Consider the following 114508-nt stretch of genomic DNA (forward strand, 5'->3'; position numbering starts at 1 on the left):
AAGCACGCGACGCTCCCCGGTGTCCATATCCAGTTCAAACAACGTGTCCGGCGTGGTCATGGAGGAATAGCCATAGCGCAGTCGCGATGTCTCCGGTTCCGGGTTATAGGCAAGCCAGGTCACATACGCCGGATCGTCAAAGGCGATACCGATCACTTCGCGCGTTTTGCGATTGATCTGAAGCAGACTGGTTAAACCCTGCTGGCGTTCTTCCACCACCAGCCAGTCGGTAAACAGGGTAAACCCCTCCAGCATGACGTTTTCGCGCGGCGGGATCAGCACCTCCCACGCTTGTTCATTGCGTACGCGCGTGCGGTACAGACCAAAGTTTTTACCTTCACGATTAGAGCGCAGATAAAACTTGTGCTGATAGTGATCGAGGCTGTACTCGTGGTCTTTACGCCGCGCTAAAAAAAGCAACGGTTCGGCGTCGGCCAGTTCTGCATCCAACAGCAGAACCTCACTGGTCGTCGCGCTGGCGATATGGATCACCACATAATGTAACGATGTGGTTTTATGCAGACTGACATAAAACATGTCATCGGCTTCTTCGTACACCAATTCGTCCAGTGACGAGGGAGATCCGACGGTATGCCGCCAGACCTGGTACGGCAGTAACGTCGTGGCGTGTTTGCGAACGTAATAGAAGGTCTGGGAATCATTCGCCCAGACCAGATCCGCTTCAACGTTATCCAGTACTTCCGGATACCAGTTGCCGCTTTCCAGATTGCGGAAGCGAACGCCATATTGCCGCCGGGAGAGGTAATCTTCGGCCAGCGCCATAATGCTGTTATCGGGTGATATCGCCAGCCCTCCCAGCGTATAAAATTCACTGTGGGCTGCGCGTTGGTTGCCGTCCAGCAGAGTATCCCATTCATCCCACTCTTCGCTGAGAACCGACTGGCGCTGATAAATGGCATATTCACATCCCGGTTCATAAATATGCCGGTAACGATAACCATTTTTCACATAGGGAGCGGACGCATCCTGTGGGGGAATACGGTCGATAATTTCTTTCAGAACGCGGTCCTGCAAAGCCTGCTGCGAAGCCATAACCTGATGGCCATACGCATTTTCCTGTTGCAGGTATTCGAGCACGTCCGGCTGCGAGCGGGTGTCGTCTCGCAGCCAGTAATAATTATCAACACGTGTATCGCCATGCTGCGTCATGGCGTGGGGAATACGAGAAGCTTTTGGTAGCATGTCATTGTTCTTTTGCTTAAACATCCTATAAGGGTGGCAAAAGACAGCGATGATGCAAGCGAAACATGCACCTTAGCGATAAGTAATTAACCCGGTAAAGCCTGTTTTTGCGCCTTGAGATCCTGTTCAATGCCGTCACGAACATCCTGTGGGATCTTCAACGCATCACCCAGCGCATTCAGATAGCTGCGCTCCATAAAGTGGTCGATATCAATCGCCGCACAGCTCAGGAAGTATATTTCCAGCGCCTCTTCTTCGTTGCGGATCCCTTGCGCCAGGCGCTGAGGATCCAGCGGTTGTTCGATAGCCCGCTCAATCAGAACGCGGCCTTGCTCCTCAACACCCGCGTCACGAAGCTGCTGTTCAATGGCGGTACGCTCTTTGGCATCGATATGACCATCGCTTTTAGCCGCAAAAACCAGCGCCAGGATCAGGCGTTCAGTTCGCTCATCCAGCGGCGAGCTTTGTACGCCGAACTGCGGCTCATCCTGATGCGCGGCGCGAACTTTATCTTTGTATTTGTTCCACAGCACGGTTCCGGCAACCGCACCACCACCCACCAGAAGCGCGCTGGTGCCGTATTTGCTCAGTAACTTACGTGAGGATTTGTTGGCAACCAGTAATCCCGCCAGACCGCCTAACGCGCCAGGGACCAGAAGTTTACTCAGCCCTTGCTCGCCGGAAGATGATGCGGAGGATCCTTTTTGCCCAAGAAGAGATTGTAGTTGGTTCAGCCAGTTAGCCATTTTGCCCCTCAAGTACAGACGAATAATCGTCAAAGCGTACCCGAGGGGATGTCAGGAAGTGTTCAGCTCATCAAAAGATGTGCAAATACGCTCATTACTGCGGTTGATACTCCGCCGTTCCGGCCTGGCAGTCGACTTTTACCTGATAGTGAATATCCGCGCTTTTTCCGCGAACCGTCAGCGGGACCGACCATTTGCCATCTTTGCCCGTAATATCGGGGGTATTAACCCAGGCGACAGGATCGGCTTGCCCAACACGCTTTTGATCGTCAGCCCAGCGCGCGATGCGATTTTGCTGATAATCACGTTTCACGCTCGCCGCAATACCATCAGCATTCAGCCCTTCGCATTTTGGAAACTGAACATTTTTGCTTTCCATGTTTGCCGCAAAAACAGATACGCTGGCAGATAACAACAGCAGGCTTAATAACGCTCTTTTTTTATACATTTTTTTCTCCTTTATCTCCCCTTCGTCTTTCCGGTCGCATGTAGCAACGCGAAAAGACGTCAGGGATTGCACAATGATTCAGGAAAAAGCATGGTACAAAACGTCAGGAGCGCAAGTCGTTTCAGGCAGCCTGGGTATCATCCTCAGCGTGCGCGTCATCTTTAACGGCCTGCGGAGACGGCAGCTTGCCGTTTTTCAGGATGGCGCTCAGCACATCTTTTTGCTCAGCCAGCCACAGGGAAAGCGCTTCACGCTGCTCGTCTTCAAGCGCTACCGGTGACTGCTCCAGCCATGTGTCGAGCAAATCCGCTGTATCAAGCATTTTGTCATACGCATCGGCTTCCTTTTTGCTGGTAAACGACATTTTTTCCTCACCTTCCCGAATGACTACGTATTTAACTTCAACCGCCATTTTTGCAGCCTCTTAAATTACCTGTATTTATGTACAGCATATTCTTTTTGCGCCCTGAAATCAACCTGGCAATAAAGACAGACGCAAACGTTTTCGTATATACTGCGCCCAGATAAAACAGGGGATTAATTTATGACGTTATTAGGCACAGCGCTGCGTCCCGCAGCAACGCGAGTGATGTTATTAGGTTCAGGTGAACTGGGTAAAGAAGTGGCGATCGAATGCCAACGCCTGGGTGTGGAAGTCATTGCCGTGGATCGTTACCCCGACGCGCCAGCCATGCACGTTGCCCATCGCTCATACGTAATCAATATGCTCGATGGCGAAGCGTTACGCGAGGTTGTCGAGCGCGAAAAACCACATTATATCGTGCCGGAAATAGAAGCGATTGCCACGGATATGCTGGTAAAGCTGGAACAGGAAGGGCAACACGTTGTGCCGTGCGCACGAGCGACCCAACTGACCATGAACCGCGAAGGGATCCGTCGCCTCGCCGCAGAGGAGCTGTCTTTACCAACCTCTTCTTTTCGCTTTGCAGACAGCGAAACTCGCTTTCGCGAGGCCGTCGCCGAAATTGGCTTTCCTTGCATCGTGAAGCCAGTAATGAGTTCCTCAGGTAAGGGGCAAAGCTTTATTCGTTCAGCCGATCGGCTCACCGAAGCCTGGAACTATGCTCAACAGGGAGGCCGGGCAGGCGCCGGGCGCGTTATCGTCGAAGGCGTGGTAGATTTTGATTTTGAAATTACCCTGCTTACCGTTAGCGCCGTTGATGGCGTACACTTTTGCGCGCCGGTAGGGCATCGTCAGGAAGATGGCGATTATCGTGAATCCTGGCAGCCTCAGCAGATGAGCGACCTGGCGCTGGCGCGCGCGCAGGAGATTGCCCGTAAAGTCGTGCTGGCGTTAGGCGGCTACGGTCTGTTTGGCGTGGAGCTGTTTGTCTGCGGTGATGAGGTCATTTTTAGCGAAGCCTCCCCTCGCCCGCACGACACCGGGATGGTGACCTTAATTTCGCAGGACCTGTCTGAATTTGCCCTGCACGTCCGCGCATTTCTCGGTCTGCCCGTTAGCGCAATCCGTCAGTACGGGCCTTCCGCTTCCGCCGTTATTCTGCCGCAACTTAGCAGCCAGAATGTGACGTTTGATAACGTACAGGCCGCCGTGGGTGCTGGCCTGCAAGTACGATTCTTTGGTAAGCCGGAGATCGACGGGAGCCGTCGTTTAGGCGTGGTACTGGCTACAGCGCAAACCATTGAAGACGCGGTTGAACGCGCGAAACACGCCGCCGCACAGGTGAAAGTTACAGGATAAAAAACCAGACCCGTAGGCCGGATAAGGCGTTGATGCCGCATCCGGCCTACGGTTTACACATTAACGGCTTACTGCTTCGCGCCTTCTACTGCTTCACGAGCCAGTTTGGTAATGCGTTCGTAATCGCCAGCTTCCAGCGCATCTGCCGGAACCAGCCAGGAACCACCGATGCACAGCACGCTTTTCAGCGCGAGGTAGTCACGGTAATTCGCCGGAGAGATACCACCGGTTGGGCAGAAACGTACCTGAGAGAACGGGCCCGCAATCGCCTGCAGCGCTTTAGTACCGCCGTTCGCTTCCGCCGGGAAGAATTTGAACTCTTTCAATCCGTAGTCCATACCCAGCATCAGTTCAGAAACCGTGCTGATGCCAGGGATCAGCGGAATAGTCCCTTCCGTTGCGGCTTTTAACAGCGGCTCGGTCAGACCCGGGCTGATAGCAAACTGCGCACCGGCTTCGGTGACTTCAGCCAGTTGTTGCGGATTCAGTACAGTACCTGCGCCGACGATGGCGTCCGGAACTTCTTTCGCGATCGCGCGAATGGCATCCATCGCACATGCGGTACGTAAGGTCACTTCCAGAACGCGCACGCCACCTGCAACCAGCGCTTTTGCCATCGGCACCGCATGTTCCAGTTTATTAACCACAATAACCGGTACAACCGGGCCAGTGGTCAGGATTGCTTCTGCACTTGTCTTCCAGTTTTTCATCAGAGTTTTCTCTCGCCTGATTACAAAATAAGTCTTAAAAAGTGATACAGGTTGCGCCCTGCTCCGCTCCGGACAGCTTCTCACGCAACGCGCTGAACATTTCACGTCCGGTCCCCACGCGCGATGCGCTGAGGTCTGGAATGTGAGGCTGACGTGAAGCAAGTTCTTCTTCGTCAACCAGCAGCGTCAATTCACCTGTCTGTCCATTCACACGAATGATGTCGCCATCACGTACTTTTGCCAGCAGACCGCCATCATAGGCTTCTGGGGTTACATGGATTGCTGAAGGCACTTTACCTGAAGCACCTGAAAGTCGTCCATCGGTAACTAACGCAATTTTGAAACAACGGTCCAATAATACACCAAGTGGCGGCATGAGTTTATGTAATTCTGGCATTCCGTTCGCTTTTGGTCCCTGATGACGCACAACAACTACGCAATCGCGGTCAAGCAGACCGGCATCGAACGCCGGTAACACATCGTGCTGACTTTCAAAAACGACTGCCGGCGCTTCAATAACCTGATTTTCAACCGGTACCGCCGACGTTTTCATCACTGCGCGCCCGAGATTACCGCTCAGCACTTTAGTGCCGCCGTGGTGAGAGAAAGGTTGGTCAAAGGTGGCAATCACGTTGCTGTCCAGTGATTTCGCCGCCCCTTCGCGCCAGTCCAGTACACCGTTGTTAAGCCACGGCTCCATGGTGTAACGCGATAAACCGAATCCGGCAACGGTATTCACATCTTCATGCAGCAGACCCGCATTCAGCAGCTCACGCATTAGCACCGGTACGCCGCCCGCCGCCTGGAAATGGTTAATATCCGCCGGACCGTTCGGGTACAAACGCGCCATCAGTGGCACGATATCGGACAGATCGGAGAAGTCATCCCAGTTAATCAGAATCCCGGCCGCGCGCGCCATGGCCACCAGATGCATCGTGTGGTTAGTTGAGCCCCCGGTCGCCAGCAGCGCCACAATTCCGTTCACCACCACTTTTTCATCGATCATTTTACCGATCGGCATCCATTCATTGCCGTTCCCGGTAAGACGCGTAACCTGACGGGCGGCAGCAGCGGTCAACGCTTCACGCAGCGGCGCATCCGGATGGACGAATGAGGATCCTGGCAGTTGCATCCCCATGAACTCAACGACCATCTGGTTGGTATTCGCCGTACCGTAGAACGTACAGGTACCCGGTGCGTGATAAGACGCCGCCTCGGACTCGAGCAGCGCCATGCGATCAACTTTGCCTTCCGCATAGAGTTGACGAATACGCACTTTTTCTTTATTCGCCAGGCCGCTCGCCATCGGCCCGGAAGGAATGAAGATTGACGGCAGATGACCGAATGACAGCGCCGCCATCACCAGGCCAGGGACAATTTTATCGCACACGCCGAGGAACAACGCGCCATCGAACATATTGTGAGAGAGACCTACAGCCGCTGACATCGCAATCACTTCACGACTGAGCAGCGAAAGCTCCATCCCATCCTGTCCCTGGGTAACACCGTCACACATGGCCGGCACACCACCGGCAACCTGACCTACCGCATTGGCTTCATGCAGCGCCTGGCGAATGATAGCCGGATAATGTTCATATGGCTGATGCGCAGAAAGCATGTCGTTGTAGGAGGTAATGATCGCGATATTGTTACGCAGCATGCTTTTCAGCGATGCTTTGTCGTCCGGTTGACACGCGGCAAAGCCATGCGCAAGGTTACCGCATGCCAGTTGCGAACGATGAACGGTGGTCGATTTAGCTTGTTCAATACGGGCGAGGTAGGCAGAACGTGTATGGCGAGAACGTTCGACGATACGTTGTGTTACGCGTAACAAATTCGGATTCATAGAGGCTCCTAAAATTTATCTGTCAGAGCGGTAGGGTTAACAATGCTTATCAGTCGTGTTAAAAAGTGCTGAATCGCTTGTTTGCCGTAGCTCAGGGGCAAAATCGTTTCAGGCAGTGTAATAAAAAAAGCCCCGCGGGTGAATCCACGCGAGGCTTAAAAGTGCAAAAATTATTCTGCAATCTGTGTTAGATCATGTTACCGGTAAAATAACCCCTATGGGTAAGGCGATCTTTTACTCGAATTCGTTCCAGGAACGACCATCTCGGGTGATCATTGCCACAGAGGCAACCGGTCCCCAGGTCCCTGCCTGATACGGTTTCGGCGCATCGTTGTCCATCGCCCATGCTTCAGTAATCGAATCCACCCACTTCCAGGCTTCTTCAACTTCATCACGACGCACAAACAGCGCCTGAATACCGCGCATCGTTTCAAGCAGCAGTCGCTCATAGGCGTCGGCCAGATGTGTCTGGTTAAAGGTTTCGGAATAGCTCAGATCAAGCTTGGTGATTTGCAGGTTATGCTTGTGATCCAGACCCGGCACTTTGTTCAGCACCTGGATATCAACACCTTCATCAGGCTGCAAACGAATAGTCAGCTTGTTCTGCGGCAGATCCTGCCAGGATTCCCGGAACAGATTCAGCTCAGGCGTTTTGAAATAGACGACGACTTCAGAGCACTTCGTCGGTAAACGCTTGCCGGTACGCAGATAGAACGGAACGCCCGCCCAACGCCAGTTATCAATATCCACACGGATCGCCACAAACGTTTCCGTATTGCTGCTTTTGTTCGCGCCCTCTTCTTCCAGATATCCCGGAACTTTTTTGCCCTGGGCAAAACCCGCGGTGTACTGACCGCGAACCGTCTTTTCACGCACGTTTGAGCGGTCGATACGGCGTAGTGATTTCAGTACCTTCACTTTTTCATCACGAATGCTGTCAGCGCTCAGGTCCGACGGCGGAGACATCGCGATCATGCACAAGATCTGCAGCAGGTGGTTTTGGATCATGTCGCGCATTTGACCCGCCTGGTCAAAATAACCCCAGCGACCTTCAATACCCACTTCTTCCGCGACGGTAATTTCAACGTGATCGATCGTGCGGTTATCCCAGTTGTTTACAAACAGGGAGTTGGCAAAACGCAGTGCCAGCAGGTTCAGCACCGTCTCTTTACCGAGATAGTGGTCGATACGATAAACCTGACACTCTTCGAAATATTCACCGACCTGATCATTGATCTCGCGCGATGTTGCCAGTGACGTTCCCAACGGTTTTTCCATCACAACGCGGGCAGGTTTAGCATTCAGCTTTGCTTCACCCAAACCTTTGCAGATCGCGCCAAAGGTGCTTGGCGGCATCGCGAAATAGTTAATCGTAGTCCGTGATTTCTGATCCAGCATTTCACCCAGACGGCTAAATGCTGCGGTATCATTGACATCCAGATTACAAAACTCCAGACGGCCGCTGAGGGTCTCCCACAAACCTTCATCAATTTTTTCTTTCATGAAGGTTTCGAGCGCTTCGCGCACAACCTTGGTATAGGCTGCTTTGTCCCAGTCGGCACGCCCTACCCCGATGATACGGGTTTCCGGGTTAATCTGGCCGGCCTTTTCCAGTTGATACAGGGAAGGCAGCAATTTCCGCCGCGCCAGGTCGCCCTTCGCGCCGAAAATGACCAGGTCACATGCCTGGGCTGTTTGCGTTACCGCCATGTCATTCTCCTCAATTAAGTGTCTGGTGCTTTTGCCAGAAACTGGTTGTAATTTTATTACAGTGCACTGTACTGCTTTTACGTGAATCCGGAAACCGTAAACGCTTATCCAGCCGTGCTGTTACCGCAAACAGGCGTTTGATTGGCGTTTACCTCTGCAAAATGGATAAAAAAGTCGCTTTTTTTCGTAGTCATGAAGAAGTAACAAAACCAGACTTCGATCATGTAATGAAAAAAAACAACAACTATTCTGTCCATTTTGCCCCGTTCCTTCCGTGGCAGGGGTAATATCTAGCAAATGTATCCCCCGATTTCCCCGTATCGCTGAAATCGTTTTTTCCCATGAGCCATGAGTCGACCTACATCATGAATATGCTGGAAAAAATCCAGTTAAAACTGGAACAGTTGAGCAAATCAGAGCGTAAAGTCGCTGACATTATTCTTGCCTCACCCGACCAGGCAATCCATTCAAGCATCGCTGCGCTTGCACTGGAAGCCAACGTCAGCGAGCCGACGGTGAACCGCTTCTGTCGCAGTATGGATACGCGCGGCTTTCCTGATTTTAAACTTCATCTGGCGCAAAGTCTGGCAAATGGCACCCCTTATGTTAATCGTAATGTGGATGAGGATGACAGCGTAGAATCTTACACGGGAAAAATCTTCGAGTCGGCGATGGCAAGTCTTGACCACGTTCGCCAGTCTCTGGATAACACCGCGGTAAACAGGGCGGTGGATTTGTTAACCCAGGCGAAGAAAATTGCCTTTTTTGGTCTTGGGTCTTCCGCCGCGGTAGCGCACGACGCGATGAACAAATTTTTTCGTTTTAACGTACCGGTGATCTATTCCGACGATATTGTACTGCAACGTATGAGTTGCATGAATTGTAGCGACGACGACGTTATTGTGCTGATTTCGCATACCGGAAGAACCAAAACTCTGGTTGAACTGGCGCAGTTGGCGAGGGAAAACGACGCGATGGTTATCGCCTTGACCTCTCCCGGCACGCCGCTGGCGCGCGAAGCCACGCTGGCCATTACCCTCGACGTACCGGAAGATACTGACATTTATATGCCCATGGTCTCTCGACTTGCTCAACTGACCGTGATAGATGTGCTGGCTACAGGATTTACTTTGCGCCGCGGGGCAAAATTTAGAGATAACTTGAAGCGTGTCAAGGAAGCACTCAAGGAATCGCGTTTTGATAAAGAATTACTCATCAAGAGTGATGATCGCTAAAAGCAATAACAATGTTCTACCCTTTTATCATCCGGGTCGTTCATTTACCGTCAATGTTTGAGAACGACCGGATTAATGTTCACGCAACACCTAGTTGTTTCAGTCAACGGAGTATTACATGTCCAGAAGGCTTCGCAGAACCAAAATCGTTACCACGTTAGGCCCAGCAACTGATCGCGATAACAACCTCGAAAAAATTATCGCTGCGGGTGCGAACGTCGTACGTATGAACTTTTCGCACGGCTCTCCAGAAGATCACAAAATGCGGGCGGATAAGGTCCGTGAAATTGCCGCAAAACTGGGCCGCCATGTAGCTATTTTGGGTGACCTGCAGGGACCTAAAATCCGCGTATCAACCTTTAAAGAAGGTAAAGTTTTTCTTAATGTTGGCGACAAGTTCCTGTTAGACGCCAACCTTGGCAAAGGCGAAGGCGACAAAGAAAAAGTCGGGATCGATTATAAAGGTCTGCCTGCTGACGTCGTGCCAGGCGATATCCTGCTACTTGATGACGGTCGCGTACAGCTTAAGGTGCTGGAAGTCCAGGGAATGAAAGTCTTCACCGAAGTTACCGTCGGCGGCCCGCTGTCCAATAATAAGGGCATCAACAAACTGGGCGGCGGTCTTTCTGCTGAAGCCCTGACCGAAAAAGATAAAGCTGACATCGTCACTGCAGCGCAAATCAGCGTTGATTATCTGGCCGTCTCCTTCCCGCGCTGCGGCGAAGACCTGAACTATGCCCGCCGTCTGGCGCGCGACGCAGGTTGCGATGCGAAAATCGTCGCCAAGGTAGAACGTGCGGAAGCCGTCTGCGACCAGAATGCGATGGATGACATCATTCTGGCTTCCGACGTGGTGATGGTCGCTCGTGGCGACCTGGGCGTTGAAATTGGCGATCCTGAGCTGGTAGGTATTCAAAAAGCGTTGATTCGTCGCGCACGTCAGCTGAACCGTGCGGTTATTACCGCCACGCAGATGATGGAGTCGATGATTACCAACCCAATGCCGACCCGTGCGGAAGTGATGGACGTGGCTAACGCCGTACTGGACGGTACCGATGCCGTTATGCTCTCTGCAGAAACGGCAGCAGGTCAGTACCCGGCAGAAACCGTCGCGGCAATGGCTCGCGTATGCCTGGGTGCCGAGAAGATCCCGAGCATCAACGTCTCCAAACACCGTCTTGACGTGCAGTTTGACAATGTCGAAGAAGCGATTGCTATGTCAGCGATGTATGCCGCTAACCACCTGAAAGGGGTAACCGCTATCATCGCGATGACTGAGTCTGGTCGTACCGCGCTGATGACCTCTCGTATCAGTTCTGGTCTGCCGATTTTCGCGATGTCTCGTCATGAACGTACGCTGAATCTGACCTCTCTGTATCGCGGCGTCACCCCGGTTCACTTTGACAGCGAAACTGATGGCGTGGTTGCCGCCAATGAAGCGGTGAACCTCCTGCGCGATAAAGGTTATCTGGTTTCCGGCGACCTGGTGATTGTGACCCAGGGCGATGTCATGAGCACCATTGGCTCAACCAATACCACGCGTATTCTGACCGTCGAGTAACTACCGTCTGATGTAAAAAGGCCTCTCACATGAGAGGCCTTTTTTTATTTCTTCGGATAGAGATCTTTGCGTTTATAAGGCTCAATTTCACCCGGTTTACGCGTCTTAAGCAGTTTTAAAATCCAGGTGTATTGCTCAAGGTGTGGGGCAACAAAAATTTCCACCTCTTCGTTCATTCGTCTGGCAATTGTGTGATCATCCGCCGTCAGGATGTCATCCATCGGAGGACGTACCTGGATCGTCAGGCGGTGCGTTTTACCATCATATACCGGGAACAGAGGCACCACGCGCGCATGGCACACCTTCATCAGACGGCCAATCGCCGGTAACGTTGCTTTATAGGTCGCAAAAAAGTCCACAAACTCGCTGTGTTCAGGACCATGGTCCTGATCCGGCAAATAGTATCCCCAATATCCCTGACGTACAGACTGAATAAACGGTTTGATACCATCGTTACGCGCATGCAGGCGGCCACCGAAACGACGGCGCACCGTGTTCCAGACGTAATCGAATACCGGGTTTCCCTGGTTGTGGAACATCGCCGCCATTTTCTGCCCCTGGGAAGCCATCAACATCGCCGGGATGTCCACCCCCCAGCCATGAGGAACGAGAAAAATCACCTTTTCATCGTTGCGACGCATCTCTTCGATGATATCCAGGCCTTGCCAGTCAACCCGACTCTGAATTTTCTCCGGGCCGCGTATCGCCAGTTCCGCCATCATGACCATCGCCTGAGGCGCGGTCGCGAACATTTCATCGACAATGGCCTCGCGCTCAGCTTCACTACGCTCAGGAAAGCAGAGAGACAAATTGATCAATGCTCTGCGACGCGAGCTTTTTCCCAGTCTTCCGGCGAGCCGTCCGAGCTTTGCCAAAATAGGATCGCGGAATGATGCTGGCGTTAACGCAATCCCGGCTATCGCCGCCACGCCAAGCCAGGCGCCCCAGTAGCGCGGATGGCGAAATGATTTGTGAAACTCAGGGATATACTCAATATTCTTTTTTTTCGTTTCCATGCTCTTCCAGTGTCTGGTATCGCGAAAAGTAAATCTGCTGATAGTGTAGCGGCGCACCGTGTGCCGTACAAAATAAAAAAGCCGGCACGCATCGCGTACCGGCTCTGTCAGTGTGCTAATTAATCAAAACGCAGCTGAGGAACAACTTCTTTCACCTGTGCCAGGTAATCAGTGCGATCTGAACCGGTCAACCCTTCTGTACGCGGCAGTTTCGCCGTCAGCGGGTTAACAGCCTGCTGGTTGATCCAAACTTCGTAATGCAGGTGCGGGCCCGTTGAACGTCCGGTATTGCCTGACAGCGCGATACGGTCGCCACGTTTCACTTTTTGTCCTGGCTTAACCAATAGCTTACGCAGGTGCATATAACGCGTAGTGTAGGTGCGACCATGACGTACCGCAACATAGTACCCAGCGGCGCCGCTGCGCTTCGCGACAACCACTTCACCATCACCCACCGATAGCACTGGCGTACCCTGCGGCATCGCAAAGTCGACACCTTTATGCGGCGCTACGCGTCCCGTCACCGGGTTCAGGCGACGTGGGTTAAAGTTCGAGGAGATGCGGAACTGTTTCGCCGTTGGGAAACGCATAAAGCCTTTCGCCAGTCCAGTACCATTTCGGTCATAGAACTTACCGTCTTCAGCGCGGATGGCGTAATAATCTTTGCCTTCAGAACGCAAACGCACGCCCAGCAGTTGGCTTTGCTCACGTTTGCCGTCGAGCATTTCGCGAGACATCAGCACCGAGAACTCATCGCCTTTTTTCAGTTTGCGGAAATCCATCTGCCACTGCATGGCCTTGATCACCGCACTGATTTCAGAGCTGGTCAGCCCGGCATCTTTAGCACTGGCAACGAAGCTCCCGCCGACTGTGCCTTTGATACGGCTGTTGACCCAATCGCCCTGCTGCATTTCGCTGCTCATTTTGAAACCCGTCGCAGTGCGATCGTAAGTACGGGTTTCGCGACGAGAAACTTCCCAGGTCAGGCGTTGCAGGTCACCTTCCGCGCTTAGCGTCCAGGAAAGTTGCTGGCCAATTTTCAGGTTACGCAACTCTTTATCGGAAGCAGCAAGCTGGCTGATGTCACCCATATCGATGCCGTACTGATTCAGAATACTACTCAGCGTATCGCCCGTAGAGACGACATACTCATGCACACCGGCCTCACCAGACGTTTTGTCATCCAGTTCATCCTGGGGGATAGCTTCATCTTCCTGAGCGGCCTGATCGATAGGTTCGCTGGCCTCAGGCAACAGAGAACGAATCTCGCTTTTTTCCAGCTCGATAGTTTTGACGATGGGTGCAGAATCGGGGTGGTAAACATAGGGCCGCCAGACAGCGACGGCCAATGTCAGTACGGTAAGCGACCCCAGCATAACGCGATGGGGTCGCGGCAGATTATTAAATGCCAGAGCGACAGAGCGGGCTATCTGTTGCACGTATTCACTTCCTCATTAATCTCCTTTCAGGCAGCTCGCATACTGGTTGGCTAATTGGTTCAAAAACGCTGAATAGCTTGTTTTACCCAGTTTGATATTCGTTCCGAGTGGATCCAACGTTCCCATTCGAACGGTTGTCCCTCTCGCGACGGCTTCAACGACCGCTGGCCTGAACTGTGGCTCAGCAAAAACGCAGGTTGCTTTTTGCTCAACCAACTGTGTTCTTATTTCATGTAAACGCTGCGCACCAGGTTGAATCTCAGGGTTCACGGTAAAGTGACCAAGCGGTGTTAGTCCGTAGTGTTTCTCGTAGTAGCCATAGGCGTCATGAAAAACGAAATAACCTTTGCCCTTGAGCGGCGCGAGCACGTTACCTACCTGCTTATCGGTTGCGGCTAATTGTGCCTCAAAATCCTTCAGGTTGGCGTCAAGTTTGGCTCGACTTTGCGGCATAAGTTCCACTAATTTTTCATGGATTGCAACCGCTGAGGACCGCGCTATCTCTGGGGAGAGCCAAAGATGCATGTTGTAATCGCCGTGATGGTGATGCTCGTCACTTTTTTCACCACCCGCATCGCTGTGTCCATGATCGTCATCGTCGTCGTCAGCACCTTTCATGAGTAACGGTTTCACGTCATTAAGCTGCGCAATCGTTACCTGTTTCGCGTTAGGAATATTCTTGACTGACTTTTCCATAAACGCTTCCATCTCAGGTCCAATCCACACGACTAAGTCCGCGCCCTGTAAGCGTTTTACGTCTGAAGGACGCAGTGAGTAATCGTGTTCGGAAGCCCCGTCAGGCAGCAGAACCTGGGTATCAGTTACCCCATCAGCAATGGCTGAAGCGATAAATCCCAGCGGCTTAAGAGACGCCACAACGGCGGCATTTGCCGCCTGTGTTGCACTACCCCAAAGAGCAGCGGATAATGCTGCGAAAAGAAGCGTATTTTTATGTAACATAATGCGACCAATCATCGTAACGAATGTAAGAAATGTGATATTATAACATTCTATAACTTCTGCAAGACTAAAATTGATATGACGACTTTGGTTTCACTGGAAAATGTCTCGGTCTCTTATGGTCAACGCCGCGTCCTTTCTGACGTATCGCTTGAACTTCGACCCGGTAAAATTTTGACGCTTCTCGGCCCAAATGGTGCCGGGAAGTCAACCCTGGTGCGCGTTGTTTTGGGGCTGGTAGCGGCTGACGAGGGAGTTATCAAGCGTAATGGTCAATTGCGGATTGGCTATGTGCCGCAAAAGCTGTACCTCGATACCACGCTTCCACTGACGGTCAGTCGTTTTCTACGCTTACGTCCCGGCACCAAAAAGGAGGATATTCTTCCGGCGCTGAAGCGCGTTCAGGCCGGGCATCTGATGAATGCGCCGATGCAAAAACTCTCTGGCGGGGAAACGCAACGCGTTCTGTTGGCCCGTGCTTTATTGAATAAGCCTCAGCTACTGGTTCTTGATGAACCGACCCAGGGTGTGGATGTCAATGGTCAGGTCGCACTGTACGATCTTATCGACCAGTTACGACGTGAACTGGATTGCGCCGTACTGATGGTTTCCCATGACCTGCATCTGGTGATGGCTAAAACCGATGAAGTGCTGTGCCTCAACCACCATATTTGCTGTTCCGGCGCGCCGGAAGTGGTTTCCATGCACCCGGAATTCATCTCAATGTTCGGGCAACGCGGCGCCGAACAACTCGGAATTTACCGTCATAATCATAATCATCGCCACGATTTACAGGGTCGTATCGTCTTACGCCGGGGAAATGGTCACTCATGATTGAATTGTTATTACCCGGTTGGTTAGCCGGGATCATGCTGGCCTGTGCCGCCGGCCCACTCGGCTCGTTCGTCGTCTGGCGTCGTATGTCTTATTTTGGTGATACGCTGGCCCACGCTTCACTGCTGGGCGTCGCTTTTGGTCTGCTGCTGAATGTAAATCCTTTCTATGCCGTCATTGCCGTGACCCTGATGCTGGCGGCCGGTCTGGTATGGCTGGAGAAGCGCCCTCACCTCGCGATCGATACCTTGCTTGGTATTATGGCGCACAGCGCGTTGTCATTGGGGCTGGTTGTCGTCAGCTTGATGTCAAACATCCGCGTGGATCTGATGGCCTACCTGTTTGGTGATTTACTCGCCGTGACGCCAGAAGATCTCATCTCCATCGCCATTGGCGTGATTATCGTTCTGGCGATTCTGTTCTGGCAGTGGCGCAACCTGCTGTCGATGACCATCAGTCCGGATCTGGCTTTTGTTGATGGCGTGAAGCTGCAACGCGTTAAGCTGTTGCTGATGCTGGTTACAGCTTTAACTATCGGTGTGGCGATGAAGTTTGTCGGGGCGCTGATTATCACCTCTCTGCTGATCATCCCTGCGGCAACCGCCCGTCGTTTCGCCCGCACACCGGAACAGATGGCAGGCGTCGCCATTGGTGTGGGTATGATAGCGGTTACAGGGGGGCTGACCTTCTCAGCCTTTTATGATACCCCAGCAGGGCCATCCGTAGTGCTGTGTGCCGCGCTGCTGTTTATCTTCAGCATGATGAAAAAGCAGGCGAGCTAAGCGAGTGTTGCCCGGTGGCGCTGCGCTTACCGGGCCTACAAAATCGCCCTGGCCTGGTGAGCGTAGCGACTTCAGCCGCTAAGGCATCTCTGGCGGCGTGATCCCGAAATGGTTCCAGGCGCGCACCGTTGCCATTCTTCCGCGCGGCGTACGCTGCAGAAAACCTTGCTGAATCAGATACGGCTCCAGCACATCCTCAATGGTTTCACGTTCTTCCCCGATCGCCGCCGCCAGGTTATCCAGGCCGACCGGTCCACCGAAGAATTTATCGATCACCGCCAGCAGCAGCTTGCGGTCCATATAATCGAAGCCTTCCGCGTCGACGTTGAGCATATCCAGCGCCTGAGCGGCGATATCCGCCGAAATGGTGCCGTCATGCTTCACCTCGGCAAAATCACGTACCCGGCGTAATAAACGGTTGGCGATACGCGGCGTACCACGGGCGCGACGCGCCACTTCCAACGCCCCTTCATCGCTCATTTCCAGTCCCATGAAGCGGGCGCTACGTCCGACAATGTGCTGCAGATCGGCAACCTGATAGAACTCCAGTCGCTGCACAATACCAAAGCGATCACGCAGCGGGGACGTTAACGACCCGGCGCGCGTCGTCGCCCCAATCAGGGTAAACGGCGGCAGATCGATCTTAATTGAACGTGCAGCAGGCCCTTCGCCAATCATGATATCCAGTTGATAATCTTCCATCGCCGGATACAGCACCTCTTCCACCACCGGCGACAGGCGATGGATTTCATCGATAAAGAGAACATCGTGGGGTTCAAGGTTAGTGAGCATCGCCGCCAGATCGCCCGCTTTCTCCAGCACAGGTCCGGATGTGGTGCGCAGGTTGACGCCCATTTCATTGGCCACAATATTGGCAAGCGTGGTTTTACCGAGGCCAGGAGGACCAAAAATCAGCAGGTGATCGAGGGCATCACCGCGCAGCTTTGCCGCCTGAATAAAAATCTCCATTTGCGAGCGTACCTGAGGCTGGCCAATATACTCTTCCAGCAATTTAGGGCGGATCGCACGATCCACCAGGTCTTCAGGTGTCGTGCTGACAGCCGAAATCAGGCGATCTGCTTCAATCATCCTTTACCTCACAATGCCGCGCGAAGCGCTTCACGAATCAGGGTTTCACTGCTGGCATCAGGGCGAGCAATTTTGCTCACCATGCGGCTGGCTTCCTGTGGTTTATAGCCTAACGCCACCAGCGCAGCAACCGCTTCCTGCTCGGCGTCCTCCGTTGCCGGACTTGCCGGAGAGGTCAGGACCAGATCCGCCGCCGGGGTAAAGAGATCGCCATGCAGACCTTTAAAGCGGTCCTTCATTTCTACAATCAAACGCTCGGCAGTTTTCTTTCCAATGCCGGGTAACTTCACCAGCGCGCCAAGTTCTTCACGTTCAACGGCATTCACGAACTGCTGGGCAGACATACCGGAGAGGATCGCCAGCGCCAGCTTCGGGCCTACGCCATTGGTTTTAATTAACTCTTTAAATAGCGTGCGTTCTTGCTTGTTGTTGAAGCCATACAGCAACTGCGCGTCTTCACGCACCACAAAATGGGTGAAGATAATCGCTTCCTGTCCGGCTTCCGGCAGCTCGTAAAAACAGGTCATGGGCATATGCACTTCATAGCCTACCCCACCCGTTTCCAGAAGGACCAGCGGGGGTTGTTTTTCAAGAATGATGCCTCTGAGTCTGCCTATCACATGACGCTCCTGCGTTAAGGGCTAAAAGGTAATGCGCTATCATAAAAAAAGGCTGGATAGATATCCAGCCTCATTTGTCACTAACGTAACCGACCTCGCGCCAGATTCAGCCTCGACTCGCTCATTTGCATGGCATTCTGACTGACATGGCAGTGGGTAATGGCAATCGCCAACGCATCCGCGGCGTCCGCCTGCGGGTTGGCGGGCAGCTTCAGTAGCGTACGCACCATATGCTGCACCTGGCTTTTTTCCGCGCTACCGATACCAACCACGGTCTGTTTTACCTGGCGGGCCGCGTATTCAAAGACCGGAAGGTCCTGATTGGTCGCCGCAACGATTGCCACGCCGCGCGCCTGCCCCAGCTTTAGCGCCGAGTCGGCATTCTTCGCCATAAAAACCTGCTCAATGGCAAAATAGTCCGGCTGGAACTGGGTAATAATCTCCGTCACGCCCGCATAAATCAGCTTCAGACGTGACGGAAGATCGTCGACTTTGGTGCGAATACAGCCGCTGCCGAGGTAGGTCAGTTGCCTGCCGACCTGACGGATTACGCCATAACCGGTAATGCGTGACCCCGGGTCAATGCCGAGAATAATAGACATCACGCATCTCCTGTTATTGTATGGCTTAACCACATCATTCTAAGGTCGCAGCAACCTCATCGGAGATCTCACCGTTGTGGTAAACTTCCTGTACGTCGTCGCAGTCTTCCAGCATATCGATCAGACGCATCAGTTTCGGTGCCGTTTCTGCATCCATGTCTGCTTTAGTGGACGGGATCATCGTCACTTCAGCGCTGTCTGCTTTCAGGCCAGCCGCTTCCAGCGCGTCACGCACTTTGCCCATCTCTTCCCACGCGGTGTAAACATCAATTGCGCCGTCGTCGTAGGTCACTACATCTTCTGCACCGGCTTCCAGTGCCGCTTCCATGATGGTGTCTTCGTCGCCTTTCTCAAAAGAGATCACGCCTTTTTTGCTGAACAGGTAAGCCACGGAGCCGTCGGTGCCCAGGTTACCGCCGGTTTTGCTGAACGCATGACGCACTTCAGCCACGGTACGGTTACGGTTGTCAGACAGGCATTCAATCATCACCGCGGTGCCGCCAGGGCCGTAACCTTCATAGATGATGGTCTCCATATTCGAGTCTTCATCACCGCCCACGCCACGCGCGATGGCACGGTTCAGGGTGTCACGGGTCATGTTGTTGGACAGCGCTTTATCCACCGCCGCGCGCAGACGCGGGTTAGCATCCGGATCGCCCCCGCCCAGCTTAGCCGCCGTCACCAGCTCACGAATGATTTTGGTGAAAATTTTACCGCGCTTGGCATCCTGCGCGGCTTTACGATGTCTGGTATTGGCCCATTTACTATGACCTGCCATAAATAATATCTCCAAAAAGCGCGCCTTCTCAGGCGACGTTAATCACAAATTCTTCAATCGCCTGCCGATTACTCCACGACTTGGTTAACTGGGCGGCTTCAACCGCATTAACCCAACGATAGGTCAGATGTTCGGTGAACACGATCTCTCGTTCTGAGGGAAGTGCCAGGCAAAACCAGGATTCAGTATTACGTTCAATTCCCGGCGCATAGCGATGACGTAAATGGCTAAAAATCTCAAACTCCACCGTGCGCTGACAGTCAATTAAGGTCAGTTGCTCAGTCGCAACATCAATGGCGACCTCTTCCTTTACTTCGCGCATGGCGGCCTGCGACGCGGTTTCACCCTCTTCCAGACTGCCGGTGACCGACTGCCAGAAGTCAGGATCGTCGCGTCGCTGTAACATCAGCACTCTCCCGGTGTCCTTTGCATAAATCACGACCAACACCGAGACAGGCTGTTTGTACTTCATATCAGTTATTCTCGGCCTTCTTCACAACCTGAATGCTCAGTTCCGCCAGCGCTGCTTCGTTAGCGAAGCTTGGCGCTTCAGTCATCAGACACGCGGCTGCCGTCGTTTTCGGGAAGGCAATAACGTCGCGAATGTTATCAGTACCCGTCAGCAACATGGTCAGACGATCCAGACCAAACGCCAGGCCCGCATGCGGCGGAGTACCATATTTTAGCGCATCCAGCAGGAAGCCGAATTTCTCGCGCTGCTCTTGCTCGTTAATGCCCAGAATACCGAATACGGTCTGCTGCATGTCACCGTTGTGAATACGTACGGAACCACCACCTACTTCATAGCCGTTGATAACCATATCGTAAGCATTGGCAACCGCATCTTCCGGCGCAGCTTTCAGCTCAGCAGCGGTCATGTCTTTCGGCGAGGTGAACGGGTGGTGCATCGCGGTCAGACCGCCTTCACCATCGTCTTCAAACATCGGGAAGTCGATGACCCACAGCGGCGCCCATTTCGACTCGTCGGTAATGCTCAGATCTTTACCCAGTTTCAGACGCAGCGCGCCCATCGCGTCGGCAACCACTTTCTTGTTGTCGGCACCGAAGAAAATCATGTCGCCGTCTTGCGCTCCGGTACGCGCCAGAATCGCTTCCACGATTTCTGCGTTCAGGAACTTAGCCACCGGGCTGGTGATACCTTCCAGACCTTTCGCACGCTCGGTGACTTTGATGTAAGCCAGACCTTTCGCGCCGTAGATCTTAATAAAGTTACCGTAATCATCGATCTGCTTACGGCTTAAGCTCGCACCGCCCGGTACGCGCAGAGCGGCTACACGGCCTTTCGGATCGTTCGCCGGACCAGAGAACACCGCGAACTCAACGTCTTTCACCAGATCAGCGACGTCAACCAGTTCCATTGGGTTACGCAGGTCTGGTTTATCGGAGCCGTAACGGCGCTCAGCCTCGGCAAAGGTCATGATCGGGAAATCACCGAGATCCACACCTTTCACTTCCAGCCACAGATTCCGTACTAACGCTTCCATTACTTCACGCACCTGCGGCGCAGTCATGAAAGACGTCTCGACGTCGATCTGGGTAAATTCAGGCTGACGGTCAGCACGTAAGTCTTCATCGCGGAAGCATTTTACGATCTGATAGTAACGGTCAAAGCCAGACATCATCAGCAGCTGTTTGAACAGCTGAGGAGACTGCGGCAGCGCGTAAAACTTGCCTTTATGAACGCGGGAAGGCACCAGATAGTCGCGCGCGCCTTCCGGCGTCGCTTTGGTCAACATCGGGGTTTCGATGTCGAGGAAGCCGTGATCGTCCATAAAACGACGCACCAGGCTGGTAATTTTGGCGCGTGTTTTCAGGCGCTGCGCCATTTCAGGACGACGCAGATCCAGATAACGATACTTCAGACGCGCTTCTTCGGTATTAACGTGGTTAGAGTCCAGCGGCAGTGAGTCTGAGCGGTTGATGATGGTCAGATCGGACGCCAGTACTTCAATTTCGCCAGTCGCCATATCGGCATTGACGTTTTTCGCATCACGCGCACGCACGGTGCCCGTAACCTGGATGCAGAACTCATTACGCAGTTCGGAGGCCAGCTTTAACGCGTCCGCACGGTCCGGATCGAAAAATACCTGCACGATACCTTCGCGGTCGCGCATATCGATAAAGATCAGGCTACCAAGATCACGACGACGGTTGACCCAACCACACAGAGTCACCTGCTGCCCCTCGTGGGACAGACGTAGCTGCCCGCAATATTCTGTACGCATGAGATATCCCTTAACTTTGCCGCAGGCGGATTGTCATCTGTCTCGCAGATGACGAAGTCGCAGCTTTAGCTGAATGTCACAACTGAATGAAAAAAGGCGGCTATTATACTGGAAATTCTGCCGCACGATAAGTCCGGTACTGACTGTACGCCTGTTTCCTCGACGGGCATTGCGTAATCTCACAAAAAATAACAAAAATTGTCGCCCCTTTCACACTGATTCGCGATTAAGGTGTAACGGAATTCTTATTTTTTACTGGAGTGACCATGCTGGAACTGAACGCAACAACAACCGCCCTTGTCGTTATTGACTTACAGGAAGGGATCCTGCCTTTCGCTGGCGGACCACATACGGCACACGATGTGGTTATCCGCGCCGCACGGTTGGCGGAAAAATTTCGTGCTAAGGGTTCTCCAGTAGTGATGGTACGCGTTGGCTGGTCTGATGATTATGCTGAAGCGCTGAAACAGCCGGTTGATGCCCAGGCCCCGGCCAAAGCGTTACCCGACAACTGGTGGGATTATCCGCAAGCCCTGGGCAAATGCGCCAGCGATCTGGAAGTCACCAAACGTCAGTGGGGCGCGTTCTACGGTACCGATCTCGAGCTACAGTTGCGCCGCCGGGGCATCGATACCATCGTCCTGTGTGGCATCTCCACGAATATTGGCGTGGAATCCACCGCGCGAAACGCGTGGGAGCTAGGATTCAATCTGATTGTTGCGGAAGATGCCTGTAGCGCCGCCAGTGCTGACCAGCATCAAGGCAGCATGACACACATTTTCCCACGCATTGCGCGCGTGCGCAGTGTGGACGAGATCCTGCACGCGTTATGATCTATATCGGCTTACCCCAGTGGTCGCACTCGAGATGGGTGCGACTTGGGATCACCAGCCTGGAAGAGTATGCCCGGCACTTTAACTGCGTGGAGGGCAACACCACGCTGTATGCGTTGCCAAAAGCCGAGATTGTCACCCGCTGGCATGCACAAACCACCGATGCGTTTCGATTTTGTTTTAAGTTTCCGGCCACCATTTCACATCAGGCCGCGTTGCGTAACTGTGATGATTTGGTACAGGAATTTTTCACGCGCATGTCACCGCTGGAGGCGCGCATCGGGCAATACTGGTTACAATTACCCGCCACCTTCGCCCCACGCGATCTGTCCGTTCTGTGGCCGTTTCTCGACGCGCTCCCCAAATCCTTTACCTACGGTGTCGAAGTTCGCCATCCGGACTTCTTTGCCAAAGGCGAAGCCGAGCAGCAACTGAATCGCGGCCTGCATGAGCGAGGTGTAAACCGGGTGATTTTAGACAGTCGCCCGGTGCATGCCGCCATCCCGCATACTGAAGCGGTACGAGAAGCTCAGCGTAAGAAACCAAAGGTTCCGGTTCATGCAGTGGTAACAGCCAATCATCCGATGGTACGTTTTATCGGTAGCGATGATATGGCACAAAACCGGCAGTTATTTGCAGTTTGGTTAACCAAGCTGTCGCAGTGGCAACAATCCACGACGCCGTATCTTTTTTTACATACGCCGGATATCGCGCAGGCCCCGGAGCTGGTAGACACGTTATGGGCGGATTTACGTAGCGCCCTGCCAGAGATCGGATCAGCACCGTCTATTCCACAGCAATCTTCTCTTTTCTGAAATTGCCACCTATCATAGACAATGCCATCAGCCATTTTAAAGGGAGTTTGTATGGTAAGCGCGCTTTATGCCGTATTGGGTGCGTTATTGTTAATAAAGTTCTCATTTGACGTCGTGCGCCTGCGTATGCTGTACCGCGTTGCCTATGGTGACGGTGGTTTTAGCGAACTGCAAAGCGCTATCCGTATTCATGGTAATGCGGTGGAATATATTCCTGTCGCGTTAGTGCTGCTGTTATTTATGGAAATGAACGGCGCAGAAACGTGGATGGTGCATATTTGCGGACTGATGTTGATTGCCGGACGACTGATGCATTATTACGGATTCCACCACCGGCTTTTCCGCTGGCGGCGTTCAGGCATGAGCGCGACCTGGTGTTCGCTGTTGCTAATGGTGCTGGCGAATCTTTGGTATATGCCCTGGGAGTTGGTTTTCTCCCTGCATTAGCGCACAATACGCCACTTTATTTTTCCCGGATTTTTACGTTATGTCTCACCGCGACACGCTTTTTTCTGCGCCTATCGCCAGTCTGGGTGACTGGACCTTTGATGAACGGGTAGCTGAAGTCTTCCCGGATATGATTCAGCGTTCCGTTCCCGGCTACTCCAATATCATTTCGATGATTGGCATGCTGGCCGAACGTTTCGTACAACCCAACACACAGGTCTACGATCTCGGCTGCTCTTTGGGCGCGGCGACGCTCTCGGTGCGTCGCAATATTCATCACGAGAATTGCAAAATTATTGCCATTGATAATTCCCCGGCGATGGTTGAGCGCTGCCGTCGTCATATTGACGCTTATAAGGCCCCAACCCCGGTTGACGTCATCGAAGGCGATATTCGCGACATTTCTATCGAAAACGCCTCGATGGTGGTGCTGAATTTTACCCTGCAGTTCCTTGAGCCACCTGAGCGCCAGGCATTGTTGGATAAGATTTATCAGGGACTGAATCCCGGCGGTGCGCTGGTGCTGTCGGAGAAATTCAGTTTCGAAGACGCTCAAGTTGGCGAGCTGCTGTTCAACATGCACCATGACTTCAAACGCGCAAATGGCTATAGCGAACTGGAAATTAGCCAGAAGCGCAGCATGCTGGAGAACGTGATGCTGACCGACTCCGTAGAAACACACAAAGCGCGACTGCATCAGGCAGGCTTTGAGCACAGCGAATTGTGGTTCCAGTGCTTCAACTTTGGTTCCCTGGTGGCGCTGAAAGCTGAGGTTTGCGCATGATCGATTTTGGTAACTTTTATCAGTTGATTGCCAAAAATCACCTTTCCCACTGGCTGGAAACACTCCCGGCGCAAATCGCTGCCTGGCAGCGCGATCAGCATGGCTTATTTAAGCAGTGGTCGAATGCGGTGGAGTTTTTGCCAGAGTTAACGCCGTATCGTCTGGACTTACTGCATAGCGTCACCGCAGAAAGCGAGCAACCACTTAGCGACGGTCAGCTCAAACGCATCGACACCCTGATGCGGAACCTGATGCCATGGCGTAAAGGGCCATACTCGCTCTACGGCGTCAATATTGATACCGAATGGCGCTCAGACTGGAAATGGGATCGCGTCCTGCCGCATTTATCGGATCTTACCGGCCGTACCATTCTCGATGTCGGCTGCGGCAGCGGATATCACATGTGGCGTATGATTGGCGCGGGGGCGCACCTGGCGGTGGGCATCGATCCTACGCAATTGTTCCTGTGCCAGTTTGAAGCGGTGCGTAAACTGCTGGGCAACGATCAGCGCGCGCATCTGCTGCCGCTGGGTATTGAACAGCTTCCGGCGCTCAACGCCTTTGATACCGTATTTTCCATGGGTGTGCTGTATCATCGACGTTCCCCGCTGGAACACCTGTGGCAGTTGAAAGATCAGTTGGTTAAAGAGGGTGAACTGGTACTGGAAACGTTGGTAGTCGAGGGTGATGAAAATACCGTACTGGTGCCGGGTGACCGCTACGCGCAGATGCGTAACGTCTATTTTATCCCCTCTGCGTTGGCGCTAAAAAACTGGCTGGAAAAATGCGGATTTGTTGATGTACGCATCGCCGATGTCTGCGTCACCACCATCGAAGAGCAGCGCCGCACCGAGTGGATGATAACCGAATCGCTGGCCGATTTTCTCGACCCGAACGACCACAGTAAAACGGTTGAAGGCTACCCCGCCCCATTACGCGCGGTATTGATTGCGCGTAAGCCGTAATGGATTGCCCGGTGGCGCTACGCTTACCGGGCCTACAACTCCCGTAGGCCTGATAAGGCATTGCCGCCATCAGGCATAAAAGGATAAAAAAAGGCCCCTGTTGAAATTGCAGGGGCCTGGTACGAGCAAGCATCATATTGGGCGACATGATGCAACGGTAAAAATCAGCTGGCCTGATGGCGTGCCATGATTGCTTTCATTTCAGCAACCGCCGCTCCGTCAACCGCATAGCGAGAATACTCATCCGCCTGCGTATCCGAAGACATCGACAACCCCGGATTGCGATAACGCATTGGGGAAGCCAGCCATACTCCGGCAGAACTATGGACTTCCTGCACTCCAGCATTCAGGAACAGGGACAAATTCGAGGCGCGAACCCCCGCTCCGGCCATAATGATTGGAGCACCCGCCTGCGCAATAAGTTCCATTATTTTTGTTAAACCTTGCACTGCATCTGATTTTTGCCCGGAAGTCAGTACCCTGGCGATGCCCAATTGAGAGAGTTTTTGTAGCGCATTGAGTGGGTTAGCGCACATATCAAACGCCCGATGAAAAGTGACATTCAGCGGACCGGCAGCCGCCATTATTTTTTCCATGCGCGGCATATCGACATTGCCATCCACATCTAAAATACCGGTCACCAGCCCTGGAAATCCCAGTTCTCTGACCATCGCAATATCATCCAGCATTGCCGCGAACTCACCGTCGGTATAACAAAAATCCCCTCCACGCGGGCGGATAATCGGGTTGACGGGAATAGCAACATGCTGACGAACCGAACGCAATACGCCCAGTGACGGTGTTAAGCCCCCTTCTTTGGGCGCCGAGCAAAGCTCAATGCGATCCGCGCCGTTTTGCTGCGCCGTAAGCGCGCATTCCATGCTGTAACAGCAAACTTCCAGTAAGGCCATGTTTACTCCTGTCGCTCACTTGCCACAATGGTTTCAATCGACCACGGGTGAAACTTTATCGTCACACTGCCATCGCTGACCGCCAGCGTAGGATTGGGTAATCGCTCACGCTCTCCTTTCGGTGAGCTGGTTTTCACGAAAATGCCCGGCTGACTCAAGCCTTGATCGGAAAGCAGCGCCAACGCTCGCGCATTCAGCGTTTGTGCATCACCCGGCAGGACAATCTCAATATGCTCCCAACCTTCATGTGGATAACGCTTTTCTCCCGGCCACGGCAGCTCTACGATGGAAAATGTCCAGTGCAGTACGCAAACCGGCTCATGAAGTTTGAACAGGCAAATGGGTCTGCCATTGATGACATTCTCTGACAATAGTTCACCGCACTGCTCAAACCCACGACGCCAGCGCTCTGCGGTAGTATTTTGATGGCAACGCAAAGAAATGTGATCGGCTTCAAGCGGTGTGACATCCAGACCAAGACGGGTGGAAAGTTCTGTTAACGCCTGCGTGAAATGCGGTAAATCTGCGGAAATATCATGCAGTTCTGCAACTGTTTGCCAGTTCGCCATAATAAAAGCTCATATCCATGTTCAAAGCCGCTAATTTACTCTGTTGCGCTGCGCCATCCAACCGCTGTTTTTTTCAAACGCGATATGCATAATTATACGTAATTGCGTTGCTTTCATTTCCGACAATGCACTGTACTCGCAATGCTGACGGCAACGGGCATTTGCAGTATACTCCCGCCCTAAATTCTTAAACTGGCGCGGTGAATTTTATCCCGCTTCATAAATGTAAGGTATTCCGGTGAATATTCAGGCTCTTCTCTCAGAAAAAGTCAGTCAGGCCATGATTGCTGCAGGCGCGCCTGCAGATTGCGAACCGCAGGTTCGTCAGTCAGCAAAAATACAGTTCGGTGACTATCAGGCCAACGGCATGATGGCTGTCGCTAAAAAACTGGGTATGGCGCCGCGACAACTGGCTGAGCAGGTGCTGACTCATCTGGATCTCAACGGGATTGCCAGCAAGGTTGAAATTGCTGGCCCGGGCTTTATCAATATTTTTCTCGATCCGGCATTTCTGGCGCAGCATGTTCAGCAGGCGCTGGCCTCCGATCGTCTGGGCGTAACCCAACCGGCTAAACAAACCGTTGTTGTCGACTACTCCGCGCCTAACGTAGCGAAAGAGATGCACGTGGGTCACCTGCGTTCCACCATCATCGGTGACGCTGCGGTGCGTACGCTGGAGTTCCTCGGCCACAATGTTATTCGTGCTAACCACGTTGGCGACTGGGGTACTCAGTTCGGTATGCTGATCGCATGGCTGGAAAAACAGCAGCAAGAAAACGCCGGAGAGATGGCGCTGGCTGACCTGGAAGGTTTCTACCGTGACGCGAAAAAGCATTACGACGAAGATGAAGCCTTCGCAGAACGCGCCCGTAGCTATGTTGTTAAACTGCAAGGCGGCGACGAATATTTCCGTGAGATGTGGCGCAAACTGGTCGACATTACCATGTCGCAGAACCAGTTAACTTACGATCGCCTGAACGTCACGCTGACCCGTGACGACGTCATGGGGGAAAGCCTGTACAACCCGATGCTGCCAGGTATCGTGGCCGATCTGAAGGCGAAAGGTCTGGCCGTTGAGAGCGAAGGCGCTACCGTCGTATTCCTTGATGAGTATAAGAACAAGGAAGGCGAACCGATGGGCGTTATCATTCAGAAGAAAGATGGCGGCTATCTCTACACCACCACCGACATCGCCTGCGCCAAATATCGTTACGAAACGCTGCATGCCGACCGCGTTCTCTATTACATCGATTCCCGTCAGCATCAGCACTTGATGCAGGCCTGGACCATCGTCCGTAAAGCCGGCTATGTGCCGGATTCCGTGCCGCTGGAACACCACATGTTCGGTATGATGCTGGGCAAAGACGGTAAACCGTTCAAAACCCGTGCGGGCGGTACGGTTAAACTGGCCGATCTGCTGGATGAAGCGCTGGAACGCGCGCGTCGTCTGGTGGCTGAGAAGAACCCGGATATGCCTACCGATGAGCTGGAAAAGCTGGCGAATGCGGTCGGTATCGGCGCGGTGAAATATGCGGATTTGTCCAAAAACCGTACCACTGACTACATCTTCGACTGGGACAATATGCTGGCGTTCGAAGGCAACACCGCGCCGTACATGCAGTATGCCTACACCCGCGTACTGTCCGTGTTCCGTAAAGCGGAAATCGACGAGAGCACGCTGGCAAATGCGCAGGTCATTATCAATGAAGATCGCGAGGCCCAGTTGGCTGCGCGTCTGCTGCAGTTTGAAGAAACGCTCACCGTCGTGGCCCGTGAAGGTACGCCGCACGTGATGTGTGCCTACCTGTACGACGTAGCGGGTCTGTTCTCCGGCTTCTACGAGCATTGCCCTATCCTCAGCGCGGAGAACGAAGAGATTCGTAACAGCCGTCTGAAGCTGGCGCAACTGACGGCGAAAACCCTGAAGCTGGGTCTGGATACGCTGGGTATCGAAACCGTAGAACGTATGTAATCACCTCGAGTGATGTGAAGGCCCGCGCTATGTCGCGGGTTTTTTATTTTCCTGAATGACCGCCCTCGTAGGCCTGATAAGCGAAGCGCCATCAGGCGGTAAGGAACACCTTGCCGGATGGCGGCGTAAACGCCTTATCCAGCCTACGAGAAACTGCTACGTTCACTGTAATTTGTAACAACTCACAAGGAATGACACATTTCCGTAGAGATATGGAACATTTTTTGCCTGTCATCCCGTTTGAGCCTCCGTATCATTAGGCGGCGAATTAATCGGGTACGGGTCAATGACATTCAGAGATTTTGAGGCGGAAGAAAAACTCTTCCAGCGGCGTGTGATAGTGGCCTTTGGCCTTGTGGTTATCTGTTTTGGCATCCTGATTTACAATCTCTACAATTTACAAATCTGTCAGCACCAGTATTACACCACCCGCTCGAATGCAAACGACATTAAAATGCTGCCCGTCGCCCCAACGCGAGGCATGATTTACGATCGCAACGGCATCCCGCTGGTGCGCAACGTAACCTGGTACGACATTTCCGTTACGCCTTATAAAATCAGCGATATGGATACCCTAATCAGGCAGCTAACGCCGATCGTTGACCTCACCCCGGATGACATTGACCAGTTCCGCCATGAGCTAAAATCCAGCAGCCGTTATCGCCCGGTAGTGCTAAAAAATGCGCTGACCGATGTAGAAATCGCTCGCTTCTCGGTTAACCAGTTTCGTTTCAGTGGCGTCAATATCAATAGCTATGAAGACCGCCAGTACCCCTATAGGGCCGCACTGGCGCATGTCCTTGGCTATGTTTCAAAAATCAACGACAACGATCTGAAAGCACTGGATAAAAAAGGTCTGGCAGAAAACTACGCCGCCGATCACAACATCGGCAAGCAGGGTATTGAGCACTATTACGAAAACGAACTGCATGGAAAAACCGGTTATCAGGAGGTGGAAGTCGATAACCACGGACGCATCGTCCGCTTGATCAAGGATGTGCCGCCCGTTGCCGGGAAAGATATCCATCTGACGCTGGACTTACATTTACAGCAATACATTGAGAGTCTGTTGGCGGGCCAGCGTGCGGCAGTACTGGTGGAAGATCCGCACGATGGTTCCGTGCTGGCGATGGTCTCCAATCCCAGCTATGACCCCAATCCGTTTGTCAAAGGCATCAGCTATCAGGACTATAACAAGCTGTTGCAGGATAAAGACCTGCCTTTAATCAACCGCGTCACGCAGGGGTTATACCCTCCTGCCTCCACGGTCAAACCATACATGGCGATGTCAGCGTTACTGAACGGCGTCATCACCCCGCAGACCAGTTTCTTCGGCGCGCCCACCTGGACGCTACCCGGCACCGAGCGACATTATCGTGACTGGAAAAAAACCGGTCACGGTATGCTGGACGTCACCAAAGCGATTGAAGAATCCGCCGATACCTTCTTTTATCAGGTGGCGTATATGATGGGGATCGACCGGATTAACAGCATGCTCAGCCAGTTTGGTTACGGTAAACCGACCGGTATCGATCTTGATGAAGAGTATAACGGCCTGCTCCCGAGCCGCGAATGGAAACAGAAAGTACATAAAAAAGCATGGTATCAAGGGGATACCATTTCTGTCGGTATCGGCCAGGGCTACTGGATTGCGACGCCGATCCAGATGGTAAAGGCTATGGTAGCGCTGATTAACAACGGCAAAGTCATCGCTCCTCACCTGCTACTCGATGAAGAAAGCGGCAAAATCCTCACGCCATACCAGGCTCCTGAACCGCCGTCGCAAATCGCCTCTGCGTCGTCACCCTACTGGGGGCTGGTGCGTCAGGCGATGTTCGGCATGGCAAATGAACCAAACGGTACCGGGTATAAGTTCTTTCACACCGCACCTTACGGCATTGCGGCGAAAAGTGGCACATCGCAGGTCTTCAGCCTGAAAGAAAATCAGACCTACAATGCGAAAATGATTCCTGTCCGTTTGCGCGACCATGTGTTTTATACCGCTTTTGCGCCCTATAAGAACCCGAAAGTCGCCGTGGCGTTAATCCTCGAAAACGGCGGCAGCGACGGTGTTACCGCCGCGCCGGTCATGCGGCAAATCATGGATCATCTGTTTGCGCCGCAGGATAATGCCGCGCAAACAGAGGTGAATCAACAATCAGGTCCGTTAGCGGCAGCCCCCTCTGCCAACGAGATCAAAAATACTTACGCAAGTATTCGGTAAGGCACAGTATCGCCATGGCCTGTCCATATGGCATGGAGGTCCGCGGGATATTGCGGTAAAAATCGAGATTGTGCCCCATTCCGGTACCAAACGAGGTGTGCATCAATTCACCTTCTGGTGAGATATGTTGCACAATGCCTCTGATGGCTTTTTCGGCCACCGCGGCATAATCTTGACCGACATAGCGTTTACGTACTGCTTTGAGGATCCCATACGCAAATCCGGCGGTAGCTGACGCTTCCAGATACGACTGCGGATCGTCCAGCAGCGTGTGCCACAATCCACTTTCATCCTGGCACCTTGCCAGCGCCGCGATTTGCGCGTGCAGGACCTGCACCAGATAGCGGCGAACGGCACTGTTTTCTGGTAAATCGAGCAGTTCGAGGAAGTCCGGGATCACGATAGTTAACCAGCTGTTACCACGCGCCCAGCGGGCGTTGGCAAAATTATGCCGCCCTTCATAGCTCCAGCCGTGGAACCACAGCCCCGTTTCTTTATCCATCAGGTTCTGCACATGCAGCAGGAACTGATAGGTTGCCTCTTCGATATATTCTGGACGGTTGAGCAACTTGCCGATTTTCGCCAGTGGCAAAACCGTCATCATCAACGTGTCATCCCACATTTGCTGATGATTCTCTTCCGCCAGCGTAATGTGCTGCATACCGCCGAATTCGGTACGCGGCATATCATGCTTGGCCCACTCAGCCCAGCTGTCGAGCCACGGCAGATACGCGGGGTTACGCGTCTCTTCATAGCGATACGCCAGCGTTAAAAACGGCGCCATAGTGTTGACGTTTTTGGTGGTCGCACCTTCAGCAAAGCGATCGGCAAACCAGCTATCGATGATATCGCGCATCGTTTCATCGCCGGTTTGCTGATAATACTGATACATCCCGTACAGGCCGACGCCGTGCGTCCACTCCCATCCCGCCCAGCCTTTGGTATCAATAACGCGGCCGTCGTCCAGACGCAGCAGGAATTCGCCTGTCTCATCATGAATATTGACCAGGTTATGCGTCACCTTTTTGATCAACGTTTTTAATTCATCCCTGGCAATAAAATGGTCTGGTTGACGCAATAACGGGCTGTGTTTAACCGGGTAAACAATCATTTACTTCACCTCTGTCAATGTCGAATTCAATGCGGCACCCTTTTCCAGTTTCGGTGCTGCTGGCTTATTACGATTCAGGTAACCAATATTGTTGTTGCCCCAAAGTGATTCATATGGCATGCCCGACAGCATCTCTACGGTCGCGCGGCCTTTGGCGGAGAGCCCTTCCGGCACGGGGCGTCCCGATGCCCGCATTTTTGCGGTCTCTTCACGTAGGGTACTGTGGGTTTGCAGGTTCAGTTTGAAGCGCAAGGAAACCAGGAAACCCAGCGCCAGAACAATTAGCGTACCGCAGCTCAGAATTAACAAAATGGTATGGCTGACCGCCGCGGGTTGTACGCTGTGACCGGAGACAAAACCGGACATCTGCATGACAATCCCAACCAGCATCACCGCTCCCGCCTGTGACGCCTTACGCGTTAACGTCATAATGCCGGCGAAGATCCCTTCCCGGCGCTGGCCGGTAATCACTTCGTCAACGTCAGCAATATAGGTGTAGGTATTCCAGGGGACATAATTGATACCGCCGCGTCCCAGACCCGCAATGGCAGAGACCAGCAGCAACAGAGAATAAACATCGCTTAACCCGGCATAGTAAAGCAGCGCATAAGAGAGAGAGCTCGCGCCAAACAGGACAACCACCATCCGGTATGATGGCGCGGGTCCAAAGCGGATACACAATGGGATCATGGCGATAACGGCAATGAACTGGAAGATAGCCATCGTTCCCAGCAGGTTTGACGCCATCGAGGCTTCCTGCATCAGCACAAACACCACATAGTAAGTAAAGACGGCGTTAAAAACGTCCTGCGCTATATAGCCGCCGAGATACATTCCTAAATGCTGGCGGAAGATTCGGATGCGCAGTGTTGAACTCAGTTCAACAAACAGACGGGTCATGCTTTGGCTAAAGGTCAGCTTTTTCTTCTCTTCTTCGGCTCGCAGCGCGGCTTCAGTCCACTCAGCACGTGGGCGCTCCCAGGTAAAGAACCAGACGAAAATCAGCATCAGCGCGCACAGCACAGAGAACACCAGGCTGGCGTAGAAAAAAGACACCGGGTTATCTTTGCCAAACAGCGTCAGCAGAACGCCGGGTAAGAACGAGGCCAGAATAGCTGACATTTGCGCCATCGAAATACGCGCGCCGGAAAACTTGGTTTTCTGTTTGAAGTCATCGGTCATTTCGGGCACCAGCGTTTCATAAGGCACCAGAATCATGGTGTAGACCACGTCAAAAATCAGATAGGTCAGCAGGTAGTACCAGAAACCCATGTCACCCACCCACATCAGCGAGTAGCTAAAGACGCAGGGGATCCCCAACAGAATAAAAAACTTACGTCGCCCGAAGCGTTTACCGAGCCAGGTGGAACCAAAGTTATCGGTTAAAAAACCCATTAACGGGCTAACCACGGCATCCAGCACCCTGGCGGTGGCAAAAATGAAGGTCGCCTCGATAGGCGTCAGGCCACAAAACGTAGTGTAAAAATAGAGCAGCCAGGCGGCGGTTAATGCCGTGGTGCCTGCGCCCAAAAAATCCCCCGAACCGTAGGCAAAATAGTTAACCAGTCCGATTTTACGTGTCTTCATTGCCGTTACCCCTGCACATTATTGGGAGGCCCCGCAATCCTCGCGTTGATATTGGGCGTCCTTACAGGGTCACAGTAAAAGCTAACAGGAAGTGAAACCTTTCTGTTTCTGCCAGGGATGTTCGCGAAATGGCAACAGCACAAAGAGTCCGGCAACGTATGTCACCAATTTTATAAAACAGCGTTTCTTTTTAATCAAAGCGGTGGGCTAAAATTGCGAAGCAGCCAGCAGTTTCTGCTGCTGGCCTAATGAAGGAAGGCGTTAACGATAGTTTACTATTACCTGATTGCTCTGTACTTGTAAGGCGGGGATCAGACGACCGCCGCCGGGAACTTCCCAGACAAAATGCATCGGTTCGATGGCGGGAACATTATTAAACCCGTTGGTGGTGCCACTTTGTCCGTCCAGCTCGACACAGCGGGACTGAGAACATAAACGCACACGTAACCCCGCTGGGGTTGGGCCATTAAGCGCATAGCGCCACGCCACCAGGGTCATCAAACCCGAGACGGGCTGACTGGGAACCAGTGGTGCGGACGAGGCTGACTGGCCACGGTGGTTTAAGGTGATGCCCATTCCGCTCGCCTGCCATGCCCCTTCTCCGGCCGCCTGCGCCACCAAAGGAAAAAGCAACAGCCACAGTAAGTTACGCATTATTTACCTCCAATGGTCGCCGTCATACGAATATGGCGGTTATCGGAAAGCTCCATGTTCGATAACACCACCAGTTGCGGTATGCTGCGGCGTAAAAAGCGTGCCAGTAACGGGCGCAACGCGTGATTAACCAGCAATACCGGCGGCGCACCCAACATTTCCTGACGGGAGAGCGCTTCCTGAGTTTGGGCCAGCAGCCTGTCTGCCAGACCAGGCTCCAGACCGCCGCCGCCCTGTAATGCTTGCAGCAGCAAACGTTCAAGCGGGGTATCAAGACCAATAACCTGAACCTCTTCATTACCCGGGAACCATTGCTGGGTGATGGCGCGCCCCAGCGCAACACGGACTACCGCAGTAAGCTCATGCGGATCGTTTTGCAGCGGCGCATGTTCAGCCAGCGTTTCAAGAATGGTGCGCATATCGCGAATCGGTACTTTTTCGTCCAGTAAGTTCTGCAGCACTTTGTGCAGTGTGGTCAGCGTCACAACCCCAGGGACCAGATCTTCGGTCAGTTTTGGCATCTCCTGTGAGACGCGGTCCAGTAGCTGTTGCGCTTCCTGACGCCCGAACAGCTCAGCGGCAAACTGACCAATCAGGTGATTCAGATGCGTAGCGACAACGGTACTGGCTTCAACCACCGTAAAGCCCTGAATCTGCGCCTGTTCCTTCAATGCGCTCTCAATCCAGATAGCGTCCAGACCGAAAGCCGGATCGACCGTTTTCTCTCCCGGCAACGAACCTGCCGCCGTCCCCGGGTTAATAGCCAGCCAACGTCCGGGATAGGCGTCCCCGCTGCCGATTTCCACCCCTTTCATCAGAATGCGATAGCGGGCGGGTTGCAGATCCATATTGTCACGAATGTGGACCACCGGCGGCAGGAAGCCCATATCCTGGGCAAATTTCTTACGAATACTGCGAATTCGCCCCAGTAGCTCGCCATCCTGCTGAAAATCCACCATTGGGATCAGGCGATAACCCACCTCCATTCCCAGTGAATCCTCCAGTTGCACATCGTTCCAGGTGGCTTCCACCACAGAGTTATTTTCCGGCATTTTTACCGGCTGAGGTTCAGCAGGCGCTTTGAGTTCGCGACCACGCATCCACCAGGCCAGGCCGAGTAATGCGGCGGTAAACATCAAAAATACCAGGTTTGGCATACCAGGTACCAGGCCCAGCAAACCCAGCACCGCTGCACTAAGCAGCATAACGCTTGGATTACTGAACAGTTGGGTCACCATCTGTTCGCCTACATCCTGGTCGGTACTCACGCGGGTCACGATAACACCCGCCGCCGTTGAGATAACCAGCGCGGGGATCTGCGCGACCAGGCCGTCACCGATAGTCAGCAGGGTATAACTTTCCGCGGCGCTGCCCATGCTCATACCATGCTGTAGCACCCCGACCAACAGGCCGCCAACCACGTTGATCACCATGATCAAAATACCGGCGATGGCATCTCCGCGTACGAATTTACTCGCACCATCCATCGAACCGTAGAAGTCCGCTTCCTGCGTCACTTCCGAACGGCGTTTTTTGGCTTCATCTTCGCCAATCAGTCCGGCATTTAAGTCGGCATCAATCGCCATCTGCTTGCCGGGCATACCATCCAGCACGAAGCGTGCGCCAACTTCAGCGATACGACCGGCGCCTTTGGTAATAACCATAAAGTTAATGATGACGAGAATAACGAAAACCACGATCCCGATGGCAAAGTTACCCCCCACCAGGAAGTGGCCAAAGGCTTCAACCACCTTCCCCGCCGCGGCCGCACCGGTATGTCCTTCCATCAAAATGATACGCGTCGACGCGACGTTCAGGGCCAGGCGCAATAATGTGGTGAACAGCAAAATCGTCGGGAATGCAGCAAACTCAAGCGTGCGCTGTGTAAACATCGCCACCAACAGCACCATGATCGACAGCGCAATATTAAACGTGAACAGCAGATCGAGGATGAAAGCCGGCAGCGGCAGCACCATCATCGACAGGATCAGCAGAATGAGGATCGGCCCGGCAAGGATTTGCCATTGCGTGGATTTGAGGTTGCCGGGCAGGCGCAGCATCGCGACCAGATTAGCCATCAGTATTCTTCTCGTTCAGGAAATCCAGTGCGTCAGGCACCGGAAGGTTTTCAGGTTGTGGTGGCGGATTGCCGCCTGCCAGACGCCAGCGTTTTAACTGCCATACCCATGCCAGCACTTCGGCGACGGCGGCATATAATTGCCCCGGTATTTGCTGACCAATCTCTGCATGACGATATAACGCACGCGCCAGTGGTGGTGCTTCTAGCGTGGGGACACGATGCTCGGCGCCAATCTCACGAATGCGTAACGCCACCAGCCCCGCGCCTTTGGCAACAACTTTCGGCGCGCTCATTTTGTTCTCGTCATACTGCAACGCCACCGAGTAGTGCGTGGGGTTGGTCACAATGACGTCCGCTTTCGGTACATCCGCCATCATGCGACGCTGTGCCGCCGCGCGCTGTATTTGGCGTATTTTGCCCTTAACGTGCGGGTCACCTTCGCTTTGCTTAAATTCGTCACGGATATCCTGACGCGACATGCGCAGCTTTTTCAGATGGCTATAAATCTGGAAAAAAACGTCGAACCCGACCATGGGAATGACGCCCAGCACCACCAACAGCGCGCACATACCGACTAAATCCAGGGCATTGCCCATCGCCGTAATCGGTGATTCCGCCATCAGCCGCATCATCGCCGGCCAGTTATGCCAGAGATAAAATCCGGCCACGCTTCCCACTAACGTGGACTTCAGTATCGCTTTGAGTAGTTCGGCACCGGTTTGCGCGGAAAACATGCGTTTAATGCCTGGCAGCGGATTCAACTTAGAGAACTTGGGTTGCAGAGATTTACCACTGAAGATCAAGCCACCAAGCATCACGGGTGAGATCAATGCCACCAGAACGACGCCAGTAATCAACGGCAACAGCGCAATCATCGCGTCTTTAATCAGCAGGATGATTTGGCTGAGGATCAGATTGGGGTCATTGACCATACTGTGGTCAAACCGTAGCCCAGCCGACAGCATGCCAGCCAGTCTGCGGGCCAGCGACTCCCCACCAATCCAGATAATGCACACTCCCACCAGCAAAATAAGCAGTGAAGTCAGCTCCTTGGATCGGGGGATCTGCCCTTCCTCCCGTGCTTTTTCAAGTCGGTGGGGTGTGGGGGCTTCTGTTTTGTCGTCGTCGCTTTCTTCTGCCACAGTACGTGCTCGTTACCCATTACGTCTGACTTATCATGCCAGCATGGTCCGTAAGCAATGGCGAGAAAAAACCGCGCAATCATGCTCTTTTCGGGGTTTACCCGGCGGATAGATCCTGCGCAATATCGTCTCATCGTCGGCTAAAATCGCTTTCACAGCATAATATTTATTAATTTCTGAATTAAGAAACATTAAAAAAAGACGAACATAACTCTGTTAACAGAACAAAATCGAATAAAAAAATAGCAATTCCGCCTAAGTTTTAGAAGAAAGCAATATAAGAAATGCTTAACATAATCACATTATATATCATTCCCTTCAGACTCAATAATAAAATAAAAAATCATAAGCTTTAATTATAACCCACTTAACCCCACCCTACTCCACAACGATTAAACCTCATGTATACTGGCGGCCGAATAATATTACCGTTGAGCTACACCCATATTTTTATGGAATAAAATATTAACACTTACAGGGATTATCAAATCATGAAGATGAAGAAAAGCGCTGTATTTTTTGCTCTGCTGTCAGCATATTCATTTAATGTATTAGCCGCAGAAATGAATGCAGGGACGATTCATTTTACCGGAGAAATTATTGAACCAAGTTGTGTCATTGATGGAGATGATGGTACGGACAGCACTATACCGCTGGGTACGTGGCCGACATCATTATTTACCACTGTAGGTACAGAAACAGATCTGGTTGATGTCGATATAAAACTGACTGACTGTCCGGTGACGACTGAAGGTCTGACTTCCGTGCAGTTAACCTTTAATGGCCCTACCGCATTAACCAAGTCCAATACGCTTCTTGACGTCAGTCAGATCACGACCGCAGGAGAGACGGCAGCTACCGGAGTGGGTATTGCACTTAGCCCGATCAACTCACCAACAACATTGTTGGCCTTCGATGGTTCAGAGGGGCAAGTTTATATTCCGCTATCAACAGAGTCCACCGATACCATTCAGGCTCACCTTCAGGCTCGCTATAAATCGTTCGCAAAAGAAGTCACCGCTGGCCCGGCTGATGCGGACATGACAATTAATATTTTATATCGCTAACACTTTCTGTTTTTACGCCTGGAATACTTCCAGGCGCTTAATACCATCGATAATATTTAACCTATTACGGGTCCATTTTATGCGCATCCTTATTATGGTGGCATTATTCCCTCCTCTCTTTTACTCGTGTTTTTGTCCGGCGAGTGGAATTCAGGTTGGCCGCACACGGATTATTTTTGACGCTAACAAAAAAGAGGTCGCGCTGGCGCTGACTAATACTGACACGCAACTGCCATGGTTAATTCAGTCGTGGACCGATACGGGGGATGAGAAGACGCGCGGACCTTTTATCGTTACCCCGCCGCTTTTTCGCCTCAACGCGCAAAAAGAGCAGAGCCTGCGTATCACCTGGAACGGCACGCCACTGCCAGAGAATAAAGAATCGCTGTTTTATATGAACGTGCGCACTATTCCGGCTACCACCAAAGAAAATGAAAGTAAAAATATTCTTCGGCTAATCTATAAAACCCGTCTCAAACTGCTCTGGCGCCCTAAAAATATTACGGGTTCACCGGCACAAAGCTGCGAGAAGTTACAGTTTGTGCGTTCAGGTAACCAGTTACAGGTAACGAATAATAACGCCTTCTATACGGTTTTCGATAGCTTACACTTGGGCGCAGTTTCACTTCCGAAGGCGGATATGGTGGCACCTTTCAGCACCGCCACTTTCCCGCTGCCCTTGCAAGCTAACGGTGATCAGGTTACCTGGCACTGCATTACCGACTACGGAAATGCCTCGCAACAATACTCGGCCCCGTTGAGCAAGGGGGGTTAATGTTGCGACGTTCTACGTTTGCTCCTTCGAGGCTGTCGCTGCTAATCCGCGGTCTTCTCAGCATTGCATTTGTCGTTTCAGGCCATGCTTTCGCACGGGAATATTCCTTTTCCTCTTCATCACTGGAGGGCAACGAACTCTCGCAACAGGATATCGATTTGTCGCTTTTCTCCCGCGAAAATGCGCAACTGCCCGGTACCTGGCCTTCGCGGCTACAGCTCAATAAGACGTTGCTGGGTGAAGAACCGGTTACCTATACAAGTGCCACAGATGGTACGCTTCAGGCACAGTTCACGCCGGAAATGCTGCGCCACTGGGGCGTTAAAATTGAGAACTATCCAGCACTTGCGGATGCGCCAGCGAATGTACCTCTCCCACACCCTCTGGGGTATTACATCCCGCAAGCCTCATCATCGCTCGACTTTTCCACGATGACGCTCAATATCAGCATGCCGCAGGCCGCCATTGCGAATCCGGCCAGGGATGGTATTGACCCGTCACTGTGGGATGACGGCGTACCGGTTCTGTTTACGGATTACAGTTATTCAGGTTCACAGACCCGTGACGGTAACCATAATACCTCTGACAGCCAGTACCTCAATCTGCGTAGTGGTCTTAACCTGGGCGGGTGGCGGGTACGCAACTATTCCACCTGGAGCAAAGCTGAAAGCATCAATGCCTGGAATGCCATTAATACCTATCTGCAGCATGATATTGATGTGCTACGCAGCCAGTTTACCGCGGGTGAAAACAGCACCCGTGGCGATGTCTTCGACAGTATTCAGTACACAGGTGTAAATCTGGCCTCCGATGACGAAATGTTACCGTTCAGCCAGCGCGGCTACGCGCCCGTTGTACGCGGGATCGCCAGTTCAAATGCGGAAGTCTCCATTCGGCAAAATGGCTATTTGATCTACCAGCAAAACGTTGCCCCGGGGGCTTTTGAGATTTCCGATCTCTACTCGACAACCAACAGCGGCGATCTGGATATCACGGTAAAAGAAGCCGACGGCACAGAGCATCATTTTACCCAACCTTACTCCAGCACCGCCGTGATGTTACGTCCCGGCAGGATAAAATACGAAGTCACCGCGGCCCGTTACCGGGCGGCCAGCAGCAGCGACGAGAAAGAACCCGAATTCGCCCAGGCCAGTTTTATCTACGGTTTGAACAATGCCGCAACGCTGTTCGGCGGAGTCACCTCTTCTGGTGATTATCAGGCTGCGAACGCCGGGATCGGTATAGCACTGGGCGAGTTGGGCGCCCTTTCGGCTGACGTCACGGCAGCCAGAGCCACGCTGGATAATGATCAAACAAGTTCCGGTCAGTCGTATCGCCTGCTTTACTCGGGCAAGATCGAGCGTACCGCCACCAACTTCACGCTCGCCAGCTATCGCTATTCTACGCAGGGCTATTACAGCTTCAGTGATGCCAATAAGAAATACAGCGGTAATGAAGATGACCTGATGTTCAGCTATAACAAACGCAACCGAATTCAGGCCAGCATCAGCCAAACATTGCTGGGCAGCAGCATCTACCTGAACGGTTATCAGCAGGACTACTGGGGGACCTCAGAAACTGAACGCAGCCTGTCTGCCGGAGTAAATACGACAATAAATGGGATTAGCTATCATCTGACTTATACCTACAGTAAAACCAGCGATCGACAAGACGATCAGATGATCGCCTTTGGACTCAGCGTGCCTCTCAGCCGCTGGTTGCCCAACGCATGGTCGACCTATAACGTCAGCAGCAGCAAACATGGCTATACCCGCCATAATATCGGGTTGAACGGCACGCTACTTGACGATCAGCGTCTGAGCTATTCCCTGCAGCAAAGCCACAGCAATCACGACGGCGAAGATACCAGCAGTCTGTACAGCAGCTACCGCTCGCAATACGCCAGTTTGAACGCCGGCTATTACACTTCATCGGACCGCTCGCAACAGTTGAATCTGGGTGCCAGCGGCGCGATTGTCGCCCATCCTCACGGCATCACCTTTTCTCAACCATTGGGCGATCAGTTTGCCATAGTCTCTGCTCAAGGGGCAAAAGGCATCCGCTTTCAGAATCAGCGCGGTATACGCACCGACTGGCAGGGTAATGCTGTCATCCCCTCCCTGACGCCGTATCAGAAAAACAGCATCCGAATTGATACCACCAGCCTGCCGGATGATGTAGATACCGATGCAACTGCCACAACCGTCATTCCAAGCCGTAGCGCAGCGGTGGCGGCAAACTTTGTCGCGCACATCGGTTATCGGGCGCTTCTCCATCTCACCAATGCCAGGGAACAAGTGATTCCTTTCGGTGCAATGGTCTCCGTCGATAATGCCTCAATTCTCGGCATCGTTGATGATACCGGCACCGTCTACCTCGCAGGGGTTCCGGCGACCTTTCCGATAACCATTCAATGGGGTAAGGCTCGTGAACAACAATGCCATGCCAGCGTGGTACTCCCTGAGCCCGAACACGCTGCGAATCTCGCAGGGATTCTCTCTACTCAGGCCATTTGCAAACAGGAATAACATATGCGCCACATTTTTGCGGTCGTATTGACCTCGGTTCTCTTTATATTGCCAGCCTCAGTCCAGGCTGCGATAACGCTATTAACAAATTGCTTTGGAGCATCTGCTGACTATTCAGTGTCATATGAGCATGAACTCAGCAGCACAGAAAACAACACAAATTATTCATACTTAACGGGGAGCTACATGCCAGGTACCGGGACTGAGATCGAAGCCAATTGCACATGTCCCGCCAATACCACATCAGCATCGATGATTTATGAATACAACTTCGCCGGTAGTCCGCTGACGGCAGGCGTCAGTGGATACGGAGTCTTAACAGAGAACCTGGATATCAAGGTTTCGGGATTTAACGACGCTATCGACAATCCCGATGGCATGGGGTTAAGTGAGATCAAAATCACCGAGTACCCGACCCCAATCGGCAATATGGGCAGTCAAAAGGCAGACCAAAAACTGTCGGAAGGGACGGCAGATGTCTGTAACAACGAAACGCGACCGACCGGTGGCGCAACGGTCAAACGAAAGTTCAAGCTCAGCGTGATTCGCTTTTATCTGTACATTAAAAAACCGATTCTGGGTGAAGAGATCATCAACCCCACGCTGGTTGTGCAAAGCTATGCCTGTCTGTATACAGGAAATGGTTCATGCCGCAACACCGATGCTCAACTGGTGTCCAATATCTGGCTGAGCGGTAAGCTTACCGCCCCTCTCAGTTGTACGATTAATGCTGGAAGCACCATTGAGGTTGATATGGGGAGTATTATCAGCAGTCAGTTTGTTAACCAGGGTCAACCGCCAAAAGGCTATACGCTGAAAGATGTCGATATCGCCTACCATTGTGACGGCCCCGCCATCAGCAACAGCGACAAGATTAAGCTGACGTTGACCGCCGATCAGGGCGTGGTAGAGGGTAGTCAGTCCTACATCGCCAAACTGATTGGCAGAAACGATCTCGGTATCAGAATGTTTGATGCAAATAATCAGAACGTAGTACTGGATGGTTCTGTGGACTTTCCGGTTACGCTGGATGAACAGGGAAATGGCATAATTAACATGACGGCCGCGCCGGTCTCTACCACCGCCAGCCGCCCGGAACCAGGAAGCTTTGAAGGCAACATGACCGTTAAAATGGATTTACGCTGAGAACTTTCCCCTCAGACCTACTCTGCGGCCTGAGGGGACTCGCGCAACAATCAGAACCCGAGACTATCCAGCAGGTCGTCAACCTGATCCTGACTTGCCACCACGCCGGCTTTTGAGGTGTCAACCTGTGGGCCGTTCAGCAAGCTTTCGTTTTCACGTTTTGGACGAGCGCCCTGCTCCGGAATGTTTTCCAGCAGAACCATCAGCAGCTGACGTTCAATCTCCTGGATAACATCCATCATACGCTTGATGACCTGACCGGTGAGGTCCTGGAAATCCTGCGCCATCATGATGTCCAGCAACTGGGCATTGGTGAAGCTGGTATGTCCGGGCACGTCACCAAGAAACTGACGGGTGTCGGTGACCAGTTCCCGGGCGTCAGACAGCTCGATCGGATTTTCGAACCATTCATCCCAGCGTTTTGTCAGCTCTTTGGCCCCTTTTTCCATCGCGTCCTGGTGCGGTTGCGAAGCTTCCACGCTGTTCAGCGCGCGCTCTGCCGCCTGTGCAGTCATTTGCACAACGTAATCGAGACGATCGCGGGCATCGGGAATCGCTTCCGCCGCTTCGGCAATAGCCTGATCCAGCCCCAGTTCGCGCAGGCTGTCGCGCAGCATTCGGGTCAAACTGCCGATGCGCGCGATGATGTCCCCTGCTGAGTGTTCGTCAGCAGGTTTAATTTGTGGTTGCATCATCATTATCACACCCTCACATGCCCAGTTTCTCAAAGATCTTATTGAGTTTTTCTTCCAGCGTCGCCGCCGTAAACGGTTTAACGACATAACCACTGGCGCCTGCCTGTGCTGCCGCAATAATGTTTTCTTTCTTCGCTTCTGCCGTGACCATCAGCACTGGCAGGGAAGACATTCCGCCATCTGCACGAATGGTTTTCAGCAGTTCCAGGCCGTCCATATTCGGCATGTTCCAGTCGGAAATGACAAAACCGAATCCCCCAGTCTGCAGCTTATTCAGCGCATCCACGCCGTCTTCCGCCTCTTCAACATTGTTGAACCCCAGCTCTTTGAGCAGGTTACGCACGATGCGACGCATGGTGGAAAAGTCATCCACAACCAAAAACTTAAGCTCTTTATCCGCCATAAAAAATAGACTCCTGATTCAAATACGTATTGCCTGTCCGGCACTGATTTTCGCCAGCATTTGCTGGCTTACCTGGCTAAGATCGACCACTTCGCTTACGCCACCCATATTGATGGCCTCGCGCGGCATGCCGAACACCACACAACTTGCTTCATTTTGCGCAATGGTCCAGGCGCCAGCCTGGTTCATCGCTAACATTCCGGCGGCGCCGTCGTTGCCCATGCCGGTCAGGATCACTCCCACCGCATTACGCCCCGCATGTTTTGCCACCGAATGGAACAGCACATCCACTGAAGGCCGGTGCCGGTTAACCGGCGGGCCGTCATGAATTTTGATTTGGTAGTTCGCGCCGCTACGCGCCAGCTCCATATGTTTGTCACCGGGCGCAATATACGCATGCCCCGGGAGAACGCGTTCCCCGTCTTCGGCTTCTTTCACCGTGATCTGACACAGTTTGTTCAGACGTTCGGCGAACGAGCGGGTAAATCCTGGCGGCATATGCTGGGTGATAAGAATACCTGGACTTGAAAGCGGCAATGGCTGGAGTACATGGCGAATTGCCTCTGTTCCTCCGGTTGAGGCGCCAATCACCAGCAATTTTTCCGAACTGAGTAATGGCCCTGCTTTCAAGGTCGTTGGTGCTGCCATGGGTTTATGAGCCGCCAGTTTTGCCCGCGACGCAGTGCGGATCTTCTCCGCGATCATTTCGCTGTAGGCCAGCATCCCTTCACGGATCCCCAACTGCGGTTTAGTGACAAAATCAATCGCCCCCAACTCCAGCGCCCGCAACGTGACCTCTGAACCTTTACCGGTCAGAGAAGAGACCATGACGACCGGCATCGGACGCAGACGCATCAACTTCTCAAGAAAGTCGAGACCGTCCATGCGCGGCATCTCCACATCCAGCGTCAGTACGTCGGGATTGTATTTTTTGATTAAATCCCGGGCGACCAACGGATCTGGTGCCGTCGCCACCATTTCCATATCACTGTGGCTGTTAATAATTTCGGTCATGATTTGACGCATCAATGCAGAATCATCAACCGACAACACCCTGATTTTACTCATGCTTTATCCTTACCTGGCGCATGCGCATACACGGTCTGTCCACGCAGGCTAAACTCGCGCACGAGGTTGCTAAAGTTTTCTGAATGACCTGCGAACAGCAGCCCATCTGGTTTAAGAAGTGGAACAAAACGGTGCAATATGTCCTGTTGCGTCGTTTTATCGAAGTAGATCATTACGTTACGGCAAAATATGGCATCGAAGGGCCCAGGCACGTTGTACTGCTTATCCAGTAAATTCACGCTGGAAAATTCAACATGCCCCGCCAGTTCCTGCCGGACGCGTACCAGCCCTTCATGCGGTCCGGTGCCGCGCATGAAATAACGCTGCAACTGCTGGGGTGACAGCGTCTTTAGCTCATCAAGGCGGTAAATACCGCTTCTCGCCTTTTCCAGCACTTCGGTATCAATGTCGCTGGCAAAAACACGCCAGCGGCCCGGCGCCATACCTAAGGTATCGGCGAGCGTAATGGCGATGCTGTACGGCTCTTCTCCGGTTGACGCCGCCGCGCTCCAGACGCGGTATTCACCGCTACGCCGACGAGCATGATCCGACAGCACCGGAAAATGATGCCCTTCGCGAAAAAACGCGGTCAGGTTGGTGGTCAGAGAATTAATAAAAGCCTGCCACTCAGCACTGTTCTGGTTAGCTTCCAGCATGCTGAGATAGCGACCAAAGTCATCCAGACCCAGGGTTCGCAGACGGCGGACCAGGCGGTTATAAACCATGTCCCGCTTATGGTCGGCCAGTACGATCCCCGCACGCTGGTAGATTAATTGACATATCCGACGAAAATGCGCGTCAGACAGCGCGAGGCGCTGTGTCATCTGTAACAATAATGACGTTTGCCCGGAGGGCAGAGATGATGTCATAGCGCCTTCTCAATCACATTCAGGATACAACGGGCACAACCTGCGGTTGCGCCAACTCTTGTTTTGCTACGTTTTGCTCTTCAAGCTTAAAAAATGCGACACAGGCAGAAAGATGATCGGCCTGCGTGGCGAGTTGTCCGGTGGCGGATGCGGCTTCTTCCACCAGCCCGGCGTTTTGCTGCGTCACGGAGTCCATCTGGCTGACGGCCTGCGCCACCTGTTCAATACCTCTGCGCTGTTCATCAGACGCCGAGGCAATCTCCCCCATGATGTCGTTCACCCGGGTCACAGAGCTGACAATTTCTGTCATCGTGCGCGCGGCCATATCGACCAACTGCGATCCCTGATGAACCCGGGTGACAGATTCCTCAATCAGTCCCTTAATTTCCTTTGCTGCCTGTGCGCTCCGGCTGGCCAGATTGCGCACTTCTCCAGCAACAACGGCAAAACCGCGCCCCTGTTCCCCCGCTCGTGCAGCCTCTACAGCGGCATTCAGCGCCAGGATATTGGTCTGAAAGGCAATGCTGTCAATCACCCCGATAATGTCGCCAATTTTCTGCGAGCTGGCGGAAATCTCATGCATAGTACTGGCGACCCGCGACGTCTGTTCGCCGCCTTTATGGGCTGTGTCTGCCGCACTTTTAGCAATTCCTGAAGCCTGGCGCGCGTTATCCGCATTCTGCCCAACGGTGGCAGTGAGTTGTTCCATACTGGCGGCCGTTTGCGCCAGTGCAGCCGCCTGCTGTTCAGTTCGTGAAGACAAATCGTTATTGCCCATCGCGATCTCTGAAATGCCACTGTGCATGGCTGAGCTACCCTGGCGAACTTCACTCACTGTTTCACGCAGCGCCTGCTGCATCTTCTTCAGACTGGCAAAAATGGCCGAGATCTCATTGCGACCATAAACTGCTACCGGCCGTGCCAGGTTACCTGCGGCAATGCTGTCGAAATGGCTGCCGATAATCGCCAGCGGCTGGACAATCATCTTGCGCGACCAGTACAACGCCGCACTGGTTAACAGCACCGCCAGTACCACCATGACGGCGAAAATCACCCCCGACATATGATAATTTCGCTGGCTGAGATCCCCTGCTGTTTGCAACACGCGGTCAATGCTGCTCTGCCACGCATTAACATTCGCATCAAAAGCAGCTTGCGAAGCCTGCACCGGCGCGGTCAGAAAATCTGACAATTGGTTGTTCTCAAGCCAGGTTGCCTGATGAACCAGATCGCTGTGCCATTGGCTAAAGCTTTTCTCCGTCGCGCCAATCAGCGCCTTCTCTTGTTCTGTGGTATCCGACGTCGCCATAAAGCGTTTAAACATTGACTCTGACTGCGCCAGGCTATCGCGCGCAAGCGTCATCAAGGCTTTGATATCCTCTGGCGGATAGCTCAGTGCAGTCAGCGTTCCTGCCTTATTAAGGGCCGTACTGGCCTGTAATAACACAGCGCGGGTTTGGGCCAGCGCAGCGCGTTGTTGGTTACTCCGTTCGACCTGATTCAGGTTTTGAAAACCGTCCCGAAATGCCCAGAAGGACAAGCCATTACTGCCAATCTGCAAAACACCGCAGAGGATTAAAATCAAAAACAGCGTGGTCGAAATTCGAATACGATTAAACATCAACGCTCCCATCGGGCGGCGCAGGCCGCGGTTCAACTACCAGTCAAAATGTTTCCCAATTCGTATCTTGTTCACTATTCTGGCGCGGAGATGATGCAGTCGCAGTCGCCGCCGCAAGTAACCGCGTATCACGGGGTTTAGCCGACGTCGGGCGTGACGCGAGACGGAAAATCGACACCGACTGGGTTAAGCGACTGGCCTGTTCTTCGAGCGCTGCCGCTGCGGCGGCCGATTCCTGAACCAGCGAGGCGTTCTGTTGCGTCACACGATCCATTTCAGATACTGCGAGCGCAACCTGATCTATCCCGCGGCTCTGTTCGTCTGAAGCGGAGGCGATTTCCCCCATAATGTCGGTCACCCGCGTCACCGCATTGACGATGTCATTCATGGTTTCCCCGGCGCTCTCTACCAGGACAGAACCGGTATCCACTCGGGAAACAGAGTCTTCAATCAATGCTTTGATCTCTTTCGCCGCCTGCGCACTACGGCTCGCCAGATTACGCACTTCGCCTGCGACCACAGCAAAACCACGCCCTTGCTCACCGGCACGCGCCGCTTCAACCGCCGCATTCAGTGCGAGAATATTGGTCTGGAAAGCAATGCCATCGATGACGCTGATGATGTCGGCAATTTTCTTCGAGCTATCGGCAATTTCATGCATGGTGTTCACCACGCGATCAACCACTTTGCCGCCATGTTGTGCGGTATCAGAGGCGCTTTTCGCCAATTGAGAAGCCTGACGCGCGTTATCCGCGTTTTGCTTCACGGTTGCGGTCAGTTGTTCCATGCTGGCGGCGGTCTCTTCCAGCGCAGATGCCTGTTGCTCAGTACGGGATGAAAGATCGGTGTTACCACTGGCGATTTCGCTGGTACCGGAATAAATCGCATCAGAACCTTCACGTACCAGGGTGACGGTTTCCGTCAGTGAACGCTGCATATGGTCAACCGTACTGGCCAGCTCACCAATTTCGTTACGTCCGTGGACCGTCAACGTCGCGGTTAAATTACCGCTGGCGATCTCACGGATATGAGCAATAACGCGCGCCAGAGGGTTGAGCAAGGTATGACGGATGCCGTACCACACCACCACCAGAATCAGCACCAGCACCACGGCCAGAATGCCGAGCTGCCATTGGGCGAAGTGGTAATCACGCGCGCTTTGATCGAACGCCTGAACGTAAAGCTTCTCGCTAACGCTGGCATACTTGCCCAACGCCTCGCCGAGCGCGTTTTGCATTCCCTGAGTAGGTTGCGCGAAATAGGCATCCATATTGCCGTTTTCCAGAAACTGGACCAGTTCTGATAAGGCCGCATGGTACTGCTGATACTTCTCATCAACGTTACCGCTGGCTTCTGCCATCTCCGGCAACGGCGTGATGTTTTTAAATTTTGCGTAATGCGTTTCTGCCTGCTCCAGCGATGCTTTCGCATTCTTTAGCAGATCGTTTTTCGCGCTGCTTTGCTGATTGGACGCATCCATCATCATACGCGCGGAAGAACGGCTTAAATTAATACGTGTTTGCAGCATCAGATCCCATGTCGAGGTGAGTTCGCTTTGCTGCTGTCGAAGATCGTTAGAAATAACAAAACTTTGCTGATTCTGCTGCAATGAAGAAAACAACAAACCACCGGAAACAAGCTGTAGCAGTGCGAAAACCCCCAGCACCATCATCAGCATTGTGACAACGCGGATACGGTTAAACATAAGGCACCTTCCTGAAAACGAGTTATCAACGTTATCGGCACTCGCTGAGATAACTTTACGTTTGCGAAAGGGAAATACGGGAGGGAAATACAGTCAGGCAGAACCACTGAGCAGCAGTTGAACAGCCACCACAAGTCATTCACATAAAAACATCATAATTATCATGTAAATAACATTCATATTTGCCTGTTCTTAAGGTCAGATGAGAACAATCATGCACTTTTTCGTGATTCAGATCACATATTCTCTTCGTAAATACCACAACAAAATGAATAAAAAATTAAAAAAAGTTGTATCCGATTACGCTTTAATCCAATTTATATGATGAATATTTCGTTACCACTTAATAAGTATAAAAAATGAGTAACCGAACAATAAATGTTAAATCCTTACTGAGGGCTTTTTAGTGGCAAATGCAAACAAACTCACGTTGTTTATTGTGATCTTCATGCTGGCGGGGATCCTGTCGGGTGCAGGGATCCACTCTTATGCCTCGCCCGGCGTTGTTACCGCCTGGGCCGATAATATTACGCTTCTCACCGACATCTTTTTGCGCCTGATTAAGATGGTGATTGCGCCTTTAGTCTTCAGCACCCTGACCGTGGGTATTATGCGCCTGGGCGAAACCTCAACCATCGGGCGCGTGGGTGGCAAAGCGATGATCTGGTTTATCAGCTCTTCTATTCTGTCTATTCTGGTCGGTCTGTTTGTGGTCTCCCTCGAACAACCCGGCAGCGGCCTGAACCTGGCGATCCCGCTGGAAGCCACCGATACCGGCCTGGCCGTAGGCGGTATGAGCCTGAAAGGTTTTCTGACGCATACCATTCCCACCAGCATCGCTGAGGCGATGGCCAACAATGAGATTCTGCAAATCGTCGTGTTCTCGATGTTCTTCGGCATCGGTGGTGCTTCGCTCGGCGAAAAATTTAACGCCCCGCTGGTTGCCGCGCTGGATGTCGTCTCCCACATTATGCTGAAGGTGACCGGTTACGTGATGTATGTTGCGCCGCTGGCTATTTTTGCCGCAATATCTTCCGTTATCTCCACCCAGGGCCTGGGGATCCTGCTCAACTACGCGTCGTTCATTGGCGGTTATTATGTGGCCATTTTGCTGACCTGTCTGGTCCTGCTGGCCGTGGGTTATGTGATGCTGAAAAAAGAGGTGTTCCGTCTGGTCAGCATGCTGAAAGACCCGGTGCTGGTCGCCTTCACCACCAGCAGTTCCGAAGCCGCTTATCCGAAAACGCTGGAGCAATTAACCAAATTTGGCTGCTCGCCTAATATCGTGTCATTTGTACTGCCTATCGGTTATTCGTTTAACCTGGTGGGTTCTATGGTCTACTGCTCATTTGCATCTATGTTTATCGCACAGGCCTACAATATCCATCTCTCCTTTGCAGAAATCACCGTCCTGATGTTGACCCTGATGCTGGCGTCCAAAGGGATTGCCGGTGTACCGCGTTCTGCGCTGGTGGTGCTGGCGGCAACCATTCCAAGCTTTAATATTCCGGTTGCAGGAATTTTGTTACTGATGGGTATCGACCATTTCCTCGATATGGGGCGCTCAGCGATCAACGTATTAGGTAACGGGATTGCAACGGCGATGCTGGCACAGGATGAAGGTTTACTGGAAGAAGAACCGGAACTGGTTGAACGAGAAGCGTAAGAAGGAAAGGTGTCGGATGCGCTACGCTTATCCGGCCTACAATAGCAATTATTGTAGGCTGGATAATATGTTTACTTATTTACGCCATATGAGCAGCGGCAATATCTAACAACGCCATCTCTTCGCTGTTCAGCAGTTTCTCAATATTGACCAGAATCAGCATCCTCTCTCCCAGCGCGCCCAGACCCGTCAGATATTCCGTTGACAGCGTAACCGCGAATTCCGGTGCCGGTCGGATTTGATCGGTTGTCAGCGACAGCACGTCAGATACGCCGTCAACCACAATCCCAACCACCCGTTGCCCCAGATTCAGTACAATCACCACGGTGTTTTCGTTGTAATCCACATCGCTCTGGCTAAACTTCACGCGCAGATCAACAATCGGCACAATCACACCGCGCAGGTTTGTAACGCCTTTGATAAACGCTGGCGTGTTAGCAATGCGGGTTACCTGATCGTAACCACGAATTTCCTGCACTTTCAGGATATCGATACCGTACTCTTCATCCCCCAGCGTAAACACGAGGAATTCCTGACCTGACGGTTCGCCGGCCAGTTTAGTTACATTACTCATACCGGTCATATTATTCCCTTTCTTACTCAATCAGGCGGCTGTGATCGCCACACGTTGTTCGCGGTTTAACCCCTGCAATGCAGACACATCAACAATCAACGCGACGCTACCGTCGCCGAGAATCGTTGCAGCAGAAATACCTGGCACTTTGCGGTAGTTGCTTTCCAGGTTTTTGACCACCACCTGGTGTTGGCCAATTAACTGATCGACAAGCAGCGCATAGCGACGACCTGCGCTTTGTAAAATCACCACGATGCCCTGCGTTGCTTCGGTTTTTGCGCCTTCAACTTCGAAGACTTTCCACAATTCAACCAGCGGCAAATATTCGCCACGCACTTCCAGAACGCGCTCTCCTCCGGCCAGCGGATGGAGATCTTCTTCGCGCGGTTGCAGTGACTCCATCACGGCATTCAGCGGCAGAATAAAGACTTCGTCCGCCACGCGTACGGACATCCCGTCAAGGATCGCCAAGGTCAGCGGCAGCAAAATTCGGATGGTCGTCCCCTGTCCTTGCTTCGATTGGATCTCAACATGGCCGCCCATCTCCTGGATATTTCGCTTCACCACGTCCATCCCCACACCGCGACCAGAGACATCCGTCACCTGTTCAGCCGTCGAGAAGCCCGGGGCGAAAATCAGCATACCGACTTCGTCATCGCTCATGTTTTCGTGGATCGGCATCCCCTGGGAGATGGCTTTGGCGAGGATTCGTTCGCGGTTCAGACCAGCGCCATCATCGGTCACTTCAATACAAATATTCCCGCCCTGGTGTTCGGCGGAAAGCGTCAGATTGCCGATGGGGCTTTTCCCGGCTTCGAGACGTTTTTCCGGCAGTTCAATACCGTGGTCCAGACTGTTACGCACCAGGTGCGTCAATGGATCGATGATGCGTTCAATCAGGCTTTTATCGAGTTCTGTTGAACTCCCCACCTGCGTCAGCTCAACCTGTTTACCCAATTTACCCGCCAGGTCGCGGACCAGGCGTGGGAAACGGCTGAACACGTACTCCATCGGCATCATACGAATCGACATCACCGACTCTTGCAAATCACGGGCGTTACGTTGTAACTGCCCCATGCTGGTGATGAGATCGCCGTGATTGACCGGATCCAGTTCATTAGAACGCTGGGCCAGCATTGACTGGGTGATAACCAGTTCACCGACCAGGTTAATGAGCTGATCAACCTTCTCAACCGCTACGCGGATGCTGGTTGATTCACTGGCGCGGGCAGGCTTATCACGTTCCGCGCGGGCGTGTGGCGCTTCACTGGCGGCGGTTTTAACCGCAGGCGCGACGGCAACCGGCTGCGGCGTCGCGACTACGGCTACCGCTTCAGTTTCCGCTTTCGCATCAACCGCCACGGGCGCTGCGCTGACGGTTTCGAATTCAATCTGATCCGCTTCAATTACGAAGCAAAGCACCGCAATAATGTCATCTTCCGCAAGGTTGCCATCCAGCGTTGCAGACAGCGTATCGCTTCCTTTCACCACGTCGGTTAAGGTCGCCAGATTTCCTAGCTCCTCTTCCAGCAGATCGACTTCACTGGATTTCAGGCGCGAGAGAATAATCCGTTTCTTGACCTCTTTACTGGCCGGAGCGGAATTGGCAACGGTTTCTTCCTGCATCGCCGCCCCGTCAACAACGCTCAGCTTTGCGGTATTGACGAGCGCGGCTGAGGTTTCACCTTTTGCTTCAAGCGCTAACTGTCGTAACGCATTACAAATGTACTCAAAGCTGGCGGCATCCGGCTCTTCTGAGTTTTTATAGGCGTCGAGCTGTTCCTGCATAATATCTTTCGTTTCCAAAAACAGGTTGATAATGTCGGCATTAAGCTGCATCTCGCCACGCCGTGCTTCATCCAGCAGGTTTTCCATCAGATGGGTCGTTTCCTGCAAAATGGTAAAGCCGAAGGTGCCCGCCCCGCCTTTTATCGAGTGAGCGGCACGAAAAATGGCATTCAGCTGTTCGGAATCCGGGGCTTCAGGAACCAAATCGAGCAGGTGTTGCTCCATGTCGGCCAACAGTTCGTCGGCTTCATCAAAAAAAGTCTGATAAAAATCGCTAATATCCATGCTCACGCTATCACCTCGGATTGGCTGGTGGCGATGTGGGAACGCTTGCCGGCGGAAGTTCCGCTGGCTGTTGTAAGACACTTACCGGCTCATTCTGGCTTTCAGCGTTTTCATGCAAAATGGCCTCTTCTGCCTGCTTATTGAGAACCAGCAGGCTAATACGGCGGTTGATGGCGTCCTCAGGACCGCGATCGCTCAGACGCATCGTGGCGGCCATGCCTACCACCCGTAATACTTTTCCATCATCCAGACCGCCGCTAACCAGCTCGCGGCGCGACGCATTAGCGCGATCGGCAGACAGTTCCCAGTTGCTGTACCCTTTCTCACCGTTGGCGTAAGGGTAATCGTCTGTATGTCCGGAAAGACTGATTCGGTTAGGGATGCCGTTGAGCACTGGCGCAATAGCCCGCAGGATATCGCGCATATACGGCTCAACTTCAGCACTTCCGGTCTTAAACATTGGTCGGTTCTGACTGTCGATAATCTGAATACGCAGCCCTTCCTGAACTAAATCAATTTTCAAATGCGGGCGCAGCGCACGCAGTTTAGGGTCCGATTCAATCAATTGATCGAGATCGCCGCGAAGTTTGCTTAAACGGCTTTGCTCCATGCGTTTTCTCAAATCATCAATATTCGGCTGCTTGTGCACTTCTCCCTGCTGCTGGGTGTAATCATCCCCTCCACCAGGGATGGGGCTTTGGCTATTCGAAATACGATTGCCGCCTGTCACCGCGGTAGCCAGTGGAGTACGGAAATATTCGGCAATCTGGATCAATTCTTTAGGGCTGGAGATGGAAATGAGCCACATCACCAGAAAGAAGGCCATCATCGCGGTCATAAAATCGGCGTAGGCGATTTTCCACGAACCATGCGCCCCACCACCGTGACCTTTATGTTTACGTCGCTTTACGACGATAATGGGATGGGCCTGATTTTTCATGCGTCCTCGGTCGTCTGCTGCGCAGCTGGATTTCTCACCGCACGAACATGCTCTTCCAGTTCGATAAACGAAGGACGTTCGCTGGAATACAATGTCTTACGACCAAATTCGACGGCAATCGGCGGGGCGTAACCATTCAGGTTGGAGAGCAGCGTTATCTTCACGCACTGCATCATCTTGGTGGTTTCAGCGCTTTTCTGACGCAGGACGCTGGCAAGTGGAGAAATAAAGCCATAGGCCAGTAAAATACCGAGGAATGTCCCCACCATCGCATGCGCAATCAGCGAACCCAGTTCAGCCGCCGGACGATCGGCGGAAGCCAGCGCATGGACAACGCCCATGACCGCCGCCACAATCCCGAATGCTGGTAGCGAGTCGCCAACCATCGCCAGGCTATTAGCCGGAACTTCGGCTTCGCTCTCATGAGTCTCAATTTCTTCGTCCATCAGCGCTTCAATCTCAAACGTATTCATGTTGCCGCTGATGATCAGTCGCAGATAATCGACAATAAAATCAAGCATCACGGCATCTGCAAGAATGCGTGGATAGCTGGCGAAGATTTCACTCTCTTTAGGGTTTTCGATGTCACGTTCGAGCGAGAACATGCCCTGCTGACGTGACTTGGCCATCAGGCGATATAGCAGCGCCAGCAGATCCATATACATCGCTTTGGTGTATTTCGAACGACGGAAAAGCATCGGGATCGCTTTCATCGTTCCCTTAATGGCTTTTCCGTTATTGCCGACGATGAATGCCCCAATACCTGCGCCACCGATAATCACCAGCTCAGCCGGTTGATAGAGTGCCCCAAGGTGTCCGCCGGTCATCATGTAACCGCCGAAAACTGTACCAATAACAACCAGGTAACCTAATAAGATAAGCACGACATCATCCTTTCGCAATTGACTATGACAGGATGCGCAGTCGGGAAGTTAACTTGAGGTCAGGACAAAAAAAAGCAGCGGTAATCGCTTACCGCTGCTGGAGTGTTTATCCACACCGTATCAGTTAAACAGCCTGTTCGATCTGTTCATCCAGCAGTTGTGGAATAATATCGGCAGCATTCTGGGAAAGTTTACGTCTTTTTACGGCCCGTGATGGCGGCTGGCATAAACTGCAGGCAAAGCTGCCTGCGGGTTGGTGTGCGTGGGTGATAAAGTTCCCGCCGCAGCAGTTGCATGTGGACAATTCCAGCAATCCGCTGTCGACAAAACGTACCAGCGTCCATGCGCGAGTTAACGCCAGCAGTGGACCATCTTCCTGCTGCGGACACTGCTCAAGATATAAACGATACGCTTTAATTACGGCATCCACACCGCTACACAACCCTGTTTTGAGCAGGAATTGCCATGCATTGCAAAACATCGAGGCATGGATATTTTGTTCCCACGTCATAAACCAATCGGTGGAGAAAGGAAGCATCCCTTTTGGCGGAGGACTGCCGCGTAATTCTTTGTACAGCTTGATAAGACGACCACGACTTAATTGCGTTTCGCTTTCCAGCATTTGCAAACGGGCGCCCAATGTGATTAATTCCATTGCCAACTGGATATCACGCGCTTCCTGAACAATGCTTTTTTCGCTCATCATCAAGCCCTTTTCTTGCGCGCGGCATCATCGATGTCGCTTAACAGTCGCGTAGAAAGCATGATGCCGGTATGAATTTGCTGGAGATCGTCAACGCGGGAGTCTTGCGTCAGGCGAGTAACAGTCTGGTGATCGTCGAAACGGAAGTGACACACCAGTTGGTTTGTTTCAGCCAGTTTGACCATTTGAGGAAGAGTTAATGTTGCCAACGTGTCCGCCATCTCTTCGCTGATACCAAGGCGAAACATCGCAGATGCTTTGTCCTGAACGATCAAACGTTGTGCAAGCAATAAATATGACAAATTGATGTCATAAATGTGTTTCAGCAACTCGGATGTATGCATTATTTGCATCCATAATAACCAACATTATTTTCATGCGGTGAAACCGCACCCCGTGATGTCGCCGGGAAGTCCCGGTAAAAAAAGCAAAAGGTCAAATACATAGCAGCGTGACGACACATACACGTTGTGTAAATCAGCCCTTTTGAAGAATGCGCACTTCTTACAAGCTCACATCAATTCTTACAATTGTCTAAGATTTTTCCTAATTCGACGCAACTCTACCCGCCGCCAGTTACACATACAACGGAACCGTGCTGCGAATTTAAAGAATATGTGACGCAGATCACATAAATCAGCTAAACACTTAACATAAATCCATCAGCGCAGCTTTTACTTTGCCTATTTTTTAAACCGACATTCATCTTTTCGATTCCTGGCGTACGAATATTCTTGCAATAAAAGCGAATAGTATTTTGTTCACAAACGTTAATATCACACCATGAAATAGCGAGCTGGATCACATATTTTATGTAAAACGACTTTTCAATTAAATTGTTTATAAACAACAACTTAAATATTAAGGGTGATTAATTAATACCGCGCAGTGATAACCCGCCAAATGTTAATATTTGTTTATTTTTTATTAACACATTGTTTTCATTGGCAGCGAGTTTTACTTAAGTGACCAGAACCTATTTGCAATTTATATGAAGCGATTATTCTATTTATAAGAATAATTAATGAATAATAATGATGGGATTCACACTATCCTGGGGAGAAACGTTGCAGTATGGAGTAAGCTGAGTAAAGCAGAAAAGTTCTCTCATAATTCTTGAAAAAAAGGAGCGAGTTATGAGCTATGCGCACATTCTGGTGGCGGTTGCCGCCACCCCTGAAAGCCAGCAATTGTTAGCCAAGGCAGTTTCTATCGCTCGCCCTGTCAACGCCCGTATTAGCCTGATCACATTGGTTTCAGACCCTGAAATGTATAACCAGTTTGCCGCCCCCATGCTGGAAGACCTGCGTGAACTCATGCAAGAGGAGACCCAGGATTTTATCGATAAACTCAGCAAAGAAGCCCAGTACCCCATCGAGCATACTTTTATTACCTATGGGGCACTGAATGAACATATTCTCGACGTTTGCCGTAAACACGCAGTCGATCTGGTCATTTACGGCAACCATAACCAGAGCTTCTTTTCGCGCGCTTCGTGCTCAGCAAAAAGCGTGGTCGGCGCCAGCCAGGTGGATGTTCTGCTGGTTCCTCTGGCTGGAGATTAATACCGTCTTCAGGTCGTTACGCCAGTTTCGAACAGGAAGGCACACTGTCTGACAACTGGCGCTTACTCTGACGCGACGTAACTTTTCTTAGATCGCATATAAATCTCGCCTGCCAGTTGTCGATATCGTTTTTAATGATAGTCTCAAGCATTTCAGCATGACGAGAGATACGTTCAGCAAGCGACATTGTCAGCGCCTGGTTAAGTGCGCCAGCCACTTCATCCCGGTCATAAGGATTCACAATAAGCGCAGAAGTTAACTCATTCGCCGCCCCGGCAAATTGCGATAACACCAGAACGCCGGGGTTGGCCGGATCCTGTGCAGCCACATACTCTTTCGCCACCAGGTTCATACCATCGCGCAATGGCGTCACTAACCCTACGTCAGAATAGCGGAATATTTTCATCAGCAATTTGCGGTCAAAATACTGGTTCAGATAGTAAAGCGGCGTCCAGCCCAACTGCCCATATTTACCGTTAATCCGCCCGGCCTCTGTCTCCAGTTGATGGCGAATGTCCTGGTAGGCCTGCACCTCTCCGCGCGAGGTTGGCGCTATCTGCGTATAGCGAATTTTGCCATGGTGCTGCGGGTAATGCTCCAGCAGCGCCTCATAGGCCTGGAAGCGCTCTGGCAAGCCTTTGGAGTAATCCAGACGCTCAACGGAGAATATATTCTTCACATTCTTAAGCTCTGCCTTTAACTGCGCCATTTTTGGCGGCAGAGGACCTGAAGCCTGGCGTGCGATTTCCTCCGGCTCGATGCCGATTGGATACACTTCTGTGCAAAACGCTTTATCCCATGCTTTGTGGCGCTTATCGCTGTGGGTAGTTACCTGAGTCTGGGCAGCCAGGCAGTCCAGAAAAGCCTGGCGATCGTTTTCGGTCTGGAAACCCAGTAAATCAAAATCACACATCTGCTCAAGCAGAGCCTGGTGTGGAGGGAGCGCGTTAAAAATTTCCGGCGTCGGAAAAGGGATATGCAGGAAAAAACCGATGCGATTATTCACGCCGCGTTTACGCAACTCGTAGGCAAACGGTAACAGGTGGTAATCATGAACCCAAATAATGTCATCTTCGCTCAGCAGCGGCAGCAGTTTATCTACCAGCAAGGCATTAACCCGCTGATACCCCTCCCAGGCCGGGCGCTGAAACTGAACTAAATCCAACCGGTAGTGGAATGCAGGCCATAAAACGGCATTCGAAAACTGACAGTAATACTCTTCATAATCCTGCTCGCTCAAATTAAACGAGGCCCAGGTAATATTGCCACGAGTGACCTTTTTTAACGGTTTATCCTCATTACCGATATCGCCACTCCAGCCAAACCACAATCCACCAGCAGTTTTTAACGCGCCCAACACACCGACCGCGAGCCCACCTGCGCTCCCTTTGTCATCTGGCGAGGCGATACGATTAGATACTACGACTAAACGACCCATAGTCACCTCTTCTGTTGTTTGTTGTATTCGATTGTTGCTGCGAAGAGTTAATTTGCTCCAGCCAACGCCAGACATCGCTGACGCCATCCAGACGCCATGTCGCCAGCGTCGCCCCGCTCCCCACCTTCACTGAAATACCGCCTGCGCGGTTAACTACCTCAAAGCCGGTTTCATCCGTTAGATCATCACCGAAAAATACGGGGATCCGTCCGGCAAAAGGCGCTTCCTGCATAAATGCAGCAATTGCATCGCCTTTATTCGTACCTTTCGGTTTTATTTCAACGACACATTTTCCATGCTGCAATGCAAGCTGCGGCCATGTATGCGTGATGCATTCCGCCAGCGTTACCAGCGCTGCTTCATGCTCTGGCGCCTGACGATAGTGCAGCGCGAAAGCCATACCTTTTGCTTCCAGCGTCGTGCCAGGCAGTTTCGACAACGCCGTCTGTAACAGCGCGCCGGCTTCACGTTCAATACCCGCGGGCAGGCGCACTATATGGGTTTGACCATTGATGTCACGGCGTTCTGCCCCATGCACTCCGGCAAGCGGAAAACGAAAGGGAGTGGTGAGGCCGTCAAGCTCAGCCATCGAGCGCCCTGAAATCAATGCCAGCGCACCCGCGTTATGCGTCGCCAACTGATGTAATAATTGCAGGATTGTCTTAGGGACAACGACCTGGTCAGGATAGGGCTTGATCTCAGCCAGTGTCCCATCGAGATCAAAAAAATAAGCACAGTTTGCAGATTGTTCAGGGGGTAATGTCAGTGATGCTGTCACCCGGTTATCCTCCTCATCATGGTTTGTACGCCGCGCGGATCGCGCCGTATAGATGATGTATGACGGATATAAGTATAGACAGTGTGACCATGCTCGCCATTTGGAAAAACAATCGCCAGCCGGGTAGCTTAGGGCTTAAATCATTAAATGGTACGCTTCGCTTTTTGCTTGTAACGGTCGAAGATTACCGCCGCCAGCAGGATGAGACCACGTACGACGTACTGTGCAAAAGGAGAGATATTCAGCAGGTTCATCGCGTTCTCAACCGTCCCCAGAATCAATACCCCGGCGACCACATATGAGATTTTTCCGATGCCGCCTTTCAGCGAAACGCCCCCTAATACACATGCAGAAATCACGATCAGCTCATAACCGATTGAGGTCATTGGCTGACCGCTGGTCATGCGCGATGCGAGGATAATGCCGGCAATTGCGGATACCAGACCGGAAAGAATAAAGATAATAATCTTGGTGCGAACAACCGGAACCCCGGCCAGGCGCGCAGCCTCTTCATTCCCTCCAATAGCCAGCGTGTTACGACCAAACGTGGTTTTATTCAACAGTAAGCCAAATACGATGAAACAAACGATCGTTATCCAGATAGGTGCCGGCAGCCCGAACCAGTTAGCATAGCCAAGGGTGAAGAAACGCTCATCTTCAATCCCGACCGCCTTACCGTCAGAGATAATGTAGGCCAGACCGCGGACAATCTGCATCGTCGCCAGAGTGGTGATCAGGGCATTGATTTTTAACCGTGCAATCACAAACCCATTCACCAGACCGCATAAAATCCCCAGCAACAGCCCGGCAGCGACGCCAATCCACAGGCTCTCGGTCATGTTGATGACCACGGCAGTAGTGACCCCCGCACAGGCAATGACGGATGCAACGGACAGGTCGAAGTCACCGGATGCCAGGCAAAAGAGCATCCCACATGCGACCATACCCGACATCGATACCGCCAGTCCCAGCCCCTTCATGTTGATGAAGGTGGCAAAGTTTGGCACGAAGATGGCACAAACCAGGAACAATGCCGCGAACACCACCAGCATCCCGTATTGATCCCAAATGCGGCCAAGATTTAGCGCCGATTTCGCAGCACCTGAACCCGATGTAGAAACGGAAGACATCATACTCTCCTTATTCAGGCCACAGCCTGGCTGACTTTAGGCATTGCAAGGCTCAACGCCTGGCGTTCATCCGCCTGTTCATGAAGTAACTCCCCGGCAATCTCGCCTTCTCTCATCACCACGATACGATCGGCGACACCGAGAACTTCTGGCAGGTCACTGGATGCAAACAGCACGGCCACGCCGCGCGCCGCAAGGGCATAAATCACGTTATAAATTTCATGCTTGGCGCCCACATCAATGCCGCGGGTAGGTTCATCCAGCAAAATCACTTTCATCTCTTCCGATAACCACCTGCCAAGAATAGCCTTCTGTTGATTACCGCCAGAGAGGTTCATGATCAGTTGCTCCGCCCCCGGTGTTTTGATGTTGAGCGAACGAATATGGTGATCGGCATTGGTTTCTTCCCAGCCGTTATTGATCACGCATCCCCCCAATACATGTTTACGACGCGCGCTAATGTTGATGTTGTTACGCACCGAATGAACCGGAATAATCCCTTCAGCTTTGCGATCCTCCGGGCACAGCATCATCCCCGCTTCAATGGCGTGGCTCGGTTTGCGGATATCAATTGGCTGTTCATCAATAAACACCTGGCCTGCGGTGATACGCGTGCCGCCAAACAATCCTTTCATTAATTCGCTACGTCCAGCGCCCACCAGCCCAAACAGTCCGACGATTTCACCGCTACGCACCGATAAACTGATCGGCGTGCGCACGCCAGGGGCTTTGACTTCATGCAAACGCAGGCGCTCTGCGCCATAAGGCCTGGATTTCCAGCCATAAATATCACCAAGGTCACGCCCTACCATCGCTTGCACCAGCGCATCGTGATCGACCTGCTGCATGTCCGTAAACGTTTTAACGTAGTGCCCATCTTTAAATACGGTAATGGCATCGCTAAGGGCAAAAATCTCCTCCATACGGTGCGAGACATACAGAATGATGCGCCCTTCGTTGCGCAGCTCACGGATAACGCGAAACAAATTCTCAATCTCGCGTGCCGACAGGGAACTGGTCGGTTCATCAAAGGCGATAATTTTGGCGTTACGCGCCAACGCTTTTGCAATCTCTACCATCTGCCATTGACCAATGGAGAGGTATTTCAGTGGCGTGTCGGGATCGATATCCATGCCCAGATGCTTAAGCTGTAGCCCCGCTTCATAGTTCAGCAGCGACCGATTCACAATGCCGCCTTTATGCGGCAGTTGCCCTAAATAGATATTTTCGGCAACGGTCATTTCCGGGACGAGATGCAGTTCCTGGTAAATAATGGCGACACCGGCGTTCAACGCGGCTGTGGTATCCGCAAACGAAACTTCTTGTCCGCGGATCGCCAGGGATCCCGTCGTTGGCGCATAGTTACCACTGAGAATTTTTAAGAGTGTTGATTTTCCGGCGCCATTTTCGCCCATCAGCGCATGCACCTGACCGGCATAGCAATCGAAACTGATATCCGTAAGCGCTTTAACGCCGGGGAACGTTTTGCCAATGCCGCGAAATGAGAGATACGGGGTAGACTGTTGCATAACGTCTCCGTGATTCAGATCTTTATACCGGATGGCGGCTTTGCCTTATCCGGCCTACTGAGTACGTAATTCGTAGGCCGGATCAGACGCTTTGGCGACGCATCCGGCATTTATGTTACTTACCGCCTAAACCTTTCTTCGCCAGTTCTTCTTTGAAGTTATCGCGGGTAATCAGCACCACATCCGTCACTTCAGTAAACATCGGTGGCTCTGCACCTTTCGTTACCCAGTTGTAGAGCATTTGGCTTGATTTATAGCCGTGAACGTCCGGGCTTGGCAGTAATGAACCGTAGAACCCGGTCGCTTCGCCTTTAGAGAGTTCACTCACCGCGTCAACGCCGTTAATACCGATACCGATCACGTTCGGCGCTTTAAAGCCTTGCCCTTCGGTCGCACGTACGCCGCCCAGCACAGTGTTGTCGTTCATCCCCACGATCAGCCAATGTTTGACTTCAGGATGCTGAACAAGCATGGAGTTGGCGGCGTCGAATGCGCCAGGGATATCATTCGATTTGGTTGGAACCTGGTAGATCTGTTTTTCCGGGAAGCCCGCAGCTTTAAGCGCTTCCATTGAGCCTGAAGTGCGGCGGCGCGCGGTATCCAGTTCGTTCGCGGTAATGGCCATTACCGCGGTGGATTTCACATCCCACCCGCGCTTTTGCATCTCCTTGTACAGCTCCTGACCCTGGCGTTCACCAATTTTTGTTGCCGCCATCATGACCAGCGGCACGGTGTCCATCGGTTTCCCTTTCGCGTTGGCAAACTGGTCATCGACAGCAATGACTTTCATATCGTAACCGCGCGCCTTCGCCATAATGGCAGGCCCGAGTTTGGGATCCGGCGTACAAATCACAAACCCTTTCGCACCGCTTGCAGCCAGGCTGTCAATCGCGTTAAGGGTTTTCTCACCATCCGGGACGGCGATTTTTATCACCTCAAAACCAAGGTCTTTACCGGCTTTATCGGCAAATTTCCATTCAGTCTGGAACCACGGTTCTTCCGGTTGTTTGACCAGGAAACCGAGCTTCATGGACTCAGCGATAGCGGATTGTGACATAATGGCAGCCAGGCCGATGGCCGCCAGCGCTTTAGTGAATTTGTGCATGGTCAACTCCAGCTTTAACGTTCTTTTATGTAGGGTAAAATCAGACGATTTTTTGTAATTCGGACGTAAAACAAGGCATTACCTTTTATTGATAAGATCAATGCCAGTGCTGAGAGTATTTTTAGCGGGAAATTGATTCTCCATAAGAGAGCGGCATCACACCACAGAATTACAGTAATTGCGTACATAAATTCAGCGAGAAATGACATAAAAAAACGCGATTTTGACGACGAAGAAAAAGAGAAATAGCAGATTAGTCCATAACATCAGTCAGCAAATCCTTGTCCCCGAATGCTGAAGCATTCGGGAAAACAATGTTTACCATGGGTAGTAAATGTGGTCGGCGTGATCGCGAACCGGAATATCATCTCCCAACAGACGCGCCGAAAGCGTAAACGCAAAATCAAAAATATGCCCTAATCCTTTGCCGCTAATAAGATTGCCATCCTCAACAACGGGCGCATCGATATATTCGCCATCCGTGACGTTTTGCCATAAATCTCCCGAGCACACGTAGCGACGCCCCTTTAGCAGACCGTTGCCGCCCAGTACGCGCGCGGCCGCAGAGCACACAGGACAAATCAGTTTTCCCGCCTCATCATGGCAGGTGACAAACTGGATGACTGCCTCGCTGGCGGCAAGATTAACGCTACCTTGCGGCCCCCCAGGCAACACGACGGCATCGTAGAGATGGGCCTGACGCGCAGCCAACGTACTGTCGGTCACCATCGGTACGTCATGATAGCTCACCACCGCACGCGACTCCGCGCAGGCCAGCGTTTCGACTTCGATATTCAGGCGACGCAGAATATCAATGGTAACAATCGCTTCCGCCTCTTCAAAACCAGGCGCCAGCAGCACCGCAACCTTTTTCATAGGTAACTCCTCGATTTCCCCACATTCACCAAACAATAAATGCCGAATCGTACAGGTCGTTAAATTTATTAATTTCAGCAAAAATGATCTGGCGCAAAATATTAACTACCAGATAGTTTTCATTTACCTTACCCAATCGTGAAATCGCTACCAGCCGGGACTTCATAATCAGCGAGGTCAAGACAATAGCGTATTGTTAAATTTAATTTTGTGATATGAAACAACATTTCATTTTCAGAATATTGATTTAAATACTTAAATATCAATCAATTACATTCACGCACCCTATATGACGAAATGCAGCCATTAAGAATATTGCTATGACAATATGTAAAAAAACATAAATATGCAGATTTAAGGATTTTCTTATGTCAGATCACGCGCTATGCTGAATCTCGATCGGAAGCGGATATAATCCGTGATCACTAAAGGACCGGCGGAACGGATTTATTCTGCTAACAGTTTTAATTGTACGTAGATGTGAAGTGCGGCGACAGCCCGTTGCACTGACGTTAGTAACGTACATTCTCCTTTCTGGAAATAAGGATATTGATATGGCTGCAGTTGGAATTGTTCATAAACTCAACACGCAAATGAATCTTGAGTTCTACGCATCGAATCTTTACCTGCACCTTAGCGAATGGTGCTACGAACATAGCCTGACAGGTACCGCAACGTTTCTACGCACGCAGGCGCAGGGTAACGTAACTCAAATGATGCGTATGTTTAATTTTATGAAAAGCGCCGGGGCTAACCCCATCGTCAAGGCCATCGATGTTCCGGGTGATGAACTGACTTCCCTTGAAGAACTGTTTCAGAAAACACTGGATGAGTACCAACAGCGTTCGAGTAAGCTTTCACGCTTAACCAATGAAGCTGAAGCATTGAACGATGAGCCAACCGTTGATTTTCTCCACGATCTGGAAAAAGAGCAGCAGCAGGATGGCGTACTGTTACAAACCATTCTTGATGAAGTCCGCAGCGCGAAACGCGCGGGACTGTGCATGGCGCAAACCGATAAACATCTGCTGAACGTCGTAAACTACCAACATCACTAATCTTCAATTTTCATAACGCTAGCCGGATAGTCATGCCACGCATCTTATCCGGCTAGCGCTCAATGATCGCTACGCTCGCGCCTCTCATTCTCAAAGGCACAAAAAACCTTTCTAAAACCTGAAACAACGGTTTATTTTAGTGAGACTCATTCTGCGGCGTGAATTTCAACTCGATCAAGGCAACTGCTTTTTGTATTGCGCGCATAGTAACCGGATCGGCACCTGCAGGGTGACTTGAAAAGTCGATGCTTTTCAGTTGGCTGGACATTTTCTCCCGGACTTCTACCGGGGCGATAACATCAATGACATCCAGAATTTGTTTGATAACCAGCTGACAGGCAACAACGTCCGAGAGCAGTTCCTGATCGGCATTCAGTGTTTGGGACATAATGAGCTCCTTATAGAAAGGTCGTCATAGTACCCATTCAGCGATCGAAACGGTAGCGGCGTACGCATAACGGATACGCTGAAAATAAAAAAACAGACCCGGTCAGTTTCTTTTGAGATGGCAAGCACAACATGAGTGAACATTTAGCAGTTGAGAATAAACGCGGTCTCTCCCCGGCGGCATTACTTGTAGCCGGCGCTTTCTTTATGGAGTTTATTGACGGTACGGTGATCGCTACCGCCCTGCCCGACATGGCCAAAAGCTTTGGCGTACAGGCGGTTGACCTGAATATTGGTATTAGCGCCTACCTGATCACCCTCGCCGTACTTATCCCCGCCAGCGGCTGGATTGCGGACCGCTTTGGCGCCAGAAAAGTGTTTACCCTCGCACTGGCGATATTTACCCTCGCCTCGGTCTTATGCGGTTTGTCCACCAGTCTTGAAAGCTTTGTCGCCATGCGAATCTTACAGGGCGTGGGCGGCGCATTAATGGTTCCTGTTGGCCGCCTTGCGGTATTACGCACCACGCCTAAACATCAGTTAATCACCGCCATTGCGACTCTGACCTGGCCCGCGTTAGTCGCGCCCATCATCGGTCCTCCGCTTGGCGGATTCATCACCAGCTATGCCAACTGGCGGTGGATCTTCTTCATTAACGTCCCATTGGGAATACTGGCGATAGCGCTGGCGCTACGTTTTATTCCGGATATTCATGACGACGAGCACCGTCCGTTTGATATAGCGGGGTTTGTCGCGACCTCTGTTGCCATGGTAAGTCTGGTGTATGCCATGGAGTTGCTGGGAACCCAGCAGCCGCAGGGTTGGCTAACTGCCGGACTTCTCACGCTGGGAATAGCGACTTTCCTGTTTGCCCTACGCCATTTTCGCCGCGCCGCCTGGCCGATGATTCGTCTTGATGCCATGAGCGTCCCGACTTTTCGCGTCACGATGTATGGCGGATCGCTGTTTCGCGCCTCTATCAGCGCCGTACCATTTCTGCTGCCGTTAATGTTCCAGGTAGGTTTTGGCATGAACGCTTTTCACGCAGGTTCGCTGGTGCTGGCGGTGTTTGTAGGCAATCTGACGATAAAACCTGCCACCACGCCGTTGATACGCTGGCTGGGCTTTAAGAAATTGCTGTTGATCAACGGGGCCCTTAACGTCCTGGCGCTGCTGGCCTGTGCATTGATAACGCCGCAAACGCCCGTATGGGTTATTTTGCTGGTGCTGTATCTGGGCGGTGTGTTCCGTTCAATCCAGTTTACCGGCGTCAGTACGCTTGCGTTTGCGGACGTCCCCGCGTCGCAAATGAGCTACGCCAATACCCTGTTCAGTACGGCAACACAGTTAGCAGTGGGACTGGGAATTTCATTAGCCGCTATTGGGATCCGTATCGGCGCTGAAGTCAGTGAATGGCTGGCGCTGGGCAATATTCCGGGGATCAGCTTCCGCCTGGCCTTTGTGGCTATCGCCATAATTTGTCTGGTCGGTATGGTGGATACGCTGCGGCTTACCCGTGATGCCGGAAGTGCGGTGTCAGATAAGAACAGATAGCCCGGCGGGAGAACACCGCCGGGCCAGCAGGATTTAGCCAATAATCTCGCGCACAAACGCTTCGATCGACTTGTCCTGGCAGTTTTCAAAGAAGCACTGCTGGAAGCGTGGACCCGAGACGGCGGTTTTCACCAGTTCAGGAGCGATAGCGCGCAGCGTATCCAGATAATTCTCTTTTACCACTGCCGCTTTCACCTGATTCAGAATACCGGCGTTACGCACCTGCGGCTCTTTACGTTCCGGTGGATAACCTTCCCCGGTACGTCCAGTAAACGCTTTTTCAAACATATAGCGCACATTGAGCTCGGCGCCCCAGCCAAAGCCTTTGGCGAAGGCCAGAGAAAGCGCATTCCCATTGTTGATCTGAGAAAACAAGAATGCGTCCGCCGGATCGAGGCAGTAGCCGCATACGACTCCCGGATGGATATTCAGTGACATCATTGCGCCCTGACCCGTACCACAGCCGGTGACCACAAAATCCACGGCTCTGGAATTCAGCAGGATGCTGGCCATAATCCCTAAATGAATGTAGGTCAGATGATGGTCATTTTCATCGCTCATGCCGACGTTATAAACGGGAAAACCTTTCTCATCCGCAACGGCTTTAAGCTCGTTATGAATGATGGCGTTTTTGCTTGCCTGGCTGTTTTCCATCATCAATGCAATTTTCATTCTGTCATCTCCTGAATGCGTAGCGTGGACTGCTGAAGTCATAACATTCAGGCCACATTACTATTTTGCAAACCCACTTTCAAATTTAATGAAATTTTGTTTTATAAAGTAATGAAGGGCTCACATTTTTCCCTCAGCAGCTCAGAATGGCCTCAAGAAAGTAACGTCGTTGCGATTAATCGCAGGTGATCTTCAGGCTATTCAAGCCATTGATACGTCGAAAGGCATGCCATGATAGACTATCTCCGAACTTTCAGAGCGATCTCATGAAGACCTTTATCATTGCCCTTTTGCCGCTCGTGCTGACAGGATGCACTATTACTAAACAGGCGCAGGTGAGCGAAGCCAGCGCCATCACCGGCGTGGTTCGCCTGACTTACAACCAGGCCCTGTTGCAAACGGCACGAACCGATGACTACGTAACCCAGGGAACCGCCACCAAAGAGTGCCAGCGTATGGGTTATGCCAGCGCCGTTGCGTTTGGGCAGCCAGTGTCAACCTGTAGCGTATATGCCGGTTCTTTGTGTTTGAACACCAAAATTACGCTCGCCTGGCAGTGTCACGGCGTCGCGGTATCTCCAGCGTCCTCATTCAATTACTAATATTTTCGACCAGCATTTTTTTGCTGGTCATTTGTTACTTCGGTATTTATATCCTCCGCTCAATAGCGTTAATGCGTTTTATTCCCATTCGTATTTTTAATAAATAAATTTATTATTTTACCTTTTGCAAATAATTAAATAACAAATTATAGTGGCGCCACGTAATATATAATAACGTTTGTGGAGCAGAACCATGCTGAAAACAGAAATGATCGACCAACTGAATGAGCAAATGAATCTTGAATTATATTCATCTCTGCTCTACCAACAGATGAGCGCGTGGTGCAGCTATCACAGCTTCGAAGGTGCTGCCGCGTTTCTGCGCCGTCACGCCCAGGAAGAGATGACGCATATGCAGCGTCTGTTCGACTACCTGACTGACACCGGTAGCTTACCGCGTATTAATACCGTCTTTTCCCCCTTCGCTGAATATGCTTCTCTGGACGAACTGTTCCGTGTCACTTACGAACACGAACAGCTGATCACCCGGAAAATTAATGAACTGGCTCACGCGGCAATGACCCACCAGGATTATCCGACGTTTAATTTCCTGCAGTGGTATGTTGCCGAGCAGCATGAAGAAGAGAAATTATTTAAATCTGTTATTGATAAGCTATCGCTGGCAGGAAAAAGCGGTGAAGGTCTTTATTTCATCGACAAAGAGCTGGCTACGCTCGATACGCAGAATTAATTCTGTTGGATAACGGTGGTGAGATGCCACCGTTATTCGATAATCTTAATGGCGGCAGATCTTGCTTTCGTGCGTAGAGAAGCCGTCTTCTTTTGCAATAAACTTCCCCTTCGCCGCTAAAAATGCCACCAGCTCAGCCGCCGTCATTCCTTGCGCAGAACAGGTGTGAAAACGTGCCCGCTCGCCAAAACGAGCCGTAATCGCCGCTTCAAGACTGGCATTTGAATACTGCTCGCCAGATTCAATCATCATGTTGAGCACTTCATGCCCGTGAATAGATTCCATACTACCTCCTCAATAAAGGGCATAGCCTAATGTGAACCGCAGGGCGCTGCTTTGCGCTAACACAGGTTTACCAGCAGATAAATGTCATTTCCCATACATCTTAAAATCACCCAATAATCGTAAAGATTAATGTACATGCATTGTAACGGTGATTTGACGAAAATAATGTTTTGCCTTAACCTGCGCCGCAGATATAACCGTTGATTATCTCTGGGACAGAGGAAAGCGTGAAAAACAGAACCCTGGGTAGTATTTTTATCGTGGCGGGAACCACGATTGGTGCCGGTATGTTGGCAATGCCGCTGGCTGCGGCAGGCGTGGGGTTTAGCGTCACGCTGGTATTGTTAGTCAGTCTGTGGGCGTTAATGTGCTACACCGCGCTGTTGCTGCTTGAAGTGTATCAACACGTACCGGCTGACACCGGGCTGGGTACCCTGGCGAAACGTTATCTTGGCCGTTACGGACAATGGGTAACGGGTTTTAGCATGATGTTTTTAATGTACGCGCTGACGGCGGCGTATATCAGTGGCGCAGGTGAACTGCTGGCCTCCAGCATCAGCGACTGGACCGGGACAGCTATCTCGCCATCAACAGGTGTACTGCTGTTCACCTTTGTTGCCGGTGGTGTGGTTTGCGTTGGGACGTCGCTGGTCGATCTGTTCAACCGTCTGTTGTTCAGTGCCAAGATAATTTTCCTGGTGGCGATGCTGGCCCTGTTAATGCCGCATATCCATAAAGTGAATCTGCTTACGCTGCCGCTTCAGCAAGGGCTGGCGCTGTCCGCGATCCCGGTTATCTTCACGTCGTTCGGTTTTCACGGCAGCGTTCCGAGTATCGTCAGCTATATGAACGGTAACATCCGTAAACTACGCTGGGTATTTATTACCGGTAGCGCCATTCCTCTGATCGCCTATATTTTCTGGCAACTGGCAACGCTGGGCAGCATTAACTCGTCCACGTTCATGGGGCTGTTAGCCAACCACGCTGGTTTAAACGGATTGCTACAGGCATTACGTGAAGTCGTGGCATCGCCGCACGTTGAACTGGCGGTACATTTGTTTGCCGATCTCGCACTGGCGACCTCTTTCCTCGGTGTCGCGCTGGGGCTGTTTGACTATCTGGCAGACCTTTTCCAGCGCCGAAATACCGTAGCAGGAAGGATGCAAACCGGCGTGGTGACGTTCCTGCCGCCGCTGGCATTCGCGCTGTTCTATCCACGTGGTTTCGTGATGGCGCTGGGATATGCGGGCGTTGCCCTCGCGGTACTGGCGCTACTGATCCCCGCCATGCTGGCATGGCAAAGCAGAAAACATAACCCGCAGGCTAACTACCGCGTGGCGGGTGGCGCACCGGCGCTGGCGTTGGTGTTTATGTGCGGCATTATGGTGATCGCGGTACAGTTTTCCATTGCAGCAGGGTTACTGCCTGAAGTGGGTTAAACAAAAGGGGCTTTACGCCCCTTTCTGTTAATGCAGACAGCACTGCTTGTATTTTTTCCCACTGCCGCACGGGCACGGGTCGTTACGTCCTACCTTGGCATCCACTTTTACCGGCACCTTCACCGGCGTTTCCTGCGGATGCGCCATCCACCAGGCATGCAGATCCAACGCCGCCAGACGGATAGCGTCCACGCTTTCTTCAAACTCTTCTGGCGTCAGTTTCTCAACCACCGCGAAGTTTTCTTCTGTGCCATGCAGCGCAATAGCCTCGAGCGCCGGTTTCAACGTATCCGGTAATGCGGACCAGTCCGACAACGCGACGCCGCGCATATAACCAAAGCACCACTCTTCTACGATGGTCAGTTCATGCTCGTCAATTTCACGCAGACCAAACAGCGGCTCAAACTGCTCAGGGTATTCATCCAGACGATCGGCCGTATCCGCCATGTGCTGAAACGCCAGGTTCATGAAGCGCGTCATTTCTTTTTCGGAGGACCAGCGAGGGACATACTGCGCACCACCCCAAATTGCGACCAGCCACTGCTCCGGTTCAATTTCATACGGTGAACTCAGCACCGCCGTCAGCAAACCATCCAGTTCTGACACATCCAGAATAGCCTTGTCCGTATTGTACTTAGTCAGTACATCATCCAGCCATTCCAGTTCGCTCTCGTTTAATGGTCCCGTTTTCATAACGCTTTTCCTTAGTCAAAAATTCTCGCCTGTAATCATCCTACATGGCTGGAGGGATAACAGATACAAATGGGCGTGGGCGGCTTACAACTGCCGCCAGTTCAGGTTAACAGGAAACGAGGGGAATTCCGGTAGTTAACGCACAAAAGAGAACACCAGGCCGCCGGGCATCATACCGGGAAAACAGAACAAAACCACCCGTAGGTGGTTATTGTTGCTCAATACGGTTAAGCGTCGCGCTATACCCGGTTTTTGCTACCGCTTTAAGCAAAGTCTCGGTAGGAAAACCTTCAGGCACGATCGCTTCTGCCTGCCTTGTCTTGAGTGAGGATTTCGCCTTAATGACGCCATCGGTTTCGCGTAATGCCTGATTGACCGAAATTACGCATAACGAGCAGGTCATATTTTGTATATCCAGCACCACTTTTTGATTGGCCGCCTGAACCCACAACGGCAATAATAAGCCTGCAACTAACGTGAAAATCTTCATTCAAACACCTCATAAAACCAGGCAACCAGCGTTGGGTAAAATAACACCGGCAAAATCAACGCCAGCGCACACCAGTAGAGAACGCGCGCTTGTTTCAGGGTTAGCCAGCCAGAACACCACAACCGTTTGGAAAAATAGAGTCGCCAGAAAACACGCAGTAATAATCCCAATGACAGCAGCATCAAAGGAATTCGTAAAACCTCAAACCGGGTTAAAACAGCAAAGCTCGCCGCTGAAATACCAAATAACAGATATAACAGCGGCCCAACGCAGCATAAGCCGGCAGTAACGGCAGCCGCCGCGGCCGTCAGCAGGGTCAGTCCCGCGCCTTTAGCGTTGTTCTGTGGCGACATAGCGGTAGGAGAACACTTTAGGATCGTAGAAATTGATCGGGTCGCCATCGACTTCTGCGTAAGGATAACCAAAGTTGTTCATGGCGCCCTGCTCTGTCGCCGGATACAACTCGAAATCACGTCCGTAGTTGAATCCTACCCAGTTCATTTCCCAGTTACCAAACAGGTAAGCGTTGACGGCCTGGACATCGGCGTCCTGATGCGATTTTTTCTCAGTCAGACGCATTTTGGTCACGTCAGCGGGATCGCACGGTAACCAACCGTAGCCTGCCAGATAGAATTCGGCGCGACAGTGCTGTCCACCGCTGACATCGGCAACGCCTGCGCTATCGGCCTTGCCAAAGGCGCTTGTCGAGTAGCGCTCGAGCTTATTGGCTTTGCCCAGACGGATGCCAAACAGTTCACGCGCCGGAATACCGCTGGCCCGTGCCAAAGCAACAAAAACGGAGCTCATATCGATACATTTTCCCTTGAGCTTGCCGCTTTTTAAGATCTCCGCCACATCACCGGTACCGCAGCCAATAACGTCATTATCTCGTTCCATATGGCTACTCACCCAGTCGTAAATGAGACGCGCTTTTTTCAGCGGATCTTGCTCATTACCGGTAATTTTGCGCGCGGTTTCCAGAACCAGCCCATCAACAGGCGTATGTGCCGTCGGTAACAAGTAGGGTTTTACATCCAGCGGATAAATAATCTGCTCCGGTACTTGCCAGGTTTTTAGCGCATCCTGCTTCAACGGCTCCCAGTCGGCGGTTTCAATGTCGATATCAACGTTAATCAACAATTCGCTCTGGGAGTCTGGCCAGGTGGCGAACAGCGTCTTCGCGCCATAGGCATTGTTGGTGGTGACATACGCCTGATGATAGTTCCCGCTAAAGGCAAGGGCTGTCATTTGTTGAAACGCGGTATCTACAGGTAGCGGGATCCAGAGTTTCACCACACCGCGCGATCCCTCAGCAGGGTTGAGTTTATACGTTTGTGATAAGACAAAGCGTCGACGCGCGACAGGCGCGACTGTTGGCTCCGCGGCATGTACCGTCTGGCTAAGAACCGTAGGCCCGACTAAACCGGCGGCGGAAAGGAGAACGCTATTTTTGAGAAATTGTCGACGTTGCATTGCTGTCTGTCCATGTTGTAAGAGTTGAGCTACGGCCCGTTGGGAAACCGGCGATCATCACAGCAGACAGACGCTGACTTAAAAAGGCGAGTCGATGGAGATTATTCATCAATAACAGACCTGTTAACTGTGAATGAAATGAGAGACTACAAGGTCGCTATTAAGCCATTTACAGGCAAAAAAGTACAGTAGCAAGCGGATATCAATCTGCCAGATCACCCTGTCGCATGAAGCAAACGCAGCAGAAATCCGGCCTATATTTAAATGCATGCAATAGTAGAAATAACCCAATCCATAATCCCGTTTCATATTCTGGGAGGAAGTAAAAATGGCAATGAGAATACTGTCTATTGATGGCGGCGGGATCAGGGGCATCCTGCCGGGTATGCTACTTGTGGCACTGGAGAAGAAATTGCAGGATATATCAGAAAATCCTGCCGCCAGAATTGCGGATTACTTCGATCTGGTTGCCGGTACCAGTACCGGGGCCATTCTGTGTTCTGCTTATGTTTGCCCTGACACAAAAGGAAAACCAAAGTTCTCCGCTCAGGAAGCCGTCAATTTCTACCTTCAGGATGGGGATGAAATTTTTGATGTCGGTGTCTGGAAAACAATCAGTTCACTGGGTGGCGCTACCGATGAGAAATATTCTGCAAAGGAGCTGGAGCGAGTATTAAAAATGGCATTCGGTGAAACAAAACTCAGTGAATTATTAAGACCAACCTGCTTTGTTTCTTATGACGTGAGCAGTCGTCTTCCTGTCATTTTCAAACAACATTCAGCCCTCGCCAAAAATCGGGACTTTCTGGTCAGGGACGCTTTACGGGGTACCTCTGCGGCTCCCACCTATTTCGAAGCAGCGCGTATTTATTCATTGCCCCCTGTTCCCGAAAAATTTGTCCTGGTTGATGGCGGTGTGGTAGCAAACGACCCCGCGCTCTGTGCCTATTCCGAAGCGATTAAATTCAGTAATGTCGCTGGCATTAAGGATATGATTATTGTCTCACTGGGAACCGGCAAGAAATTGCAGGGGTATTCCTATTCCGAAGTTAAGGACTGGGGTCCCTTTGGCTGGGCAAAACCGGCTATTGATATCGCGCTTGAGGGGGGGCCGCAGATGACCGCGTATTATCTGCAACAAATTGCCTCAACGGTAAAAAATTCTAAATACTACAGAATACAGCCTGAACTATACGGCGCCGATCCAACGCTGGATAACGCATCGCGTGAAAACTTAGAACTTCTGCGCCAGGCAGGTCTACAAAATGCCGCCGTGTATGATAAGACATTGACTGAGATCGCTAAGTTATTAATCAATAGTGGAGGCAATTTTAAATATCAGGACGCTCATTAATCCCCAACGCTGACTGAGCTCAAAATATATGCACCTTCGTTGCCAGTTTACGGGCTAATCCTCTTGCCCCCTCACGCATGACCGTATTGTGATTCCAGCGAAATACGGGTGCCGCCAGCGGGGCAAGATAATTCATCCAACGGATAGTGGTTCGGACATTCCAGTCATATTTGACAATAGTCTCTTTGCCACTCGCAGTAAAAGACCACACACCTCGCCCTTCTACCGCCCCGCTGGCTTGTCCTTCAAGCAGAGAGCAAGGGAGAATATTCAATACGTTGATATCAAAGGTTAAACGATAAGGACGCGCCCCTTTCCAGGTATAACGATGTAGCGCGCCAATGCCCTGTAAATCCCCCTTCTTGATCTCCACAATTCTTTCCAGACTGCCCCACCATTCCGGCCACTGGTCCGGATGGGAAAAAATATCCCATACCTCCTGGATTGAAGCCTCAACCCGCCAGACCGTGGAAAACTGATACTCAGCCATAGTACGGGCTCCCTCAAGGCGTGAAGAAATTAGCGGGAAAACGGATGTTGATAACCATAGCTTCCAGAAGAACAGTTTCTAATCGCCGCCCATTTGGGGCATAGCCGATCACTTTGGCAGGGAATCCGTGATAATTATCCAGCCAGACGTCGTAGCGGTGAACGCCATCCACTGTCATTATTCCTGGCCCAACCACAGACACATGCGTCGTCTCCCGCCCCGCTAGACGCTCCTGAGCAACAACCGTCGTTGTTCCCTCGCGCTGCAGATGGCGAATATTACCTAACAACACGCCGATATCAGAACGATCCACCCGATGACCGCGCTCATCCTGGATCAATGAATTGGTCGGCGACAGGTGCAAAATGGGCAACGACCCCACACCAAATGGCCATAATGTCACTTTACCGGTGACGGGATTAAAGATGAGCACCGCGCCTGAATGCGGCTGGGAAAAATCCATTCGTACGTAGCCGGGTTTCTGATAGCTGTAGCGAATGATTTTATTCTCATCCTGCGCAGATGAAGATCGCAGCATGACCTGATAAGAGGTCATGTTGTTAAATGACTGCAGCGAAAATGCAACAGGATCCGTGGCTCGGGCTCGCGGTGATAATCCCCCTCTTTCTTCCACCGACCATACTGAGTAACTAAAGACAAGCAACGCGGTGAATGCAACTAGCGGAAAAAATGAGACGCTCATGGCCGCCCCCTGTATCTGTACTATCTGCCAACAGGAGTCATCGCCTGTCGACTGTTATTATAGTTCTTAACCGCGCGGCGCTACTCTCCCGGCTTCTCAAGCTCAGTAGGAACAGTTGGTTAAATTGTTGGTTTTCTTTTCAGTTGAGGTGACAACATCAAGCTATACTTTAATAGCCATACTCTTAACAGGTATTAATCATGAAACTGCCATCGGTATTTTCATGCGCCGTTCTCATCTTACTGCTGCTGGCGTCATCATCTGCCACAGCCAGCGCGTTACAAAATCAGGCCGCGAGTGAGCAAGCGTTAAGCGCGGCACTCCGTGCCGGTAATGGCATCATCATCATTGGCGGGACAGATGATTTCGCTTTCACGTTCAGGGCACCAAACCGAATCCACAGACATTTAGCGATTCAGGATAGCTTTGGCGATCCCACCATGATAAATGGTTTCCAGGACCTCAACGATAATCCTGCCCGAAATGGGTTTATCAACAACCCTGCCCGAGGACGATTTATGCTTAACGCACCGATTCGTCGATAGAGTGATTATCTATTGCAAATGTTTGAAGGGCATTTTACGTATCAGGCAGGATAAAACGACGAATTACAGGCACAAAAAAACCACCCGTAGGTGGTTTCACGACACTGCTTATTGCTTTGATTATTCTATTCTTTCCCATGGTACCCGGAGTGGGACTTGAACCCACACAGCGCGAACGCCGAGGGATTTTAAATCCCTTGTGTCTACCGATTCCACCATCCGGGCTCGGGAAGAAATTGGAGGCGCGTTCCGGAGTCGAACCGGACTAGACGGATTTGCAATCCGCTACATAACCGCTTTGCTAACGCGCCGAAATCTTCTGGCTTTTCAGCCGACATCCGCTATTGCCGATGCCTTTAATTTGGAGCGGGAAACGAGACTCGAACTCGCGACCCCGACCTTGGCAAGGTCGTGCTCTACCAACTGAGCTATTCCCGCATCACCAAGTAACTTTGTTAATCACTTGATTTTGTTATCGTCTGGCAATCAGTGCTGCCGTTCGATGCGTTGCATTCTACTTACCTGACGCAATGAGTCAACGATATTTTTCACCACTGACGATCGTTTGCTGAAATTTGCGCCGAAACGATCACTGTTCAAGCAAATCTCCCCATGCAGCGCTCAAATACTGGAACATTGACCACAAAGTCAGTACCGCAGCGACGAAGAAAAGTGCGATCCCGGCATACTCTACCCAAATATTTGGACGCCACAGCAACCACGCCAATGCGGCCATCTGCGAAGTGGTTTTCACTTTACCGATCCAGGACACTGCCACACTGCTGCGTTTACCCAGTTCTGCCATCCATTCACGTAGCGCAGAGATGATAATTTCACGCGCGATCATCGTGGCGGCAGGAAGCGTCACCCACCAGCTGTGATAGTGCTCCGTCACCAGCACCATCGCGATAGCAACCAGCACTTTATCGGCAACGGGGTCGAGGAAGGCGCCAAAACGCGTGCTTTGGTTCCAGCGACGCGCCAGATAGCCATCAAACCAGTCGGTGACCGCCGCAATACAGAAGATCAGCGCACAAACAAAGGGAGCCCAGGTGAATGGCAGATAAAACGCCAATACAAAGAATGGGATCAGGATGACGCGAAACAGCGTGAGCAACGTAGGGATATTAAATTGCATATGACGGATAACTATCTGTTGTCAGTGAAATTACCCCTATGTTGCTACAGAGGGCCTAATGTTTCAACGAGTAGAAGATCTTTTCTGCCAGAGCTTGCGAAATACCCGGCACTTTTGCAATTTCTTCAATACTTGCGTTACGAAGACCTTGCAAACCGCCCATATATTTCAACAACATCTGCCGACGCTTAGGCCCAACGCCTTCAATGGTCTCAAGCGTGCTGGTACTTTTCACCTTCGCGCGTTTTTTCCGGTGTCCGCTGATCGCATGATCGTGAGATTCATCGCGGATATGCTGTATCACATGCAATGCGGGCGAATCCGGCGGCAGGCTAAAGCCCTCTCCTTCCGGCTCAAAGAATAGCGTTTCCAGACCCGCTTTACGATCGGCCCCTTTCGCCACCCCCAGCAAAAGTGGGTGCTGTTTATCCCAGGGAACATCCAGCTCGGCAAAAACGGCTTTCGCCTGTCCCAACTGACCTTTACCGCCATCGATCAATATGACGTCCGGAACCTTACTTTCTTCTATCGCCTTACCGTAACGCCGACGCAGAACCTGATTCATCGCCGCATAATCGTCGCCCGGCGTAATGCCGGTGATGTTGTAACGACGATACTCTGCGCGCAGTGGGCCATTGGCATCAAAAACCACGCAGGAGGCGACCGTCTGCTCGCCCATCGTATGGCTGATGTCAAAACATTCCATGCGTTTTACAGCGGGTAACTTCAATACCGATGCCAGCGCCGTCAGTCGCTGAGTAATGGTCGACTGCTGAGAAAGCCTGGTGGTTAACGCTACTGCCGCGTTGGTACGCGCCAGTTTCAGATAACGCGCACGATCTCCGCGCGGTTTCGTCTGAACATTAATCTTCCGCCCGGCCAGGTCAGACAATGAATCCGCCAGCAGAGTTTTATCGCTAAGATTAAAATCGAGCAGGATCTCGCCGGGTAAGGTACGCATTTGACTTCCCTGCAAATAAAACTGCCCGACAAAGGTTTCCACCACCTCGCCGAGTTCTGTTCCATTCGGTACTTTCGGGAAATAGCTGCGACTGCCCAACACTTTACCCTGACGAATGAACAGTACGTGCACACAAGCCATGCCAGCGTCAAACGCCACCCCGATAACGTCCAGATCATCCCCGGAATTCGAGACAAACTGTTTTTCGGTGACGCGACGTACAGCCTGAATTTGGTCACGAATACGCGCAGCCTCTTCAAATTCGAGATTTTGGCTGGCCTTTTCCATCCGGGCGATCAGTTGGGTTAATACCTGATCGTCTTTCCCGGACAGGAATAAACGGACGTACTCGACCTGCTGTGCATACTCTTCTTCACTCACCAGGCCCGCCACACAGGGACCGAGGCAACGGCCAATCTGATATTGCAGGCAAGGTCGCGAGCGATTGCGATACACGCTGTTTTCGCACTGGCGGATGGGAAAAATTTTCTGCAACAGCGCCAGCGTTTCTCGTACGGCATAGCCGTTGGGGAACGGTCCAAAGTACTCGCCTTTGGCATGCTTGGCCCCACGATGCATCGCCAGGCGTGGATGAGTATCGCCGCTGAGGAAAATAAAAGGATACGATTTATCATCGCGCAGCAATACGTTATAGCGCGGCTGATACAGCTTGATGTAGTTGTGTTCAAGCAATAACGCTTCGGTTTCGGTGTGTGTCACCGTGACATCAATCTGCTGGATTTGCGCGACCAACGCCTCGGTCTTACGCGACGCGAGATTATTACGGAAGTAACTGGAAAGCCTTTTTTTCAGGTCTTTCGCTTTCCCGACATAGATAACCGTCCCGGCGGTATCATACATACGATAAACACCGGGCTGACTGGTTACGCTCTTCAGGAACGCTTTGGCATCAAACTGATCGGTCACTGGCTTGTTAATGTCTCCGCATTACACAGGCCATGGCGAATTGCCAGGTGAGTCAACTCGACATCGCCGTGAATGTTTAATTTACTGAACATTCGATAGCGATAGCTGTTCACCGTTTTAGGACTAAGATTCAGTTGTTCTGAAATCTCATTGACCTTCTGACCTTTGGTGATCATCAGCATAATCTGCAACTCGCGTTCAGACAAACTGGCAAACGGGGTTTCCGTTTTCTCAGGTTCAATCTGGCTGAGCGCCATCTGCTGAGCGATATCGGAGGCAATATAACGTTGCCCGGAATAAACCGAACGAATGGCACTCACAACTTCCTGGGGGGCGGCTCCTTTGCTGAGATACCCCGCGGCACCTGCCTGCATGACCTTTGCAGGTAACGGGTTCTCGGTATGTACCGTCAGCATAATCACTTTAATGTCTGCCGTTGAACGCGCAATTTTGCGGGTTGCTTCGAGACCGCCAATACCGGGCATATTCATATCCATCAGCACAACGTCCACGGTATTTGAGCGGCACCATTTCACCGCATCTTCACCGCAGCACGCTTCGCCGACAACTTTTATGCCTTTTATATCTTCCAGAATGCGTCGTATCCCTGCGCGCACCAGTTCGTGGTCATCAACAAGAAAAACGTTGATCAAAGGAATATCTCCAGAATAGGGATAACGCTACCGATAGTTAATCGGTCCTATGTTAACGGGTTTTATCTCAACTTTGAAATGTAAAAAACGTCCGACTTTCGATTTTGCTCTCGTTTTTGGAAATTAGATTGTACGGCGGGTGGAAAATTTCAGGCCTCATAGCCTGCTGCCACGGTTATATCTGCATAGCTGTTTCAGAATAGTGACAAAAAATTCATATTCCTGCGCTGAATGCAAAACAGGCAGCCAAAGTTGTAACAATAATTAACGAGTAAAATACTCGAAATAAACAACAAGTGGAGAAAATATATGCACTGCAACATGTTGTTTATTTTAATGTCCATCCCTTTAGCTTGCACAAAAAACAACCACTGATATTTTTAGCCTCGCTTATGGTATACTCCGCCGCCTTAAGATCTGACATCGCACTTTTTCATTGAAACATAACGAGGAAAATAAATGAGTACGCCTGACTTTTCCACTGCTGAGAATAACCAGGAACTGGCCAATGAAGTCACCTGTCTGAAAGCCCTGTTAACACTGATGCTGCAGGCAATGGGTCAAGCCGATGCTGGACGCGTGATTCTTAAAATGGAAAAACAGATCGCGCTGATTGAAGATCAATCACAGGCTGCGGTATTTTCCAGCACTGTTAAGCAAATTAAACAGGCCTACCGCCAGTAACAAGAAACCGGCTGACAGCATTGCTATCAGCCGGTTTTGCGTCTGACACTCAGAACGATAATTTATTCAGATAAGCCCGGTCGCAGCGGCGTAACACGCTATCTGCGTTTTGTTTGGCGCATTGAATTTCTTTTGCATATTCTTCTGGTGAAAGTTAACGGTATTTTCAGAAATCGACAGTATTATCGCTATCTCCGAAGACGTTTTCCCCTCTGCGGTCCACTTCAATATTTCTTTTTCCCGCTTGCTAAAACGCATCTCTGGCACCATGACCATGTCATCTTCCAGTCGCGTCAGCACCGACAGGCTTTCCCGCACCAGAAGCTGCATTCTGAGCTCCACTTCATCATTCGCAAAACGACTATTTTGGACACTCGCTCGCGATACCGATAAAAATCCCAACGCCCGATTCGGCAACATTAAACATTGCGTCATCCCTTTGCGTAAACCGTGATTGCGTGCGGCGTCCCACAGGGGTTGCGCATCACGAAACAAGCTATCGTCCCAGGGTAAATGCCCCTGGCTGAAGTTTTCAGGCTTCAGCACCGGATCAATGGCGAAATAATTCTCGGACTGATAATGTGCCACCCACGCTTTGGGATAGGTCGTATGAAGTGACGTTTTAGGACGGGTAAAGGGTACGGGATGACGAACACAGAGTGCGTAGAAATCGAACTCTAAATGCTGCGTCTGTTGTTGTAACTCATTATAGACATCCTCTGCCGTCGCCATTTCCTGAAAGCGTAACAGCATGCTCCGTCGCCAGGTAAAGAAATCATGATCCTGCATACTAAGTGGTAATGCCCCTGCGATTGATAATCATCCAAACATATGAAACAAGCTAACACATAAATGTATTTTATATATGCAAATTATCGGACAAATGAAAAATTACTTGAGCGTGACTCAATCGCCAGAGTAAGCAACAGAATCAAGCATTAATAATAAAGCAATATTTATAAATAGTTATGCGCACAGCACTCACCATAAAACAATGCCGGTGAGTGCTGCTTGTACTATTTATTGCATGAGGAATTTTTCGAGAAACTGACGGGTTCGCGGCTGTTGCGGATGCGTAAATAAAGATTTAGCGGGTCCCTGCTCCACTATCCGTCCTTGATCCATAAATATCGCCCGGTCAGCCACATCACGCGCAAAGCTCATTTCATGCGTCACAATCACCATGGTGCGTTTTTCCTGCGCCAGCTGGCGAATGGTATTAAGCACCTCGCCAACCAGTTCAGGGTCAAGCGCTGAGGTGGGTTCATCGAATAAAATAACCTCTGGTCGCATCGCCAGCGCCCGGGCAATCGCCACGCGCTGCTGCTGCCCACCGGACAGGCGGCGCGGATAGCTGGTTTCTTTTCCCGCCAGCCCGACTTTTGCCAGCAGTTCGCGCGCACGGACTGTCGCTTCGGCTTTAGGTTCGCCTTTGACAATCACCGGACCTTCAATAATGTTTTCCAGCACCGTTCGATGGGGAAACAAATTAAAGTTCTGGAACACAAAGCCTACGTGCTGGCGCAACTGGCGAATCAGTCCTTTCTGCTGAGTTAACGACCGCGCGGTATCAATGGTTATCTCACCCACTTTAATGGTGCCCGCCTCCGGTTGCTCCAGCAAATTAATGCTCCTCAGCAGCGTGGTTTTGCCCGAACCGCTCGGTCCGATAATCGCCACAACTTCACCGGGTTTGACGTCGAGATCGATCCCATGCAGCACCGTTTGCCCATGGAATTTTTTGACCAGGTTTCTGACTTCAATAGCACTCATTTCGGCTCTTTCTCCTGGCGGTTCAGTTGTTCTTCAAAATAGTTCTGCAGCGCAGAAAGCACTGTCGCCATTACCCAATAAATCAAGGAGGCCGCCAGATACATAGTGAACACTTCCAGCGTACGCGAGGTAATCAGCTGCGCCTGACGGAACAGTTCAGGAACCTGAATAGTCGCGGCCAGCGAAGTGTCCTTCACCAGGCTGATAAAGCTGTTGCTCAGCGGCGGCAGCGCAACGCGTGCCGCCTGCGGCAGGATCGCCCGGCGCATGGTCTGCCAGCGCGTCATGCCAATACTGGCCCCCGCTTCCCACTGCCCTTTATCGATGGAGGAGATTGCCGCCCGCAGCGTTTCCGCCGCGTAGGCCGCCGTATTCAGCGACAAACCAATCATCGCCGCCGGGATGGGATCCAGCTCAATACCAAACTGCGGCAGACCGTAATAGATCATAAAAAGTTGGGCGATCAACGGCGTTCCGCGAAAGACAGAGATATAAAAGCGCGCCAGCCAACGTACAGGTAATAGCGGCGACAGGCGCATTAGCGCCAGGATAAACCCCAGCACGAGGCCAAAGAACATCCCGCCGATACTCAGTTGCAGCGTAAAAACCGCGCCTTTAAGCAGATACGGTAGGGAATCGATCACCAGTTGGATACTTTCTTGCATTACGTTTTTCTACCTGATTGTTACACGTGAGGATGGTAGGCAAACAATGCAGGCGCCCCACCGGTATGGATAAAGAGAATTGGCCCTTCATCTTTAAAGCGCTTCTGGCTGATGCCGTCAATCAGACCCGCCATCGCCTTGCCGGTATAGACCGGATCCAACAAGATGCCTTCCAGCCGCGCCAGCAGTTTTACTGCTTCCATGCCCTCTTCGTTTGGCGTACCGTAGCCCGGCGCATAATAATCATCCCATAGCAGGATATCCGCTGAGGCCGTCAGTTCCAGTTCACGGGCAATGTCCTGCTGTAGCGTAACAACTTTGGGCTTTTGATCGGCCACGCTGCGCGAGACGGTCACGCCAATCAGCTCAACGTGTGGCATCAGCTGTTCCAGCCCAACGGCCAGTCCGGCATGCGTACCCGCGCTGCCCGACGCCACGACCACGGAAGACAGCTCTACGGCCCCTTCACACTGTTGCGCAATTTCCAGCGCGCTTTCCACATAGCCCAGCGCGCCCAGAGCATTGGAACCCCCAACCGGGATCACGTACGGACGGAACCCTTGCGCTTCAATCCGCGTCGCCAGTTCCTGAAGTTGCGCATTCGGATCGGTCAGCGCATCGCACATTTCAATCTGGGTATTAAACAGGTCCAGCAGCAGACGGTTGCCGTTGCTGAGATAGTTTTCCGCCGTGGTGCCAATCGGATTTTCCAGCAGCGCCACGCAGTGCAGGCCAAGTTTAGCCGCTACCGCCGCCGTCTGGCGCACATGGTTAGACTGGATAGCGCCCGCGGTTATCAACGTATCGGCCCCTTCACGCAGCGCATCCGCAGCCAGAAACTCCAGCTTACGCAGTTTATTGCCGCCCATGGCCATCGGCGTAACGTCATCGCGTTTGATGAAAATATCGCGCCCAAGATAGTCGGAGAAGCGTGGAAGATATTCGAGCGGTGTTGGTGCGCCAATAAATTCCAGACGTGGAAAGCGCGTTAAGTTATGCAGCGGCATACAGCCTCCGGTATTTGTTGTTGTGATGTTCTTTTTATTATGCACGTTCAGGCGCAATGAAATAAAAAAAGGCGCTGTTAAAGGCGCCTTTTTTCATCGGATGACGATTATTTCGTCACATCCGCTCCAAACCATTTTTCAGACAGCGCTTTCAGCGTACCGTCTTTTTGCATTTCGGCAATGGCGGCATCAACCGCTTTCAGCAGATCTTCATTGCCCTTGCGCAGCGCCACACCAGATTCCTGGCGGGAGAAGGCCTCACCGGTGACGGCCAGCGTATCTTTGGTTTTCTTCACCAGATCCAGCGCTGCCAGACGGTCAACCAGAATCGCGTCGATACGGCCTACACGCAGATCCTGATATTTGGTCGGGTCATCATCATAGGTACGAATATCCACGCCCTGCACGTTCTGGCGCAGCCACTCTTCATAGTTGGTGCCCAGACCCACGCCGACTTTTTTACCTTTCAGATCGGCAGCGGTCTTGATAACGCCTTCATTGCCTTTCTTCACCAGCGCCTGGATACCAGAGACCGTATACGGGGTAGAGAAATCGTATTTTTTCTTCCGTTCGTCAGAGATGGTCACCTGGTTGATAACCACGTCAATGCGTTTGGAATCAAGCGAGGCCAGCATGCCGTCCCACTTGGTCGGCTTCAACGTGGCTTTCACCCCAAGGTGCTTTGCCAGTGCTTCGGCGAACTCCACTTCGAAACCCGTCAGCTTGCCGTCATCGCCCTGAAAACTAAACGGGGGATAGGTCCCTTCCAGGCCCACCAGCAGCGTACCGCGCTCTTTAACTTTATTTAACAGACCTTCATCTGCATAAGTCTTTACGCTCATTCCGGCGACAAGTGCAACAGCCATTACACCCATCAGAGCCTGACGTCCCAGAAGTGCTAATTTCATAGTTACCCCGAATATTGTCATTAGTGACTGCTATTTATACACAAAATCATTCGAGTTGCATCAAGGCGGCAAGCGAGTAAGTCCCCAGGAGCTTACTAAAGTAAGTGACTGGGGCGAGGGAGTGCAGCCAACGCAGAGACAGCTTGAAGGATGACGTGTATATGAGCGTAGTGTAGAGCGTTTGTCGTGATTCACAAACACCACTCCGTTACACCTTATTCGTTTTTAATATATATCAGAACTGGCTGTCCAGGAGGATTTCTGCATATGCCCCATATGCGTATGGGCTTTAAACTGCTCATACTTACGCAATGCGATGCGATAATTGTTGGTGCTGGTTTCCGGCAGCCACGGGGCAAGGTTTTCGTCGAGGAACCCTTCCTGCAGCAATTCGTGAGAGATATTTTGTTCGGTCAGATGATTGCCAAGGCGGCGCAGGCGGACAACGTATTCACGTACCGTGCCGTGGCTCATTTCGGTCTGCTCAAATAAAAATTGTTTAAATCCGATGATGTCAAAAAAGTCGCTTTGCTCTTTGCAATGCAAATCACCGCAAAAACGACACAGCGCCACCCACTCTTTTTTCTCCTGTTCCCACTCTGCTTCATCCAGCAACGTGTCCAGGCGGGCGATGGCGATTTTATTAACAATTTGTCCACGGCGAACCAGCGTGATCCTGTCGAGCAACTTCAGGCAATGGGCGCAATGCGTCTGGCTGTGTTTGAAATCTTTGAGGTAGCGGCTTAGAGGCCGTCTTTTTGATTGCTGCACCGTCATGAGAACTCCTGGTAGTCAATTCGTAATGCGGCATTGTTCAGGGGTAATGATTACCCCTATAGCTTACCCAGCTTGGTGCGTAGACGTTTGATGGCCTGGCTGTGCAACTGGCTGACCCGCGACTCCCCGACTTCCAGTACCGCGCCGATCTCTTTCAGATTCAGCTCTTCCTGGTAGTACAGCGTTAACACCAGCTTTTCGCGCTCCGGCAATGCCTCGATCGCCTCCATCACGCGCTGGCGGAGGTTACCCTCAAGTAGCTGTTGTAACGGGTTTTCCTGCTGATGTTCTTCCGTCACCAGCTCAATACTATCGCCATGCTCTTCCCGCCACTCGTCATAGGAGAAGAGTTGGCTATTATTGGTATCAAGCAACATCTGACGATACTCTTGCACAGGAATAGCCAGACGCTCCGCCACTTCGGTTTCCGTCGCGTTACGCCCTAACTCCTGCTCCAGTTGTCCCATCGCCTGTGCCACTTCGCGAGCATTGCGCCGAACGCTACGCGGCACCCAATCCCGGCTACGTAGTTCGTCCAGCATCGCTCCACGAATACGCTGCACTGCGTAAGTGGTAAATGCCGTTCCTTGCAAAGCGTCATATCGGTCAACTGCATTCAATAACCCGATGCCGCCCGCTTGTAGCAGGTCATCCAGTTCTACGCTCGCCGGCAAACGCACCTGAAGGCGCAATGCTTCGTGACGCACCAACGGTACATAACGCTGCCACAGCGAGTGTTTATCCATTACACCTTCAGCGGTATACAGTGAATTCACGATAAACAGCCCTGCGTTAAATGAGTTATCGGCATGATTATCCGTTTCTGCAGGGGTTTTAATCGGGTGAATAGTGGGTGAAATGGGGGGTTATTTGGGGGTTACGGGTAAAGATAAATGTAAAAAACCCCGCCGGAGCGGGGTTTGCGCGATAAGCGTAAATTAACGCAGCAGAGACAGAACGTTCTGCGTGGTCTGGTTAGCCTGTGCCAGAACAGAAGTACCCGCCTGTTGCAGGATCTGCGCACGAGACATGTTAGACACTTCGGTCGCGTAGTCGGAATCTTCGATACGGCTACGAGCAGAGGACAGGTTGTTAACGGTGTTGCCCAGGTTGGTGATAGTAGAATCGAAACGGTTCTGAATTGCACCAAGTGAACTTCTCTGCCCATCAACCATTTTCAGTGCACTATCAATAGTTGAAAGCACATCAGGATTGCTGGAAATTGCCGTACCTACTTTAACTTTTCCGTTTGAATCGATGTCAGCACGATAATAATCGGTACCTTCCTTGATCACATAACCCAGAGTACCGTCGTCTTTTTTATAAGAGTTTAAAGTCTGGTTAGCTGCCAATGACTTTGTATCAACAGTAACTTTTTTCGTCGCGACATTCGCTTCAGTGACCGCTTTAGTCGTATCAACAGTAGCTGCAATATCAGTAGAACCAGAATCCCAAGTTACTTTACCATCAGCAGCGATAGTTGCTGCATGGTAGGTTGCCCCCGTTTTAACTGCATAACCAGAGCCATTACTTAAAGCATACAGTCCATCAGCTGTTTTCTTCGTAGCATTACCATCAGCCTGGATATCTGCAGTCACCTTTTTATATGAAATGGCAACGTTCGCAGTACCATCAGCAATAGCTGTAGCATTTACTTTTGTAGTGTCAAAACCAGTATCGACGGAGAATTTAGACAGCCCTAAAGTTGTGGTATCAATCTTTTTAAGATCAATTTCAATTTTCTCGCCGTCATTAGCACCAACTTGAATACCTAACTTCGTATCCTGAGTCAGAACTTTTACGCCGTTAAACTGAGTCTGGCCGGAAATACGGTCAATTTCAGCCAGTCGTTGTTCTATTTCCTGCTGAATTGATTGAACATCACTGTCAGAGTTAGTACCGTTTTGAGATTGAACAGCCAGTTCACGCACACGTTGCAGGTTGTTGTTGATTTCGTTCAGTGCACCTTCGGTGGTCTGTGCGATGGAGATACCGTCGTTGGCGTTACGAGATGCCTGGGTCAGACCTTTAATGTTAGAACTAAAGCGGTTGGCAATTGCCTGACCAGCAGCATCGTCTTTCGCGCTGTTGATACGCAGACCAGAGGACAGACGCTCGATAGCAGAGCTCAGTGAGGACTGAGATTTGTTCAGGTTATTCTGGGTCAACAGCGACAGGCTGTTTGTATTGATGACTTGTGCCATGATCTTTTCCTTATCAATTACAACTTGATGTTATTGGGCTGTTGCCCACGGTTTCTCACCGTAACCCTTGTATCGGCACCTTAAATTCGAACTTTAGAAAATTTTTACTTTCCGCTCTCTTTTTTCTTAGCCCGTGAAATACCCTCTTTATGCACCACTATTCCGCGCATTATTTTGACAAAACTATCATTAAACTTTGCGCGCAGATTGCCGATAACCCGCTTAACAATTGTTTGCAATCACAAGGAATCGGGCATGGCTTCATTTACATCACTGGGCGTGGGCTCAGGCTTACCACTGGACACGTTGCTAAACAACCTGACTATTGCAGAAAAAAAACGTCTAAATCCAATTACTCAGCAGCAAAGTGATAACACCGCCCGGCTGACGGCTTACGGTACGCTGAAGAGTGCGCTGGAAAAATTCCAGACGGCCAATACCGCGTTAAATAAACCGGAACTGTTCAGAAGCAGCAATGTGACCAGCAGTACTGAAGACCTGAAAGTGACCACCGAAGCCGGCGCGGCACCGGGTATTTATACCATCAGCGTCACACAGCTGGCCCAGGCGCAGTCTCTGAGCACCTCATCGGTTGCTTCCAGCAAAGAGGCGCTGGGTGATGGTTCTGCCACCCGTACAATTAAGATTGAGCAGCCGGGTCGTAAAGAGCCGCTGGAGATTAAACTGTCGCAAGACAAAACCACGCTGGATGATATCAGTAAGGCGATTAACGATACCGATAGCGGCATCTCCGCCAGCATCGTGAAGGTGAAAGATGGCGAGTTCAAACTGGTGCTGACCGCAGCAGAAGGTATGGACAGCAAAATGACCATCTCTGTTGACGGCGACAGCAAGCTGAACGATATGCTGGCCTACGACAGCAAAGCTGGCACCGGAAAAATGACTGAGTTGGTTAAAGCGCAAAACGCACAGCTCACGATGAACGGGATCCCAATTGAACGTCAAAGCAACAAAATTACCGATGCCCCGCAGGGCGTGACGCTGGAACTGACCAAAAAGGTCACCGACGCGCGTGTCACCGTCACGAAAAGCAATGAGAAAGCTACGGAAGCGATTAAAGGCTGGGTGGATGCCTATAACTCACTGATCGATACCTTTAATACGCTGACCAAATATAAAGCCGTTGATCAAGGTGCTGAAGGACAGGACAAAGACAACGGTGCCCTAGTGGGTGATAGCGTAGTACGTATGATCCAGACTGGTATCCGTGCGCAGTTTGCTAACTCCGGCAGCGAAGGCGCCTTTAAGACGCTGAATGAAATTGGCATCAAGCAGGATGGCAAAACCGGCAAGATGACCATCGATGACACTAAACTGAAAAAAGCGCTGGACGAAAACACCGCTTCGGTACGCGAGTTATTGGCTGGCGACGGCAAAGAAACCGGCATCACTACAAAAATTGCCACTGAAGTAAAAAGCTATCTGGCTGATGACGGCATTATTGATAGTGCGCAAGACAGCATTAACGCCACGCTGAAGAAACTGACCAAACAGTACCTGTCAGTCAGCGCCAGCATTGACGACATGGTTGCGCGCTATACGGCGCAGTTTACCCAGCTCGATAGCATGATGAGCAAATTGAATAACACCAGTACCTACCTGGGCCAACAATTTACAGCGATGAATAAATCCTGATAACACGAGGTAAGCATGTATACCGCGAGCGGTACCAAAGCCTATGCACAGGTCAGTGTGGAAAGCGCCGTAATGAGCGCCAGCCCGCATCAGCTGATCGAAATGTTGTTTGATGGCGCGAACAGCGCCCTGGTGCGCGCTCGCCTGTTTATGCAACAGGGTGATATCGTCGCCAAAGGCGAGGCGTTAAGTAAAGCCATTAATATTATCGACAATGGTCTGAAAGCAGGTCTGGATCAGGAAAATGGCGGTGAAATCGCCACCAACCTGTCTGCGCTGTATGACTATATGATTCGTCGTTTACTGCAAGCCAACTTGCGTAATGATTGTCAGGCTATTGAAGAAGTCGAAGGGTTGCTCGGCAACATTGCGGAAGCCTGGAAACAGATCTCACCGAAAGCGTCGTCCCAGGAGTCTCGTTAATGACCTCAGCCGTGGAGTTTATCAACCGTTGGCAGCGCATCGCGCTACTCAGTCACTCGCTGCTGGAACTGGCGCAGCGGGGTGAATGGGACCTTTTACTGGAACAGGAAGTTACGTATCTGCAAAGTATTGAAGTGGTCATGGAAGAGCAAACTCCACCTGGCATTACACGAAGTATTCAGGACTTAGTGGCCGGGTATATTAAACAGACGCTGGATAACGAACAGTTACTCAAAACACTGTTACAACAGCGGCTGGATGAACTCAGCAATCTTATCGGCCAGTCGACGCGCCAGAAGACGCTCAATAACGCCTATGGCCGTCTTTCCGGCATGCTGTTAGTACCCGACGCCCCCACCGCCCCGCAATAATTTTCTGTTAAATCTGAATAATCTTCCATACTCCAGAGGTCGGCCAAACGACTTCTGGAGCACGGAAGATGAAAAATCCCACGTTATTGCAGTATTTTCACTGGTATTACCCCGATGGGGGTCAACTCTGGCCCGAGCTTGCCGAACGCGCGGGCGGACTCAATGATATCGGCATCAATATGGTATGGCTGCCCCCCGCCTATAAAGGCGCATCAGGCGGTTATTCCGTTGGCTACGACTCGTACGATCTGTTTGACCTGGGCGAGTTTGACCAGAGGGGAACCATCCCCACCAAGTATGGCGATAAAAACCAGCTGCTGGCGGCAATTGACGCGCTGAAACACAACGACATCGCCGTACTGCTCGACGTGGTGGTTAACCACAAAATGGGCGCGGATGAAAAAGAGAGTATTCGTGTCCAGCGGGTTAACGCCGACGATCGCACGCAAATAGACGATGAAATCATCGAATGTGAGGCCTGGACGCGCTATACCTTCCCCGCCCGCGCAGGCCAGTATTCACAATTCATTTGGGACTATAAATGCTTCAGTGGCATTGACCATATCGAGAACCCCACCGAAGACGGCATTTTCAAAATCGTTAACGATTATACCGGTGAAGGCTGGAACGATCAGGTGGATGATGAACTGGGTAATTTTGATTATCTGATGGGCGAGAACATCGATTTTCGAAATCACGCCGTGACCGAGGAGATCAAATACTGGGCGCGCTGGGTGATGGAGCAAACCCAGTGTGACGGTTTTCGTTTAGATGCGGTGAAACATATTCCGGCATGGTTTTATAAAGAGTGGATTGAACACGTACAGGAGGTCGCGCCCAAGCCATTATTTATTGTCGCGGAATACTGGTCCCACGAGGTCGACAAACTGCAAACCTACATTAACCAGGTGGAGGGGAAAACCATGCTGTTCGACGCCCCATTGCAGATGAAATTCCACGAAGCCTCCCGTCAGGGCCGCGATTACGACATGAGCCAAATCTTCACGGACACGTTAGTCGAGGCCGATCCGTTTCATGCCGTCACGCTGGTTGCCAATCACGATACCCAGCCGTTGCAGGCGCTGGAAGCCCCTGTCGAGTCATGGTTTAAGCCGCTGGCCTATGCGTTGATCCTGCTACGGGAAAACGGTGTACCGTCGGTGTTTTATCCTGACCTCTACGGGGCGCATTACGAAGACACCGGCGGCGATGGCGAAACCTATTCTATCGACATGCCGATCATCGAACAGCTCCCCGAACTGATCCTCGCCCGCCAGCGCTTCGCTCACGGCGTTCAGACGCTCTTTTTTGATCACCCTAACTGTATCGCCTTTAGCCGCAGCGGAACGGACGAAGATCCCGGCTGTGTGGTGGTGTTGTCTAATGGTGATGATGGGGAAAAGACCATCAATCTCGGCGCGAATTACGGTAATAAAACCTGGCGTGATTATCTGGGAAATCGCGAAGAAAGCGTGGTCACCGATGAAAACGGGGAAGCAACGTTTTTCTGTAACGGCGGTAGCGTCAGCGTGTGGGTGATTGAAGACGTGTTGTAATACTCAACCCCGGTGGCCGCTGGCTACCGGGGCGTGCTGCTTATGGCAGCGGCGTGGCCAGCGGTGTTTTCTTTAACGCGTCAGCACATTCCGGCGTCGGGCGATCCACCCGTTGCAGCGTCATGCCATCATACTCCAGCGTATTGCCTTCATGCTCAATCTCATACAGCTCACGTTTCACGGTCACGTTGGTGAGATCGCCGGAAATCATCGTCAGCTTCCCCGGTAGAGCAATGACCCGCTGCCACTGGCGACAATCCAGCGTATCGCCCTCTTTCGTCACCACCAGGCTGGCAATGGCTTCCGGGCTGACCAGGCTGCGTTGCGGACCTTTTGACTGCCAGTAGCCTTCCAGACCTGCTGGCGCTGGCGTTTTCACCACGTCGTTATAATTCTCTACTTCGGCGCATCCGCTCAGCGCCAGAAATACCCCAACGATTGCTAATTTTTTCATCATTCATCCTGCATGCGAAGAAAATGGGATTGTGGCATTAAAGGTCTGATGCCGCCAGCCTTTCGGTAGCATTGAGAAATATTGATCCAGACAGTGTTACCTCTTATTACTCATAGTCAAAAATTCTGATCGGTGTAGTATCCACACTTCTTGTTACATACCTTCTGAGTTCAGAGGCAAAACGCATGTCATGGCAACACTTCAAACAGGCCTGGTTAATTAAATTTTGGGCCCCTGCCCCTGCGGTCATCGCAGCGGGTATTCTCTCTACTTACTACTTCGGCATCACCGGAACCTTCTGGGCCGTTACCGGCGAATTCACCCGTTGGGGTGGTCAAATCCTGCAATTATTTGGCGTTCACGCCGAAGAGTGGGGATACTACAAGCTGATCCATCTTGAAGGCTCTCCCCTGACCCGTATCGACGGAATGATGATACTCGGTATGTTCGGCGGCTGTTTTGCTGCCGCTCTCTGGGCCAACAACGTCAAACTCCGCATGCCGCGCAGTCGGATACGCATTATGCAGGCGATAGTCGGCGGGATGATTGCCGGATTCGGCGCCCGTCTGGCGATGGGGTGTAACCTGGCCGCGTTCTTTACCGGTATTCCGCAGTTCTCACTACACGCCTGGTTTTTTGCGCTGGCAACAGCCATTGGCTCGTGGTTTGGCGCACGCTTTACCCTGCTGCCGATGTTCCGTATTCCGGTCAAAATGCAGAAAGTCTCCGCCGCTTCCCCGCTGACGCAAAAACCGGATCAGGCGCGTCGTCGTTTTCGCCTCGGGATGCTGGTGTTTATCGGCATGATCGGCTGGGCGTTACTCACTGCGATGGATAAACCTAAGCTCGGCCTGGCGATGCTGTTCGGCGTCGGGTTCGGTCTGCTGATTGAACGGGCGCAGATCTGCTTCACTTCAGCCTTCCGCGACCTGTGGATTTCCGGTCGCACCCATATGGCAAAAGCGATCATCTTCGGGATGGCGGTCAGCGCCATCGGTATTTTTAGTTATGTGCAGTTAGGCGTCGAGCCGAAGATTATGTGGGCGGGTCCGAATGCAGTGCTTGGCGGCTTGCTGTTCGGCTTCGGCATCGTTTTAGCGGGCGGGTGTGAAACCGGCTGGATGTATCGCGCGGTTGAAGGCCAGGTGCATTACTGGTGGGTTGGTCTGGGCAACGTTATTGGCTCAACCATTCTGGCTTACTACTGGGATGATTTTGCGCCTGCTCTGGCCACCAACTGGGATAAGGTGAATCTGCTCAACACCTTTGGTCCGCTGGGTGGCCTGCTGGTGACCTATCTGCTGTTATTTACCGCGCTGATGCTCATCATCGGCTGGGAAAAGCGTTTCTTCCGCCGTGCCGGGCTGACGCCAGCCAAGGAGTCTGTATGAAAAATATCGTGCCTGATTATCGCCTCGATATGGTCGGCGAGCCGTGTCCGTATCCGGCAGTTGCCACGCTGGAAGCGATGCCGCAATTGAAGAAAGGGGAAATTCTGGAAGTGGTGAGCGACTGCCCGCAGTCAATCAATAATATTCCACTGGATGCGCGCAATCACGGCTATACGGTGCTGGATATTCAGCAGGATGGCCCAACGATTCGCTATTTGATTCAAAAGTAAGTGTTTGCCGGATGGCGCTGCGCTCATCCGGCCTACATTATCTGCACGTTGTCCCTACACCTGCATCGACATCACTTCCTGATACGCCGATACCAGTTTATTACGAACCTGAATCCCCATCTGCATCGACACCGACGCTTTTTGCATATCGGTCATCACATCATTCAGCGCAATACCCGGTTCACCGAGGGTAAATTTCTCAGCCTGGACACGGGACGCGGTCTGCACATCGCTGATTCTGTCTAACGCCGCATGTAGCTGACCGGCAAAACTCACGGTCGGTTGTGGCTGCATATCCTGCATTTTTGCTGACATCGCCGTGGTTTGTAACTGGCTGATGACCCCTTCAATCCCCTGTATTGCCGACATTCTGATCCCCTGGATGAATTTTCACGTAGCTGAGATTACCAGTTAGTCAATAAGATAAAGGCGTTAAATAACGATAAAAAACCACGGTTTTTAACCCATAGAAAAATTCGAAACCGCAAATAATGAGACCGTCAATTTTTCGAGTTTGCTGACCCGGGAGTGAGTCTTGTTCCACTTTGCAAAAAACGCCGTCCACGATAAGCCACGAGGTGCGAGATGAGTGCGACAGCATCGACTGCAACCCAGCTTAAACCTCTCGAGTGGTTAAACCGCCTGCGCGCGAATCCCAGAATTCCTCTGATTGTGGCAGGAGCCGCTGCCGTCGCTATCGTTGTGGCGATGGTTCTGTGGGCCAAAGCGCCCGACTACCGCACCTTGTTCAGCAATCTTTCCGATCAGGATGGCGGCGCGATTGTCACCCAACTGACGCAGATGAACGTTCCCTATCGTTTTACTGAGGGAAGCGGCGCTATTGAAGTTCCTGCCGATAAAGTCCACGAGCTGCGCTTGCGTCTGGCGCAGCAAGGCCTGCCGAAAGGTGGTGCCGTTGGCTTTGAGCTGCTGGATCAGGAAAAGTTTGGTATCAGCCAGTTTAGCGAGCAGGTCAACTACCAGCGCGCGCTGGAAGGTGAGTTAGCCCGTACCATTGAAACCCTGGGCCCGGTAAAACGCGCCCGCGTGCATCTGGCGATGCCTAAACCATCGCTGTTTGTACGTGAGCAAAAAGCGCCTTCAGCCTCCGTCACTGTTAATCTGGAACCGGGGCGTGCGCTGGATGAAGGTCAGATCAGCGCGGTCACGCATTTGGTCTCCAGCGCTGTTGCAGGCTTACCGCCGGGCAACGTAACGCTGGTCGACCAGGCGGGTCATCTGTTAACCCAGTCGAACACCAGCAGCCGCGATCTCAACGATGCGCAACTGAAATACGCCAGCGATGTCGAGGCCCGCGTGCAACGCCGGATCGAATCGATCCTGTCGCCGATTGTCGGCAACGGTAACGTACACGCACAGGTCACCGCACAGCTGGATTTTGCCAACAAAGAGCAAACCGAAGAGCAATACCGTCCAAACGGCGATGAGTCCCAGGCCGTGCTGCGCTCACGCCAGTTAAACGTCAGTGAGCAAATTGGTAGCGGAGCGCCTGGCGGCGTCCCAGGCGCATTGTCTAATCAGCCAGCCCCGGCTAATACCGCGCCAATCGCCAACCCACCGGCTAATCAGCAAAATGCGCAAACCACGCAGACAACGAATAACAGTAACAATGCAGGTCCGCGCAGTACGCAGCGCAATGAAACCAGTAACTATGAAGTCGACCGTACCATTCGCCACACCAAAATGAACGTTGGCGATGTGCAGCGTCTCTCGGTGGCCGTCGTGGTCAACTATAAAACGTTACCGGATGGCAAACCGCTGCCGTTAACTGCCGAACAGATGAAACAGATTGAGGATCTGACCCGCGAAGCGATGGGGTTCTCCGACAAACGTGGCGACACCCTGAACGTGGTGAACTCTCCGTTCACAGCGACCGACGATTCCATGGGTGAGCTTCCGTTCTGGAAACAGCCGTTCTTTATTGATCAGTTAATGTCCGCAGGTCGTTGGTTACTGGTTCTGCTGGTCGCCTGGCTCCTGTGGCGGAAAGCCGTTCGCCCGCAGTTGCTCCGTCGCAGCGAAGAAGCGAAAGCCGCGCAAGAACAAACACGTATCCGTCAGGAAACCGAAGAAGCGGTAGAAGTTCGCCTCAGCAAAGACGAACAGACCCAGCAACGTCGCACGAATCAGCGTCTGGGCGCAGAAGTCATGAGCCAGCGTATTCGTGAAATGTCAGATAACGATCCGCGCGTCGTGGCGCTGGTCATTCGTCAGTGGATGAGTAACGATCATGAGTAATGCCCTTACCGGTACCGATAAAAGCGTCATCCTGCTGATGACCATTGGCGAAGATCGCGCGGCGGAGGTGTTTAAGCACCTTTCCACGCGCGAAGTTCAGGCGCTCAGTACGGCGATGGCCAACGTACGCCAGATCTCCAATAAACAGTTGACGGAAGTGCTGGCGGAGTTTGAACAAGAAGCCGAACAATTTGCCGCGCTCAACATTAACGCCAACGAATATCTGCGCTCGGTGCTGGTGAAAGCGCTGGGTGAAGAACGCGCGTCCAGCCTGCTGGAAGATATTCTGGAAACCCGCGATACCACCAGCGGCATTGAAACGCTCAACTTTATGGAGCCGCAAAGCGCCGCCGACCTTATCCGCGACGAGCATCCACAGATTATCGCTACCATTCTGGTGCACCTCAAACGGGGCCAGGCGGCCGATATTCTGGCGCTGTTCGACGAACGTTTACGTCACGACGTCATGCTGCGTATCGCCACTTTCGGCGGCGTACAGCCTGCCGCGCTGGCGGAATTGACCGAAGTATTGAATGGTCTGCTCGACGGCCAGAACCTCAAGCGCAGCAAAATGGGCGGCGTAAGAACGGCAGCGGAAATCATCAACCTGATGAAAACCCAGCAGGAAGAAGCCGTTATTACCGCCGTGCGCGAATTCGACGGCGAACTGGCGCAGAAAATTATCGACGAGATGTTCCTGTTCGAAAACCTGGTGGACGTCGACGATCGCAGTATCCAACGCCTGCTGCAGGAAGTGGATTCCGAATCGCTGCTGATTGCCCTGAAAGGCGCCGAACAGCCGCTACGCGAGAAGTTCCTGCGCAATATGTCGCAACGTGCTGCCGATATTCTGCGCGACGACCTTGCCAACCGCGGTCCGGTACGTTTGTCGCAAGTGGAAAACGAACAGAAAGCGATTCTGCTTATTGTGCGTCGTCTGGCGGAAACCGGCGAGATGGTGATCGGCAGCGGCGAGGATACTTATGTCTAACGAACTGCCGTGGAAAGTCTGGACCCCGGACGATCTCGCCCCACCGGTGGCGGAGTTCGTCCTGGCCGACCACAGTGAAACACCGTTGTCAGAAGAGACCGACGAGCCGGAACTCTCAGCAGAGCAACAGCTTGAGCAGCAGCTCGCGCAGTTGCAAATGCAGGCCCACGAGCAAGGTTATAACGCTGGTCTGGCGGAAGGTCGACAAAAGGGCCACGAACAAGGCTATCAGGAAGGGCTGAATCAGGGCCTGGAGCAAGGCCAGAACCAGGCGCGCGCGCAGCATGCGCCAATCACTGCCCGTATGCAGCAATTGGTGAGCGAATTTCAGAATACGCTGGACGCTCTGGACAGCGTGATTGCCTCGCGCCTGATGCAAATGGCGCTGGAGGCGGCGCGTCAGGTGATAGGTCAGACGCCTGTCGTAGATAACGCGGCGCTGATTAAACAAATCCAACAGCTGTTGCAGCAGGAACCGCTGTTTAGCGGTAAACCGCAGTTGCGCGTACATCCGGACGATCTCCAGCGGGTGGAAGAGATGCTCGGTGCCACCCTCAGTCTGCACGGCTGGCGGCTGCGCGGCGATCCCACGTTGCATCATGGCGGCTGTAAAGTCTCTGCCGACGAAGGCGATCTGGATGCCAGCGTCGCCACGCGCTGGCAAGAGCTCTGCCGTCTGGCCGCGCCAGGAGTCGTGTAATGACCACTCGTCTGACTCGCTGGCTCAATACGCTGGACAACTTCGAAGAGAAAATGTCGCTGCTGCCTGCGGTGCGTCGTTACGGGCGTCTGACCCGCGCCACCGGGCTGGTGCTGGAAGCCACCGGATTACAGCTGCCGCTGGGCGCCACCTGCGTCATTGAACGGCAGGATGGCAACGAAACCCAGGAAGTTGAAAGTGAAGTCGTGGGCTTTAACGGTCAGCGACTGTTTCTGATGCCGCTCGAAGAGGTCGAAGGCGTTCTGCCCGGCGCGCGCGTGTACGCGAAGAATATTGCCGGAGAAGGTCTGCAAAGCGGGAAACAATTACCGCTGGGTCCTGCTCTGCTGGGCCGGGTGCTCGACGGCAGCGGCAAACCGCTCGACGGTCTGCCCGCGCCGGATACCACCGAAACCGGGGCGCTGATGACGCAGCCGTTTAACCCGCTGCAGCGCACACCTATTGAACATGTGCTGGATACCGGCGTGCGCCCCATTAACGCGTTGTTAACCGTCGGGCGCGGTCAGCGTATGGGACTTTTCGCAGGTTCGGGCGTCGGTAAAAGCGTCCTGCTTGGCATGATGGCGCGTTATACCCAGGCCGATGTCATCGTCGTCGGGCTGATTGGCGAACGTGGCCGCGAAGTTAAAGATTTTATTGAAAATATTCTCGGCGCTGACGGTCGCGCACGCTCGGTGGTGATTGCCGCTCCGGCGGACGTTTCGCCGCTGTTGCGTATGCAGGGCGCGGCCTACGCCACGCGCATCGCCGAAGATTTCCGCGATCGTGGACAGCACGTATTGCTGATTATGGATTCCCTCACCCGCTATGCGATGGCGCAACGTGAGATCGCGCTGGCGATCGGCGAGCCGCCAGCAACCAAAGGTTATCCGCCGTCAGTATTCGCCAAATTACCGGCGCTGGTGGAACGTGCCGGGAACGGTATTCACGGTGGCGGGTCAGTTACCGCGTTTTACACCGTCCTGACCGAGGGTGACGATCAGCAGGACCCGATTGCCGATTCAGCACGCGCGATTCTGGACGGTCACATTGTGCTGTCCCGCCATCTGGCCGAGGCAGGTCATTACCCGGCAATCGATATAGAAGCCTCGATCAGCCGCGCCATGACCGCGCTCATTAGTGAACAACACTATGCGCGGGTGCGTAATTTTAAACAGTTGCTATCCAGCTTCCAGCGTAACCGCGATCTGGTCAGCGTTGGGGCGTATGCCAAAGGCAGCGATCCCATGCTGGATAAAGCCATCGCCTTATGGCCACAACTTGAAGCTTTTTTACAGCAAGGCATCTTTGAACGGGCTGACTGGGAAGATTCCCTGCACGCTTTAGAACTGATTTTCCCTGGTGTGTGATTGAGCAGGAGAGCATAGGTCATGGCACAACATGGTGCATTAGCAACGCTGAAAGACCTGGCTGAAAAAGAGGTAGATGACGCTGCTGTCTTATTGGGAGAGATGCGTCGTGGCTGTCAGCAGGCGGAAGAACAGTTGAAAATGCTGATCGATTATCAGCATGAGTACCGTAACAATCTGAATAACGATATGGGTCAGGGTATTACCAGTAATCGCTGGATTAACTATCAGCAGTTTATTCAGACCCTGGAAAAAGCGATTGAGCAACATCGCCAGCAGCTCAATCAATGGACGCAGAAAGTGGACCAGGCGCTGAACAGTTGGCGCGATAAAAAACAACGGTTGCAGGCGTGGCAGACTCTGCAGGACAGACAAACCTCGGCGGCGTTACTGGCCGAAAACCGTCTGGATCAGAAAAAAATGGATGAATTTGCTCAGCGTGCAGCTATGAGGAAACCCGAATGATTACTTTACCCCAACTGATTACCACCGACACCGACGTAGCCGCAGGTCTTCAGTCAGGCAAAGCGGTAGATTCACCCGAGGATTTTTTAGCGCTGCTGGCTGGCGCATTAGGTGCGGGCGACGCGCAGGGTAAAGGCGCGCCATTGACGCTTGCCGATTTACAGGCGGCGGGCAGTAAACTGCAAAAAGGGTTGCTGCAAAAAAATGGCGATGTCACACAGTCGGTCAAGTTAACCGATCTTCTGGCGCAAAAAGAGATGCAAACCGATGCTTCTCTTGCCGACATGACTGATGCTCAGCAACTGTTGTCAGCGCTGACGCCGTCGCTGAAAGTGAATGCCCTGACGACACTGGGCAAAACGGTTCAGCAGGATGAAAAAAACACCACGCTCAGCGATGACGATCTCGCTAACCTGAGCGCGCTGTTCGCCATGCTACCGGGACAACCGATGGCGACACCTGCCGTCGACAACACCCCTGCCCCCGTTGATGCCTCGCTTTCGGCGTTGTCACGAGACACGGCACATGGCGCTATCACCGATAACGCGGTCGAACTGCTGCCCAGTGACGCCAAAAAAGGCAAAACGGACATTGCCTCTCCTGGCAGCAGCCTGGATCAGACAAACAATCCGACGCTAACCCCACTGACGGTAGCGGCGGCGACCAGAGCGGAAATTGATAGCGCCCCTTCGCCGACCAGCATTGGCGTGACGGCGGCTCCGTTAAGTGGCCCACAGACACATGCTCAGCCGTTACCTACCGCCGCGCCGGTGCTAAGCGCTCCGTTGGGTAGTCAGGAATGGCAGCAATCACTGAGTCAGCACGTCACACTATTCACGCGTCAGGGCCAGCAGAGCGCAGAGCTGCGCCTGCATCCGCAGGATCTGGGTCAGGTGCACATTTCCATTAAGCTGGATGACAACCTCGCACAGTTGCAAATGGTATCACCACACAGTCACGTGCGCGCCGCGCTGGAAGCCGCGTTACCGATGCTGCGTACGCAGTTGGCTGACAGTGGGATCCAGTTGGGACAAAGCAACATTAGCAGTGAGAGCTTTGCCGGACAGCAGCAGTCTTCCGGACAGCAACAACAGGCTGGTCGCGCTCAGGGACAAGATATTTTTGCCGCTGAAGATGACGCCATCCTGGCAACGCCAGCCTCGCTGCAAGCCGCTGCCCGCGGTGATGGAGCAGTAGACATCTTCGCCTAACGCCAGAGGTAGCATGATTATCCGCGTCTTTTCCACGCTTTGTCGTGGACAGGACACGGGATAATCAGCCCATAAGCTGTACCGAAACAGGAAGCCCGTATCTGATGACTGACTCCGCGATTAACAAAAAAAGTAAACGCGCTATTTGGATCCCTCTGCTGGTATTAATTACCCTCGCCGCCTGCGCAACTGCGGGGTATAGCTACTGGCGCATGCAGCAGCAGCCGTCCGCCAGCGTCAAAGCGGAACCGGCTCCACCGCCTGCGCCGGTGTTCTTTGCGCTGGATACCTTTACCGTCAATCTGGGTGATGCGGACCGTGTGCTGTATATCGGTATCACGTTGCGCATGAAAGACGAAGCGACACGTGCGCGTCTGAATGAATATTTGCCGGAAGTACGCAGCCGCTTGCTGCTGCTGTTTTCTCGTCAAAATGCGGCTACGCTCGCCACCGAGGAAGGTAAACAACAGCTGATTACCGCCATCAAAGAGACGCTCGCGACTCCGCTCGTTGTCGGGCAGCCAAAACAGGTTGTCACCGACGTTCTTTATACAGCTTTTATTCTGCGGTAAAGACATGGGCGACAGTATTCTTTCTCAGGCTGAAATCGACGCATTGCTGAATGGCGATAGCGAAACCAAAGACGAACCCATTACCGGTATCGCAAAAGAGAGCGATATTCGACCTTATGATCCCAACACCCAACGCCGCGTGGTGCGTGAGCGTTTACAGGCGCTGGAGATCATTAACGAACGCTTCGCGCGCCAGTTCCGTATGGGATTATTTAACCTGTTGCGCCGTAGCCCGGATATTACCGTGGGGGCGATTCGTATCCAGCCGTATCACGAATTTGCGCGTAACTTACCGGTGCCGACCAACCTGAACTTAATCCACCTCAAGCCGCTGCGCGGTACGGGTCTGGTGGTGTTCTCACCAAGTCTGGTATTTATCGCCGTTGATAACCTGTTCGGCGGCGATGGGCGCTTTCCGACGAAAGTGGAAGGTCGCGAATTTACGCATACTGAACAGCGCGTTATCAACCGCATGCTGAAGCTGGCGCTGGAAAGCTACAGCGACGCGTGGAAGGCCATCAATCCGCTGGAAGTGGAATACGTTCGTTCCGAGATGCAGGTGAAATTTACCAACATCACCACCTCGCCTAACGACATCGTAGTGAACACCCCGTTCCACGTTGAAATTGGCAATCTGACCGGTGAATTTAACATCTGTCTGCCATTCAGCATGATTGAACCATTGCGCGAGCTGCTGGTGAATCCACCGCTGGAAAACTCACGTAATGAAGATCAGAACTGGCGCAATAATCTGGTGCGTCAGGTTCAGCATTCTGAGCTGGAGCTGGTGGCAAACTTTGCCGACATTCCGCTGCGGCTGTCCCAGATTTTAAAGCTGAAACCCGGCGATGTACTGCCGATTGAAAAACCCGACCGCATTATTGCTCATGTGGACGGCGTGCCTGTACTGACCAGCCAGTATGGCACCGTGAACGGTCAGTATGCGTTACGCGTAGAACATCTGATAAACCCGATTTTGAATTCGCTGAATGAGGAACAGCCCAAATGAGTGATATGAATAATCCGTCCGATGAGAACACTGGCGCATTGGACGATCTGTGGGCTGACGCGTTAAACGAACAAAAAACCACGACCACCAAAAGCGCGGCCGATGCGGTATTCCAGCAGTTAGGCGGCGGCGACGTTAGCGGCGCTTTGCAGGACATCGACCTGATCATGGACATTCCGGTCAAACTGACCGTTGAACTGGGCCGTACGCGCATGACCATCAAAGAGCTGCTGCGTCTGACGCAAGGTTCCGTTGTCGCGCTGGATGGTCTGGCGGGCGAACCGCTGGATATCCTGATCAACGGTTATCTGATCGCCCAGGGTGAAGTGGTGGTGGTCGCGGATAAATACGGCGTGCGTATCACCGACATTATCACCCCATCAGAACGCATGCGCCGTCTGAGCCGTTGATCATGAACACCCAGGCGACAGTTTCTCAGCCAGCCGCCGTCCCCGGCTCACCGCTGGTGCAGGTAAGCGGCGCGCTGCTGGGGATCATTGTGTTGATCCTGGCGGCAGCCTGGGTCATTAAACGCCTGGGCTTTGCCCCCAAAAGCAACGGTACGCGAGGGCTGAAGGTTGCGGCAAGTACCTCACTGGGCCCACGTGAGCGCGTGGTGATTGTTGAGGTTGAAGATGCGCGCCTGGTGCTGGGCGTCACGGCCTCGCAAATTAACCTATTGCACACCCTGCCCCCGGCACCTGCCGATGCAGAAGAAAAACCGGCCTCCCCTGCGGATTTCCAGGCCATGATGAAGAGTTTGCTCAAGCGTCCCGGGAGATCCTGATGCGCCGTTTGTTTTCCATCACGCTGGCAGGCTTATGGCTTTTCAGTCCAGTCGCCCTCGCCCAGCTCCCGGGCCTGGTGAGTCAACCGCTGCCAGGCGGCGGACAAAGCTGGTCATTGCCTGTACAGACGCTGGTGTTTATCACCTCGCTGACCTTCCTGCCTGCCATTTTATTGATGATGACCAGCTTCACCCGCATCATCATCGTTTTCGGTTTGTTGCGAAATGCATTGGGAACGCCGTCTGCGCCCCCTAATCAGGTACTGCTGGGGCTGGCGCTATTTTTAACCTTTTTCATCATGTCGCCAGTGATCGATAAAATCTACGTTGACGCCTATCAGCCGTTCAGCGAAGAGAAGATCTCCATGCAGGAAGCCATGGAGAAAGGCGCCCAACCGTTACGCGAGTTTATGCTGCGCCAAACCCGTGAAGCCGATCTGGCGCTGTTCGCCCGTCTGGCAAACAGCGGTCCCTTACAGGGACCAGAAGCGGTACCGATGCGAATTTTGCTTCCGGCTTATGTCACCAGTGAGCTGAAAACCGCATTCCAGATAGGCTTTACCATTTTTATCCCCTTTCTGATTATCGATCTGGTCATCGCCAGCGTGCTGATGGCGCTCGGGATGATGATGGTGCCGCCCGCCACGATCGCGTTACCGTTTAAGCTGATGCTGTTCGTGTTGGTGGACGGTTGGCAATTGCTTGTCGGCTCGCTGGCACAAAGCTTTTACAGTTAGAGGCGCGAAATGACACCTGAATCGGTCATGATGATGGGGACAGAAGCGATGAAAGTCGCTCTGGCCCTTGCAGCGCCTTTGCTGTTGGTGGCCCTCGTCACAGGTCTTATCATCAGCATTTTGCAGGCGGCGACCCAGATTAACGAAATGACGCTGTCCTTCATTCCCAAAATTGTTGCGGTTTTTATTGCCATCATTGTTGCCGGCCCGTGGATGCTTAACCTGTTGCTCGACTACGTGCGTACGCTGTTCAGCAATTTACCGTATATCATCGGGTAGACAACGTTATGTTGCAGGTGACCAGCGTTGAGTGGATGCAGTGGCTGAATCTTTACTTCTGGCCGTTGCTGCGCATCCTGGCGCTCATCTCCACAGCGCCCATTCTCAGCGAACGCGCTATCCCCAAACGGGTAAAGCTGGGGCTGGGATTGATGATAACCATTGTTATCGCCCCATCTATTCCCCCAGCAGACGTCCCCATCTTTTCCATCGGCGCGTTGTGGCAGGCCATGCAACAAATTCTGATCGGTATCGCCTTAGGCTTCACCATGCAGTTTGCGTTTGCCGCCGTTCGTACCGCCGGGGAACTGATTGGCCTGCAAATGGGGCTTTCCTTTGCGACATTCTTTGACCCCGGTAGCCGCCTGAATATGCCGGTCCTGGCACGACTGATCGACATGCTCGCCATGCTGTTATTCCTCACCGTTAATGGCCATCTGTGGCTGATTTCGCTGTTGGTGGATACGTTTCATACCTTGCCCATTGGCGGCAATCCGGTTAACAGCAATGCATTTCTCGCGCTGGCGCGGGCGGGTAGCCTGATTTTCCTCAACGGGCTGATGCTGGCCCTACCGGTTATGACGCTGCTGCTGACGCTGAACCTTGCGCTTGGCTTGTTAAATCGCATGGCGCCACAGCTGTCGATTTTTGTCATTGGTTTTCCTCTCACCCTGACCGTGGGTATTTCATTAATGGCGGCGCTGATGCCATTAATTGCGCCATTCTGCGAGCGCTTGTTCAGCGAAATTTTTAATTTGTTGGCCGATATCGTCAGCGAAATGCCCGGAAAATAATAACCCTTAATTTTTATCCTGTTTTACTAAGGATTGTCCTAAATTTAAAAACCGACAACATCCACCAGGATATCGCTGTCGCGGTTTATTTGTTTTTGCCTCACTCACATAACGCAACATTTACTTTACTTTAAGATGTTTCCTGGCAAATTATACGCAACTTTACGGGATAGTAAATTCGCCTGAAAACAGCGAAAGCGTCATCTTGGGTCGTTATTATTCCGTTTAGTTGTGATGCAATAATCAGGTAAGGGGAATTATCGTTACGCATTGAGTGAGGGTATGCCATGTCAACGATTATTATGGATTTATGCAGTTACACCCGGCTAGGGTTGACCGGATATCTGGTCAGTCGGGGGGTGAAAAAAAGGGAAATCAACAATATTTCCAGCGTTGGTGAACTCAGTCTCGCCTGTGTTTCTCTGCAACCCGCTGTGGTGTTTATTAATGAGGACTGTTTTATCCACGATCCTGCTGACAGTCAGCAAATCAAGCAAATCATTAATCAGCATCCCAGTACATTATTTATTGTATTTATGGCAATTGCCAATGTGCATTTTGATGAGTATCTTTTAGTCAGAAAAAATTTATTGATCAGTTCTAAATCAATTAAGCCTGATTCACTGGATGAACTTCTTGGCGATATTCTGAAAAAGGAAGTCAATATTGCTATCGATGTTAATCTGCCGACATTGTCATTAAGCCGTACCGAATCCAGCATGCTACGCATGTGGATGGAGGGACAGGGAACAATACAGATATCAGATCAAATGAATATCAAGGCCAAGACCGTCTCATCCCATAAGGGAAATATAAAACGAAAGATTAAGACGCATAATAAGCAAGTTATCTATCACGTGGTTCGACTCACGGATAACGTCACCAATGGTATCTTTGTGAATATGCGCTAAAACGTTCTGACTGGTGGCGGAACCACCAGTCAGAATCATGCAGAAGAACTCACCTCACTCTATTTTTTCCACAAAGATACCGTCCTGATGACCTGATTCATTAAAGAACCAGATACCGAGCGGGTAGTCTTCCAGCGAAACCAGGTACATGGTGCCTTCACTAAACTCTTCGATTGCCAGTACCACGCCCGGCCGACGTGGACCGCCGTCCGTTTTGACTGTGACCCGATCATTCACCTTCATCGTTTTCCTCCTGTGGCTTTGTGCCAGTGTAGAACAAATTCCTTTTTGTGGCAGCGTCCGGCGCATGCGATTGCGGGTTTTCTCGACGGTCTATACTTAAGTGGTGCGCATCTGAGGTTTTGATGCGCTCCCCCGGTATCCTTAACGGTTGAGAGGTATGAGGATGAAAACCGCGAAAGAGTACAGCGATACGGCCAAACGCGAAGTCAGCGTCGATGTAGACGCGCTGCTGAAGGCAATCAACGAAATCTGCGAGAGTGAAATTCATCGCAGTCAGGACGATCCTGAACGCGTCAGCATCGACGGGCGTGATTACCATACATGGCATGAACTGGCCGATGCGTTCGAGCTTGATATCCATGATTTTAGCGTGTCGGAAATCAATCGCTGACTGAGGGTGAAAAAAATCCCGGCCCTCATCGGGCCGGGATCAAGCTTGCTTATGCAAGAAGCACTTGAAAATTCGTTACACCAGGAAATCTGATGTAAAACAAACCTTATCTGCAATTTTTTTGCCTGACAAGAAAATAATTCTCACCAAAATGATAAATATAACTAATGGTTGAGAGTTATCCGGGTTACGGCCAGGCCCAATATCAGGTGTCCTGGCAGAGCGATCTTTGCTCGCCGGGCACCAGTTCATCTTCACGGAATGCTTCCCGTTTAACGCCAAAGCCGTCGTACCAGCGACACTCCACCATTCCGCTGGCATACCCGGTAACGATCATGCGTGGGCCACCCTCTTTCGAAGTGACTTCCTCACTGACAGAAAAGACCATACCTGCCTCCTGTATCAAGAGAAACCTTTACACCTTAGACGACAAAAAGGCTTTTTGCGTAATTAATCCGGCGACAATTAGTGCGAAACTCCGCGCAGTCTGGCAACGGTTTTCACCAGCAGAACGACTATTCCACCAATGATAAAGCCGAGCACCAGATTAAGCAGGGTCGGAAGCATAAGCCCAATCAATGCGCTTTGCTGCTGGGCAAAATGTTCTATCGCATGATGCAGCGGTGATATTCCATGTACAACAATCCCACCCCCTACTAAAAACATCGCCAGCGTGCCCACCACTGAAAGTGTTTTCATCAGCCAGGGGGCAACAACCAGTAGTCCTTTCCCCAGCGATTGGGCAAGCAGGCTGCGCTTTTCTGCCAGCCAGTAGCCGATATCATCCAGCTTAACGATAATCCCTACCAGGCCATACACGCCCACGGTCACCACTAAGGCGATACCTGATAACACCAGCACCTGATTCAACAACGGCGCATCCGCCACAATACCGAGGGTGATGGCGACAATCTCAGCGGATAAAATGAAATCGGTACGTATCGCACCTTTGATTTTATCTTTCTCGAAGGTCAGTGGGTCCTGCGCCGCCAGAGATGCCAGACGCTGCTGGCGCTCTTCCGGGGTCTCTTTGTGTTTACGAGCTTCCAGGGTGTGAAGCACTTTTTCCACCCCTTCAAAACAGAGAAACGCCCCGCCTACCATTAATAAGGGGGTGATCGCCCAGGGTATAAAGGCGCTAATCAATAGCGCCAGCGGTACAAGAATAACTTTGTTAACAAACGACCCTTTAGCCACGCTCCAGACCACCGGGAGTTCGCGGTTCGCCCGCACGCCCGACACCTGTTGCGCATTGAGCGATAAGTCATCTCCCAAGACACCCGCGGTTTTTTTCGCGGCCAGTTTTCCCATGACCGAGATATCGTCGAGTAAGGTAGCGATATCATCGAGTAAGGTCAGTAAGCTACTTCCTGCCAAAATGTTAACCCTCAATATTATTTTTTTGCCGTATTAAGTATGAAGTAAAACACGCCATGCGGAAACTGGCCTTTCTGGTCAACAAATATTTAACAATGGCATGCAATTATAAATCTCGCCAGCACGATAGTTTTGACGTTTACTATGTTGCACCTTTTTATTTCCACCGTGAGGGATTATGCGTTTCAGGCAATTGTTACCACTTTTCAGTGCGCTCTTCGCGCTGTATATCATTTGGGGTTCCACCTACTTCGTTATTCGCATTGGCGTGGAAAGCTGGCCGCCGTTGATGATGGCTGGCGTGCGTTTTCTCTCTGCGGGCATTTTGTTAACCGCATTCTTACTGATTCGCGGGCATAAGCTGCCGCCTCTGCGCCAGCTCCTGAACGCCGCGTTAATTGGCGTCCTGCTGCTGGCTGTGGGTAATGGGCTGGTCACCGTCGCAGAACATCAAAATGTGCCTTCCGGTATCGCCGCGGTGGTGGTTGCTACCGTTCCGCTGTTTACGCTGTGCTTTAGCCACTTTTTTGGTATCAAAACGCGCAAACTGGAATGGGTGGGAATCGCCATTGGGTTGGCTGGAATTATCATGCTGAACAGCGGCGGTAATTTAAGTGGTAATCCTTGGGGCGCTGTATTAATCCTGATCGGTTCGATAAGTTGGGCGTTTGGCTCGGTGTACGGCTCACGCATAACGTTACCCGTTGGCATGATGGCTGGGGCCATTGAAATGTTAGCCGCCGGGGTTGTGCTGATGTGCGCCTCGTTGCTCTCCGGGGAAAAACTGACCACTATGCCGACATTTTCAGGCTTTATGGCGGTGGCGTACCTGGCCCTGTTTGGCTCTATTATTGCCATTAACGCGTATATGTACCTGATTCGCAACGTCAGTCCGGCGTTAGCCACCAGCTATGCCTACGTTAATCCGGTTGTCGCCGTACTGTTAGGTACCGGTCTGGGAGGAGAGAGTCTGGCGCTCATCGAATGGCTGGCGCTCGGCGTGATCGTATTTGCGGTGGTATTGGTTACCCTCGGTAAATACTTATTCCCTATGAAAGCGGATGTCGTTGCTACCCCGTCGGAAAAGACACTACAGTAAGTGAATACCCTGAGTGTCGATCTGCGCGGTGGCACCACCGCCGCAGATCCACTCGATGACACGCTCAGATAACGCCTCATCGCCGAGTTTTTCGCGCCCGCGCAGGGCGCACTCCCAGACAATCAGTACACGCCAGCCCAGAGTCTGCAATTTTTCACAATCCCGCGCGTCACGCTGGACATTTTTCCCTATTTTTTCCAGCCAGAATTCCGTTCGCGTGGCAGGGACTTTAAACAAGTAGCAGTTGTGATGATGCCAGAAACAGCCATGGGTAAAGATCACACAACGGTAATCATCCACTACAAAATCGGGGCGACCAGGTAACGTCGCATCCTGCACGCGAAACGTTACGCCCTGCTCTGTCAGTACGCTGGCAAGGCGTTTTTCAATGGCGGTATCACGGGTGGCGATCGCCCGCATATTTTTACTGCGCGTTGCTTTATCGTGAACGTCTGCCATGCAGGTTCTCTTTTTCGCGAATAGCAACCGCCTGTTTGATTTTCGGCTCCAGCAGTCTGGCAACCGCCGCGAATGCCGGAACGACCACCGAATTACCAAACTGGCGATAAGCCTGAGTATCCGACACCGGGATCCTGAACTGATAGCCCTGCGGTGATTCAAACCCCATCAGGCGCGCGCACTCCCGTGGTGTAAGCCGGCGCGGACGGTGCTGCTGGTTCAATGGATCGTCAAAATCCTTTTCCCCCAGCGCCATATCCCAGCCGCGATCGACAAGGATCTCGGCGCCGTCTTTATAATAGCGTGCGGATAATGTGCGCGTTACGCTATCGGGATTACCAGGATACACCATGCCATAACCAAACCCATTCCCCCGCGCCTGGTGCTTTTTCGCATAGCGGTATAAATATTTCCACAACACCGGCGTCAGCACATATTTCGCATCGACGGTCGGCTCAAGCAGCTCCGCCAGCGTAGTACGTCGCGGCGGATAGCGAGTGACAATATTGCGCAGCGTGAAGTCTGATTTCAGATTCAGATCGCGTCGAAATCCGACGAGCACAATACGTTCGCGATGCTGAGGTAAAAAATGTTGTCCATCGATTATTTTCGGATCGTCAGGTCCATTATCTGCCGCATCCGCGACGTCATAACCCAGCTCATCCAGCGTCTGCATAATGATGCGAAACGTTTTACCCTGGTCGTGACTTTTCAGATTTTTAACGTTTTCGAGCACAAATATTGCTGGTCGACGCGCATCGATAATGCGCACCACATCAAAAAAGAGTGTGCCTTGTGTATCACAGGCAAAGCCGTGGGCCCGCCCTAACGCATTTTTCTTTGATACCCCAGCCAGGGAGAAAGGCTGACAAGGAAATCCTGCCAGCAGTACGTCATGTTCAGGAATATGTTGGCGAATATGTTCCGCCGCCTGCTGGTCGCTTACTCCATCATGATGACTCAGCGTGACATCGCGAATATCTTCATTAAAGTGATGCTGGAGCGGATCGCAATAATTATTCGCTTTGTAGGTGCGCACCGCATGCTTGTTCCATTCGCTGGTAAACACGCACTGCCCGCCAATCGCCTCAAAGCCGCGACGAATTCCGCCGATGCCGGCAAACAGATCGATAAATCGAAAGGCATAGTGCGGATGATGCGCAGGTGGCGTCGGCAGCAAGGAATTCAGATGAGCAAGCTCATTGTCGCTGAGGCGATACCATGTTTCGTTCGCCACTACTCGCTTAAAGATGGCCGGACTCCAGCGGTTCTCACCAACACCATTCAGATGAGCAACCAGGGTTTTCACGTCATAAATTTCAAGCAACTTAGCCAAAATTACCTGTGCGGCGGCCTTGTTATCATCTGTCATTGGGTTCATGGAGCCTGCTACTGAAAAATTATCCTGCATACATTTAACCGGCCGAAATGGATAACCGACAGATTAACATAAAATAGCGCGGTTGACGTTGCGGCTGTACTGGCGACTAACGTGCTTTAAAGGGTTGAATCGCGTCGAGATCCAGCATTGCATACTCTCCTTTTAACTCCGCACTCAGCTTCGCCATATACGTCAGTAAAAAGTCAGCATTATGCTGCGCTAAATGTCGGCCTTGTTCAGTTTGCATTGTCAGCGGCAGCGTCAATAATTTGGTCTGAAAGTGATCGAGCGCGTACTGTTTATCGTCAAGGCAACGCTTCCGCGCGAATGGATCTTCCGCGTCAAACAGCGCCACGCCTAACGCACCAGACACGGCAAATACGCGCGCTAAACCGATAGCTCCCAGCGCCTCAAGCCTGTCGGCATCCTGCACAATTTTAGCTTCAATAGTTTCCGGTGCGATCTTCGCGCTGAAACTGTGCGCCTCAATGGCATGACATACGGCAGGTATACAGTGTTGCGGAAAATCAGGGAAATCGCGCCTCAGAATGCGGCGTGTTTCCTGCGCCGCCAATACCGACGAGCGATGACGATCCAGATGATTCTTCGGCAAGCTGACAAGATCATGGAAGTAGCACGCTGTAAGAACCACCAGCCAATTTACGGTCGCATCCGTGCTTAGCTTTTGCGAGGTCTTCCACACGCGACGAAAATGAGAGATATCATGGGCAGCATCCTGCCCGGAATGGTTATCCTGTAGCCAGGCTTCAAATTTTGACTGCCAATCTTGTCGTTCCATGCGGTCTCTCTTTGCAGAAAGAAAACCACCTTAACAACAATTTTCATTACAGACCACTGCCAGCGCTTCAATTTATATAAATATATTATTACTCTCAGTTTAATATAATCATAGAAAATTTATTGTTTCTTGATCACCCTAGCAACAGATAATCATATGTAATCAAATAACAAATAACAAATAACCACCAAAAATAAAATACACGAAAGCAATGAATACAAGAAATACATAACCCACTGATAAAAATAAATTTATCATATAAATGCTATTATTAAACACATACACATTAATTTATAAAAAGACATCATAGAAACATTATGAAATATCTTAAATAGATTTGTTACATGTTATATTTTAAATTAAATGAACTTCATAGATAGTATCCAAATGTAGTCTTTCGGATAGTACTACATATTCATATTAATTATTATCATAAGGGAATACATAATGAAAAGAAAAGTACTGGCACTTCTCCTCCCTGCTTTATTAGCTGCAGGCGCAGCGAATGCCGCTGAAATTTATAATAAGAACGGCAATAAACTGGATCTGTACGGCAAAGTCGATGGTCTGCATTATTTCTCTGACGATGCGGGTAGCGACGGCGATCAGACCTATGTACGTGTGGGCTTTAAAGGCGAAACCCAGATCAACGACATACTGACTGGTTATGGGCAGTGGGAATATAACGTCCAGGCCAACGGCACAGAAGGTGAAGGTGCAGATTCATGGACCCGTCTGGCTTTCGCTGGCTTAGGTTTTGGTCAGAACGGTACCTTTGACTACGGTCGTAACTATGGCGTTGTCTACGACGTAGAAGCCTGGACCGATATGCTGCCGGAATTCGGCGGCGATACCTACACCCAGACCGACGTGTATATGACCGGTCGTACCAACGGCGTTGCCACCTACCGTAATAAAGGTTTCTTCGGTGAGGTTGATGGTCTGAACTTCGCTCTGCAGTACCAGGGCAATAATGAAGATGGTGGTTCAGGCGAAGGTACTGGTAATGGTGATGGACGTAGACTGTCTCGTGAAAATGGCGACGGTTTCGGTATGTCTACCTCCTATGACTTCGACTTCGGTTTAAGCCTCGGTGCGGCATACTCCAGCTCTGACCGTACTAATAATCAGGTTGCTGCTGGACGTGGCGACAGTAGCCATGCCAACCGCTATGCTGGTGGTGACACAGCTGATGCCTGGACCGTGGGTGCCAAATATGATGCGAATAACGTGTACCTGGCTGCCATGTATGCTGAAACACGCAATATGACCGCATACGGTAAAGGGGATGGAGTTGAAGGCGGTATTGCTAACAAAACGCAAAACTTCGAAGTTGTTGCACAATACCAGTTTGACTTTGGTTTGCGCCCGTCCGTTGCATTCCTGCAGTCTAAAGGCGTTGATTTAGGCGGCTGGGATCACCATAGCAATGGCACCCCACGCTACACCGACAAAGATCTGGTCAAATATGTTGATGTAGGTATGACTTACTACTTCAACAAAAACATGTCCACCTACGTTGATTACAAAATCAACCTGCTGGATGAAGACGATAGCTTCTATGAAAGCAATGGTATCGCGACTGACGACATCGTTGCCGTTGGTTTAGTCTACCAGTTCTGATTGAGATACAAACAGCAAGCCCACTTCATATGAAGCGGGCTTTTTTCACCGCACGGG

The 114508-nt window shown here is 51.8% G+C and carries 118 protein-coding genes and 3 tRNA genes (1 of these 121 running past the window's edge); 49 read left to right on the plus strand and 72 right to left on the minus strand.

Features of this window, described 5'->3' with window-relative positions; genetic code table 11:
- From ptrB to yebG, 4 genes are all read right to left on the minus strand, one after another.
- Positions 1-1203 carry the 5' portion of an oligopeptidase B gene (gene ptrB / locus FDW97_RS05740; RefSeq protein WP_170973661.1) on the minus strand. Its footprint begins 873 nt before the window's first position, so 1203 of the gene's 2076 nt are visible here — the first part of the coding sequence; the start codon lies at positions 1201-1203; the stop codon falls past the left edge of the window.
- 86 nt (positions 1204-1289) lie between these two features.
- A complete protein-coding gene (locus FDW97_RS05745; protein ID WP_038641405.1) occupies positions 1290-1949 on the minus strand; it encodes a tellurite resistance TerB family protein in 660 nt (219 codons plus the stop codon).
- 94 nt (positions 1950-2043) lie between these two features.
- Entirely contained in the window at positions 2044-2397 is a 354-nt protein-coding gene (yebF, locus tag FDW97_RS05750) for a protein YebF (RefSeq protein ID WP_038641408.1), read from the minus strand.
- A 121-nt stretch (positions 2398-2518) separates the two neighbouring features.
- A complete protein-coding gene (gene yebG, locus FDW97_RS05755) occupies positions 2519-2809 on the minus strand; it encodes a DNA damage-inducible protein YebG (RefSeq protein ID WP_038641410.1) in 291 nt (96 codons plus the stop codon).
- A gap of 132 nt (positions 2810-2941) precedes the next feature.
- Between yebG and purT the strand changes: the two genes are divergently transcribed.
- Positions 2942-4120, plus strand: coding sequence for a formate-dependent phosphoribosylglycinamide formyltransferase (purT, locus tag FDW97_RS05760; RefSeq protein WP_137350751.1), 1179 nt, complete (start codon positions 2942-2944; stop codon positions 4118-4120).
- Between the two features lie 68 nt (positions 4121-4188).
- Here the strand turns inward: purT and kdgA are convergent, their stop codons facing one another.
- The 3 genes from kdgA to zwf form a co-directional block, all read right to left on the minus strand.
- Positions 4189-4830: a bifunctional 4-hydroxy-2-oxoglutarate aldolase/2-dehydro-3-deoxy-phosphogluconate aldolase gene (gene kdgA / locus FDW97_RS05765; RefSeq protein WP_038641415.1), complete on the minus strand. Its 642-nt coding sequence runs from the start codon at positions 4828-4830 to the stop codon at positions 4189-4191.
- Positions 4831-4864: 34 nt separating this feature from the next.
- A complete protein-coding gene (gene edd, locus FDW97_RS05770) occupies positions 4865-6676 on the minus strand; it encodes a phosphogluconate dehydratase (RefSeq protein ID WP_121529163.1) in 1812 nt (603 codons plus the stop codon).
- 234 nt (positions 6677-6910) lie between these two features.
- Positions 6911-8386, minus strand: coding sequence for a glucose-6-phosphate dehydrogenase (gene zwf, locus FDW97_RS05775; RefSeq protein ID WP_003034896.1), 1476 nt, complete (start codon positions 8384-8386; stop codon positions 6911-6913).
- 365 nt (positions 8387-8751) lie between these two features.
- On the opposite strand from zwf, the gene FDW97_RS05780 reads away from it, so the two are divergent.
- Positions 8752-9621, plus strand: a complete 870-nt coding sequence (locus tag FDW97_RS05780) for a MurR/RpiR family transcriptional regulator (protein WP_137350960.1) — start codon at positions 8752-8754, stop codon at positions 9619-9621.
- 118 nt (positions 9622-9739) lie between these two features.
- Positions 9740-11182: a pyruvate kinase gene (pyk, locus tag FDW97_RS05785; RefSeq protein WP_038641420.1), complete on the plus strand. Its 1443-nt coding sequence runs from the start codon at positions 9740-9742 to the stop codon at positions 11180-11182.
- Positions 11183-11226: 44 nt separating this feature from the next.
- On the opposite strand, the gene lpxM is transcribed toward pyk, so the two are convergent.
- The 3 genes from lpxM to znuA all read right to left on the minus strand — a co-directional run bounded on the left by lpxM (position 11227) and on the right by znuA (position 14597).
- Positions 11227-12198, minus strand: a complete 972-nt coding sequence (gene lpxM / locus FDW97_RS05790; protein ID WP_085048042.1) for a lauroyl-Kdo(2)-lipid IV(A) myristoyltransferase — start codon at positions 12196-12198, stop codon at positions 11227-11229.
- 119 nt (positions 12199-12317) lie between these two features.
- The gene (gene mepM / locus FDW97_RS05795; RefSeq protein ID WP_050764953.1) at positions 12318-13637 is read right to left on the minus strand and encodes a murein DD-endopeptidase MepM; all 1320 of its coding nucleotides are present in this window, start codon (positions 13635-13637) and stop codon (positions 12318-12320) included.
- A gap of 15 nt (positions 13638-13652) precedes the next feature.
- On the minus strand, positions 13653-14597 hold the full coding sequence (gene znuA / locus FDW97_RS05800) for a zinc ABC transporter substrate-binding protein ZnuA (protein WP_137350961.1): 945 nt from the start codon (positions 14595-14597) through the stop codon (positions 13653-13655).
- Between the two features lie 78 nt (positions 14598-14675).
- Between znuA and znuC the strand changes: the two genes are divergently transcribed.
- Both znuC and znuB read left to right on the plus strand, forming a co-directional pair.
- Positions 14676-15431 carry a zinc ABC transporter ATP-binding protein ZnuC gene (gene znuC, locus FDW97_RS05805; protein WP_006684140.1) on the plus strand — a complete coding sequence of 252 codons (756 nt, stop codon included), beginning with the start codon at positions 14676-14678 and terminating at the stop codon, positions 15429-15431.
- Complete coding sequence (gene znuB, locus FDW97_RS05810) at positions 15428-16213, plus strand: zinc ABC transporter permease subunit ZnuB (protein ID WP_085048041.1); 786 nt, start codon at positions 15428-15430, stop codon at positions 16211-16213. The genes znuC and znuB overlap by 4 nt, the downstream gene beginning before the upstream one ends.
- A 78-nt stretch (positions 16214-16291) precedes the next feature.
- Here znuB and ruvB read toward each other — a convergent pair whose 3' ends face one another.
- The 6 genes from ruvB to aspS all read right to left on the minus strand — a co-directional run bounded on the left by ruvB (position 16292) and on the right by aspS (position 21548).
- Entirely contained in the window at positions 16292-17302 is a 1011-nt protein-coding gene (ruvB, locus tag FDW97_RS05815) for a Holliday junction branch migration DNA helicase RuvB (protein WP_005120696.1), read from the minus strand.
- 8 nt (positions 17303-17310) lie between these two features.
- Positions 17311-17922 carry a Holliday junction branch migration protein RuvA gene (ruvA, locus tag FDW97_RS05820; protein WP_038641428.1) on the minus strand — a complete coding sequence of 204 codons (612 nt, stop codon included), beginning with the start codon at positions 17920-17922 and terminating at the stop codon, positions 17311-17313.
- Positions 17923-18002: 80 nt separating this feature from the next.
- The gene (ruvC, locus tag FDW97_RS05825) at positions 18003-18524 is read right to left on the minus strand and encodes a crossover junction endodeoxyribonuclease RuvC (RefSeq protein WP_003034867.1); all 522 of its coding nucleotides are present in this window, start codon (positions 18522-18524) and stop codon (positions 18003-18005) included.
- Positions 18525-18558: 34 nt separating this feature from the next.
- Positions 18559-19302 (minus strand): YebC/PmpR family DNA-binding transcriptional regulator, encoded by a 744-nt coding sequence (locus FDW97_RS05830; RefSeq protein ID WP_006684137.1) that lies wholly within the window; start codon positions 19300-19302, stop codon positions 18559-18561.
- A gap of 28 nt (positions 19303-19330) precedes the next feature.
- On the minus strand, positions 19331-19774 hold the full coding sequence (gene nudB / locus FDW97_RS05835; protein WP_038641430.1) for a dihydroneopterin triphosphate diphosphatase: 444 nt from the start codon (positions 19772-19774) through the stop codon (positions 19331-19333).
- A 1-nt stretch (position 19775) separates the two neighbouring features.
- A complete protein-coding gene (aspS, locus tag FDW97_RS05840; RefSeq protein ID WP_042307805.1) occupies positions 19776-21548 on the minus strand; it encodes an aspartate--tRNA ligase in 1773 nt (590 codons plus the stop codon).
- Between the two features lie 266 nt (positions 21549-21814).
- Here aspS and FDW97_RS05850 point away from each other — a divergent pair, with 266 nt between their 5' ends.
- The 5 genes from FDW97_RS05850 to cmoB are packed head-to-tail and all read left to right on the plus strand — an operon-like array spanning position 21815 to position 25392.
- Positions 21815-22381 (plus strand): hydrolase, encoded by a 567-nt coding sequence (locus FDW97_RS05850; RefSeq protein WP_038641434.1) that lies wholly within the window; start codon positions 21815-21817, stop codon positions 22379-22381.
- The gene (locus FDW97_RS05855; protein WP_137350752.1) at positions 22378-23196 is read left to right on the plus strand and encodes a DUF72 domain-containing protein; all 819 of its coding nucleotides are present in this window, start codon (positions 22378-22380) and stop codon (positions 23194-23196) included. Before FDW97_RS05850 ends, FDW97_RS05855 begins: the two co-directional genes overlap by 4 nt.
- A gap of 51 nt (positions 23197-23247) precedes the next feature.
- A complete protein-coding gene (locus FDW97_RS05860) occupies positions 23248-23643 on the plus strand; it encodes an MAPEG family protein (protein ID WP_038641437.1) in 396 nt (131 codons plus the stop codon).
- A 40-nt stretch (positions 23644-23683) separates the two neighbouring features.
- On the plus strand, positions 23684-24427 hold the full coding sequence (gene cmoA, locus FDW97_RS05865; RefSeq protein WP_137350753.1) for a carboxy-S-adenosyl-L-methionine synthase CmoA: 744 nt from the start codon (positions 23684-23686) through the stop codon (positions 24425-24427).
- A complete protein-coding gene (gene cmoB, locus FDW97_RS05870) occupies positions 24424-25392 on the plus strand; it encodes a tRNA 5-methoxyuridine(34)/uridine 5-oxyacetic acid(34) synthase CmoB (protein WP_137350754.1) in 969 nt (322 codons plus the stop codon). Before cmoA ends, cmoB begins: the two co-directional genes overlap by 4 nt.
- Before the next feature lie 164 nt (positions 25393-25556).
- Here the strand turns inward: cmoB and cutC are convergent, their stop codons facing one another.
- The gene (gene cutC / locus FDW97_RS05875) at positions 25557-26303 is read right to left on the minus strand and encodes a copper homeostasis protein CutC (RefSeq protein ID WP_137350755.1); all 747 of its coding nucleotides are present in this window, start codon (positions 26301-26303) and stop codon (positions 25557-25559) included.
- A 2-nt stretch (positions 26304-26305) separates the two neighbouring features.
- A complete protein-coding gene (locus FDW97_RS05880) occupies positions 26306-26872 on the minus strand; it encodes a VOC family protein (protein ID WP_085048038.1) in 567 nt (188 codons plus the stop codon).
- 238 nt (positions 26873-27110) lie between these two features.
- On the opposite strand from FDW97_RS05880, the gene argS reads away from it, so the two are divergent.
- Both argS and mrdA read left to right on the plus strand, forming a co-directional pair.
- Positions 27111-28844, plus strand: a complete 1734-nt coding sequence (argS, locus tag FDW97_RS05885; RefSeq protein ID WP_085048037.1) for an arginine--tRNA ligase — start codon at positions 27111-27113, stop codon at positions 28842-28844.
- Positions 28845-29130: 286 nt separating this feature from the next.
- A complete protein-coding gene (mrdA, locus tag FDW97_RS05890) occupies positions 29131-31068 on the plus strand; it encodes a penicillin-binding protein 2 (protein ID WP_137350756.1) in 1938 nt (645 codons plus the stop codon).
- Here the strand turns inward: mrdA and FDW97_RS05895 are convergent.
- From FDW97_RS05895 to flhB, 5 genes are all read right to left on the minus strand, one after another.
- A complete protein-coding gene (locus FDW97_RS05895; protein ID WP_137350757.1) occupies positions 31040-32179 on the minus strand; it encodes a glycoside hydrolase family 105 protein in 1140 nt (379 codons plus the stop codon). The two genes, mrdA and FDW97_RS05895, sit on opposite strands and share 29 nt — an antisense overlap.
- Positions 32180-33766 (minus strand): MFS transporter, encoded by a 1587-nt coding sequence (locus FDW97_RS05900; RefSeq protein WP_038641453.1) that lies wholly within the window; start codon positions 33764-33766, stop codon positions 32180-32182. It abuts the gene before it with no gap.
- A gap of 261 nt (positions 33767-34027) precedes the next feature.
- Positions 34028-34420 (minus strand): flagellar protein FlhE, encoded by a 393-nt coding sequence (flhe, locus tag FDW97_RS05905; protein WP_085048033.1) that lies wholly within the window; start codon positions 34418-34420, stop codon positions 34028-34030.
- Positions 34420-36498: a flagellar biosynthesis protein FlhA gene (flhA, locus tag FDW97_RS05910; RefSeq protein WP_006684120.1), complete on the minus strand. Its 2079-nt coding sequence runs from the start codon at positions 36496-36498 to the stop codon at positions 34420-34422. The genes flhe and flhA overlap by 1 nt, the downstream gene beginning before the upstream one ends.
- Positions 36491-37642: a flagellar biosynthesis protein FlhB gene (gene flhB, locus FDW97_RS05915; RefSeq protein ID WP_137350758.1), complete on the minus strand. Its 1152-nt coding sequence runs from the start codon at positions 37640-37642 to the stop codon at positions 36491-36493. Before flhB ends, flhA begins: the two co-directional genes overlap by 8 nt.
- A 491-nt stretch (positions 37643-38133) precedes the next feature.
- Here flhB and FDW97_RS05920 point away from each other — a divergent pair, with 491 nt between their 5' ends.
- The 4 genes from FDW97_RS05920 to FDW97_RS05935 all read left to right on the plus strand — a co-directional run bounded on the left by FDW97_RS05920 (position 38134) and on the right by FDW97_RS05935 (position 43158).
- Positions 38134-38709, plus strand: coding sequence for a fimbrial protein (locus FDW97_RS05920; protein WP_038641461.1), 576 nt, complete (start codon positions 38134-38136; stop codon positions 38707-38709).
- 79 nt (positions 38710-38788) lie between these two features.
- Positions 38789-39484, plus strand: a complete 696-nt coding sequence (locus tag FDW97_RS05925) for a molecular chaperone (protein ID WP_137350759.1) — start codon at positions 38789-38791, stop codon at positions 39482-39484.
- A complete protein-coding gene (locus FDW97_RS05930; protein ID WP_137350760.1) occupies positions 39484-42012 on the plus strand; it encodes a fimbria/pilus outer membrane usher protein in 2529 nt (842 codons plus the stop codon). The genes FDW97_RS05925 and FDW97_RS05930 overlap by 1 nt, the downstream gene beginning before the upstream one ends.
- Positions 42013-42198: 186 nt before the next feature.
- Positions 42199-43158: a fimbrial protein gene (locus FDW97_RS05935; RefSeq protein WP_230592245.1), complete on the plus strand. Its 960-nt coding sequence runs from the start codon at positions 42199-42201 to the stop codon at positions 43156-43158.
- Positions 43159-43208: 50 nt separating this feature from the next.
- On the opposite strand, the gene cheZ is transcribed toward FDW97_RS05935, so the two are convergent.
- Genes cheZ through tar form a run of 6 tightly spaced genes read right to left on the minus strand, consistent with a single transcriptional unit; the run spans position 43209 to position 49519 of the window.
- Positions 43209-43853: a protein phosphatase CheZ gene (gene cheZ / locus FDW97_RS05940; protein ID WP_038643245.1), complete on the minus strand. Its 645-nt coding sequence runs from the start codon at positions 43851-43853 to the stop codon at positions 43209-43211.
- 13 nt (positions 43854-43866) lie between these two features.
- A complete protein-coding gene (gene cheY / locus FDW97_RS05945) occupies positions 43867-44256 on the minus strand; it encodes a chemotaxis response regulator CheY (protein WP_038641468.1) in 390 nt (129 codons plus the stop codon).
- An 18-nt stretch (positions 44257-44274) separates the two neighbouring features.
- Positions 44275-45324 carry a chemotaxis response regulator protein-glutamate methylesterase gene (locus FDW97_RS05950; protein ID WP_038641470.1) on the minus strand — a complete coding sequence of 350 codons (1050 nt, stop codon included), beginning with the start codon at positions 45322-45324 and terminating at the stop codon, positions 44275-44277.
- Positions 45321-46193 (minus strand): protein-glutamate O-methyltransferase CheR, encoded by an 873-nt coding sequence (cheR, locus tag FDW97_RS05955; RefSeq protein WP_038641472.1) that lies wholly within the window; start codon positions 46191-46193, stop codon positions 45321-45323. The genes FDW97_RS05950 and cheR overlap by 4 nt, the downstream gene beginning before the upstream one ends.
- Before the next feature lie 19 nt (positions 46194-46212).
- Positions 46213-47814 carry a methyl-accepting chemotaxis protein IV gene (tap, locus tag FDW97_RS05960; RefSeq protein ID WP_137350761.1) on the minus strand — a complete coding sequence of 534 codons (1602 nt, stop codon included), beginning with the start codon at positions 47812-47814 and terminating at the stop codon, positions 46213-46215.
- 43 nt (positions 47815-47857) lie between these two features.
- A complete protein-coding gene (gene tar, locus FDW97_RS05965) occupies positions 47858-49519 on the minus strand; it encodes a methyl-accepting chemotaxis protein II (RefSeq protein WP_137350762.1) in 1662 nt (553 codons plus the stop codon).
- Positions 49520-49925: 406 nt separating this feature from the next.
- Here tar and FDW97_RS05970 point away from each other — a divergent pair, with 406 nt between their 5' ends.
- Entirely contained in the window at positions 49926-51185 is a 1260-nt protein-coding gene (locus tag FDW97_RS05970; protein WP_085048027.1) for a dicarboxylate/amino acid:cation symporter, read from the plus strand.
- Positions 51186-51264: 79 nt separating this feature from the next.
- Here the strand turns inward: FDW97_RS05970 and cheW are convergent, their stop codons facing one another.
- The 6 genes from cheW to flhD form a co-directional block, all read right to left on the minus strand.
- Positions 51265-51768 carry a chemotaxis protein CheW gene (cheW, locus tag FDW97_RS05975; protein ID WP_038641481.1) on the minus strand — a complete coding sequence of 168 codons (504 nt, stop codon included), beginning with the start codon at positions 51766-51768 and terminating at the stop codon, positions 51265-51267.
- A gap of 21 nt (positions 51769-51789) precedes the next feature.
- Positions 51790-53838 carry a chemotaxis protein CheA gene (gene cheA / locus FDW97_RS05980; protein ID WP_137350763.1) on the minus strand — a complete coding sequence of 683 codons (2049 nt, stop codon included), beginning with the start codon at positions 53836-53838 and terminating at the stop codon, positions 51790-51792.
- Positions 53839-53842: 4 nt separating this feature from the next.
- Positions 53843-54772, minus strand: a complete 930-nt coding sequence (motB, locus tag FDW97_RS05985; RefSeq protein ID WP_038641486.1) for a flagellar motor protein MotB — start codon at positions 54770-54772, stop codon at positions 53843-53845.
- Positions 54769-55656, minus strand: coding sequence for a flagellar motor stator protein MotA (motA, locus tag FDW97_RS05990; protein WP_032939611.1), 888 nt, complete (start codon positions 55654-55656; stop codon positions 54769-54771). Before motA ends, motB begins: the two co-directional genes overlap by 4 nt.
- Before the next feature lie 124 nt (positions 55657-55780).
- Positions 55781-56365, minus strand: coding sequence for a flagellar transcriptional regulator FlhC (gene flhC, locus FDW97_RS05995; protein ID WP_170973258.1), 585 nt, complete (start codon positions 56363-56365; stop codon positions 55781-55783).
- The gene (flhD, locus tag FDW97_RS06000) at positions 56362-56703 is read right to left on the minus strand and encodes a flagellar transcriptional regulator FlhD (protein WP_003034622.1); all 342 of its coding nucleotides are present in this window, start codon (positions 56701-56703) and stop codon (positions 56362-56364) included. The genes flhC and flhD overlap by 4 nt, the downstream gene beginning before the upstream one ends.
- Before the next feature lie 792 nt (positions 56704-57495).
- Here flhD and uspC point away from each other — a divergent pair.
- Positions 57496-57924, plus strand: coding sequence for a universal stress protein UspC (uspC, locus tag FDW97_RS06010; RefSeq protein ID WP_038641488.1), 429 nt, complete (start codon positions 57496-57498; stop codon positions 57922-57924).
- A gap of 16 nt (positions 57925-57940) precedes the next feature.
- Here uspC and otsA read toward each other — a convergent pair whose 3' ends face one another.
- The 6 genes from otsA to FDW97_RS06040 form a co-directional block, all read right to left on the minus strand.
- Complete coding sequence (otsA, locus tag FDW97_RS06015; RefSeq protein ID WP_137350765.1) at positions 57941-59362, minus strand: alpha,alpha-trehalose-phosphate synthase; 1422 nt, start codon at positions 59360-59362, stop codon at positions 57941-57943.
- Positions 59337-60140 (minus strand): trehalose-phosphatase, encoded by an 804-nt coding sequence (gene otsB / locus FDW97_RS06020; protein WP_087856039.1) that lies wholly within the window; start codon positions 60138-60140, stop codon positions 59337-59339. Before otsB ends, otsA begins: the two co-directional genes overlap by 26 nt.
- 143 nt (positions 60141-60283) lie before the next feature.
- Positions 60284-61270: an L-arabinose ABC transporter permease AraH gene (gene araH, locus FDW97_RS06025; RefSeq protein ID WP_042307755.1), complete on the minus strand. Its 987-nt coding sequence runs from the start codon at positions 61268-61270 to the stop codon at positions 60284-60286.
- Positions 61271-61284: 14 nt separating this feature from the next.
- The gene (araG, locus tag FDW97_RS06030) at positions 61285-62799 is read right to left on the minus strand and encodes an arabinose ABC transporter ATP-binding protein AraG (protein ID WP_038641495.1); all 1515 of its coding nucleotides are present in this window, start codon (positions 62797-62799) and stop codon (positions 61285-61287) included.
- A 115-nt stretch (positions 62800-62914) separates the two neighbouring features.
- Positions 62915-63904: an arabinose ABC transporter substrate-binding protein gene (locus FDW97_RS06035; protein WP_038641497.1), complete on the minus strand. Its 990-nt coding sequence runs from the start codon at positions 63902-63904 to the stop codon at positions 62915-62917.
- A 318-nt stretch (positions 63905-64222) separates the two neighbouring features.
- Positions 64223-64780, minus strand: a complete 558-nt coding sequence (locus FDW97_RS06040; protein ID WP_137350766.1) for a DJ-1/PfpI family protein — start codon at positions 64778-64780, stop codon at positions 64223-64225.
- A 554-nt stretch (positions 64781-65334) separates the two neighbouring features.
- Here FDW97_RS06040 and FDW97_RS06045 point away from each other — a divergent pair.
- Entirely contained in the window at positions 65335-65838 is a 504-nt protein-coding gene (locus FDW97_RS06045; RefSeq protein ID WP_038641501.1) for a non-heme ferritin-like protein, read from the plus strand.
- A 136-nt stretch (positions 65839-65974) separates the two neighbouring features.
- Here the strand turns inward: FDW97_RS06045 and FDW97_RS06050 are convergent, their stop codons facing one another.
- Positions 65975-66226, minus strand: coding sequence for a DUF2766 family protein (locus tag FDW97_RS06050; RefSeq protein WP_005127709.1), 252 nt, complete (start codon positions 66224-66226; stop codon positions 65975-65977).
- Positions 66227-66357: 131 nt separating this feature from the next.
- Here FDW97_RS06050 and FDW97_RS06055 point away from each other — a divergent pair, with 131 nt between their 5' ends.
- Positions 66358-67779: an MFS transporter gene (locus tag FDW97_RS06055; RefSeq protein ID WP_137350767.1), complete on the plus strand. Its 1422-nt coding sequence runs from the start codon at positions 66358-66360 to the stop codon at positions 67777-67779.
- Positions 67780-67812: 33 nt separating this feature from the next.
- Here FDW97_RS06055 and FDW97_RS06060 read toward each other — a convergent pair whose 3' ends face one another.
- The gene (locus FDW97_RS06060) at positions 67813-68451 is read right to left on the minus strand and encodes an RpiB/LacA/LacB family sugar-phosphate isomerase (protein ID WP_137350768.1); all 639 of its coding nucleotides are present in this window, start codon (positions 68449-68451) and stop codon (positions 67813-67815) included.
- A gap of 266 nt (positions 68452-68717) precedes the next feature.
- Here FDW97_RS06060 and FDW97_RS06065 point away from each other — a divergent pair, with 266 nt between their 5' ends.
- Complete coding sequence (locus tag FDW97_RS06065) at positions 68718-69053, plus strand: YecR-like lipofamily protein (protein WP_137350769.1); 336 nt, start codon at positions 68718-68720, stop codon at positions 69051-69053.
- Positions 69054-69246: 193 nt separating this feature from the next.
- A complete protein-coding gene (ftnA, locus tag FDW97_RS06070; RefSeq protein WP_137350770.1) occupies positions 69247-69744 on the plus strand; it encodes a non-heme ferritin in 498 nt (165 codons plus the stop codon).
- A 45-nt stretch (positions 69745-69789) separates the two neighbouring features.
- Here the strand turns inward: ftnA and FDW97_RS06075 are convergent, their stop codons facing one another.
- On the minus strand, positions 69790-70029 hold the full coding sequence (locus FDW97_RS06075; RefSeq protein WP_038641513.1) for a YecH family metal-binding protein: 240 nt from the start codon (positions 70027-70029) through the stop codon (positions 69790-69792).
- A gap of 227 nt (positions 70030-70256) precedes the next feature.
- Here FDW97_RS06075 and tyrP point away from each other — a divergent pair, with 227 nt between their 5' ends.
- Positions 70257-71468 (plus strand): tyrosine transporter TyrP, encoded by a 1212-nt coding sequence (tyrP, locus tag FDW97_RS06080; protein ID WP_069323583.1) that lies wholly within the window; start codon positions 70257-70259, stop codon positions 71466-71468.
- 27 nt (positions 71469-71495) lie between these two features.
- On the opposite strand, the gene FDW97_RS06085 is transcribed toward tyrP, so the two are convergent.
- The 4 genes from FDW97_RS06085 to FDW97_RS06100 form a co-directional block, all read right to left on the minus strand.
- The gene (locus FDW97_RS06085; RefSeq protein WP_042307734.1) at positions 71496-72161 is read right to left on the minus strand and encodes a YecA family protein; all 666 of its coding nucleotides are present in this window, start codon (positions 72159-72161) and stop codon (positions 71496-71498) included.
- A 208-nt stretch (positions 72162-72369) separates the two neighbouring features.
- Positions 72370-72651 carry a heavy-metal-associated domain-containing protein gene (locus FDW97_RS06090; RefSeq protein WP_038641518.1) on the minus strand — a complete coding sequence of 94 codons (282 nt, stop codon included), beginning with the start codon at positions 72649-72651 and terminating at the stop codon, positions 72370-72372.
- Complete coding sequence (locus tag FDW97_RS06095) at positions 72648-73004, minus strand: mercuric transporter MerT family protein (protein WP_137347792.1); 357 nt, start codon at positions 73002-73004, stop codon at positions 72648-72650. The genes FDW97_RS06090 and FDW97_RS06095 overlap by 4 nt, the downstream gene beginning before the upstream one ends.
- Entirely contained in the window at positions 72982-74124 is a 1143-nt protein-coding gene (locus tag FDW97_RS06100) for a transglutaminase-like domain-containing protein (protein ID WP_137350771.1), read from the minus strand. Before FDW97_RS06100 ends, FDW97_RS06095 begins: the two co-directional genes overlap by 23 nt.
- A gap of 328 nt (positions 74125-74452) precedes the next feature.
- Here FDW97_RS06100 and FDW97_RS06105 point away from each other — a divergent pair, with 328 nt between their 5' ends.
- On the plus strand, positions 74453-75478 hold the full coding sequence (locus FDW97_RS06105; RefSeq protein WP_085048015.1) for a patatin-like phospholipase family protein: 1026 nt from the start codon (positions 74453-74455) through the stop codon (positions 75476-75478).
- 19 nt (positions 75479-75497) lie between these two features.
- Here FDW97_RS06105 and FDW97_RS06110 read toward each other — a convergent pair whose 3' ends face one another.
- Positions 75498-75968, minus strand: coding sequence for an SRPBCC family protein (locus tag FDW97_RS06110; protein WP_137350772.1), 471 nt, complete (start codon positions 75966-75968; stop codon positions 75498-75500).
- A 13-nt stretch (positions 75969-75981) separates the two neighbouring features.
- Positions 75982-76671, minus strand: a complete 690-nt coding sequence (locus FDW97_RS06115; RefSeq protein WP_137350773.1) for a DUF1571 domain-containing protein — start codon at positions 76669-76671, stop codon at positions 75982-75984.
- A gap of 200 nt (positions 76672-76871) precedes the next feature.
- Between FDW97_RS06115 and FDW97_RS06120 the strand changes: the two genes are divergently transcribed.
- On the plus strand, positions 76872-77216 hold the full coding sequence (locus FDW97_RS06120; RefSeq protein WP_085048013.1) for a hypothetical protein: 345 nt from the start codon (positions 76872-76874) through the stop codon (positions 77214-77216).
- A gap of 138 nt (positions 77217-77354) precedes the next feature.
- On the opposite strand, the gene FDW97_RS06125 is transcribed toward FDW97_RS06120, so the two are convergent.
- The 6 genes from FDW97_RS06125 to uvrY all read right to left on the minus strand — a co-directional run bounded on the left by FDW97_RS06125 (position 77355) and on the right by uvrY (position 80895).
- Positions 77355-77441: transfer RNA gene (locus FDW97_RS06125), tRNA-Leu, on the minus strand.
- Between the two features lie 12 nt (positions 77442-77453).
- A tRNA-Cys gene (locus FDW97_RS06130) sits at positions 77454-77527 on the minus strand.
- Positions 77528-77578: 51 nt separating this feature from the next.
- Positions 77579-77654: transfer RNA gene (locus FDW97_RS06135), tRNA-Gly, on the minus strand.
- 151 nt (positions 77655-77805) lie between these two features.
- A complete protein-coding gene (gene pgsA / locus FDW97_RS06140; protein ID WP_038641531.1) occupies positions 77806-78354 on the minus strand; it encodes a CDP-diacylglycerol--glycerol-3-phosphate 3-phosphatidyltransferase in 549 nt (182 codons plus the stop codon).
- Between the two features lie 55 nt (positions 78355-78409).
- Entirely contained in the window at positions 78410-80242 is a 1833-nt protein-coding gene (gene uvrC / locus FDW97_RS06145) for an excinuclease ABC subunit UvrC (RefSeq protein WP_137350774.1), read from the minus strand.
- On the minus strand, positions 80239-80895 hold the full coding sequence (gene uvrY, locus FDW97_RS06150; RefSeq protein ID WP_038641535.1) for a UvrY/SirA/GacA family response regulator transcription factor: 657 nt from the start codon (positions 80893-80895) through the stop codon (positions 80239-80241). Before uvrY ends, uvrC begins: the two co-directional genes overlap by 4 nt.
- Before the next feature lie 459 nt (positions 80896-81354).
- Between uvrY and FDW97_RS06155 the strand changes: the two genes are divergently transcribed.
- Complete coding sequence (locus tag FDW97_RS06155; protein WP_006684077.1) at positions 81355-81579, plus strand: DUF2594 family protein; 225 nt, start codon at positions 81355-81357, stop codon at positions 81577-81579.
- A 66-nt stretch (positions 81580-81645) separates the two neighbouring features.
- On the opposite strand, the gene sdiA is transcribed toward FDW97_RS06155, so the two are convergent.
- From sdiA to FDW97_RS06195, 8 genes are all read right to left on the minus strand, one after another.
- Complete coding sequence (gene sdiA / locus FDW97_RS06160) at positions 81646-82368, minus strand: transcriptional regulator SdiA (protein ID WP_038641538.1); 723 nt, start codon at positions 82366-82368, stop codon at positions 81646-81648.
- Positions 82369-82599: 231 nt separating this feature from the next.
- Complete coding sequence (gene tcyN, locus FDW97_RS06165; protein WP_137350775.1) at positions 82600-83352, minus strand: L-cystine ABC transporter ATP-binding protein TcyN; 753 nt, start codon at positions 83350-83352, stop codon at positions 82600-82602.
- Entirely contained in the window at positions 83349-84017 is a 669-nt protein-coding gene (tcyL, locus tag FDW97_RS06170) for a cystine ABC transporter permease (protein WP_006684074.1), read from the minus strand. The genes tcyN and tcyL overlap by 4 nt, the downstream gene beginning before the upstream one ends.
- Positions 84018-84037: 20 nt before the next feature.
- Positions 84038-85024 (minus strand): D-cysteine desulfhydrase, encoded by a 987-nt coding sequence (dcyD, locus tag FDW97_RS06175; protein WP_087856025.1) that lies wholly within the window; start codon positions 85022-85024, stop codon positions 84038-84040.
- Between the two features lie 107 nt (positions 85025-85131).
- Complete coding sequence (gene tcyJ, locus FDW97_RS06180; RefSeq protein WP_032939603.1) at positions 85132-85932, minus strand: cystine ABC transporter substrate-binding protein; 801 nt, start codon at positions 85930-85932, stop codon at positions 85132-85134.
- Positions 85933-86157: 225 nt separating this feature from the next.
- Positions 86158-86709 (minus strand): flagella biosynthesis regulatory protein FliZ, encoded by a 552-nt coding sequence (gene fliZ / locus FDW97_RS06185; RefSeq protein WP_069323574.1) that lies wholly within the window; start codon positions 86707-86709, stop codon positions 86158-86160.
- Positions 86710-86765: 56 nt separating this feature from the next.
- Entirely contained in the window at positions 86766-87485 is a 720-nt protein-coding gene (fliA, locus tag FDW97_RS06190; RefSeq protein ID WP_038641545.1) for an RNA polymerase sigma factor FliA, read from the minus strand.
- A gap of 162 nt (positions 87486-87647) precedes the next feature.
- Complete coding sequence (locus FDW97_RS06195; protein WP_085048010.1) at positions 87648-88913, minus strand: FliC/FljB family flagellin; 1266 nt, start codon at positions 88911-88913, stop codon at positions 87648-87650.
- A 255-nt stretch (positions 88914-89168) separates the two neighbouring features.
- Here FDW97_RS06195 and fliD point away from each other — a divergent pair, with 255 nt between their 5' ends.
- The 4 genes from fliD (at position 89169) to amyA (ending at position 92919) form a co-directional block, all read left to right on the plus strand.
- Entirely contained in the window at positions 89169-90569 is a 1401-nt protein-coding gene (fliD, locus tag FDW97_RS06200) for a flagellar filament capping protein FliD (RefSeq protein WP_085048009.1), read from the plus strand.
- A 15-nt stretch (positions 90570-90584) separates the two neighbouring features.
- Positions 90585-90992, plus strand: coding sequence for a flagellar export chaperone FliS (gene fliS / locus FDW97_RS06205; RefSeq protein ID WP_085048008.1), 408 nt, complete (start codon positions 90585-90587; stop codon positions 90990-90992).
- The gene (gene fliT, locus FDW97_RS06210) at positions 90992-91363 is read left to right on the plus strand and encodes a flagella biosynthesis regulatory protein FliT (RefSeq protein WP_003030458.1); all 372 of its coding nucleotides are present in this window, start codon (positions 90992-90994) and stop codon (positions 91361-91363) included. The genes fliS and fliT overlap by 1 nt, the downstream gene beginning before the upstream one ends.
- Before the next feature lie 68 nt (positions 91364-91431).
- Complete coding sequence (gene amyA, locus FDW97_RS06215; protein ID WP_085048007.1) at positions 91432-92919, plus strand: alpha-amylase; 1488 nt, start codon at positions 91432-91434, stop codon at positions 92917-92919.
- Between the two features lie 40 nt (positions 92920-92959).
- Here the strand turns inward: amyA and yedD are convergent, their stop codons facing one another.
- Positions 92960-93373, minus strand: a complete 414-nt coding sequence (gene yedD / locus FDW97_RS06220; protein ID WP_137350963.1) for a lipoprotein YedD — start codon at positions 93371-93373, stop codon at positions 92960-92962.
- Positions 93374-93537: 164 nt separating this feature from the next.
- On the opposite strand from yedD, the gene yedE reads away from it, so the two are divergent.
- Entirely contained in the window at positions 93538-94764 is a 1227-nt protein-coding gene (gene yedE / locus FDW97_RS06225) for a selenium metabolism membrane protein YedE/FdhT (protein WP_371414781.1), read from the plus strand.
- Entirely contained in the window at positions 94761-94994 is a 234-nt protein-coding gene (gene yedF / locus FDW97_RS06230) for a sulfurtransferase-like selenium metabolism protein YedF (protein WP_000790504.1), read from the plus strand. Before yedE ends, yedF begins: the two co-directional genes overlap by 4 nt.
- Positions 94995-95048: 54 nt before the next feature.
- Here yedF and fliE read toward each other — a convergent pair whose 3' ends face one another.
- Positions 95049-95363, minus strand: coding sequence for a flagellar hook-basal body complex protein FliE (fliE, locus tag FDW97_RS06235; RefSeq protein ID WP_016153486.1), 315 nt, complete (start codon positions 95361-95363; stop codon positions 95049-95051).
- 216 nt (positions 95364-95579) lie between these two features.
- Between fliE and fliF the strand changes: the two genes are divergently transcribed.
- The 14 genes from fliF (at position 95580) to rcsA (ending at position 107079) form a co-directional block, all read left to right on the plus strand.
- Positions 95580-97253, plus strand: a complete 1674-nt coding sequence (gene fliF / locus FDW97_RS06240; protein WP_038641569.1) for a flagellar basal-body MS-ring/collar protein FliF — start codon at positions 95580-95582, stop codon at positions 97251-97253.
- Positions 97246-98244 carry a flagellar motor switch protein FliG gene (gene fliG, locus FDW97_RS06245; RefSeq protein ID WP_003030443.1) on the plus strand — a complete coding sequence of 333 codons (999 nt, stop codon included), beginning with the start codon at positions 97246-97248 and terminating at the stop codon, positions 98242-98244. The genes fliF and fliG overlap by 8 nt, the downstream gene beginning before the upstream one ends.
- Positions 98237-98944, plus strand: coding sequence for a flagellar assembly protein FliH (gene fliH / locus FDW97_RS06250; protein WP_069323568.1), 708 nt, complete (start codon positions 98237-98239; stop codon positions 98942-98944). Before fliG ends, fliH begins: the two co-directional genes overlap by 8 nt.
- The gene (fliI, locus tag FDW97_RS06255) at positions 98944-100314 is read left to right on the plus strand and encodes a flagellar protein export ATPase FliI (protein ID WP_137350776.1); all 1371 of its coding nucleotides are present in this window, start codon (positions 98944-98946) and stop codon (positions 100312-100314) included. The genes fliH and fliI overlap by 1 nt, the downstream gene beginning before the upstream one ends.
- A gap of 21 nt (positions 100315-100335) precedes the next feature.
- Positions 100336-100779, plus strand: coding sequence for a flagellar export protein FliJ (gene fliJ, locus FDW97_RS06260; protein ID WP_003030438.1), 444 nt, complete (start codon positions 100336-100338; stop codon positions 100777-100779).
- Entirely contained in the window at positions 100776-101990 is a 1215-nt protein-coding gene (gene fliK / locus FDW97_RS06265; protein ID WP_137350777.1) for a flagellar hook length control protein FliK, read from the plus strand. The genes fliJ and fliK overlap by 4 nt, the downstream gene beginning before the upstream one ends.
- A gap of 104 nt (positions 101991-102094) precedes the next feature.
- Positions 102095-102562 carry a flagellar basal body-associated protein FliL gene (gene fliL, locus FDW97_RS06270; protein ID WP_038641578.1) on the plus strand — a complete coding sequence of 156 codons (468 nt, stop codon included), beginning with the start codon at positions 102095-102097 and terminating at the stop codon, positions 102560-102562.
- 4 nt (positions 102563-102566) lie between these two features.
- Positions 102567-103571 (plus strand): flagellar motor switch protein FliM, encoded by a 1005-nt coding sequence (gene fliM, locus FDW97_RS06275; protein ID WP_038641580.1) that lies wholly within the window; start codon positions 102567-102569, stop codon positions 103569-103571.
- Positions 103568-103981, plus strand: a complete 414-nt coding sequence (gene fliN, locus FDW97_RS06280) for a flagellar motor switch protein FliN (protein WP_005127761.1) — start codon at positions 103568-103570, stop codon at positions 103979-103981. Before fliM ends, fliN begins: the two co-directional genes overlap by 4 nt.
- Positions 103981-104358 carry a flagellar biosynthetic protein FliO gene (gene fliO, locus FDW97_RS06285; RefSeq protein ID WP_137350964.1) on the plus strand — a complete coding sequence of 126 codons (378 nt, stop codon included), beginning with the start codon at positions 103981-103983 and terminating at the stop codon, positions 104356-104358. Before fliN ends, fliO begins: the two co-directional genes overlap by 1 nt.
- Positions 104358-105095 (plus strand): flagellar type III secretion system pore protein FliP, encoded by a 738-nt coding sequence (gene fliP, locus FDW97_RS06290; RefSeq protein ID WP_038641584.1) that lies wholly within the window; start codon positions 104358-104360, stop codon positions 105093-105095. Before fliO ends, fliP begins: the two co-directional genes overlap by 1 nt.
- Before the next feature lie 9 nt (positions 105096-105104).
- Positions 105105-105374, plus strand: a complete 270-nt coding sequence (gene fliQ / locus FDW97_RS06295; protein ID WP_032939600.1) for a flagellar biosynthesis protein FliQ — start codon at positions 105105-105107, stop codon at positions 105372-105374.
- 8 nt (positions 105375-105382) lie between these two features.
- Positions 105383-106168: a flagellar biosynthetic protein FliR gene (fliR, locus tag FDW97_RS06300; protein WP_137350778.1), complete on the plus strand. Its 786-nt coding sequence runs from the start codon at positions 105383-105385 to the stop codon at positions 106166-106168.
- A 287-nt stretch (positions 106169-106455) separates the two neighbouring features.
- Complete coding sequence (rcsA, locus tag FDW97_RS06305; RefSeq protein WP_038641587.1) at positions 106456-107079, plus strand: transcriptional regulator RcsA; 624 nt, start codon at positions 106456-106458, stop codon at positions 107077-107079.
- 54 nt (positions 107080-107133) lie between these two features.
- Here the strand turns inward: rcsA and dsrB are convergent, their stop codons facing one another.
- Positions 107134-107322, minus strand: coding sequence for a protein DsrB (gene dsrB, locus FDW97_RS06310; RefSeq protein WP_038641589.1), 189 nt, complete (start codon positions 107320-107322; stop codon positions 107134-107136).
- A gap of 163 nt (positions 107323-107485) precedes the next feature.
- Here dsrB and yodD point away from each other — a divergent pair, with 163 nt between their 5' ends.
- Complete coding sequence (gene yodD, locus FDW97_RS06320; protein ID WP_032939599.1) at positions 107486-107713, plus strand: YodD family peroxide/acid resistance protein; 228 nt, start codon at positions 107486-107488, stop codon at positions 107711-107713.
- Between the two features lie 205 nt (positions 107714-107918).
- On the opposite strand, the gene FDW97_RS06325 is transcribed toward yodD, so the two are convergent.
- On the minus strand, positions 107919-108101 hold the full coding sequence (locus FDW97_RS06325; protein ID WP_038641592.1) for a YodC family protein: 183 nt from the start codon (positions 108099-108101) through the stop codon (positions 107919-107921).
- Between the two features lie 77 nt (positions 108102-108178).
- A complete protein-coding gene (locus FDW97_RS06330; RefSeq protein ID WP_170973669.1) occupies positions 108179-109093 on the minus strand; it encodes a DUF808 domain-containing protein in 915 nt (304 codons plus the stop codon).
- Positions 109094-109268: 175 nt separating this feature from the next.
- Between FDW97_RS06330 and yedA the strand changes: the two genes are divergently transcribed.
- Positions 109269-110189, plus strand: a complete 921-nt coding sequence (gene yedA, locus FDW97_RS06335; protein WP_085048000.1) for a drug/metabolite exporter YedA — start codon at positions 109269-109271, stop codon at positions 110187-110189.
- Here yedA and FDW97_RS06340 read toward each other — a convergent pair.
- The 3 genes from FDW97_RS06340 to FDW97_RS06350 form a co-directional block, all read right to left on the minus strand.
- Entirely contained in the window at positions 110181-110648 is a 468-nt protein-coding gene (locus FDW97_RS06340; protein ID WP_038641598.1) for a very short patch repair endonuclease, read from the minus strand. The two genes, yedA and FDW97_RS06340, sit on opposite strands and share 9 nt — an antisense overlap.
- Entirely contained in the window at positions 110629-112059 is a 1431-nt protein-coding gene (locus FDW97_RS06345; RefSeq protein ID WP_085047998.1) for a DNA cytosine methyltransferase, read from the minus strand. The genes FDW97_RS06340 and FDW97_RS06345 overlap by 20 nt, the downstream gene beginning before the upstream one ends.
- 76 nt (positions 112060-112135) lie before the next feature.
- Positions 112136-112828 carry a phosphohydrolase gene (locus tag FDW97_RS06350; RefSeq protein WP_085047997.1) on the minus strand — a complete coding sequence of 231 codons (693 nt, stop codon included), beginning with the start codon at positions 112826-112828 and terminating at the stop codon, positions 112136-112138.
- Positions 112829-113275: 447 nt separating this feature from the next.
- Between FDW97_RS06350 and ompC the strand changes: the two genes are divergently transcribed.
- Positions 113276-114451, plus strand: coding sequence for a porin OmpC (ompC, locus tag FDW97_RS06355; RefSeq protein WP_137350779.1), 1176 nt, complete (start codon positions 113276-113278; stop codon positions 114449-114451).
- The last annotated feature ends 57 nt before the right edge of the window (positions 114452-114508 follow it).

The sequence above is a fragment of the Citrobacter sp. wls708 genome (assembly GCF_005281255.1).
GTDB lineage: Bacteria > Pseudomonadota > Gammaproteobacteria > Enterobacterales > Enterobacteriaceae > Citrobacter > Citrobacter werkmanii.

Excerpts from the sequence above, each read along its gene's own strand:
- FDW97_RS05745 (WP_038641405.1), bottom strand. The coding sequence starts at position 1,949 with ATGGCTAACTGGCTGAACCAACTACAATCTCTTCTTGGGCAAAAAGGA.
- yebF (WP_038641408.1), bottom strand. The coding sequence starts at position 2,397 with ATGTATAAAAAAAGAGCGTTATTAAGCCTGCTGTTGTTATCTGCCAGC.
- yebG (WP_038641410.1), bottom strand. The coding sequence starts at position 2,809 with ATGGCGGTTGAAGTTAAATACGTAGTCATTCGGGAAGGTGAGGAAAAA.
- purT (WP_137350751.1), top strand. The coding sequence starts at position 2,942 with ATGACGTTATTAGGCACAGCGCTGCGTCCCGCAGCAACGCGAGTGATG.
- kdgA (WP_038641415.1), bottom strand. The coding sequence starts at position 4,830 with ATGAAAAACTGGAAGACAAGTGCAGAAGCAATCCTGACCACTGGCCCG.
- edd (WP_121529163.1), bottom strand. The coding sequence starts at position 6,676 with ATGAATCCGAATTTGTTACGCGTAACACAACGTATCGTCGAACGTTCT.
- zwf (WP_003034896.1), bottom strand. The coding sequence starts at position 8,386 with ATGGCGGTAACGCAAACAGCCCAGGCATGTGACCTGGTCATTTTCGGC.
- FDW97_RS05780 (WP_137350960.1), top strand. The coding sequence starts at position 8,752 with ATGAATATGCTGGAAAAAATCCAGTTAAAACTGGAACAGTTGAGCAAA.
- pyk (WP_038641420.1), top strand. The coding sequence starts at position 9,740 with ATGTCCAGAAGGCTTCGCAGAACCAAAATCGTTACCACGTTAGGCCCA.
- lpxM (WP_085048042.1), bottom strand. The coding sequence starts at position 12,198 with ATGGAAACGAAAAAAAAGAATATTGAGTATATCCCTGAGTTTCACAAA.
- znuA (WP_137350961.1), bottom strand. The coding sequence starts at position 14,597 with ATGTTACATAAAAATACGCTTCTTTTCGCAGCATTATCCGCTGCTCTT.
- znuC (WP_006684140.1), top strand. The coding sequence starts at position 14,676 with ATGACGACTTTGGTTTCACTGGAAAATGTCTCGGTCTCTTATGGTCAA.
- znuB (WP_085048041.1), top strand. The coding sequence starts at position 15,428 with ATGATTGAATTGTTATTACCCGGTTGGTTAGCCGGGATCATGCTGGCC.
- ruvB (WP_005120696.1), bottom strand. The coding sequence starts at position 17,302 with ATGATTGAAGCAGATCGCCTGATTTCGGCTGTCAGCACGACACCTGAA.
- ruvC (WP_003034867.1), bottom strand. The coding sequence starts at position 18,524 with ATGTCTATTATTCTCGGCATTGACCCGGGGTCACGCATTACCGGTTAT.
- FDW97_RS05830 (WP_006684137.1), bottom strand. The coding sequence starts at position 19,302 with ATGGCAGGTCATAGTAAATGGGCCAATACCAGACATCGTAAAGCCGCG.
- nudB (WP_038641430.1), bottom strand. The coding sequence starts at position 19,774 with ATGAAGTACAAACAGCCTGTCTCGGTGTTGGTCGTGATTTATGCAAAG.
- aspS (WP_042307805.1), bottom strand. The coding sequence starts at position 21,548 with ATGCGTACAGAATATTGCGGGCAGCTACGTCTGTCCCACGAGGGGCAG.
- FDW97_RS05850 (WP_038641434.1), top strand. The coding sequence starts at position 21,815 with ATGCTGGAACTGAACGCAACAACAACCGCCCTTGTCGTTATTGACTTA.
- FDW97_RS05855 (WP_137350752.1), top strand. The coding sequence starts at position 22,378 with ATGATCTATATCGGCTTACCCCAGTGGTCGCACTCGAGATGGGTGCGA.
- FDW97_RS05860 (WP_038641437.1), top strand. The coding sequence starts at position 23,248 with ATGGTAAGCGCGCTTTATGCCGTATTGGGTGCGTTATTGTTAATAAAG.
- cmoA (WP_137350753.1), top strand. The coding sequence starts at position 23,684 with ATGTCTCACCGCGACACGCTTTTTTCTGCGCCTATCGCCAGTCTGGGT.
- cmoB (WP_137350754.1), top strand. The coding sequence starts at position 24,424 with ATGATCGATTTTGGTAACTTTTATCAGTTGATTGCCAAAAATCACCTT.
- cutC (WP_137350755.1), bottom strand. The coding sequence starts at position 26,303 with ATGGCCTTACTGGAAGTTTGCTGTTACAGCATGGAATGCGCGCTTACG.
- FDW97_RS05880 (WP_085048038.1), bottom strand. The coding sequence starts at position 26,872 with ATGGCGAACTGGCAAACAGTTGCAGAACTGCATGATATTTCCGCAGAT.
- mrdA (WP_137350756.1), top strand. The coding sequence starts at position 29,131 with ATGACATTCAGAGATTTTGAGGCGGAAGAAAAACTCTTCCAGCGGCGT.
- FDW97_RS05895 (WP_137350757.1), bottom strand. The coding sequence starts at position 32,179 with ATGATTGTTTACCCGGTTAAACACAGCCCGTTATTGCGTCAACCAGAC.
- FDW97_RS05900 (WP_038641453.1), bottom strand. The coding sequence starts at position 33,766 with ATGAAGACACGTAAAATCGGACTGGTTAACTATTTTGCCTACGGTTCG.
- flhe (WP_085048033.1), bottom strand. The coding sequence starts at position 34,420 with ATGCGTAACTTACTGTGGCTGTTGCTTTTTCCTTTGGTGGCGCAGGCG.
- flhA (WP_006684120.1), bottom strand. The coding sequence starts at position 36,498 with ATGGCTAATCTGGTCGCGATGCTGCGCCTGCCCGGCAACCTCAAATCC.
- FDW97_RS05920 (WP_038641461.1), top strand. The coding sequence starts at position 38,134 with ATGAAGATGAAGAAAAGCGCTGTATTTTTTGCTCTGCTGTCAGCATAT.
- FDW97_RS05925 (WP_137350759.1), top strand. The coding sequence starts at position 38,789 with ATGCGCATCCTTATTATGGTGGCATTATTCCCTCCTCTCTTTTACTCG.
- FDW97_RS05930 (WP_137350760.1), top strand. The coding sequence starts at position 39,484 with ATGTTGCGACGTTCTACGTTTGCTCCTTCGAGGCTGTCGCTGCTAATC.
- FDW97_RS05935 (WP_230592245.1), top strand. The coding sequence starts at position 42,199 with ATGCCAGGTACCGGGACTGAGATCGAAGCCAATTGCACATGTCCCGCC.
- cheZ (WP_038643245.1), bottom strand. The coding sequence starts at position 43,853 with ATGATGCAACCACAAATTAAACCTGCTGACGAACACTCAGCAGGGGAC.
- cheY (WP_038641468.1), bottom strand. The coding sequence starts at position 44,256 with ATGGCGGATAAAGAGCTTAAGTTTTTGGTTGTGGATGACTTTTCCACC.
- FDW97_RS05950 (WP_038641470.1), bottom strand. The coding sequence starts at position 45,324 with ATGAGTAAAATCAGGGTGTTGTCGGTTGATGATTCTGCATTGATGCGT.
- cheR (WP_038641472.1), bottom strand. The coding sequence starts at position 46,193 with ATGACATCATCTCTGCCCTCCGGGCAAACGTCATTATTGTTACAGATG.
- tap (WP_137350761.1), bottom strand. The coding sequence starts at position 47,814 with ATGTTTAATCGTATTCGAATTTCGACCACGCTGTTTTTGATTTTAATC.
- tar (WP_137350762.1), bottom strand. The coding sequence starts at position 49,519 with ATGTTTAACCGTATCCGCGTTGTCACAATGCTGATGATGGTGCTGGGG.
- cheW (WP_038641481.1), bottom strand. The coding sequence starts at position 51,768 with ATGACCGGTATGAGTAATGTAACTAAACTGGCCGGCGAACCGTCAGGT.
- motB (WP_038641486.1), bottom strand. The coding sequence starts at position 54,772 with ATGAAAAATCAGGCCCATCCCATTATCGTCGTAAAGCGACGTAAACAT.
- flhD (WP_003034622.1), bottom strand. The coding sequence starts at position 56,703 with ATGCATACATCCGAGTTGCTGAAACACATTTATGACATCAATTTGTCA.
- uspC (WP_038641488.1), top strand. The coding sequence starts at position 57,496 with ATGAGCTATGCGCACATTCTGGTGGCGGTTGCCGCCACCCCTGAAAGC.
- otsA (WP_137350765.1), bottom strand. The coding sequence starts at position 59,362 with ATGGGTCGTTTAGTCGTAGTATCTAATCGTATCGCCTCGCCAGATGAC.
- araH (WP_042307755.1), bottom strand. The coding sequence starts at position 61,270 with ATGTCTTCCGTTTCTACATCGGGTTCAGGTGCTGCGAAATCGGCGCTA.
- araG (WP_038641495.1), bottom strand. The coding sequence starts at position 62,799 with ATGCAACAGTCTACCCCGTATCTCTCATTTCGCGGCATTGGCAAAACG.
- FDW97_RS06035 (WP_038641497.1), bottom strand. The coding sequence starts at position 63,904 with ATGCACAAATTCACTAAAGCGCTGGCGGCCATCGGCCTGGCTGCCATT.
- FDW97_RS06040 (WP_137350766.1), bottom strand. The coding sequence starts at position 64,780 with ATGAAAAAGGTTGCGGTGCTGCTGGCGCCTGGTTTTGAAGAGGCGGAA.
- FDW97_RS06045 (WP_038641501.1), top strand. The coding sequence starts at position 65,335 with ATGGCTGCAGTTGGAATTGTTCATAAACTCAACACGCAAATGAATCTT.
- FDW97_RS06050 (WP_005127709.1), bottom strand. The coding sequence starts at position 66,226 with ATGTCCCAAACACTGAATGCCGATCAGGAACTGCTCTCGGACGTTGTT.
- FDW97_RS06055 (WP_137350767.1), top strand. The coding sequence starts at position 66,358 with ATGAGTGAACATTTAGCAGTTGAGAATAAACGCGGTCTCTCCCCGGCG.
- FDW97_RS06060 (WP_137350768.1), bottom strand. The coding sequence starts at position 68,451 with ATGAAAATTGCATTGATGATGGAAAACAGCCAGGCAAGCAAAAACGCC.
- FDW97_RS06065 (WP_137350769.1), top strand. The coding sequence starts at position 68,718 with ATGAAGACCTTTATCATTGCCCTTTTGCCGCTCGTGCTGACAGGATGC.
- ftnA (WP_137350770.1), top strand. The coding sequence starts at position 69,247 with ATGCTGAAAACAGAAATGATCGACCAACTGAATGAGCAAATGAATCTT.
- FDW97_RS06075 (WP_038641513.1), bottom strand. The coding sequence starts at position 70,029 with ATGGAATCTATTCACGGGCATGAAGTGCTCAACATGATGATTGAATCT.
- FDW97_RS06085 (WP_042307734.1), bottom strand. The coding sequence starts at position 72,161 with ATGAAAACGGGACCATTAAACGAGAGCGAACTGGAATGGCTGGATGAT.
- FDW97_RS06090 (WP_038641518.1), bottom strand. The coding sequence starts at position 72,651 with ATGAAGATTTTCACGTTAGTTGCAGGCTTATTATTGCCGTTGTGGGTT.
- FDW97_RS06095 (WP_137347792.1), bottom strand. The coding sequence starts at position 73,004 with ATGTCGCCACAGAACAACGCTAAAGGCGCGGGACTGACCCTGCTGACG.
- FDW97_RS06100 (WP_137350771.1), bottom strand. The coding sequence starts at position 74,124 with ATGCAACGTCGACAATTTCTCAAAAATAGCGTTCTCCTTTCCGCCGCC.
- FDW97_RS06105 (WP_085048015.1), top strand. The coding sequence starts at position 74,453 with ATGGCAATGAGAATACTGTCTATTGATGGCGGCGGGATCAGGGGCATC.
- FDW97_RS06110 (WP_137350772.1), bottom strand. The coding sequence starts at position 75,968 with ATGGCTGAGTATCAGTTTTCCACGGTCTGGCGGGTTGAGGCTTCAATC.
- FDW97_RS06115 (WP_137350773.1), bottom strand. The coding sequence starts at position 76,671 with ATGAGCGTCTCATTTTTTCCGCTAGTTGCATTCACCGCGTTGCTTGTC.
- FDW97_RS06120 (WP_085048013.1), top strand. The coding sequence starts at position 76,872 with ATGAAACTGCCATCGGTATTTTCATGCGCCGTTCTCATCTTACTGCTG.
- pgsA (WP_038641531.1), bottom strand. The coding sequence starts at position 78,354 with ATGCAATTTAATATCCCTACGTTGCTCACGCTGTTTCGCGTCATCCTG.
- FDW97_RS06155 (WP_006684077.1), top strand. The coding sequence starts at position 81,355 with ATGAGTACGCCTGACTTTTCCACTGCTGAGAATAACCAGGAACTGGCC.
- sdiA (WP_038641538.1), bottom strand. The coding sequence starts at position 82,368 with ATGCAGGATCATGATTTCTTTACCTGGCGACGGAGCATGCTGTTACGC.
- tcyN (WP_137350775.1), bottom strand. The coding sequence starts at position 83,352 with ATGAGTGCTATTGAAGTCAGAAACCTGGTCAAAAAATTCCATGGGCAA.
- tcyL (WP_006684074.1), bottom strand. The coding sequence starts at position 84,017 with ATGCAAGAAAGTATCCAACTGGTGATCGATTCCCTACCGTATCTGCTT.
- dcyD (WP_087856025.1), bottom strand. The coding sequence starts at position 85,024 with ATGCCGCTGCATAACTTAACGCGCTTTCCACGTCTGGAATTTATTGGC.
- tcyJ (WP_032939603.1), bottom strand. The coding sequence starts at position 85,932 with ATGAAATTAGCACTTCTGGGACGTCAGGCTCTGATGGGTGTAATGGCT.
- fliZ (WP_069323574.1), bottom strand. The coding sequence starts at position 86,709 with ATGACGGTGCAGCAATCAAAAAGACGGCCTCTAAGCCGCTACCTCAAA.
- FDW97_RS06195 (WP_085048010.1), bottom strand. The coding sequence starts at position 88,913 with ATGGCACAAGTCATCAATACAAACAGCCTGTCGCTGTTGACCCAGAAT.
- fliD (WP_085048009.1), top strand. The coding sequence starts at position 89,169 with ATGGCTTCATTTACATCACTGGGCGTGGGCTCAGGCTTACCACTGGAC.
- fliS (WP_085048008.1), top strand. The coding sequence starts at position 90,585 with ATGTATACCGCGAGCGGTACCAAAGCCTATGCACAGGTCAGTGTGGAA.
- fliT (WP_003030458.1), top strand. The coding sequence starts at position 90,992 with ATGACCTCAGCCGTGGAGTTTATCAACCGTTGGCAGCGCATCGCGCTA.
- amyA (WP_085048007.1), top strand. The coding sequence starts at position 91,432 with ATGAAAAATCCCACGTTATTGCAGTATTTTCACTGGTATTACCCCGAT.
- yedD (WP_137350963.1), bottom strand. The coding sequence starts at position 93,373 with ATGAAAAAATTAGCAATCGTTGGGGTATTTCTGGCGCTGAGCGGATGC.
- yedF (WP_000790504.1), top strand. The coding sequence starts at position 94,761 with ATGAAAAATATCGTGCCTGATTATCGCCTCGATATGGTCGGCGAGCCG.
- fliE (WP_016153486.1), bottom strand. The coding sequence starts at position 95,363 with ATGTCGGCAATACAGGGGATTGAAGGGGTCATCAGCCAGTTACAAACC.
- fliF (WP_038641569.1), top strand. The coding sequence starts at position 95,580 with ATGAGTGCGACAGCATCGACTGCAACCCAGCTTAAACCTCTCGAGTGG.
- fliG (WP_003030443.1), top strand. The coding sequence starts at position 97,246 with ATGAGTAATGCCCTTACCGGTACCGATAAAAGCGTCATCCTGCTGATG.
- fliH (WP_069323568.1), top strand. The coding sequence starts at position 98,237 with ATGTCTAACGAACTGCCGTGGAAAGTCTGGACCCCGGACGATCTCGCC.
- fliI (WP_137350776.1), top strand. The coding sequence starts at position 98,944 with ATGACCACTCGTCTGACTCGCTGGCTCAATACGCTGGACAACTTCGAA.
- fliJ (WP_003030438.1), top strand. The coding sequence starts at position 100,336 with ATGGCACAACATGGTGCATTAGCAACGCTGAAAGACCTGGCTGAAAAA.
- fliK (WP_137350777.1), top strand. The coding sequence starts at position 100,776 with ATGATTACTTTACCCCAACTGATTACCACCGACACCGACGTAGCCGCA.
- fliL (WP_038641578.1), top strand. The coding sequence starts at position 102,095 with ATGACTGACTCCGCGATTAACAAAAAAAGTAAACGCGCTATTTGGATC.
- fliM (WP_038641580.1), top strand. The coding sequence starts at position 102,567 with ATGGGCGACAGTATTCTTTCTCAGGCTGAAATCGACGCATTGCTGAAT.
- fliN (WP_005127761.1), top strand. The coding sequence starts at position 103,568 with ATGAGTGATATGAATAATCCGTCCGATGAGAACACTGGCGCATTGGAC.
- fliP (WP_038641584.1), top strand. The coding sequence starts at position 104,358 with ATGCGCCGTTTGTTTTCCATCACGCTGGCAGGCTTATGGCTTTTCAGT.
- fliQ (WP_032939600.1), top strand. The coding sequence starts at position 105,105 with ATGACACCTGAATCGGTCATGATGATGGGGACAGAAGCGATGAAAGTC.
- fliR (WP_137350778.1), top strand. The coding sequence starts at position 105,383 with ATGTTGCAGGTGACCAGCGTTGAGTGGATGCAGTGGCTGAATCTTTAC.
- rcsA (WP_038641587.1), top strand. The coding sequence starts at position 106,456 with ATGTCAACGATTATTATGGATTTATGCAGTTACACCCGGCTAGGGTTG.
- dsrB (WP_038641589.1), bottom strand. The coding sequence starts at position 107,322 with ATGAAGGTGAATGATCGGGTCACAGTCAAAACGGACGGCGGTCCACGT.
- yodD (WP_032939599.1), top strand. The coding sequence starts at position 107,486 with ATGAAAACCGCGAAAGAGTACAGCGATACGGCCAAACGCGAAGTCAGC.
- FDW97_RS06325 (WP_038641592.1), bottom strand. The coding sequence starts at position 108,101 with ATGGTCTTTTCTGTCAGTGAGGAAGTCACTTCGAAAGAGGGTGGCCCA.
- yedA (WP_085048000.1), top strand. The coding sequence starts at position 109,269 with ATGCGTTTCAGGCAATTGTTACCACTTTTCAGTGCGCTCTTCGCGCTG.
- FDW97_RS06340 (WP_038641598.1), bottom strand. The coding sequence starts at position 110,648 with ATGGCAGACGTTCACGATAAAGCAACGCGCAGTAAAAATATGCGGGCG.
- FDW97_RS06345 (WP_085047998.1), bottom strand. The coding sequence starts at position 112,059 with ATGCAGGATAATTTTTCAGTAGCAGGCTCCATGAACCCAATGACAGAT.
- FDW97_RS06350 (WP_085047997.1), bottom strand. The coding sequence starts at position 112,828 with ATGGAACGACAAGATTGGCAGTCAAAATTTGAAGCCTGGCTACAGGAT.
- ompC (WP_137350779.1), top strand. The coding sequence starts at position 113,276 with ATGAAAAGAAAAGTACTGGCACTTCTCCTCCCTGCTTTATTAGCTGCA.